Annotated in this window: 106 protein-coding genes, 1 tRNA gene, 1 other RNA gene and 1 pseudogene (2 of these 109 only partly in view); 37 read left to right on the forward strand and 72 right to left on the reverse strand. The window is 64.0% G+C overall.

Annotation, left to right across the window (positions count from 1 at the left end; translation table 11 throughout):
• The 11 genes and pseudogenes from ndk to trmJ all read right to left on the reverse strand — a co-directional run.
• A protein-coding gene (gene ndk, locus LRS11_RS01300) for a nucleoside-diphosphate kinase (RefSeq protein WP_173209171.1) crosses the window boundary here: on the reverse strand, positions 1-73 show its beginning. Its footprint begins 359 nt before the window's first position; only the first 73 of its 432 coding nucleotides appear in the window; the start codon lies at positions 71-73; the stop codon falls past the left edge of the window.
• Between the two features lie 115 nt (positions 74-188).
• Entirely contained in the window at positions 189-389 is a 201-nt protein-coding gene (gene iscX, locus LRS11_RS01305) for a Fe-S cluster assembly protein IscX (RefSeq protein ID WP_260495204.1), read from the reverse strand.
• Positions 390-403: 14 nt separating this feature from the next.
• On the reverse strand, positions 404-745 hold the full coding sequence (gene fdx / locus LRS11_RS01310) for an ISC system 2Fe-2S type ferredoxin (protein WP_260495205.1): 342 nt from the start codon (positions 743-745) through the stop codon (positions 404-406).
• On the reverse strand, positions 745-2,613 hold the full coding sequence (gene hscA, locus LRS11_RS01315) for a Fe-S protein assembly chaperone HscA (RefSeq protein WP_260495206.1): 1,869 nt from the start codon (positions 2,611-2,613) through the stop codon (positions 745-747). The genes fdx and hscA overlap by 1 nt, the downstream gene beginning before the upstream one ends.
• Positions 2,614-2,655: 42 nt before the next feature.
• The gene (gene hscB, locus LRS11_RS01320) at positions 2,656-3,177 is read right to left on the reverse strand and encodes a co-chaperone HscB (RefSeq protein WP_260495207.1); all 522 of its coding nucleotides are present in this window, start codon (positions 3,175-3,177) and stop codon (positions 2,656-2,658) included.
• Positions 3,178-3,184: 7 nt separating this feature from the next.
• Positions 3,185-3,508, reverse strand: a complete 324-nt coding sequence (gene iscA, locus LRS11_RS01325) for an iron-sulfur cluster assembly protein IscA (RefSeq protein WP_173209176.1) — start codon at positions 3,506-3,508, stop codon at positions 3,185-3,187.
• Positions 3,509-3,533: 25 nt separating this feature from the next.
• Positions 3,534-3,920 (reverse strand): Fe-S cluster assembly scaffold IscU, encoded by a 387-nt coding sequence (gene iscU / locus LRS11_RS01330; RefSeq protein WP_069517686.1) that lies wholly within the window; start codon positions 3,918-3,920, stop codon positions 3,534-3,536.
• 49 nt (positions 3,921-3,969) lie between these two features.
• Positions 3,970-5,184 carry an IscS subfamily cysteine desulfurase gene (locus LRS11_RS01335; RefSeq protein WP_260495208.1) on the reverse strand — a complete coding sequence of 405 codons (1,215 nt, stop codon included), beginning with the start codon at positions 5,182-5,184 and terminating at the stop codon, positions 3,970-3,972.
• 32 nt (positions 5,185-5,216) lie between these two features.
• Entirely contained in the window at positions 5,217-5,708 is a 492-nt protein-coding gene (gene iscR, locus LRS11_RS01340) for a Fe-S cluster assembly transcriptional regulator IscR (RefSeq protein ID WP_173209178.1), read from the reverse strand.
• Positions 5,709-5,847: 139 nt separating this feature from the next.
• A pseudogene (cysE, locus tag LRS11_RS01345) lies at positions 5,848-6,631 on the reverse strand (serine O-acetyltransferase).
• Positions 6,624-7,403, reverse strand: coding sequence for a tRNA (cytosine(32)/uridine(32)-2'-O)-methyltransferase TrmJ (gene trmJ / locus LRS11_RS01350; protein WP_260495209.1), 780 nt, complete (start codon positions 7,401-7,403; stop codon positions 6,624-6,626). Before trmJ ends, cysE begins: the two are co-directional and overlap by 8 nt.
• 147 nt (positions 7,404-7,550) lie before the next feature.
• Between trmJ and suhB the strand changes: the two genes are divergently transcribed.
• A complete protein-coding gene (gene suhB / locus LRS11_RS01355; protein ID WP_182831887.1) occupies positions 7,551-8,366 on the forward strand; it encodes an inositol-phosphate phosphatase in 816 nt (271 codons plus the stop codon).
• Between the two features lie 61 nt (positions 8,367-8,427).
• On the opposite strand, the gene LRS11_RS01360 is transcribed toward suhB, so the two are convergent.
• The 6 genes from LRS11_RS01360 to queA all read right to left on the reverse strand — a co-directional run bounded on the left by LRS11_RS01360 (position 8,428) and on the right by queA (position 14,675).
• Positions 8,428-8,976, reverse strand: coding sequence for a glycine zipper 2TM domain-containing protein (locus LRS11_RS01360; RefSeq protein ID WP_260495210.1), 549 nt, complete (start codon positions 8,974-8,976; stop codon positions 8,428-8,430).
• 177 nt (positions 8,977-9,153) lie between these two features.
• Positions 9,154-10,062 (reverse strand): protein translocase subunit SecF, encoded by a 909-nt coding sequence (secF, locus tag LRS11_RS01365; RefSeq protein ID WP_182831889.1) that lies wholly within the window; start codon positions 10,060-10,062, stop codon positions 9,154-9,156.
• A 9-nt stretch (positions 10,063-10,071) separates the two neighbouring features.
• The gene (gene secD / locus LRS11_RS01370; protein WP_260495211.1) at positions 10,072-11,940 is read right to left on the reverse strand and encodes a protein translocase subunit SecD; all 1,869 of its coding nucleotides are present in this window, start codon (positions 11,938-11,940) and stop codon (positions 10,072-10,074) included.
• A 62-nt stretch (positions 11,941-12,002) separates the two neighbouring features.
• Complete coding sequence (gene yajC / locus LRS11_RS01375) at positions 12,003-12,344, reverse strand: preprotein translocase subunit YajC (protein ID WP_260495212.1); 342 nt, start codon at positions 12,342-12,344, stop codon at positions 12,003-12,005.
• A gap of 157 nt (positions 12,345-12,501) precedes the next feature.
• On the reverse strand, positions 12,502-13,620 hold the full coding sequence (tgt, locus tag LRS11_RS01380) for a tRNA guanosine(34) transglycosylase Tgt (protein ID WP_260496988.1): 1,119 nt from the start codon (positions 13,618-13,620) through the stop codon (positions 12,502-12,504).
• A gap of 5 nt (positions 13,621-13,625) precedes the next feature.
• Positions 13,626-14,675, reverse strand: coding sequence for a tRNA preQ1(34) S-adenosylmethionine ribosyltransferase-isomerase QueA (gene queA, locus LRS11_RS01385; protein ID WP_260495213.1), 1,050 nt, complete (start codon positions 14,673-14,675; stop codon positions 13,626-13,628).
• Positions 14,676-14,784: 109 nt separating this feature from the next.
• Here queA and LRS11_RS01390 point away from each other — a divergent pair.
• The 3 genes from LRS11_RS01390 to LRS11_RS01400 all read left to right on the forward strand — a co-directional run bounded on the left by LRS11_RS01390 (position 14,785) and on the right by LRS11_RS01400 (position 15,982).
• Positions 14,785-14,868, forward strand: a tRNA-Leu gene (locus LRS11_RS01390).
• A gap of 290 nt (positions 14,869-15,158) precedes the next feature.
• Positions 15,159-15,371: a cold-shock protein gene (locus LRS11_RS01395; protein WP_160082300.1), complete on the forward strand. Its 213-nt coding sequence runs from the start codon at positions 15,159-15,161 to the stop codon at positions 15,369-15,371.
• 104 nt (positions 15,372-15,475) lie between these two features.
• Positions 15,476-15,982 (forward strand): RDD family protein, encoded by a 507-nt coding sequence (locus LRS11_RS01400; protein WP_260495214.1) that lies wholly within the window; start codon positions 15,476-15,478, stop codon positions 15,980-15,982.
• Positions 15,983-16,048: 66 nt separating this feature from the next.
• Here LRS11_RS01400 and LRS11_RS01405 read toward each other — a convergent pair whose 3' ends face one another.
• Positions 16,049-16,963 carry an E3 ubiquitin ligase family protein gene (locus LRS11_RS01405; RefSeq protein WP_260495215.1) on the reverse strand — a complete coding sequence of 305 codons (915 nt, stop codon included), beginning with the start codon at positions 16,961-16,963 and terminating at the stop codon, positions 16,049-16,051.
• A gap of 2 nt (positions 16,964-16,965) precedes the next feature.
• Positions 16,966-17,538 (reverse strand): LemA family protein, encoded by a 573-nt coding sequence (locus tag LRS11_RS01410; RefSeq protein WP_260495216.1) that lies wholly within the window; start codon positions 17,536-17,538, stop codon positions 16,966-16,968.
• 181 nt (positions 17,539-17,719) lie between these two features.
• Between LRS11_RS01410 and LRS11_RS01415 the strand changes: the two genes are divergently transcribed.
• The 7 genes from LRS11_RS01415 (at position 17,720) to LRS11_RS01445 (ending at position 29,502) form a co-directional block, all read left to right on the forward strand.
• Positions 17,720-19,048 (forward strand): imelysin family protein, encoded by a 1,329-nt coding sequence (locus tag LRS11_RS01415; RefSeq protein WP_260495217.1) that lies wholly within the window; start codon positions 17,720-17,722, stop codon positions 19,046-19,048.
• A gap of 287 nt (positions 19,049-19,335) precedes the next feature.
• On the forward strand, positions 19,336-20,748 hold the full coding sequence (locus tag LRS11_RS01420) for a di-heme oxidoredictase family protein (RefSeq protein WP_260495218.1): 1,413 nt from the start codon (positions 19,336-19,338) through the stop codon (positions 20,746-20,748).
• A gap of 11 nt (positions 20,749-20,759) precedes the next feature.
• Positions 20,760-21,821, forward strand: coding sequence for an imelysin family protein (locus tag LRS11_RS01425; RefSeq protein ID WP_260495219.1), 1,062 nt, complete (start codon positions 20,760-20,762; stop codon positions 21,819-21,821).
• Positions 21,822-21,824: 3 nt separating this feature from the next.
• Complete coding sequence (locus LRS11_RS01430) at positions 21,825-22,919, forward strand: DUF1513 domain-containing protein (RefSeq protein WP_260495220.1); 1,095 nt, start codon at positions 21,825-21,827, stop codon at positions 22,917-22,919.
• 469 nt (positions 22,920-23,388) lie between these two features.
• Complete coding sequence (locus LRS11_RS01435) at positions 23,389-25,014, forward strand: methyl-accepting chemotaxis protein (RefSeq protein ID WP_260495221.1); 1,626 nt, start codon at positions 23,389-23,391, stop codon at positions 25,012-25,014.
• Positions 25,015-25,204: 190 nt separating this feature from the next.
• Positions 25,205-26,341, forward strand: coding sequence for an efflux RND transporter periplasmic adaptor subunit (locus LRS11_RS01440; protein ID WP_260495222.1), 1,137 nt, complete (start codon positions 25,205-25,207; stop codon positions 26,339-26,341).
• A gap of 107 nt (positions 26,342-26,448) precedes the next feature.
• The gene (locus LRS11_RS01445) at positions 26,449-29,502 is read left to right on the forward strand and encodes a multidrug efflux RND transporter permease subunit (RefSeq protein ID WP_260495223.1); all 3,054 of its coding nucleotides are present in this window, start codon (positions 26,449-26,451) and stop codon (positions 29,500-29,502) included.
• 55 nt (positions 29,503-29,557) lie between these two features.
• Here LRS11_RS01445 and LRS11_RS01450 read toward each other — a convergent pair whose 3' ends face one another.
• From LRS11_RS01450 to LRS11_RS01480, 7 genes are all read right to left on the reverse strand, one after another.
• Positions 29,558-29,797 (reverse strand): hypothetical protein, encoded by a 240-nt coding sequence (locus LRS11_RS01450; protein ID WP_260495224.1) that lies wholly within the window; start codon positions 29,795-29,797, stop codon positions 29,558-29,560.
• Between the two features lie 154 nt (positions 29,798-29,951).
• Positions 29,952-31,241: a sensor histidine kinase gene (locus tag LRS11_RS01455; RefSeq protein WP_260495225.1), complete on the reverse strand. Its 1,290-nt coding sequence runs from the start codon at positions 31,239-31,241 to the stop codon at positions 29,952-29,954.
• Positions 31,231-31,914: a response regulator transcription factor gene (locus LRS11_RS01460; protein ID WP_260495226.1), complete on the reverse strand. Its 684-nt coding sequence runs from the start codon at positions 31,912-31,914 to the stop codon at positions 31,231-31,233. Before LRS11_RS01460 ends, LRS11_RS01455 begins: the two co-directional genes overlap by 11 nt.
• A gap of 161 nt (positions 31,915-32,075) precedes the next feature.
• Entirely contained in the window at positions 32,076-33,716 is a 1,641-nt protein-coding gene (gene groL / locus LRS11_RS01465) for a chaperonin GroEL (RefSeq protein ID WP_173209217.1), read from the reverse strand.
• A 46-nt stretch (positions 33,717-33,762) separates the two neighbouring features.
• Entirely contained in the window at positions 33,763-34,056 is a 294-nt protein-coding gene (locus LRS11_RS01470; protein WP_173209219.1) for a co-chaperone GroES, read from the reverse strand.
• Between the two features lie 221 nt (positions 34,057-34,277).
• Positions 34,278-34,727 carry an FxsA family protein gene (locus LRS11_RS01475; RefSeq protein WP_173209221.1) on the reverse strand — a complete coding sequence of 150 codons (450 nt, stop codon included), beginning with the start codon at positions 34,725-34,727 and terminating at the stop codon, positions 34,278-34,280.
• Between the two features lie 63 nt (positions 34,728-34,790).
• Positions 34,791-35,522, reverse strand: a complete 732-nt coding sequence (locus LRS11_RS01480) for a HugZ family protein (RefSeq protein ID WP_260495227.1) — start codon at positions 35,520-35,522, stop codon at positions 34,791-34,793.
• A gap of 108 nt (positions 35,523-35,630) precedes the next feature.
• Here LRS11_RS01480 and LRS11_RS01485 point away from each other — a divergent pair, with 108 nt between their 5' ends.
• On the forward strand, positions 35,631-36,389 hold the full coding sequence (locus LRS11_RS01485; RefSeq protein WP_260495228.1) for an SDR family oxidoreductase: 759 nt from the start codon (positions 35,631-35,633) through the stop codon (positions 36,387-36,389).
• 192 nt (positions 36,390-36,581) lie between these two features.
• On the opposite strand, the gene LRS11_RS01490 is transcribed toward LRS11_RS01485, so the two are convergent.
• Both LRS11_RS01490 and LRS11_RS01495 read right to left on the reverse strand, forming a co-directional pair.
• Complete coding sequence (locus LRS11_RS01490; RefSeq protein WP_260495229.1) at positions 36,582-37,589, reverse strand: DUF481 domain-containing protein; 1,008 nt, start codon at positions 37,587-37,589, stop codon at positions 36,582-36,584.
• 247 nt (positions 37,590-37,836) lie between these two features.
• The gene (locus LRS11_RS01495) at positions 37,837-38,832 is read right to left on the reverse strand and encodes a DUF481 domain-containing protein (RefSeq protein ID WP_260495230.1); all 996 of its coding nucleotides are present in this window, start codon (positions 38,830-38,832) and stop codon (positions 37,837-37,839) included.
• On the opposite strand from LRS11_RS01495, the gene LRS11_RS01500 reads away from it, so the two are divergent.
• Together LRS11_RS01500 and LRS11_RS01505 are read left to right on the forward strand one after the other, a co-directional pair.
• Complete coding sequence (locus tag LRS11_RS01500; RefSeq protein WP_260495231.1) at positions 38,831-39,223, forward strand: MGMT family protein; 393 nt, start codon at positions 38,831-38,833, stop codon at positions 39,221-39,223. The genes LRS11_RS01495 and LRS11_RS01500 overlap by 2 nt on opposite strands.
• A 569-nt stretch (positions 39,224-39,792) precedes the next feature.
• Positions 39,793-41,406 carry an AmpG family muropeptide MFS transporter gene (locus LRS11_RS01505; RefSeq protein ID WP_260495232.1) on the forward strand — a complete coding sequence of 538 codons (1,614 nt, stop codon included), beginning with the start codon at positions 39,793-39,795 and terminating at the stop codon, positions 41,404-41,406.
• A 42-nt stretch (positions 41,407-41,448) separates the two neighbouring features.
• Here LRS11_RS01505 and LRS11_RS01510 read toward each other — a convergent pair whose 3' ends face one another.
• A complete protein-coding gene (locus tag LRS11_RS01510; protein ID WP_173209236.1) occupies positions 41,449-41,928 on the reverse strand; it encodes a YajQ family cyclic di-GMP-binding protein in 480 nt (159 codons plus the stop codon).
• Positions 41,929-42,079: 151 nt separating this feature from the next.
• Between LRS11_RS01510 and LRS11_RS01515 the strand changes: the two genes are divergently transcribed.
• From LRS11_RS01515 to LRS11_RS01530, 4 genes are read left to right on the forward strand one after another with little or no spacing between them, the layout of a single operon-like run.
• On the forward strand, positions 42,080-43,045 hold the full coding sequence (locus LRS11_RS01515) for a response regulator (RefSeq protein ID WP_409519771.1): 966 nt from the start codon (positions 42,080-42,082) through the stop codon (positions 43,043-43,045).
• Between the two features lie 10 nt (positions 43,046-43,055).
• Positions 43,056-43,967: a putative 2-dehydropantoate 2-reductase gene (locus LRS11_RS01520; RefSeq protein WP_260495233.1), complete on the forward strand. Its 912-nt coding sequence runs from the start codon at positions 43,056-43,058 to the stop codon at positions 43,965-43,967.
• A 46-nt stretch (positions 43,968-44,013) separates the two neighbouring features.
• Positions 44,014-46,035 (forward strand): ATP-binding protein, encoded by a 2,022-nt coding sequence (locus LRS11_RS01525; protein WP_260495234.1) that lies wholly within the window; start codon positions 44,014-44,016, stop codon positions 46,033-46,035.
• Positions 46,036-46,037: 2 nt separating this feature from the next.
• Positions 46,038-46,619: a cob(I)yrinic acid a,c-diamide adenosyltransferase gene (locus LRS11_RS01530; RefSeq protein ID WP_260495235.1), complete on the forward strand. Its 582-nt coding sequence runs from the start codon at positions 46,038-46,040 to the stop codon at positions 46,617-46,619.
• A gap of 63 nt (positions 46,620-46,682) precedes the next feature.
• Here the strand turns inward: LRS11_RS01530 and LRS11_RS01535 are convergent, their stop codons facing one another.
• The 4 genes from LRS11_RS01535 to secA form a co-directional block, all read right to left on the reverse strand.
• Entirely contained in the window at positions 46,683-47,627 is a 945-nt protein-coding gene (locus LRS11_RS01535) for a Nudix family hydrolase (RefSeq protein ID WP_260495236.1), read from the reverse strand.
• Complete coding sequence (locus LRS11_RS01540; protein WP_260495237.1) at positions 47,624-48,262, reverse strand: glutathione S-transferase family protein; 639 nt, start codon at positions 48,260-48,262, stop codon at positions 47,624-47,626. Before LRS11_RS01540 ends, LRS11_RS01535 begins: the two co-directional genes overlap by 4 nt.
• 134 nt (positions 48,263-48,396) lie before the next feature.
• A complete protein-coding gene (argJ, locus tag LRS11_RS01545; RefSeq protein ID WP_260495238.1) occupies positions 48,397-49,629 on the reverse strand; it encodes a bifunctional glutamate N-acetyltransferase/amino-acid acetyltransferase ArgJ in 1,233 nt (410 codons plus the stop codon).
• A 121-nt stretch (positions 49,630-49,750) separates the two neighbouring features.
• Positions 49,751-52,489, reverse strand: a complete 2,739-nt coding sequence (gene secA, locus LRS11_RS01550) for a preprotein translocase subunit SecA (RefSeq protein WP_260495239.1) — start codon at positions 52,487-52,489, stop codon at positions 49,751-49,753.
• Between the two features lie 237 nt (positions 52,490-52,726).
• On the opposite strand from secA, the gene LRS11_RS01555 reads away from it, so the two are divergent.
• Positions 52,727-53,182, forward strand: a complete 456-nt coding sequence (locus LRS11_RS01555) for a DUF721 domain-containing protein (RefSeq protein ID WP_260495240.1) — start codon at positions 52,727-52,729, stop codon at positions 53,180-53,182.
• 64 nt (positions 53,183-53,246) lie between these two features.
• On the opposite strand, the gene lpxC is transcribed toward LRS11_RS01555, so the two are convergent.
• The 18 genes from lpxC to rsmI all read right to left on the reverse strand — a co-directional run bounded on the left by lpxC (position 53,247) and on the right by rsmI (position 72,615).
• Complete coding sequence (gene lpxC / locus LRS11_RS01560; RefSeq protein WP_173209256.1) at positions 53,247-54,158, reverse strand: UDP-3-O-acyl-N-acetylglucosamine deacetylase; 912 nt, start codon at positions 54,156-54,158, stop codon at positions 53,247-53,249.
• A 112-nt stretch (positions 54,159-54,270) separates the two neighbouring features.
• On the reverse strand, positions 54,271-55,467 hold the full coding sequence (gene ftsZ / locus LRS11_RS01565) for a cell division protein FtsZ (RefSeq protein ID WP_260495241.1): 1,197 nt from the start codon (positions 55,465-55,467) through the stop codon (positions 54,271-54,273).
• A 56-nt stretch (positions 55,468-55,523) separates the two neighbouring features.
• A complete protein-coding gene (gene ftsA / locus LRS11_RS01570) occupies positions 55,524-56,771 on the reverse strand; it encodes a cell division protein FtsA (protein WP_173209260.1) in 1,248 nt (415 codons plus the stop codon).
• Between the two features lie 20 nt (positions 56,772-56,791).
• The gene (locus LRS11_RS01575) at positions 56,792-57,649 is read right to left on the reverse strand and encodes a cell division protein FtsQ/DivIB (RefSeq protein WP_260495242.1); all 858 of its coding nucleotides are present in this window, start codon (positions 57,647-57,649) and stop codon (positions 56,792-56,794) included.
• 3 nt (positions 57,650-57,652) lie between these two features.
• Complete coding sequence (locus tag LRS11_RS01580) at positions 57,653-58,594, reverse strand: D-alanine--D-alanine ligase (protein WP_260495243.1); 942 nt, start codon at positions 58,592-58,594, stop codon at positions 57,653-57,655.
• The gene (gene murC / locus LRS11_RS01585) at positions 58,591-59,991 is read right to left on the reverse strand and encodes a UDP-N-acetylmuramate--L-alanine ligase (protein WP_260495244.1); all 1,401 of its coding nucleotides are present in this window, start codon (positions 59,989-59,991) and stop codon (positions 58,591-58,593) included. Before murC ends, LRS11_RS01580 begins: the two co-directional genes overlap by 4 nt.
• Positions 59,992-60,025: 34 nt before the next feature.
• On the reverse strand, positions 60,026-61,096 hold the full coding sequence (gene murG / locus LRS11_RS01590) for an undecaprenyldiphospho-muramoylpentapeptide beta-N-acetylglucosaminyltransferase (protein WP_260495245.1): 1,071 nt from the start codon (positions 61,094-61,096) through the stop codon (positions 60,026-60,028).
• Positions 61,086-62,318 (reverse strand): putative lipid II flippase FtsW, encoded by a 1,233-nt coding sequence (ftsW, locus tag LRS11_RS01595; RefSeq protein WP_260495246.1) that lies wholly within the window; start codon positions 62,316-62,318, stop codon positions 61,086-61,088. Before ftsW ends, murG begins: the two co-directional genes overlap by 11 nt.
• Entirely contained in the window at positions 62,315-63,661 is a 1,347-nt protein-coding gene (gene murD, locus LRS11_RS01600; RefSeq protein ID WP_260495247.1) for a UDP-N-acetylmuramoyl-L-alanine--D-glutamate ligase, read from the reverse strand. Before murD ends, ftsW begins: the two co-directional genes overlap by 4 nt.
• A gap of 6 nt (positions 63,662-63,667) precedes the next feature.
• Positions 63,668-64,750, reverse strand: a complete 1,083-nt coding sequence (gene mraY / locus LRS11_RS01605) for a phospho-N-acetylmuramoyl-pentapeptide-transferase (RefSeq protein WP_260495248.1) — start codon at positions 64,748-64,750, stop codon at positions 63,668-63,670.
• A complete protein-coding gene (gene murF / locus LRS11_RS01610; RefSeq protein ID WP_260495249.1) occupies positions 64,751-66,118 on the reverse strand; it encodes a UDP-N-acetylmuramoyl-tripeptide--D-alanyl-D-alanine ligase in 1,368 nt (455 codons plus the stop codon).
• Positions 66,111-67,574: a UDP-N-acetylmuramoyl-L-alanyl-D-glutamate--2,6-diaminopimelate ligase gene (locus tag LRS11_RS01615; RefSeq protein WP_260495250.1), complete on the reverse strand. Its 1,464-nt coding sequence runs from the start codon at positions 67,572-67,574 to the stop codon at positions 66,111-66,113. The genes murF and LRS11_RS01615 overlap by 8 nt, the downstream gene beginning before the upstream one ends.
• Positions 67,574-69,325: a peptidoglycan D,D-transpeptidase FtsI family protein gene (locus LRS11_RS01620; protein ID WP_260495251.1), complete on the reverse strand. Its 1,752-nt coding sequence runs from the start codon at positions 69,323-69,325 to the stop codon at positions 67,574-67,576. Before LRS11_RS01620 ends, LRS11_RS01615 begins: the two co-directional genes overlap by 1 nt.
• Positions 69,322-69,615 carry a cell division protein FtsL gene (gene ftsL, locus LRS11_RS01625; RefSeq protein ID WP_260495252.1) on the reverse strand — a complete coding sequence of 98 codons (294 nt, stop codon included), beginning with the start codon at positions 69,613-69,615 and terminating at the stop codon, positions 69,322-69,324. Before ftsL ends, LRS11_RS01620 begins: the two co-directional genes overlap by 4 nt.
• Complete coding sequence (gene rsmH, locus LRS11_RS01630; RefSeq protein WP_260495253.1) at positions 69,612-70,553, reverse strand: 16S rRNA (cytosine(1402)-N(4))-methyltransferase RsmH; 942 nt, start codon at positions 70,551-70,553, stop codon at positions 69,612-69,614. Before rsmH ends, ftsL begins: the two co-directional genes overlap by 4 nt.
• A 2-nt stretch (positions 70,554-70,555) precedes the next feature.
• A complete protein-coding gene (mraZ, locus tag LRS11_RS01635) occupies positions 70,556-71,011 on the reverse strand; it encodes a division/cell wall cluster transcriptional repressor MraZ (protein WP_182831934.1) in 456 nt (151 codons plus the stop codon).
• Positions 71,012-71,321: 310 nt separating this feature from the next.
• Positions 71,322-71,669: RNase P RNA component class A (gene rnpB, locus LRS11_RS01640), an RNA gene on the reverse strand.
• A 40-nt stretch (positions 71,670-71,709) separates the two neighbouring features.
• On the reverse strand, positions 71,710-72,615 hold the full coding sequence (gene rsmI, locus LRS11_RS01645; RefSeq protein ID WP_409519772.1) for a 16S rRNA (cytidine(1402)-2'-O)-methyltransferase: 906 nt from the start codon (positions 72,613-72,615) through the stop codon (positions 71,710-71,712).
• Positions 72,616-72,705: 90 nt separating this feature from the next.
• Between rsmI and LRS11_RS01650 the strand changes: the two genes are divergently transcribed.
• From LRS11_RS01650 to LRS11_RS01665, 4 genes are all read left to right on the forward strand, one after another.
• Positions 72,706-74,520 (forward strand): penicillin-binding protein activator, encoded by a 1,815-nt coding sequence (locus LRS11_RS01650; protein WP_260495255.1) that lies wholly within the window; start codon positions 72,706-72,708, stop codon positions 74,518-74,520.
• On the forward strand, positions 74,516-74,866 hold the full coding sequence (locus tag LRS11_RS01655) for a YraN family protein (protein WP_260496840.1): 351 nt from the start codon (positions 74,516-74,518) through the stop codon (positions 74,864-74,866). Before LRS11_RS01650 ends, LRS11_RS01655 begins: the two co-directional genes overlap by 5 nt.
• 155 nt (positions 74,867-75,021) lie before the next feature.
• Complete coding sequence (locus tag LRS11_RS01660) at positions 75,022-75,615, forward strand: phosphoheptose isomerase (protein ID WP_160082403.1); 594 nt, start codon at positions 75,022-75,024, stop codon at positions 75,613-75,615.
• Positions 75,612-76,145, forward strand: a complete 534-nt coding sequence (locus LRS11_RS01665; protein WP_260495256.1) for a BON domain-containing protein — start codon at positions 75,612-75,614, stop codon at positions 76,143-76,145. The genes LRS11_RS01660 and LRS11_RS01665 overlap by 4 nt, the downstream gene beginning before the upstream one ends.
• A gap of 74 nt (positions 76,146-76,219) precedes the next feature.
• On the opposite strand, the gene LRS11_RS01670 is transcribed toward LRS11_RS01665, so the two are convergent.
• The 7 genes from LRS11_RS01670 to rplM form a co-directional block, all read right to left on the reverse strand.
• Positions 76,220-76,633: a ClpXP protease specificity-enhancing factor gene (locus LRS11_RS01670; RefSeq protein WP_260495257.1), complete on the reverse strand. Its 414-nt coding sequence runs from the start codon at positions 76,631-76,633 to the stop codon at positions 76,220-76,222.
• A gap of 18 nt (positions 76,634-76,651) precedes the next feature.
• Complete coding sequence (locus LRS11_RS01675) at positions 76,652-77,269, reverse strand: glutathione S-transferase N-terminal domain-containing protein (RefSeq protein ID WP_173209300.1); 618 nt, start codon at positions 77,267-77,269, stop codon at positions 76,652-76,654.
• 90 nt (positions 77,270-77,359) lie between these two features.
• Positions 77,360-78,142 (reverse strand): cytochrome c1, encoded by a 783-nt coding sequence (locus tag LRS11_RS01680; protein ID WP_260495258.1) that lies wholly within the window; start codon positions 78,140-78,142, stop codon positions 77,360-77,362.
• The gene (locus LRS11_RS01685) at positions 78,142-79,353 is read right to left on the reverse strand and encodes a cytochrome b (protein WP_260496841.1); all 1,212 of its coding nucleotides are present in this window, start codon (positions 79,351-79,353) and stop codon (positions 78,142-78,144) included. The genes LRS11_RS01680 and LRS11_RS01685 overlap by 1 nt, the downstream gene beginning before the upstream one ends.
• The gene (gene petA / locus LRS11_RS01690; RefSeq protein ID WP_260495259.1) at positions 79,353-79,946 is read right to left on the reverse strand and encodes a ubiquinol-cytochrome c reductase iron-sulfur subunit; all 594 of its coding nucleotides are present in this window, start codon (positions 79,944-79,946) and stop codon (positions 79,353-79,355) included. Before petA ends, LRS11_RS01685 begins: the two co-directional genes overlap by 1 nt.
• 249 nt (positions 79,947-80,195) lie before the next feature.
• A complete protein-coding gene (gene rpsI, locus LRS11_RS01695; RefSeq protein ID WP_173209306.1) occupies positions 80,196-80,588 on the reverse strand; it encodes a 30S ribosomal protein S9 in 393 nt (130 codons plus the stop codon).
• Positions 80,589-80,602: 14 nt separating this feature from the next.
• Positions 80,603-81,031 carry a 50S ribosomal protein L13 gene (rplM, locus tag LRS11_RS01700; RefSeq protein WP_016490991.1) on the reverse strand — a complete coding sequence of 143 codons (429 nt, stop codon included), beginning with the start codon at positions 81,029-81,031 and terminating at the stop codon, positions 80,603-80,605.
• Between the two features lie 277 nt (positions 81,032-81,308).
• Here rplM and LRS11_RS01705 point away from each other — a divergent pair, with 277 nt between their 5' ends.
• Positions 81,309-82,346, forward strand: coding sequence for an NADP(H)-dependent aldo-keto reductase (locus LRS11_RS01705; protein ID WP_260495260.1), 1,038 nt, complete (start codon positions 81,309-81,311; stop codon positions 82,344-82,346).
• A 104-nt stretch (positions 82,347-82,450) separates the two neighbouring features.
• On the opposite strand, the gene LRS11_RS01710 is transcribed toward LRS11_RS01705, so the two are convergent.
• Positions 82,451-83,587 carry an acyl-CoA dehydrogenase family protein gene (locus tag LRS11_RS01710; protein WP_260495261.1) on the reverse strand — a complete coding sequence of 379 codons (1,137 nt, stop codon included), beginning with the start codon at positions 83,585-83,587 and terminating at the stop codon, positions 82,451-82,453.
• A gap of 234 nt (positions 83,588-83,821) precedes the next feature.
• Here LRS11_RS01710 and LRS11_RS01715 point away from each other — a divergent pair, with 234 nt between their 5' ends.
• Positions 83,822-84,724: a GlxA family transcriptional regulator gene (locus LRS11_RS01715; protein ID WP_260496842.1), complete on the forward strand. Its 903-nt coding sequence runs from the start codon at positions 83,822-83,824 to the stop codon at positions 84,722-84,724.
• 54 nt (positions 84,725-84,778) lie between these two features.
• On the opposite strand, the gene zapE is transcribed toward LRS11_RS01715, so the two are convergent.
• From zapE to LRS11_RS01730, 3 genes are all read right to left on the reverse strand, one after another.
• Positions 84,779-85,873: a cell division protein ZapE gene (zapE, locus tag LRS11_RS01720; protein ID WP_260495262.1), complete on the reverse strand. Its 1,095-nt coding sequence runs from the start codon at positions 85,871-85,873 to the stop codon at positions 84,779-84,781.
• A gap of 86 nt (positions 85,874-85,959) precedes the next feature.
• Positions 85,960-87,339, reverse strand: coding sequence for a tryptophan--tRNA ligase (locus LRS11_RS01725; protein ID WP_260495263.1), 1,380 nt, complete (start codon positions 87,337-87,339; stop codon positions 85,960-85,962).
• 11 nt (positions 87,340-87,350) lie between these two features.
• Positions 87,351-87,977, reverse strand: coding sequence for an alpha/beta hydrolase (locus LRS11_RS01730; protein ID WP_260496843.1), 627 nt, complete (start codon positions 87,975-87,977; stop codon positions 87,351-87,353).
• Between the two features lie 138 nt (positions 87,978-88,115).
• Between LRS11_RS01730 and LRS11_RS01735 the strand changes: the two genes are divergently transcribed.
• Positions 88,116-88,550, forward strand: a complete 435-nt coding sequence (locus LRS11_RS01735; protein ID WP_260495264.1) for a YhcB family protein — start codon at positions 88,116-88,118, stop codon at positions 88,548-88,550.
• Between the two features lie 468 nt (positions 88,551-89,018).
• Here LRS11_RS01735 and cysN read toward each other — a convergent pair whose 3' ends face one another.
• From cysN to LRS11_RS01750, 3 genes are all read right to left on the reverse strand, one after another.
• Complete coding sequence (gene cysN, locus LRS11_RS01740) at positions 89,019-90,917, reverse strand: sulfate adenylyltransferase subunit CysN (RefSeq protein WP_260495265.1); 1,899 nt, start codon at positions 90,915-90,917, stop codon at positions 89,019-89,021.
• A 1-nt stretch (position 90,918) separates the two neighbouring features.
• Entirely contained in the window at positions 90,919-91,836 is a 918-nt protein-coding gene (cysD, locus tag LRS11_RS01745) for a sulfate adenylyltransferase subunit CysD (protein ID WP_260495266.1), read from the reverse strand.
• A 132-nt stretch (positions 91,837-91,968) separates the two neighbouring features.
• Positions 91,969-92,727, reverse strand: coding sequence for a Nif3-like dinuclear metal center hexameric protein (locus tag LRS11_RS01750; protein ID WP_260495267.1), 759 nt, complete (start codon positions 92,725-92,727; stop codon positions 91,969-91,971).
• 112 nt (positions 92,728-92,839) lie between these two features.
• Here LRS11_RS01750 and algW point away from each other — a divergent pair, with 112 nt between their 5' ends.
• Positions 92,840-93,982, forward strand: a complete 1,143-nt coding sequence (gene algW, locus LRS11_RS01755; protein ID WP_260495268.1) for a Do family serine endopeptidase AlgW — start codon at positions 92,840-92,842, stop codon at positions 93,980-93,982.
• Between the two features lie 219 nt (positions 93,983-94,201).
• Here algW and LRS11_RS01760 read toward each other — a convergent pair whose 3' ends face one another.
• From LRS11_RS01760 to LRS11_RS01780, 5 genes are all read right to left on the reverse strand, one after another.
• Positions 94,202-95,086, reverse strand: a complete 885-nt coding sequence (locus tag LRS11_RS01760) for a ChaN family lipoprotein (protein ID WP_260495269.1) — start codon at positions 95,084-95,086, stop codon at positions 94,202-94,204.
• A gap of 84 nt (positions 95,087-95,170) precedes the next feature.
• Positions 95,171-95,938 (reverse strand): heme ABC transporter ATP-binding protein, encoded by a 768-nt coding sequence (locus tag LRS11_RS01765; protein ID WP_260495270.1) that lies wholly within the window; start codon positions 95,936-95,938, stop codon positions 95,171-95,173.
• Positions 95,938-96,921, reverse strand: coding sequence for an iron ABC transporter permease (locus tag LRS11_RS01770; RefSeq protein WP_260496844.1), 984 nt, complete (start codon positions 96,919-96,921; stop codon positions 95,938-95,940). Before LRS11_RS01770 ends, LRS11_RS01765 begins: the two co-directional genes overlap by 1 nt.
• A 50-nt stretch (positions 96,922-96,971) precedes the next feature.
• On the reverse strand, positions 96,972-97,865 hold the full coding sequence (locus LRS11_RS01775; protein ID WP_260495271.1) for a hemin ABC transporter substrate-binding protein: 894 nt from the start codon (positions 97,863-97,865) through the stop codon (positions 96,972-96,974).
• An 11-nt stretch (positions 97,866-97,876) separates the two neighbouring features.
• Positions 97,877-98,950: a hemin-degrading factor gene (locus LRS11_RS01780; protein ID WP_260495272.1), complete on the reverse strand. Its 1,074-nt coding sequence runs from the start codon at positions 98,948-98,950 to the stop codon at positions 97,877-97,879.
• Between the two features lie 224 nt (positions 98,951-99,174).
• On the opposite strand from LRS11_RS01780, the gene LRS11_RS01785 reads away from it, so the two are divergent.
• Complete coding sequence (locus tag LRS11_RS01785) at positions 99,175-101,490, forward strand: TonB-dependent hemoglobin/transferrin/lactoferrin family receptor (protein WP_260495273.1); 2,316 nt, start codon at positions 99,175-99,177, stop codon at positions 101,488-101,490.
• 233 nt (positions 101,491-101,723) lie between these two features.
• The gene (locus LRS11_RS01790; protein WP_260495274.1) at positions 101,724-102,041 is read left to right on the forward strand and encodes a Rieske (2Fe-2S) protein; all 318 of its coding nucleotides are present in this window, start codon (positions 101,724-101,726) and stop codon (positions 102,039-102,041) included.
• A 141-nt stretch (positions 102,042-102,182) separates the two neighbouring features.
• Here LRS11_RS01790 and sfsA read toward each other — a convergent pair whose 3' ends face one another.
• Both sfsA and LRS11_RS01800 read right to left on the reverse strand, forming a co-directional pair.
• Positions 102,183-102,890 (reverse strand): DNA/RNA nuclease SfsA, encoded by a 708-nt coding sequence (gene sfsA, locus LRS11_RS01795; RefSeq protein ID WP_260495275.1) that lies wholly within the window; start codon positions 102,888-102,890, stop codon positions 102,183-102,185.
• Complete coding sequence (locus tag LRS11_RS01800) at positions 102,880-104,061, reverse strand: pyridoxal phosphate-dependent aminotransferase (protein WP_260495276.1); 1,182 nt, start codon at positions 104,059-104,061, stop codon at positions 102,880-102,882. Before LRS11_RS01800 ends, sfsA begins: the two co-directional genes overlap by 11 nt.
• 195 nt (positions 104,062-104,256) lie before the next feature.
• Here LRS11_RS01800 and dksA point away from each other — a divergent pair, with 195 nt between their 5' ends.
• From dksA to panB, 8 genes are all read left to right on the forward strand, one after another.
• Positions 104,257-104,700: an RNA polymerase-binding protein DksA gene (gene dksA, locus LRS11_RS01805; RefSeq protein ID WP_182831956.1), complete on the forward strand. Its 444-nt coding sequence runs from the start codon at positions 104,257-104,259 to the stop codon at positions 104,698-104,700.
• Positions 104,701-104,808: 108 nt separating this feature from the next.
• Entirely contained in the window at positions 104,809-105,696 is an 888-nt protein-coding gene (gene gluQRS, locus LRS11_RS01810; RefSeq protein WP_260495277.1) for a tRNA glutamyl-Q(34) synthetase GluQRS, read from the forward strand.
• Between the two features lie 75 nt (positions 105,697-105,771).
• Complete coding sequence (locus LRS11_RS01815) at positions 105,772-105,948, forward strand: hypothetical protein (protein WP_003095129.1); 177 nt, start codon at positions 105,772-105,774, stop codon at positions 105,946-105,948.
• Between the two features lie 56 nt (positions 105,949-106,004).
• Positions 106,005-108,959 carry a sensor histidine kinase gene (locus LRS11_RS01820; protein ID WP_260495278.1) on the forward strand — a complete coding sequence of 985 codons (2,955 nt, stop codon included), beginning with the start codon at positions 106,005-106,007 and terminating at the stop codon, positions 108,957-108,959.
• 81 nt (positions 108,960-109,040) lie between these two features.
• On the forward strand, positions 109,041-110,459 hold the full coding sequence (locus tag LRS11_RS01825) for a sigma-54-dependent transcriptional regulator (protein WP_260495279.1): 1,419 nt from the start codon (positions 109,041-109,043) through the stop codon (positions 110,457-110,459).
• Positions 110,460-111,181: 722 nt separating this feature from the next.
• Complete coding sequence (locus tag LRS11_RS01830; protein WP_260495280.1) at positions 111,182-112,585, forward strand: polynucleotide adenylyltransferase PcnB; 1,404 nt, start codon at positions 111,182-111,184, stop codon at positions 112,583-112,585.
• A gap of 1 nt (position 112,586) precedes the next feature.
• A complete protein-coding gene (folK, locus tag LRS11_RS01835) occupies positions 112,587-113,087 on the forward strand; it encodes a 2-amino-4-hydroxy-6-hydroxymethyldihydropteridine diphosphokinase (RefSeq protein WP_260495281.1) in 501 nt (166 codons plus the stop codon).
• A 153-nt stretch (positions 113,088-113,240) separates the two neighbouring features.
• On the forward strand, positions 113,241-113,997 hold the 5' portion of the coding sequence (panB, locus tag LRS11_RS01840) for a 3-methyl-2-oxobutanoate hydroxymethyltransferase (protein ID WP_260495282.1). Its footprint extends 44 nt past the window's final position; 757 of the gene's 801 nt are visible here — the first part of the coding sequence; its start codon is at positions 113,241-113,243; the stop codon falls past the right edge of the window.

Here is a 113,997-nt window from a genome sequence, read left to right on the forward strand (position 1 = left end):
TGGTGATCTCGCCTACTACGTTTTTGGCGACGGCATCGGGCTTGATGATAGAGAAAGTGCGTTGAACAGCCATGTGAAACTCCGGAAACAAGGATTAAAGCGAACAAGTAAACCCGCGAATTATACGCGGGTTAGGGAAAAATGCGTAGGCCGGCACCGAGCGGCGCCGCCAGTTACTGGGTTTTCAGTTACTCGGCTTCTTCGATCCAGGCGGCCTGGATCGCTTCCAGCACTTTCTCGCCGCCGCGCTGCGGATCGTCACTGAAGTCCGGCAGGGCCAACACCCAGCTATGCAGATCGACGAAGTTGACATAGCGCGGATCGACATCCGGCTTGCTCTCGGCCAGTTCGATGGCGATATCCAGCACATCAGCCCATTTCAGACTCATGACAGCTCCTTGGATCAGTGCGGCGCTTCAGCGGCGTGGTTGAGCGAGTACTTGGGGATTTCCACAGTCAGGTCTTCAGTGCCGACGATCGCCTGACAGGCCAGGCGCGATTGCGGCTCCAGCCCCCAGGCCCGATCGAGGAAGTCTTCTTCCAGCTCGTCAGCCTCTTCCAGCGAGGCAAAACCCTCGCGGACGATGCAGTGGCAAGTCGTGCAGGCACAGACGCCGCCGCAGGCGCTTTCCATCTCGATATGGTGCGCATGGGCCACTTCGAGAATGGAGGTGCCAGGCTCAGCCTCGACCACCATGCCATCGGGGCAGAACTTCTCGTGGGGCAGAAAAATGACCTGCGGCATCAGTTATCCTCGATTTCATTCAGATTGCGCCCGGCCAGAGCGGCCTTCACCGTCAAGTCCATGCGCCGGGCAGCAAAGGCGTCGGTCACCTGCGACAGACGCTTGGTCTGCTGCTCGATGGCGTAACCGTCGCTACCTGTCATCAATTCGGCCAGTTCCTGCATCTGCATCTCGATGGCCAGACGCTCTTCGGCATCCAGCAAGCGCTCGCCATCAGCCTCCAGGGCGGCCTGCACCGCTTCGATCAGGCGCTGGGCATCGACCTGCTGCTCGCGCAGCACCCGGGCGACTTTGTCATCCCCGGCATTCTGGAAGGACTCCTGCAGCATGCGCGCGATCTCGCCATCGGTCAGGCCATAGGACGGCTTGACCTGGATGCTCGCCTCGACACCAGAACCTAGCTCGCGGGCTGCCACGCTGAGCAGGCCGTCGGCATCGACCTGGAAGGTCACGCGAATCTTTGCCGAGCCGGCCACCAGGGGCGGAATACCACGCAGCTCGAAGCGCGCCAGGGAGCGGCAATCGCTGATCAGCTCGCGCTCACCCTGCAGCACATGGATCATCATGGCCGTCTGGCCATCTTTATAGGTGGTGAAGTCCTGCGCGCGCGCCACCGGAATCGTGGTGTTGCGCGGAATGACCTTCTCCATCAAGCCGCCCATGGTTTCCAGCCCCAGGGACAGCGGAATCACGTCGAGCAGCAACAGCTCTTCGCCGTTGCCACGCTGGTTGCCGGCCAGGGTATCGGCCTGGATCGCGGCACCAATGGCCACCACCTGATCCGGGTCGATATCGGTCAGTGGCTGCCGACCGAACAGCTCGCCGACCGCCGCACGCACGCGCGGCACGCGGGTGGAGCCGCCGACCATGACCACCGCCTCGACTTCCTCGATCTCGATGCCGGCATCGCGCACCGCACGGCGACAGGCCTTGAGGCTGCGCGCCAGCATCGGCTCGATCAGCGCATCGAACTGCGCCCGACTCAGCTCGCCGCGCCAGTCGCCATGCACCAGCTCGACCGCATCGGCAGTGGTCAGCGCTTCCTTGGCCGCACAAGCGGCCTGCAGCAGGCTGCGTTGGGTGCCTGGATCGATATCCATGGACAGCCCAGCCTGCTGCATCATCCAGCCGGCGATGGCATGGTCGAAGTCATCGCCACCCAGGGCGCTGTCGCCACCGGTAGCCATCACCTCGAACACGCCACGACTCAGACGCAGAATGGAAATATCAAAGGTGCCGCCGCCCAGGTCATAGATGGCGACCACGCCCTCGGCCTGCTGGTCGAGACCATAGGCCACCGCCGCCGCGGTCGGCTCGTTGAGCAGGCGCAGCACACTGAGGCCGGCCAGACGCGCAGCATCCTTGGTGGCCTGGCGCTGGGCATCGTCGAAGTAGGCCGGTACGGTGATCACCGCCCCCACCAGTTCGCCACCCAGCGCTTCTTCGGCACGCAGGCGCAGCACCTTGAGAATCTCGGCCGACACCTCGACCGGGCTCTTCGCGCCCTGCACGGTGTCGACGAATGGCATATGCGATTCACCGACGACGAAGCGGTAGGGCAACTGCTCACCCAGTTGCTTGACGTCTTCCAGGCCGCGCCCCATCAGGCGCTTGACCGACAGCACGGTATTCAGCGGATCGAGCGGCGCGGCCAGCTTGGCGGCCTGCCCCACCTCGACGCGATCGGCATGATAGCGCACGGCCGACGGCAGGATGACCCGCCCCTCGGCATCCGCCAGTGGCGCGGACAGGCCGCTGCGCACGGCAGCGACCAGGGAATTGGTGGTGCCCAGATCGATACCCACAGCCAGGCGGCGCTGGTGGGGTTGGGGACTCTGGCCGGGTTCGGCGATCTGCAGTAGGGCCATGATGCTCAGGAAGTCAGGCGCGCAGCCGCAGCTGCACGGCGGTTAATCGTCGAGGCGCTCTTCCAGCTGGCGCACTTCGTGGGACAACTTGTCGAGAAACTGCATGCGTCGCACCAGGCGCTCGGCCTCCTCGCGACGCTGCGCGTCATCCCAGCAAGCAGCAAAATCTGCATCAAGCTCATCCTGAGCCTGTTTCAGGCGGCGCTTGAACGCCGCCACGCCGGCCACATCGGCACTGTCCTGCAGATCTTCCAGCTCTTCGCGTAAACGCATCTGCTGGAGCAGGAACTCGGGGTCCTGCACGGTCACTTCCATCGGCAGCTCGCGCCCGCGCAGAGCCAGCAGATAAAGAGCGCGGCGCGGCGCATTCTTCAGGGTCTGGTAAGCCTCATTGAGGCTGGCCGAATGCTCCAGCGCCAGGCGCTGATCGCGCTCGGGGGCATCGGCAAAGCGATCCGGATGCATGGTCTTGGCCAGCTCGCGATAACGCGCGGAAAGCTGCGCCAGGTCCAGACGGAAGGCGGGCTGCAGATCGAACAGAGCAAAGTGACAGGGTCTACCCACGCTAGCCTCAGACGTTGAAGCTCTCGCCGCAGCCGCATTCGCCGCGCACGTTGGGGTTGTTGAACTTGAAGCCCTCGTTGAGCCCCTCGCGGACGAAGTCCAGCTCGGTGCCATCGATATAGGTCAGGCTCTTCGGATCGATGATCACTTTCACCCCGAAGCTTTCGAACACCTGATCCTCGGCTGCCAGCTCGTCGACGAACTCCAGCACATAGGCCAGGCCCGAGCAGCCCGTAGTGCGCACACCCAGACGAATGCCCGCACCCTTGCCACGCCCCTCCAGGGAGCGCTGCACATGACGTGCGGCGGCTTCGGTCATGCTGATAGCCATAGCAACTCCTTACGCGACAACGAACTCAGACCAGGCCTTTCTTCTGCTTGTAGTCGCGCACGGCTGCCTTGATGGCATCCTCGGCGAGTACCGAACAGTGGATCTTCACCGGCGGCAGCGCCAGCTCTTCGGCCAGCTGGGTGTTCTTGATGGTTTCCGCTTCATCCAGGGTCTTGCCCTTCATCCACTCGGTAGCGAGGGAGCTGGAAGCGATCGCCGAACCGCAGCCGTAGGTCTTGAACTTGGCGTCTTCGATGACGCCCTGCTCGTTGACCTTGATCTGCAGGCGCATGACGTCGCCGCACGCCGGGGCGCCGACCATGCCGGTGCCGACGTTCGGATCCTCGGCATCCATCTTGCCGACGTTGCGGGGGTTCTCGTAATGGTCGATGACCTTTTCACTGTAAGCCATGGTGCAATTCCTCTTTCATCAGGTGCCGCTCTTGGAGGCGACTAAACAATCAATGTGCCTGCCATTCGACCTTGGAGATGTCGACACCTTCTTTGAACATATCCCACAGCGGCGACAGCTCGCGCAGCTTGTTGACGGCATCGCGAATCTTCGACGCGGCGTAATCGACTTCTTCCTCGGTGGTGAAGCGCCCGAAGGTGAAGCGGATCGAACTGTGCGCCAGCTCGTCGTTACGGCCCAGAGCGCGCAGCACGTAGGACGGCTCCAGCGAAGCAGAGGTACAGGCGGAACCGGAGGAAACCGCCAGATCCTTGAGCGCCATGACCAGCGACTCACCTTCGACATAGTTGAAGCTGAGGTTGAGGTTGTGCGCGACGCGCTGGGTCATGCTGCCGTTGATGTACAGCTCCTCCATGCCCTCGACCTGCTTGTAGAAGCGATCACGCAGGGCACGAATACGCTCGTTTTCCTGGGCCATTTCCGCCTTGGCGATACGGAAGGCTTCGCCCATGCCGACGATCTGGTGAGTCGCCAGGGTGCCGGAGCGCATGCCGCGCTCATGACCGCCACCGTGCATCTGCGCCTCCAGACGTACGCGCGGCTTGCGGCGCACGTAGAGCGCGCCGATGCCTTTCGGGCCGTAGGTCTTGTGGGCGGAGAAGGACATCAGGTCGACCTTGAGCTTCTCCAGGTCGATTTCCACCTTGCCGGTGGACTGCGCCGCGTCGACATGGAACAGCACACCGCGGGAGCGGGTCAGTTCACCGATGGCGGCGATGTCGTTGATGGTGCCGATCTCGTTGTTGACGTGCATGATCGAGACCAGAATGGTGTCGTCGCGCAGCGCGGCTTCGACCAGCGCCGGGGTGATCAGACCGTCTTCGCCAGGCTCGAGGTAGGTGACTTCGAAACCTTCACGCTCAAGCTGGCGCGTCGAGTCGAGCACGGCTTTGTGCTCGATCTTCGAGGTGATGATGTGCTTGCCCTTGGTGCTGTAGAAGTGCGCAACACCCTTGATCGCCAGGTTGTTGGACTCGGTGGCACCGGAGGTCCAGACGATCTCGCGCGGATCGGCATTGACCAGCTCGGCCACCTGGCGGCGACCATTCTCGACCGCCTCTTCGGCCTTCCAGCCGAACACATGGGAGCGCGAGGCCGGGTTGCCAAAGTTGCCATCCACCAGCAAGCACTCGCTCATCTTCTGCGCAACGCGCGGATCGACCGGAGTGGTGGCGGAATAATCGAGGTAAATCGGCAATCTCATCAGATTTCTCCTAATACAGGCTGGCGCCCTGCTCAATCAACGGCGGACGCTTCAATCTTATCCAGGCGCGGCGTCCTGCCATTGCAACGGCGCTGATCCTGACGCAGAGCGACTTCCTGCACTTCGCTACGGGTCACCAGGTCAGCCAGGCTGATCCCACTGAGGAATTCGTGAATCTGCTGACTGAGGTCACACCACAGATGGTGGGTCAGACAGGTATCGCCAGAGTGGCAATCACCCTGACCTTGGCAGCGCGTGGCATCGACCGATTCATTGACCGCATCGATCACCTGCGCCACTTGAATGACCCGCATGTCGCGCGACAACTGATAACCGCCACCCGGGCCACGCACGCTGCTGACCAGGTTGCCACGGCGCAGCTTGGCGAACAGTTGCTCGAGATAGGACAGGGAAATACCCTGACGCTCGGAAATATCGGCCAGGGACACCGGCCCATGCTGAGCATGCAGCGCCAGATCGAGCATCGCGGTGACGGCGTAACGGCCTTTGGTGGTCAAGCGCATGGTGTTTACCACGGTTTCGCTGAAGTGCCGCAAGTATCCCCTTTTCCTACTAATTAGGTCAACTATAAGACCTATTAAAATAGTAGGAATTAGGCTTGGCGAGGGGCGCGAATCATAGCAAAAACCTTTACCCCAGGCATCAGGCCGCCGGCTTGTCGCCCTGCTGTTCCTTGCATACGCCCTCGAAGTCCTCATCACGCAGAGCTGGCAGCTCTTTGGCACAGTAATCGCTACCCAGGGCCTTGAGCGCCCCGCACATGCCTTCGAGACGCGAATCGACCGCCTGCAGGTGATCCAGCAGCTGACCAATGGCACGCGCCACCGGATCCGGCATGTCCTGGCTGACACCATAGGCATCGAAGCCGAGCTTCTCGGCCAGGGCCTGGCGCTTGGCCTCCTGCTCGTCATCCGCCTTGGCGATGATCCGCCCGGGAATACCGACGGCCGTGGCACCAGCCGGCACCGCCTTGGTCACCACCGCATTGGAACCGATCTTGGCCCCGGCACCGACGGTGAACGGGCCGAGCACCTTGGCCCCCGCCCCCACCACCACACCATCTTCCAGGGTCGGGTGACGCTTGCCCTTGTTCCAGCTGGTGCCGCCCAGGGTCACGCCCTGATAGAGCGTAACGTCATTGCCGATCTCGGCCGTTTCGCCGATGACGATACCCATGCCGTGGTCGATGAAGAAGCGCCGACCGATCTTCGCCCCCCGGATGAATCTCGATACCGGTCATCCAGCGCCCGAAGTTCGACACCAGCCGCGCCAGCCATTTCCAGCCGGCACCCCACAACGCATGCGCCAGACGATGCAGCCACACCGCATGCAGCCCCGGATAGCAAGTGACCACCTCAAACGCATTGCGCGCCGCCGGGTCGCGATGAAATACGCTCTGGATATCTTCGCGCACACGCTCAAACATCGTCTTTTCTCCGCTTGTGGGGCTCGCCACGCACTGCTTTCTGGGTTTCCGTGAGGATGCCACGGAGAATATTCATTTCCAGCTTGCTGATGCCACTACGCCCATACAGGCGGCGCAGACGCGGCATCAGGTGGCGCGGATTGCTCGGATCGAGGAAGCCGATCTCCACCAGCACGCTCTCCAGGTGGACATAGAACGACTCCAACTCATCGGTAGTGACCGACTGCGTATTGAGCATCGCCGTGGTTTCCAGCTTGCTCATCTTGGTCGGCTGCCCCTGGGCCGCCAACCAGGCCATGCGCACCTCGTAGACCAGCACCTGAACCGCCGTGGCCAGGTTCAGCGAACTGAACTCCGGATCGGACGGAATATGCACATGGAACTGACAGCGCTGCAGCTCTTCATTGGTCAGCCCGGCGTACTCGCGACCGAACACCAGCGCCACCTCGCCACCCTGCTCCGCGTGCTGCAGGCAGGTCGTCGCGCACTCGCGCGGATCGAGCAGCGGCCAGGGAATCCGCCGATCACGGGCACTGGTGCCGAGCACCACACTGCAGCCGACCAGTGCTTCTTCCAGCGTAGCGACCACCTGCACCGCATCGAGGATGTCAGTTGCGCCGGAGGCCCGCGCCACCGCCTCGCTGCTGGGGAACTCCACCGGATCGACCAGCACCAGACGCGACAGGCCCATGTTTTTCATGGCCCGCGCGGCACCACCGATATTGCCGGGATGACTGGTATTGACCAGAACCACACGAATATTCTGCAGCAAGACCAGCTCCAGGCAGGGCACGAAAGGGGCATCGATCTTACAGGACTCAAGCGGACTTACGCCACGCGCGACAAAGGCTAGGCTACATCCAAGCAGCTTTTCTGCTAGTATGGCCGGCTTTCTTTAACGACCCAGGTGAATCTCCCCATGCAGCCCATGCTGAATATCGCGCTGCGCGCAGCCCGCAGCGCCGGTGAACTGATCTTCCGCTCCATCGAGCGCCTGGACGTCATCTCGGTCAGCGAGAAAGATGCCCACGACTACGTGTCCGAAGTCGACCGCGCCGCCGAGCAGACCATTATCCAGGCCCTGCAGAAGGCTTACCCGACGCACGGCTTCATGGGCGAGGAAAGCGGCATCATCCAGGGTACTGGCGACGGCGCCGACTACCAGTGGATCATCGACCCGCTGGATGGCACCACCAACTTCCTGCGCGGCGTGCCGCACTTCGCCGTCAGCATCGCCTGCAAATACCGCGGCCGCCTCGAGCACGCCGTAGTACTCGACCCGGTTCGCCAGGAAGAATTCACCGCCAGCCGCGGTCGTGGCGCCGCCATCAATGGTCGTCGCCTGCGCGTCAGCACCCGCAAGAGTCTGGACGGCGCCCTGCTCGGCACCGGCTTCCCGTTCCGCGACAGCCAACTGGAAAACCTCGACAACTACTTCGGCATGTTCCGCAGCCTGGTTGGCCAGACCGCCGGCATCCGCCGCGCTGGCGCCGCCAGCCTGGATCTGGCCTACGTGGCTGCCGGCCGCTACGACGCCTTCTGGGAGTTCGGCCTGTCCGAATGGGACATGGCTGCAGGCGCCCTGCTGATCCAGGAAGCGGGCGGCCTGGTCAGCGACTTCAGCGGCGGCCACGACTTCCTTGAGAAAGGCCAGATCGTTGCCGGCAACACCAAATGCTTCAAGGCCGTGCTGACCGCCATCCAGCCGCACCTGGCACCCTCGATGAAGCGCTGAAACACGCTATCGAGGTAATAAAAAACCGCCCCGAAGGGCGGTTTTTTTATGCCTTACAGCATTACTGGATCACTTGTGCCGGATCAGCCAGCACCAGCTGCCCCTGCTCATTGAGCGGAATTCGGCTACCCGGATCACGATCCATGCGCACCTGGCCGACCTTGCCATCCAGCTGGTACTTCACGTCATAACCGACCAGCTTCTCACTGGTGTCGGTCACCGTATTGCAGCGAGTTTCAGTGGTGGTGTAGGTGTCACCTTCCTGCATGTTTTCCTGCACCTTGTTGCCGGCATAGCCACCGCCGACAGCACCCGCCACAGTGGCGATCTTCTTGCCACTGCCGCCACCCACCTGGTTACCCAGCAATCCACCTACCACGGCACCGATGGCCGTACCGGCAATCTGATGCTGATCCTTGACCGGCTTCTGCCGGGTCACAGTGACGTCCTTGCACACCTGACGCGGCGTCTTGATGGTTTCATTCACCGGCTGCACGGCCAGCACCTCGGCATATTGAGGGCCGCTGACCAGGCTATAGGTCGCCACGGCACCACCGGCAGTGACACCCACCGCACCCAATACCGCGCCCACGATCATCGACTTGTTCATTTGGCCCTCCCAGGACTCATTCAGCCCGACGCGCTTTGCGTCATTACTCCTAGCCTTGGAGGCAATAACGGCGCCCAAGTTCCACCCCACCACAGGTACAACCAACAACTGCGAGCTTCGTCACACCCCACAAACACCAAGCCCGGCTTGAGCCGGGCTTGGTGGGTACAGACAAACTCAGGGACGCTCGTCCACTTCCTCCGCCTCGACCGGCGGGATCAGATCCTCAGTGGTCAGGTTCAGCCAGATCAGCACCACGTTGGCGATGTAGATCGACGAGTAGGTACCCGCCAACACCCCCACGAACAGAGCGATGGAGAAACCGAACAGGTTGTCTCCACCGAAAACCAGCAGCGCAACGATCGCCAACAAGGTGGAAATCGAGGTCGCCATGGTGCGCAGCAGGGTCTGCGTGGTGGAGATGTTGATGTTGTCGATCAAGCTGGTCTTGCGCAGCACGCGGAAGTTCTCGCGCACCCGGTCGAATACCACGATGGTGTCGTTCAGCGAGTAGCCGATGATCGCCAGCACCGCAGCCAGCACAGTCAGGTCGAAGGTGATCTGGAAGAACGACAGGATACCCAGCGTCACCACCACGTCATGCACCAGCGAGACGATGGCACCCACGGCGAATTTCCACTGAAAACGGAACGCCAGGTACAGCATGATGCCGCCCAGCGCCAGCAGCATGCCCAGGCCACCCTGATCACGCAGTTCCTCGCCCACCTGCGGGCCAACGAACTCGACTTTCTTCACCTGCACCGGATTGCCGGCATCGGCAGCACTCAGCGCTGTCACCACCTTGCTACCCAGCTGCGGGTCATCGCCCTGCATGCGCACCACCACATCGGTAGTGGCACCAAAGCTCTGCACCACGGCATCGGCAAAACCAGCCGCCGCCAACTGCTCGCGCACCTGATTGAGATCGGCCGGTTTCTCATAGCTCAGCTCGATCTGCGCACCACCGGTGAAGTCGAGACCGAAGTTCAGCCCCTTGAAGAACCAGCTACCCAGCGCAATCAAGGTCAGGAGCACGGTGACGGCGAACGCAACATTGCGCACGCCCATGAAATTGATAGTTTTCATCTCTGCCCCTTAGATCCACAGCTTCTTGTAGTCACGACCACCGAAGATCAGGTTAACCATCGCACGAGTCACCATGATCGCGGTGAACATCGAGGTGACGATACCCAGCGACATGGTCACGGCGAAGCCCTTGACCGGCCCAGTACCCATGGCGAAGAGGATGCCACCGACCAGCAAGGTGGTCAGGTTGGAGTCGAGAATCGCCGTATAGGCACGATCGAAGCCCTCATGAATGGCACGCTGCACCGACATGCCATTGGCGATTTCCTCGCGGATACGCGAGAAGATCAGCACGTTGGCATCCACCGCCATACCCATGGTCAGGACGATACCGGCGATACCCGGCAGGGTCAGGGTGGCACTGAGCAGCGACATCAGCGCCAGCAGCAGCACCATGTTGAAACCCAAGGCTACAGTCGCCAGGATGCCGAAGAAGCGGTAGATGGCGAGAATGAACAGGGACACGAAGAGCATGCCCCACAGGGACGCATCGATACCCTTGGCAATGTTGTCGGCACCCAGGCTCGGGCCGATGGTGCGCTCTTCGGCGAAGTACATCGGCGCCGCCAGGCCACCGGCACGCAGCAGCAGGGCCAGCTCCGACGACTCGCCCTGACCATCCAGGCCGGTAATGCGGAACTGGCTACCCAGCGGCGACTGGATGGTCGCCAGACTGATGATCTTGCGCTCTTCCTTGAAGGTCTGGATCGCCTGCTCTTTCTCGACACCGTCAACCATCTGCTTGGCGTAACGAGTCATCGGCTTCTGCTCGATGAAGATCACCGCCATGCTGCGCCCGACATTGTTGCGGGTGGCGCGATTCATCAGCTCGCCACCATGGTTGTCCAGGCGGATATTGACCTGCGGACTGCCATTCTCATCGAAGCTGGCCTGGGCGTCGGTCACCTGGTCGCCGGTGATGATCAGGCCACGCTCCAACGCTACAGCTGGACGACCCTCCTCGCGGAACTCGAAGAATTCACTGGAAGCGCGCGGCGCATCCACCTCGGCCTGCAAGCGGAACTCCAGGTTGGCGGTCTTGCCGAGGATGCGCTTGGCTTCGGCAGTATCCTGCACGCCCGGCAGCTCGACCACGATGCGGTTGGCACCCTGACGCTGCACCAGCGGTTCCGCCACACCGAGCTCATTGACCCGGTTACGTACGGTGGTCAGGTTCTGCTTGATCGAATACTCGCGAATCTCTGCAAGCTTGGCCTGACTCAGCACCAGACTCAGCACCTGCAAGCCATTGCGCTCGCTGGTAACCTGTTCGAAATCGATGAAGTCCTTGCGAATCAGGCCCTGGGCCTTTTCCAGCTGCTCGGCATCAGTGAAGCCAAGCTGGATCGCCCCCTCCTGCTGCGGCAGGCTGCGATAGCGCAGACGCTCCTTGCGCAGCAGGCTCTTCACTTCGCCTTCATATACCTTAAGACGCGCACCAACAGCCTTGTCCATGTCCACTTCCAACAGGAAGTGCACACCGCCGGACAAGTCCAGACCCAGCTTCATCGGGCCGGCACCAATGCTGCGCAGCCACTGCGGCGTAGTCGGCGCCAGGTTCAGCGCTACCACGTACTCATCACCGAGCAGACGATGCACCAGCTCCTTGCCCGGCAGCTGATCAGCCTTGTTGGCCAGACGTACCAGCCCCGCATTACCCTTATCGTTCAGGGTGGCAGCCTTGACCTCGATACCCGCCTCGCTCAGCGCCTTGCTGATGCGATCCAGATCGGCCTGACCGACCTGCAAGGCCGTACTGGCACCACTGACCTGGATAGCCGGATCATCCGGATACAGGTTGGGTGCGGAGTAAATGAAGCCAACCACCAGCACAGCCAGGATCAGCAGGTACTTCCACAAGGGGTATTTATTGAGCATGACGCCGCCCGTTATGACACGGGGCGCATGATGCGCCCCGTCGTTGGTGAAGAATGAATCGTTTAGATAGCTTTCAGAGTGCCTTTCGGCAGGGTCGCCGCAATGGCCTGCTTCTGAAACTTCAGCTCGACATTGTCGGAAACTTCAACCACCACGAAATCATCGGAAACCTTGGTGACCTTGCCAGCCAGACCGCCGGAAGTGACCACTTCGTCGCCCTTCTGCAGGCCGCCGAGCAGGTTCTTGTGCTCCTTGGCGCGCTTGGCCTGAGGGCGCCAGATCATCAGATAGAATATGACCAAAAAGCCAACCAGGAACACCCACTCGAAACCACTACCAGCAGGACCAGCTGCAGCAGCCGGAGCGGCGGTATCGGCAAAAGCGGAGGGAATCAGAAAGCTCATGGATAACTCCTATTACGAGGTCTTTAAACTGTTGTTATTGGCAACTGCTGATGCAGGCCATGAATAGATCAGGGCGACGCGAGCGAACGCACGGGCTAGAAGCTAAATGGGTGCATTTCACCCGATTTCAACACCACCGTGCGCCGGCAAACAGCTTTCAGGGCGCCAGCGGCGGCGTGGGCAGGCCGCGCCGGGCATAGAAGGCATCGACAAAGGCGGCCAATGTACCCTGTTGAATTGCCTCGCGCAAACCAGCCATCAGGCGCTGATAATGCCGCAAGTTGTGGATTGTATTGAGCATACTGCCCAGCATTTCGCCGCACTTGTCCAGGTGATACAGGTAGGCGCGGGAGAAGTTCTGGCAGGTGTAGCAATCGCAGGTCGGGTCGAGTGGCGACTCGTCATGGCGATGCACCGCATTGCGGATCTTCACCACCCCGGTATCGGTAAACAGATGCCCGTTGCGCGCGTTGCGGGTCGGCATCACGCAGTCGAACATGTCCACGCCGCGGCGCACACCCTCGACCAGGTCTTCCGGCTTGCCCACCCCCATCAGGTAACGGGGCTTGTCCGCCGGCAACTGTGGCGGCAGGAAGTCCAGCACGCGGATCATTTCTTCCTTCGGCTCGCCGACCGACAGGCCACCAATGGCCAGGCCGTCGAAATCGATCTCGCAGAGCCCCTCCAGCGAACGCAGGCGCAGCTCTTCGTGCATGCCGCCCTGGACGATGCCGAACAGCGCCGACTGGTTGCCCTCGTGGGCATTCTTCGAGCGCTTGGCCCAACGCAGCGACAGCTCCATGGAGCGCTTGGCCACGTCGAAATCGGCCGGGTAAGGCGTGCACTCGTCGAAGATCATCACGATGTCCGAACCCAGATCACGCTGCACCTGCATCGACTCTTCCGGCCCCATGAACACCTTGCGCCCGTCCACCGGCGAGGCGAAGGTAACGCCCTCCTCCTTGATCTTGCGCATGGCGCCCAGGCTGAACACCTGGAAGCCGCCGGAGTCGGTGAGGATCGGCCCCTGCCACTGCATGAAATTGTGCAGGTCGCCGTGCTGCTTGATCACCTCGGTGCCCGGGCGCAGCCACAGGTGGAAGGTGTTGCCGAGGATGATCTGCGCGCCGATCGCCTCGATATCGCGCGGCAGCATGCCCTTGACCGTGCCGTAGGTACCCACTGGCATGAACGCCGGGGTTTCCACCACTCCACGCGGAAAGGTCAGACGACCACGACGGGCGCGCCCGTCAGTGGCCAGCAGCTCGAAGGACATGTGGCTCATAGGATTTCCTCGGGGCCGCGCGCAGCGGGATTGCGGGTGATGAACATGGCATCGCCGTAACTGAAAAAGCGGTATTGCTGCTCCACGGCCATGGCATAGGCGGCCATGGCCTCGGCATAACCGGCAAAGGCCGACACCAGCATCAGCAGGGTCGACTCGGGTAGATGAAAGTTGGTGACCAGGGCATCGACCACATGGAAGGGCCGGCCCGGGTAGATGAAGATATTGGTGTCGCCACTGAAGGCCTTCAGCTCGCCATCCCACGCCGCCGTTTCCAGCGAGCGCACGCTGGTGGTGCCGACCGCCACCACCCGACCGCCGCGCGCCTTACAGGCGGCAACGGCATCCACCACACCCTGACCGACTTCCAGCCACTCGTGGTGCATGTGGTGATCCTCGATCCGCTCCACCCGTACCGGCTGGAAGGTCCCGGCACCGACATGCAGGGTGACGAACGCGGTCTCCACGCCCTTGGTGCGAATCGCCGCCAGCAGCTCTTCGTCGAAATGCAGACCGGCCGTAGGCGCCGCTACCGCGCCGGCCTTCTGCGCGTACACGGTCTGGTAGCGCTCGCGATCGGCCGCATCGTCGGCACGCTCTATATAAGGCGGCAACGGCATATGCCCGACTCGCTCCAGCAGCGGCAGCACCGGCTCGGCAAAACGCAGCTCGAACAACGCATCGTGGCGCGCGACCATCTCGGCCTCGCCACCACCTTCTATATGGATCAGCGAACCCGGCTTGGGCGACTTGCTCGAACGCACATGGGCCAGTACCCGATAACTGTCCAGCACGCGCTCGACCAGCACTTCCAGCTTGCCGCCAGAAGCCTTCTGGCCGAACAGCCGCGCCGGAATCACCCGAGTGTTGTTGAACACCATCAGGTCACCGGGACGCAGGTACTCGAGCAGGTCGACGAATTGGCGATGGCTCAGTGCACCCGTCTCGCCATCCAGCACCAGCAGACGGCTGGCCCGGCGTTCAGCCAGAGGGTGGGAGGCGATCAGGGTATCGGGAAGATCGAAGTGGAAGTCAGAAACACGCATGGTGAAAGATCGTCTTGCAGGGCCACAAAGCTTACCGGAAACCACCCACACTGGCCACGCAAGCCGATTGACCGACTTCCACGGCCTCCCTATACTGCGCGCCCATCGTGCCCCGGTGGCGGAATGGTAGACGCGGCGGATTCAAAATCCGTTTTCGCAAGAAGTGGGAGTTCGAGTCTCCCCCGGGGCACCAGTCACCCAGTTTCAGCACTCATTCGAGACGCCTGAAACCCTCCTGAAACACCCGCCGCAGAGCCCCGAAAAAGTGCACGAAAGTGACCGTTTCGCAGGGCTTGGCAAACCCAACCGAGTTAGCTAGAGTGTGCCCACTGTGTTTGCATGGGTCGCTATGAATCGTGACCTGGTGCAGTAGATCCTAGATCCGCTAAACCCGCTCGACTTCTCTTACTCTCTGCAACCAGTCCCAGCCCTCTTCGCCAAAGCAAGAGGCTGTCATTAACTCTAGTTTCAAGGAAATAAGACATGTCGAATCGTCAAACCGGCACCGTTAAGTGGTTCAACGACGAGAAGGGCTTTGGCTTCATCACCCCAGAGAGCGGTCCGGATCTGTTCGTACACTTCCGCGCTATCGAAGGTAATGGCTTCAAGAGCCTGAAAGAAGGCCAGAAGGTTACTTTCGAAGCCGTTCAAGGCCAGAAAGGCATGCAGGCTGACAAGGTCCAGGTTCTGGGCTAAGTTTCGCTGCTCCGAAGAGCCCCTGATGGCAACATCAGGGGCTTTTTTGTGCCTGCAATTTGTTGCCCGTACAATCGGCGCAGTCTTTCTCTCCCGAGCCATCCATGCCCAAGCACATGCTGCGCCCCCAAGGCGACTTCCCCGCCGCCAGACTGCCCCGCCGCCTGGCCGCGATGTTCTACGATTTCCTGCTGTCCATCGCGCTGATGATGGTGGTTACGCTGCTCTACCAGCAGGGCCTGCTGCGCCTGATCTATGGCGACGAGCAACTGCTGGCCATGTCGCAGGCCGGCGGCCTGGATCGCGACCCGATGCTCGCAACTGTTGTGCTGTTCAGCCTGTTCGCCTTCTTCGCCAAGTTCTGGACCCACAACGGCCAGACCCTCGGCATGCAGGTGTGGGGCCTGCGCATCCAGAATGCCGATGGCTCGGCGATCACCTTGTGGCAGGCCTTGCTACGCTTCCTGATCGCCATCATCTCCTGGCTGCTCGGGGGCCTGGGCTTCCTGTGGATGCTGTGGGACAAGCAACAGCGCAGCTGGCACGACATCTACTCGGAAAGCCGCGTCATCCAGCTGCCGAAGAACATTCATCAGCAGGGCAAGAACTAGCAGGCCGTTGAGAAGCGCTGGCGAGGCAGTCGAGCCTGTTTGCGCAGGTAGTTCTTCAACGGCCTGCTAGTTCGCCAGCCCCGGCAGCAGCACATTGCTGACCAACCAGGTGGTCGCCAGCGCACCCACCAGGCACAGCACAGCGCCACCGGCCGCCTGCCAATAGAAACCGCGCGCCAACACATCCTCGCCATGACTGGAAAGGATGAAAGGCTGCGACTCGGGCGGGCGACGCAACTGGTTGTAGCTTGGCAAATCACCCTGCTGGAGCTGCCGGCGCTGCGCCTCGACCCGCGCCGACTCGCGCATGCGCGTCCACTCGCCATCATCCAGCCGACCATCGTCGTTGCTGTCGAAGCGTTGCAGCAGACCGGCGAAGTCGCCCTTCCACTCGCGCACCACGGCGCCCTGCGCCAGCGTCAGGTCGAATGCCTGGGCGCCACCGGCAGTACGAAAATCACCGATGGCATACAGCGGCTCGCCGGCATGCAGGCGCTCTTCGGTGTAGCGGTAGTCGCTGCCGCCAGATAGCAACCAGCCGAGCATGCCACTGGAACCCTCCAGCATCCGCGGATGACGCTGACTGCCGCGCCAGACCTGCTTGGTCGCCGGGCGTACCTCGGCCCCCAGCGGGTTGATCAGGCACTCGCCCGTACCGTCGTCGAAGCGCAGCCAGCCTTCACTGCTGCCACTCTCGACCACGCGCCAGGAGCGATTCTTGCCGTTCTGGCTGTACTCCTCGATCTTGAAGCGCCACCACAGGCAAGGCGTGCCGGTCAGCGGGCCGGTGATCTGCACATCCGGCTGATCCTGCAGCACGCCATACAGCTCGACATAACCCTGCGCCGCCGAGCGCACCTTCGAGGTTGGCGTATCCAGCAGGAAGCGCGCTTCAGCCAGACGTTTCAGGCACCACCAGCCACCGCCGGCACAGGCGCCGACGCTGAAGGCCAGGCTGATGACCAGTCCACCGACACCCATGCTCAGTTGAACAGCGACTTGAGGTCGACGTCGGCCTTCTCCGCATCGCTGAACTCCAGCAACTCGGCCGCCTGGAAGGCGAACAGGCGCGCGATGATCACGTCCGGAAACTGCTCGATGCGCACGTTGTTCAGGTTGACCGCCTCGTTGTACAGCTCGCGGCGATCGGCGATGGCGTTCTCCAGGCCGGAGATGCGCTGCTGCAGGTGCTGGAAGCTGTCATTGGCCTTGAGGTCCGGGTAGTTCTCGGCCAGCGCGAACAACTGGCCGAGACCGGCACGCAGGCCGCTTTCCGCCTGCCCGAGGGCGCCGACGTCGTGTTTCTCGCGGGCACTGGCCACGGCATTGCGCGCGGCGATCACCCGCTCCAGAGTGGTGCGCTCGTGCTGCATGTACTGCTTGCAGGTTTCCACCAGCTTGGGCAGCTCGTCGTGGCGCTGCTTGAGCAGTACATCGATGTTCGACCAGGCCTTGCTCACCCCGTGCTTGAGGCGCACCAGGCCGTTATACAGACCAACCGCCCAGGCGGCGGCGAGGAACAGGACAACCAGAACGGCGACTAGGGTCAAACTCATGGCAACACTCCTTGTGGACTGCCGGCATTCTAGCGGCAGCGGCCCGCCTGCACAGTCCCCGGAATGCTGGCCAGTTCGGAATAAATAGTCCTTTACATAAAATGCAAATCTTTCGCATTATTGCGCGGTTTTCTAGTGCAACTGCATTGCACTCCCATCTCCATACGCAAAGGACCCCGCCATGACTCGTATGCCCCTGGCCACCGCCAGCCTGCTGGCCCTCGCCATTGCCCTCGCCGGCTGCGGTGAAGACAAAGCCGCCGCACCGCAAGCCGCTGCCCCAGCAGCCGCCAGCAGTGCTGCCGCGACCCTGAAAGTCGCCGATGCCGACGCCAAGGCCGTAGTCAGCCATTACGCGGATCTGGCCCTGGCCGTGTTCAGCGATGCCGCCAGCACCGGCAAAGCCCTGCAAACCGCCATCGACGCCCTGCTCGCCAACCCGAGCGACGCCACCCTGCAAGCCGCTCGCCAAGCCTGGCTGGCCGCCCGCGCCCCCTACATGCAGACCGAAGTGTTCCGCTTCGGCAACGCCGTGGTCGACGACTGGGAAGGCCAGTTGAACGCCTGGCCGCTGGACGAAGGCCTGATCGACTACGTCGCCAAGGATTACCAGCACGCCCTGGGCAACCCGGGCGCCAGCGCCAACATCATCGCCAACACCACCATCCAGGTTGGCGAAGACAAGGTCGATGCCACCACCATCACCCCCGAACTGCTGGCCAGCCTGAACGAGCTGGGCGGTTCCGAGGCCAACGTCGCCACCGGTTACCACGCCATCGAGTTCCTCCTCTGGGGCCAGGACCTGAATGGCAGCAACCCGGGTGCCGGCGCCCGTCCAGCCAGCGACTTCATCGTCGGCGCCGGCGCTACCGGCGAGCACAACGAGCGTCGCCGCGCCTACCTGAAAGCCGCTACCGACCTGCTGGTCAGCGACCTCGACGCGATGGTCGTGCAGTGGCAAGCCGGCAACGCCGACAACTACCGCGCCAAGCTGGAAGCCGAATCGGCCGAGAATGGCCTGCGCAAGATGCTGTTCGGCATGGGCAGCCTGTCCCTCGGCGAACTGGCCGGCGAGCGCATGAAAGTCGCCCTGGAAGCCAACTCCACCGAAGACGAGCACGACTGCTTCAGCGACAACACCCACAACTCGCATTTCTACAACGGTAAAGGCATCCGCAACGTTTACCTGGGCGAGTACAAGAAAGTCGACGGCACCACCCTGAGCGGTCCGAGCCTGTCGTCCCTGGTGGCCAAGCTCGACGCCGCCGCCGACAGCACCCTCAAAGCCGACCTGGCAGCCAGCGAAGCCAAGCTGCAGGCCCTGGTCGACAGCGCCGAGAAGAGCAACGTGCACTTCGACCAGCTGATCGCCGCCGACAACACTGCCGGCCAGCAGATCGTCCGCGACGCCATTGCCGCCCTGGTCAAGCAGACCGGCGCCATCGAGCAGGCTGCCGGCAAGCTGGGCATCAGCGACCTGAACCCGGACACCGCCGACCACCAGTTCTGATATCCGCAGCACTGGCAACCGATGCGCCCACAAGGCGCATCGGTTTTTTTATGTCCGCCATCCCTGGCGGCCACCCTTCGGGCCGTCGCTACGCGACGTTAAAAATTGCTCCCGGCAATTTTTCTATGCCTGCCAGCCCAGAATCTGTTCCCGAAAACGCTTAATGCCGACCTGCACACCAGCCCCTGCGGCAGCACGCCTCAGTTCGCGAACGCAAATCCCTCTTATTTGAATTCCATTAGCCTGCTAAGATTGTCCGCCAGATTTTCTGCTCAGGTTCGTGCTCGATGCCTTTCCAGCTCCGCCTCTGTGTCCTGGCGCTGACGCTCAGTCTGGCCGCCTGTGAACAGCCGCTGCCGCCGGTCGAACCCGGCGAGGCGCTATCTGCGGGCAGCGCCACGGTGCGCCAGGCCGACCAGAATGCCTTCTCCCTGCCCTCCGCCAACCTCGCTCCGTCGCGGCGCCTGGACTTCAGCGTGGGCAACAGTTTCTTCCGCAATCCCTGGGTCAGTGCCCCGGCAACCACCACCGCGCGTGACGGCCTGGGCCCGCTGTTCAACACCAACGCCTGCCAGAACTGCCATATCAAGGACGGTCGCGGCCACCCACCGGCGCCGGACGCCAGCACGGCGACCTCCATGCTGGTGCGTCTGTCGATTCCCAGTGATGGCTCGCCTGCCCATACCGAGTTGCTGTTACACCAGGGCGTGGTCCCTGAACCGGTCTATGGCGGCCAGCTGCAGGACATGAGCAACCCCGGCCATGCGCCGGAAGCCAAGGTGCGGGTGAGCTACAGCAGCGTGCCGGTACGCTTTGCCGACGGCACTCAGGTCGAGTTGCGCCAACCCAAGCTGGAGATCAGCCGCCTGGCCTATGGCGAGCTGCACCCACAGACCCAGCTCTCCGCCCGCATCGCCCCGCCGATGATCGGCCTCGGCCTGCTCGAAGCCATCCCAGAGGCCGCCATCCTGGCCAATGCCGACCCCGATGACCGCAACGGCGACGGCATCCGCGGCGTAGCCAACCAGGTCTGGGACCGCGCCCAGCAGCGCACGGTGCTCGGGCGCTTCGGCTGGAAGGCCGGACAGCCCAGTCTCAACCAGCAGAATGCCGACGCCTTCGCCAACGACATGGGCCTGACCAGCGCGGCGAACCGCCAGGACAACTGCAGCAGCGCACAGACCGACTGCCGCACTGCGGTGAATGGCGACGAGCTGGAGGTCAGCGACACCATCATGGCCAGCGTGCTGTTCTACACCCGCAACCTGGCAGTGCCGGCACGCCGTGCCGTGGACGATCTGCAGGTGCGCCGTGGCAAGCAGCTGTTCAGCCAGGCCGGCTGCGCGCAGTGCCACACGCCGAGCTTCACCACCGCAGCCGATGCCGCCGAACCGGAGCTGGCCAACCAGCTGATCCGCCCTTACAGCGACCTGCTGCTGCACGATATGGGCGAAGGGCTGGCTGACGGCCGCGACGAGTTCCAGGCCAATGGTCGCCAGTGGCGCACCGCGCCGCTGTGGGGCATCGGCCTGACCCAGGCAGTCAACGGCCACACCCAGCTCCTCCACGACGGTCGTGCCCGCAACCTGCTGGAGGCCATCCTCTGGCATGGCGGCGAAGCGCAACAAGCCAAAGACCAGATTCTCGAATTCGATGCCGACCAGCGCCAGGCGCTGCTGGCATTCCTCAACTCGCTCTAAAGGAGACCGGCATGATCCGCACCCCTCTGGCTCTCGCCCTGCTTGGCTTTGCCCTCGCCGCCTGCAGCCCGCAAGACCCGCAGCAGGCAACCAGCAGCGCCCTGGGCGAGGGCGTGTTGCTGCCGGCCTACAGCAGCTGGCACCAGGCCAACCAGCAACTGGCCAGCAGCGCCCAGGCACTCTGTAACGGCAGCCAGGACCTGACCAGCGCGCGCCAGACCCTGCTCACCAGTATCGGCAGCTGGGCGACCCTGCAACCGCTGCTGGTGGGCCCGCTGGCCGAAGGCAATCGTGCCTGGCAGGTACAGTTCTGGCCGGATAAAAAGAACCTGGTGCAGCGCCAGGTCGAGACCCTGCTGAAGAACAAGCCGCAACTGATTCAGGCCGATCTGGACAAGGCCAGCGTGGTGGTTCAGGGCCTCACCGCTTATGAATACGTGCTGTTCGATGCCGCCATCGACCTCGGTCAAGCCGCCCAGAAAAGCCGCTACTGCCCCCTGCTGATCGCCATCGGCGAGCACCAGAGCAAGCTCAGCGGCGAGGTCCTCGCCCAGTGGCAGGCGAAAGACGGCATGGCTGCGCAGCTCAAGCACTTCCCCAATAGCCGCTACGCCGATGCTCCGGAAGCGGTAGGCGAACTGCTGCGCGCCCAGGTCAGTGCCCTCGATGGCCTGAAGAAGAAGCTCGGCGCCGCCCTCGGCCGGCAGAATAAGGGCCAGCCGCAGCCCTACCAGGCCGAGTTCTGGCGCAGCAATGCCAGCCTCGTCAGCCTCGCCGCCAGCCTGGCCAGCGCCGAGCGCATCTGGCTCGGCAGCAACAACGACGGCATCAAGGCCCTGCTCGGCAGCGACCAGGCCGAGCTGAGCCAGCGCCTGGATGCCCAGTACAGCGCCACTCGCCAGCAACTGGCAGCGATCCAGCGACCGCTCAGCGAACTGCTCGGCGAGGAAGCTGGCCGTCAGCAACTCAACGCCTTCTACGACAGCCTCGACCAACTGCACCGTCTGCAGGAAAGTGAGCTGGCCAAGACGCTCGGCATCCAGCTGGGCTTCAATGCCCACGACGGGGACTGACGCATGCAGCGCAGAGCCTTTCTCGGCCTTGCGGGCGCCGCCCTCGCGGCCAGCGCTTTGGGCGGCTGGCAGCTGGTCAGCCATGGCCAACAACCCCTGCTGCTGTCGGCCCGTGACGACAGCAACGGCCGGCACTATGCCGTCGGCTACCGCCTGGATGGCAGCAAAGCCTTCGCCACGCCGGTCAAAGAACGCTGCCACGATGTGGTGCCGCACCCGAGCCTACCGCTGGCGGTGTTTGTCGGCCGCCGGCCGAGCCGCGAGAGCTACCTGATCGACACCCGCGACGGCCGCCTGCTGCAGACCCTGAGCGCCGCGGACGACCGCCACTTCTACGGCCACGGCCTGTTCCACCAGGCGGGCGAGCTGTTCTACAGCACTGAGAACGACACCTCGCAGCCAGGCCGTGGCGTGCTCGGTGTCTATCGCCTGCAGGGCAACCAGCTGCAGCGCATCGGCGAGCACGCCACCCACGGCATCGGCCCGCACCAGCTGCTCTGGCTGCCCGGCGGCGAAAACCTGGTGGTGGCCAACGGCGGCATCCGTACCGAGGCCGACAGCCGGGTGATGATGAACCTGCAAGCCATGGAACCCAGCCTGGTGCTGATGCAGCGCGACGGCACGCTGCTGAGCAAGGAGCAGCTGCCGCAGCAGATGAACAGCGTGCGTCACCTGGCCGTGGCCAGCGACGGCACCATCGTCTCCGGCCAGCAGTACGAAGGCGACCCACTGGACGCCGTGCCGCTGCTGGCGATCAAGCGCCCTGGGCAACCCTTCCAGCCCTTCCCCCTGGGCGAAGCGCAGCGCGCGGCGATGCACCAGTACACCGCCAGCCTGGCCATCCACAACGACTTGCGCCTGCTGGCCCTGACCGCACCGCGCGGCAACCGCTTCTTTATCTGGAACCTGGACAGCAGCGAGCTGCTGCTCGACGCGCCCGTGGCGGATTGCGCGGGCGTCGGCGCGGTGAGCGAAGGCTTCGTCGTCACCTCCGGCCAAGGCCGCTGTCGCCTGTACGACTGCCGCGGCGCACAGATCACCGCGCAGCCGCTGCAGCTGCCAGCCGGGCTATGGGACAACCACCTGCGTCTGGCCTAAGAACCCGTTCAATGTCTGCTGCGCGTCGGCCATGCTGCGTTGCAACGCAGTAACAGCCGCGGGCTGGTCAATCGGGCTCGGAAAGCGGCTTGCCGCTAACGCGCTTTAGCGCGACCCGAAGGGCGAGTGAAACGAGTCATGCTCATTTACAGCTCGTAAACTGCGCTTCTTCGCCCGATTTATGCGCTGGCGCTTACCCTTCGGACCAGCCTGCGGCTGTTACTCCCGTTGGTCGTTGCGCCTTGCCTGGCTCTAGCTCGCGAGACTTTGAACAGGCTCTAATAAATCTCGGGTAATGGCTTAAGGCCGTCTTCTTTCTGCCGACCTATACTGAAACGGACAATGCCTCCAGGCCGCCCCTTGGCCCGGCCGCATGTAACCGAAACATCATGTTCCGGGGATAGGGATATCCGCAGATCCGACGCCCATCTGGGTGTCGGGGGTAGCAAACCCCGAAGAGGCGTCCCCCATGTTCCTGCAAAAATCCCTGCGCGCGCAGATCCTCGCTCTGCTCGGCGGCAGCCTGGTGCTGATCCTGGTCACCGCCCTGGCCTGTTTCAGCTTCCTCTCCAGTGGCATGCAGGCTTATCGCGGCCTGCTCGACGGCCCGCTGGAAGCCACCCGCCTGATCGACGCGGCCAACGTCGAGTTCAAGATCCAGGTTCAGGAATGGAAGAACGTCCTACTGCGCGGCCAGGACAGCGAGAACCTCAACAAATACTGGGGCCAGTTCGAGTCCCAGGAGCGCAAGGTGCAGGACACCCTCGGCCAACTGGTGCAGATCGCCAGCGCCGACCCGGCGCTGAAAACCCAGGTCGAGCGCCTGCGTAGCGAGCACCAGACCCTCGGCGCCAACTACCGCAAGGGCCGCGACGCCTTCGTTGCCGCCAGTGGCGATGCCAAGGCCGGCGATGCCGCGGTCAAGGGCATCGACCGCGCCGCCAGCGAACAGATGAGCACCCTGGTCACCCAGCTGCGCGAACAGAGCCTGGAGCAGGCCAAGCAGATCAACGCTAGCGCCGACCGCACCATTCTCGTCGGCACCGTGCTACTGCTGGCGGCCAGCATAGTCATCGCCCTGTTCAGCCTGTGGCTGGTCAACCGCAACCTGATCATCCCGATCCGCCACCTGATCAGCCATGTCGATGAGCTCAGCCACGGTCACTTCGGCCAGCATGTGGCAACCACGCGTGCCGATGAACTGGGCATGCTGGCCGTCGCCTCCAATACCCTGCGCGACTTCCTCGCCAGCACCACCCAGAGCCTGAAGCAGAGCAGCAACAACCTGGACAATGCCAGCGGCGAACTGAACAACATCGCCTCGCGCATGACCCAGGGCATCAACGACCAGTTCGAGCGCACTGACCAGGTCGCCACGGCCATGCACGAGATGTCTGCCACGGCCCAGGAAGTGGCCCGGCATGCCGCCGAAGCCGCGCATGCCGCCGATGACGCCGACGACTCGGCGCGCCAGGGCGGCAAGGTGATGACCTCGACCATCCAGACCATCACCAGCATGCGCAGCGAAATCGCCAACACCGCCGAAGTGATCCGCCGCCTGGAAGCCGACAGCGGGCGCATCGGCAAGGTGCTGGAAGTGATCCGCGGCATCGCCGAACAGACCAACCTGCTGGCCCTCAACGCCGCCATCGAAGCCGCCCGCGCCGGCGAACAGGGCCGCGGCTTCGCCGTGGTCGCCGACGAGGTACGCACCCTGGCCCAGCGCACTGCCGAGTCCACTGCCGAGATCAACCAGATCATCGACACAGTGCAGACCGGTGCGATCAATGCCGTGCGCGCCATCGAGAGCGGGCAGAACCGCAGCGAGGAAGGCGTGACTCAGGTCACCGAGGCCGGCGCGATGCTGCAGCGCATCACCGGCGCGGTAGAGGCCATCCGTGACATGAACCGGCAGATCGCCACTGCCGCCGAGGAGCAGACCTCGGTGGCCGAGGACATCTCGCGCAACCTCACCGAGATCACCTCCATCGCCAGTTCCAACCAGGAAAACGTCGAGCGCACCCAGGCCGCCAGCCAGAACCTGCAGAACCTGTCGGGCGAGCTGGGCGAAGTGACCCGCCGCCTCGGCGCCTGAAGCGGCATCACGGCACAGGGAGGTGCCGGCAAAATGCCAGTGCGGGGCAATAACCGCGACACGCTGTTGCAACAATCTTTGCTGGCAACTTCTTGCAAATGGGCGTCTTTTGACTTGATGGTCAAGTCGGACTAAGGTGCCCGCTTCGCCTATTCCCAGGCCCCTTTTTGCCCCGCCAAGGAACCGGAATATGTTGCTCCGCCGCATGTTTGTCATGCTGGGCGCTGTCATCCTCGTGGTGCTCGCCCTCGCCGCCTATAAAGGCTATTCGATCTACCAGCAGGTGCAGATGTTCTCCGCGCCGCAGCCGGCCATCAGCGTGTCCGCTGCTGCCGCTACAGAACAACCCTGGCAGAGCCGTCTGCCGGCCATCGGCACGCTCAAGGCGTTCCAGGGCGTCGACCTGACCGCCGAAGTCCAGGGCACCGTGCAACAGGTGCTGTTCCAGTCCGGTGAAAAAGTCAGCCTCGGCCAGCCCTTGCTGCAACTGGACAGCCAGGTGGAGCAGGCGATCCTCGCCACCGCCCTGGCCGTGCGCAACCTGGCCCAGGTGGAATACCAGCGCGGCAAGAACCTGGCGGTCAAACAGGCCATCTCCAAGAGCGAATTCGACCGTCTGAATGCCGAACTGCTCAAGGCCGAGGCCAGCGTCACCCAGCTGCAGGCCAGCCTGGACAAGAAGCGCATCCTCGCGCCCTTCGCCGGCACCATCGGCATCCGCCAGGTCGACACCGGTGACTACCTGAGCCCCGGCAATACCGTGGCCACCCTGCAGGACCTGTCCAAACTGTATGTCGACTTCTTTCTGCCGGAACAGACCGTGCCGCTGCTCGCCATCGGCCAGCGCGTACGCCTGAACGTCGCCGCCTATCCGGGCGAGGTGTTCGAGGGCGAAATCGCTGCGATCAACCCCAAGGTCGAGGAAACCACGCGCAACCTGCAGGTGCGCGCCATGCTGCCGAACCCCGAGAGCAAGCTGCTGCCGGGCATGTTCGCCAACCTGGACGTCCTTCTGCCCGGTGAGAAGCCGGTAATCGTGGTGCCGGAAACCGCCATCACCTACACCCTGTACGGCAACTCGGTGTACGTCATCGGCGAGAAGAAGGACGACCAGGGCGCCGTCGTAAAAGACGACAAGGGCCAGGCCCAGCTGCAGGTCGAGCGCCGCTTCGTCGAGACCGGCGAGCGCCGCGATGGCCAGGTGCTGGTGCTCAAGGGCCTCAAGGCCGGCGAGCAGGTGGTCACCGCCGGCCAGCTCAAACTGGATAACGGCGCCCACGTAACCATAGTCGCGGACCAGGCGCTGCAACCGGAAGCGAACCACTAATTCGGCGCTGAGCACTTTTTGTAGGAGCCAGCTTGCTGGCGATCCCCTCCTGGGACTGATCGCCAGCAAGCTGGCTCCTACAGGTAACAACCGCCAAGGACATCGTTATGGCTTTTACAGATCCCTTTATCCGTCGTCCGGTACTGGCCACCGTGGTCAGCCTGCTGATCATCCTGCTGGGCTTCCAGGCCTTCAGCAAACTGGTGATCCGTCAGTACCCGCAGATGGAAAACGCCCTGATCACGGTGGCCACCGCCTACCCCGGAGCGAATGCCGAGACCATCCAGGGCTATATCACCCAGCCGCTGCAGCAGAGCCTGGCCAGCGCCGAAGGCATCGACTACATGACCTCGTCGAGCCAGCAGAACCTCTCGGTGATTTCCATCTACGCGCGCATCGGCGCCGACAGCGACCGCCTGTTCACCGAGCTGCTGGCCAAGGCCGGTGAGGTGAAGAACCAGCTGCCGCAAGATGCCGAAGACCCGGTGCTGTCCAAGGAAGCGGCCGACTCGACTGCGCTGATGTACGTCAGCTTCTACAGCGAGCAACTGTCCAACCCGCAGATCACCGACTACCTGTCCCGGGTGATCCAGCCCAAGCTGGCGACCCTGCCGGGCATGGCCGAAGCGGAAATCCTCGGCAACCAGGTATTCGCCATGCGCCTGTGGCTGGACCCGGTGAAGATGGCCGCTTACGGCGTTACCGCCGGCGAGTTCAGCGAGGCCGTGCGCCAGTACAACTTCCTCGCCGCCGCCGGCGAAGTGAAGGGCCAGTACGTGGTCACCAGCATCAATGCCAGCACCGACCTGAAAACCCCGGAAGCCTTCGGCGCCATCCCGCTGAAGACCGTCGGCGACACCCGCGTGCTGGTGCGTGACGTGGCCCGGGTGGAAATGGGCGCGGCCAACTACGACTCGATCAGCTCGTTCGACGGCACGCCCTCGGTGTACATCGCCATCAAGGGCACGCCCAGCGCCAACCCGCTGGACGTGATCAAGCACGTGCGCGCCCTCCTCCCGGAGCTGGAAGCGCAGCTGCCGCCGAACCTGAAAGTCTCCATCGCCTACGACGCCACCCGCTTCATCCAGGCGTCCATCGACGAGGTGGTGATAACCCTGATCGAGGCGGTGCTGATCGTCATCGTCGTGGTGTTCCTGTTCCTCGGTGCGTTCCGCTCGGTGCTGATCCCGGTGATCACCATTCCGCTGTCGATGATCGGCGTGCTGTTCTTCATGCAGCTGATGGGCTACTCGATCAACCTGCTGACCCTGCTGGCCATGGTCCTGGCCATCGGCCTGGTGGTGGACGATGCCATCGTCGTGGTGGAAAACATCCACCGGCATATCGAGGAAGGTAAAACGCCCTTCGATGCAGCCATCGAAGGGGCGCGCGAGATTGCCGTGCCGGTGGTCTCGATGACCATCACCCTGGCCGCGGTGTATGCGCCGATCGGTTTCCTCGAAGGCCTTACCGGCGCGCTGTTCAAGGAGTTCGCCCTGACCCTGGCCGGCGCGGTGATCATCTCCGGCATCGTCGCCCTGACCCTGTCGCCGATGATGTGCGCCAAGCTGCTGCGTCACGAAGAGAACCCTTCGGGCCTGGCGCACAAGCTCGACCAGATCTTCGACAAGCTCAAGCGTCGCTATCAGAACGCCCTGCACGGCACCCTCAACACCCGCCCGGTGGTCGTGGTGTTCGCCCTGATCGTCATGGGCCTGATCCCGGTGCTGCTCAAGTTCAGCCACAGCGAGCTGGCGCCGGAAGAGGACCAGGGCATCGTGTTCCTCTTCGCCAACGCGCCGCAGCCGACCAACCTGAACTACCTGAACGCCTACACCGACGAGTTCGTGGAGATCTTCAAGAGCTTCCCCGAGTACTACTCGTCGTTCCAGATCAACGGCTTCGATGGCGTGCAGGCCGGTATCGGCGGCTTTCTGCTGACGCCCTGGGACGAGCGCGAACGCACGCAGATGGAGCTGCTGCCGGAAGTCCAGGCCAGGCTCAATGCCATCCCCGGCCTGCAGATCTTCGGCTTCAACCTGCCGTCGCTACCGGGCACCGGCCAGGGCCTGCCATTCCAGTTCGTGATCAACACGCCGAACGACTACGAGTCGCTGTTGCAGGTGGCCGACCGGGTCAAGGCACGAGCCATGGAGTCGGGCAAGTTCGCCTTCCTCAACGTCGACCTGGCCTTCGACAAGCCGGAAGTGGTGGTCGATATCGACCGCGAGAAGGCCGCGCAGATGGGCGTATCCATGCAGGACCTGGGGCTGACCCTGGCCACCCTGCTCGGCGAAGGCGAGATCAACCGCTTCACCATCGACGGTCGCAGCTACAAGGTGATCGCCCAGGTCGAGCGTGCCTACCGTGACAATCCGGGCTGGCTGAGCAGCTATTACGTGAAGAGCGAGAGCGGGCAGATGGTGCCACTGGGTACGCTGATCAAGGTCAGCGACCGCGCGCGGCCGACCAAGCTCAAGCAGTTCCAGCAGCTCAACTCGGCGATCATCGAGGGCGTGCCGATCGTCAGCACCGGTGAAGCGGTCGACACCATCGCCCAGATCGCCCGCGAGGAAGCGCCGCGCGGCTACGCCTTCGACTACGCCGGCGCCTCGCGCCAGTACGTGCAGGAAGGCAGCGCGCTGTTCGTCACCTTCGCCCTGGCCCTGGCGATCATCTTCCTGGTGCTGGCCGCGCAGTTCGAGAGCTTCCGCGACCCGCTGGTGATCCTGGTGACCGTACCGCTGTCGATCTGCGGCGCCCTGCTGCCGATCTTCCTCGGCTTCTCCAGCATGAACATCTACACCCAGGTGGGCCTGGTGACGCTGATCGGCCTGATCAGCAAGCACGGCATCCTGATCGTCGAGTTCGCCAACCAGCTGCGCCGCGACAAGGGCCTGGGCGTGCGTGAAGCGATCGAGGAAGCCGCCTCGATCCGCCTGCGCCCGGTGCTGATGACCACCGCGGCGATGGTCTTCGGCATGGTGCCGCTGATCCTCGCCACCGGCGCCGGGGCGGCCAGCCGCTTCGACATCGGCCTGGTGATCGCCACCGGCATGTCGATCGGCACCCTGTTCACCCTGTTCGTCCTGCCCTGCGTCTACACCCTGCTGACCAAGCCGGACGCCAGGCCGGCCGCAGCAACAGCGCCGTCACACTGAGTGGCACGCCCAAGAAAAAGCCCCGCATTGCGGGGCTTTTTCATTCGGCGGCAGCTCAGTTGCTGGCGTTCATGTTCTGCGACAGGCCGAACATCACCAGCAGCAGGTCGCTGTCGGGCCGGACCTGCGGCGTCAGTGGCTTGCTGCGGGCAACCGCTGGCTGCGGGCAAAAATTCAGTGAACTGTTCTGGGCATCCAGCACCACGGGTTCGGGCTCCTGCCACGCGGCGGCGGCCAAGGCGGTTACGCCGAGGGCACCAACGAGGAAAAGACCTCGAGCAATTTCTAATTTCATCGCTGTAACCCCTTGAAAGTGCTGCCTAACACTTAATGGAAACCTTAGAGCATCAAACCGTTTCCGTGGTCTTAGCAGACGAGCGGTCAGCCCGCTACCGGCATGATCCTGAACAAGCTAGACGCACAGTAAGCGGCCAACTGTGAAAAAAACGTCAGTGCAGACGGCTACTGTCGGCGCTCAACGAGACCTCGAAGCGGCAACCCTGCGGCTCCACGCTGCTCAGACCGACACTCCAACCCTGGCTTTCGCAGATCCGCTGGACCAGCGACAGGCCGAGACCAAGCCCCTCACCACGCGCCTGACCACCGCGCACGAACGGCTGGAACATCGCCTCGCGCTCGCTTTCCGGAATGCCCACGCCGCTGTCGACGACGACAAAGCCCTGCTCCCCCAGCTGCAGTTCGATAGTCCCTCGCTCGGTGTAATGCAGCGCATTGCGCAACAGATTGCCCATGACCGAACGCAGCAAGGGCGCGTTGTAATGCAGCAGGGCGCCGCTGCCGCGCTGGTAATGAAAAGTCAGGCCCTTGGCCTCGATCGCCGGGCGCCATTGCTCCACCAGGCCATCGGCCACCTCGGTCAGGCTGGCCAGGGGCGTCATACCGGGTTCATCGCTGCGCGAGCGCGCCAGCAGCAGAAAGGTCTGCACTAGGTCACGCATTTCCTCGCTGGCGCGGGCGATCCGCTGCACCTGGCCCCGAGCGCGCGAATCCAGGGAAGGGCTTTCCAGCAGCAGCTCGCAGGAGCTGGCCAGCACCATCAGCGGGGTGCGCAGCTCATGGCTGACGTCACTGGTGAACAGCCGCTCACGGGTCAGCGCACGGCGCAGCAGGCCCAGGGTGGTATCGAAGGAGGCCGCCAGCTGACCGACCTCATCGCTGGCATAGTCCGGCGCCAGCGACGGCGCGCGGTCGAGCAGCTGGTCCGGGTGGCGCACCTGGGTCGACAGGCGCACCACCGGCTCAATCACCTTGCGCGCCAGCAGCCAGCCGAGCAGCCCGGACAGCGCCAGGCTGATCAGGAAACCGCCGAATACCACGGCAAACAGCAGCTGCTCGCGGTCCTCGAAGCCGCTCTGATCCTGCAGCAACACATAGCGGCGACCATCCACAAGCTGCACGAAGCCATGGTAGGAACGCTCCTCGCGGTACACCTCATGAAAGCCCGGCGCCAGGCCCTGCAGCTCCTCCGGCAGGGCAAAGTCGCCGTGCCCGTCACTGAAGTAGAACAGCTGGCCGGGCTCGGGGTGATGGCGCCAGTCGTCAATGCTCTCCATCTTCAGGAAACGCTCGAGGTCGCCACCCAACTCGCTAGAGATCAGCCGCTCCTCGACCTGGTGCACGGTCTCGACGATGCCGATGGCAAAGGTGCCCCCCACCAGCAAAGTCATCAGCATGAAGGCGATGACGATGCGCCGTGACAGGCTGTGCTTAAACTCCATCGAGCAGCTCCGCCAGGCGATAGCCGACCCCATGCACGGTGTGCAGCAGCGCCTGGTCGAACGGTTTGTCGATAATCTGGCGCAACTGGTGTACATGGCTGCGCAAGCTGTCGCTGTCCGGACAATCGTCGCCCCATAGCGCTTCTTCCAGCACCTCGCGGCGCACCACATGCGGGCTCTTCTGCATCAGCAGGGCGAGCAGCTTGAGGCCCACCGGGTTGAGCTTGAGCGGACGGCCGCTGCGACTGACTTCCAGGGTATCGAGGTCATAGTTCAGCGCGCCGACCTGCAGGCTGCGCTTGCCGCCACCCAGGCTGCGGCGCAGCACGGCCTCGATGCGCGCGGCCAGCTCGGAGAGGGCAAAGGGCTTGACCAGGTAATCGTCGGCGCCGGCCTTGAAGCCCTTGAGCCGATCATCCAGCTGGTCGCGGGCGGTCAGCATGATCACCGGGGTATCGCGCCGCGCCTCCTCGCGCAGGCGCTGGCACAGGGTGTAGCCGTCGATGCCGGGGAGCATGATGTCCAGCACGATCAGGTCGTAATGTTCGCTGGCGGCCAGGTGCAGGCCGGACAGGCCGTCCTGGGCACAGTCCACCGTGTAACCCTTGATCCCCAGGTAGTCGGCCATGTTGGCCAGAATGTCGCGGTTGTCCTCGACCAGGAGGATGCGCATATCGAATTCCCTCACCGGCGCGATGGCGCCGCAGTGGCGCAAAGATACCGCGAACACCCGGCCCTCACCGTGGCTTTGACGGTTTTTTCACGACGCCTTATCACGCCCATAAAAAAGCCCCGCACTAGGCGGGGCTCTTTGTGTAGCGAGGGCCGGTCGGCTTACATCATGCCGCCCATGCCACCCATGCCACCCATGTCCGGCATGGCCGGAGCAGCCTTGTCGTCGACGATGTCGGCGATCATGGCTTCGGTGGTGATCATCAGGCTGCCGATGGAAGCAGCGGCCTGCAGGGCGGAACGGGTGACTTTGGCCGGATCGAGAATACCCATCTCGATCATGTCGCCGTAGGTGTCGGACGCGGCGTTGAAGCCGTAGTTACCCGAACCTTGCTTGACCTTGTCGACCACTACGCTCGGCTCGCCGCCGGCGTTGGCCACGATCTGACGCAGCGGCGCTTCAACAGCGCGACGCAGCAGGGCGATACCGACGTTCTGGTCGTCGTTGTCGCCTTTCAGCTCGTCGATGGCCTGCAGGGCGCGCACCAGGGCAACACCACCGCCAGGTACCACGCCTTCTTCGACGGCTGCGCGGGTGGCGTGCAGGGCGTCTTCAACGCGGGCTTTCTTCTCTTTCATTTCCACTTCGGTGCCGGCACCGACCTTGATCACGGCAACACCGCCAGCCAGCTTGGCCAGACGCTCTTGCAGCTTCTCTTTGTCGTAGTCGGAGGTGGTGTCTTCGACCTGCTTGCGGATCTGCGCAACGCGGGCTTCGATGTCCACCTGCTGACCAGCACCGTCGATGATGGTGGTGTTTTCCTTGCTCAGTTGAACGCGCTTGGCGTTACCCAGGTGCTCCAGGGTGGCGCTTTCCAGGCTCAGGCCGACTTCTTCGGAAATCACGGTACCGCCGGTGAGGATGGCGATGTCCTGCAGCATGGCCTTGCGACGGTCGCCGAAGCCCGGCGCCTTGACGGCTGCGACTTTGACGATGCCACGCATGTTGTTGACCACCAGAGTCGCCAGGGCTTCGCCTTCGACGTCTTCGGCCACGATCAGCAGCGGACGGCCGGACTTGGCCACGGCTTCGAGCACCGGCAGCAGTTCGCGGATGTTGGAGATCTTCTTGTCGACCAGCAGGATCAGCGGGCCGTCGAGCTCGGCGATCATGGTGTCCGGCTTGTTGATGAAGTACGGCGACAGGTAGCCACGGTCGAACTGCATGCCTTCGACGACCGACAGTTCGTTTTCCAGGCCCGAGCCTTCTTCAACGGTGATCACGCCTTCCTTGCCGACTTTTTCCATGGCTTCGGCAATGATGTCGCCGATGGAGTTATCGGAGTTGGCGGAGATGGTGCCGACCTGGGCAATCGCCTTGGTGTCGGTGCACGGCTTGGACAGCTTCTTCAGTTCGGCGACGATGGCGATGGTGGCCTTGTCGATGCCGCGCTTGAGGTCCATCGGGTTCATGCCGGCAGCGACGGCTTTCAGGCCTTCGTTGACGATGGCCTGAGCCAGTACGGTGGCGGTGGTGGTGCCGTCACCGGCAGCGTCGTTGGCCTTGGACGCAACGTCCTTGACCAGCTGGGCGCCCATGTTCTCGAAGCGGTCTTTCAGCTCGATTTCTTTGGCAACGGACACGCCGTCCTTGGTGATCAGCGGCGCGCCGTAGCTGCGCTCGAGTACCACGTTACGGCCTTTCGGGCCGAGGGTCGCTTTTACCGCGTCGGCCAGGACGTTAACGCCGACCAGCATTTTCTTGCGAGCGGAATCGCCGAATTTGACTTCTTTAGCAGCCATGGTGGTAGTTCCTTAAATTCTTGAGTTGTACGGGGATTCGCGGGAATCAGGCTTCGAGGACGGCGAGGATTTCGTTCTCGCTCATCACCAGCAGGTCTTCGCCGTCGACTTTGACGGTGTTGCTGCCGGAGTAAGGGCCGAATACCACTTTGTCACCGACTTTGACGGCCAGGGCACGCACTTCACCGTTGTCCAGGGCTTTGCCGGTACCGACGGCGACGATCACGCCCTGGTTCGGCTTTTCAGCAGCGGAGCCCGGCAGCACGATGCCACCCGCGGTTTTCGATTCTTCTTCGCTGCGGCGGATAACGACGCGGTCATGCAGAGGACGAAGCTTCATGGGTCGATCTCTCCCGATAAGTTGTTGTAAGCAGGCCGGTGACTGCACCGGCGGGTTAGCAAAGTCCGGCGGAGCCGGGCGCGGCACGCCTGGGCGGGCCACGGAAGTCTGTTCTGCCGAAACCGGCAGACACCTTGCGGTGCTAGCTAGATAGGGGCGATCAAGAGCATTTCAAGGGCTGGGCTGTGATTTTTTTGCACAGCCCGGCCGCGCAGCACTGCTCAGTCGCGGCGCTGGTACTCGCCTTCGATGACGTTGGGGCGGGTTTGCCCGGAGCGGGCGGCCAGATCGTCGGCGAAGGCACGCTGACGCAGGGCCTGCTCGGCAGCACGGCGGCGCAGGTTGCCGATCAGCAGGTTACGAGTGAAGGGAATCAGGCAGAGCAGGCCGAACACGTCGCTGATGAAGCCCGGCAGCAGCAACAGGCCACCGCCGACGGCGATCAGCAGGCCGGCGAACATTTCCTCCTCCGGCATTTCGCCACGCGCCAGCTTCTCGCGGGCACGCCAGGCGGTAGCCAGGCCGGCCACACGCAGCAGCACGCTGCCGAGGATGGCCGTACCGATCACCAGCAGCAGGGTCGGAATGACGCCAATGGCACTACCAACCTGGATAAGTACAGCCAGCTCGATCAGCGGGAACAGCAGAAACAGAAAGAGAAAAACGCGCATCAGGGGTTCCTTGACGGAAGAACGGCTTCCGATACCGATGAAGTATGGGGTGTGGCGCTTAATTCAAGCTGACACCTGCTCGGTGGTCGGCCAGACCTCGGCCCGGGCCAGCTGTACCAAGGCCTGGCGCACGGCACCGGGACTGTTACAGGATGTTGGAAAGGCCAGCCAGTACAGGCTCTTGCCGATGCGCAGGTGGAAGCCTTCGCTGTCGATGCCGACCAGTTGCGCCGGCTCACGGGCGGGCAATCCAGCCAGTTCGACATAATGGGCGATGGCCGCCACGTGGTCGGCATTCATGTGTTCGAGCATGCCCAACTCCACTTCGCCGGCGAAGGGATTGGCCAGGTTGACCTGCTCCAGCCAGTGAATCGCGCCGAAACCGCCGATATAGCGCCAGCGCACCGGTTGCAGGCACCAAAAATCGAAGTCATGGACCTGATGGTAATCGCGCGACTCGGGGAAATAGCGGTAGTAACGCGCAGCAGCGGCCTCGATCTGCGCCGGCTCTGCGAGCTTTTCAGCTTCGGCCAGCAGGGTCAGGCGGCCGACCGCCTGCACATCCTCGGCACCACGCTCACCGACCAGCAGCGAACATTTGCCGTCCTGCTGCAGGTTATAGGTGTGCTGGGCGATGCGGCTGATCAGGAGCAGCGGGCAACCCTGCGCGTCCAGGCAGTAGGGCACCACTGATCCGAAAGGGAAACCCGGCATGGCCTTGGAGTGGGTGGAGAGCACGCCGCGGTATTCCTTGAGGAGCAATTCTCGGGCATGCTTACCGGCTGTCACGCTCAATTTATGACTCCTCGCTTAGAATCCGTCGAAAACAAAACGGACAGGCACCCGGCAGAACTCTTTGCAGCGCCAGCGAGGCCACCTGTAGACCTTAAGAGGGGTAGTGTTATGGAACTCAAAGACAAAGTCATCATCATCACTGGCGGCTGCCAGGGCCTGGGTCGCGCCATGGGCGAATACCTGGCCGCCAAGGGCGCCAAGCTGGCCCTGGTCGACCTCAACCAGGAAAAGCTCGACGAAGCCGTGGCTGCCTGCAAGGCCGCCGGTGGTGACGCCCGCGCCTATATCTGCAACGTGGCCAACGAAGAGCAGGTCACCCACACCGTGGCGCAGATCGCCGACGACTTCGGTGCGATCAACGGCCTGGTCAACAACGCCGGCATCCTGCGCGACGGCCTGACCATCAAGGTCAAGGACGGCGAGCTGAGCAAGATGAGCCTGGCCCAGTGGCAGTCGGTGATCGACGTCAACCTGACCGGCGTGTTCCTCTGCACCCGCGAAGTGGCGGCGAAGATGATCGAGCTGAAGAACCAGGGCGCGATCATCAACATCTCTTCCATCTCCCGTGCCGGTAACGTTGGCCAGGCCAACTACTCCGCAGCCAAGGCCGGCGTCGCCGCCGACACCGTGGTCTGGGCCAAGGAACTGGCGCGCTACGGCATCCGTGTCGCTGGCGTCGCTCCGGGCTTCATCGAAACCGAGATGACCGGCAGCATGAAGCCGGAAGCCCTGGAGAAGATGACCTCCGGCATTCCGCTCAAGCGCATGGGCAAGCCGACCGAGATCGCTCACTCGGTGGCCTATATCCTGGAAAACGACTATTACACCGGTCGGATCCTGGAACTGGACGGCGGCCTACGCCTCTGATCTGTTTCGACTTGCTGCGCGTCGGCCAGCCGTCGTTGGAAGCACTCGCGGGCTTGCTCATTTACAGCGCGTAAACTCCGCGCCCGCGAGCGCTTCCGCCTAGGCTGGCTCTAGCTCGCAGAGTCGAGACTGAGTATCGTAGAGAACACAAAAAAGCCCCGCTTCGACGGGGCTTTTTTGTGGGGGAAGGAATTACCAGCCGACGCCCAGACCGAGCATGTAGCGGCGCTCGTCGGTATCGCCATTCTCGCTGACAACCTTGTCCCACTCGGCCTTGAGGCTCAGCGCCGCCCAGCTGTTGAGCTTGTAGCGCACGCCGGCCTCGGTATCGATGATGTAGTCGATCTCGTCGATGAAGGGCGCGCCCAGCTCGCCCTGGCTGTACAACTCGATGTTGTTGCCGATCAACTTGCGCTTGTAGTCCCACTCCATGGCTGCCGAGTTGAAGTGCTCGCTCTCGCCATTGGCAAACACGAAGTCGTTGCGGTTGAGCAGACCGGCCATGGAGAAGGCGCCGAGGGCATCGTCCCAGAACTGGTAGCCAGGACCAGTACCGACGGTACGCTGAATCTGCAGATCATCCATACGGTCGTGGGTGTACTTGAGCTGGCCCTGCCAGTAGAACTGCTTGGTGAGGAAGCGATCGAGGTCGTAGTCGAGTTCGATTCGGTCGGTCTTCTTCTCGTCGTCCTTGATCTCATGATCGTATTCGGCACCGAAACTGTGGCGCCAGGCGCCGTGGCGGGCCTGGGTGGCGAGGTCGATGTCGTAGTCCTTCACATCATTTTCCGCGCTCTTGTAGTCGGCGGAAAAATCCACACGCCCGGTCCAGAGCAAGTCCTGCACCAGCGGCTTGGGCGGCAGGATCTGGGCAATCGAGGCCAGCGCCACCACTTTTGGCGCCTCTCCATTGACCAGTTCGACCTGGCCCTCACCTGCCGGTTTCAGCGACTTGGCCCGCTCGCCGGTGAAGTCATCCTGTTTGACCAGCAGCTCGCGTTCGCTTTCCAGGGTGGCGACCTTGAGCAGATCAAGGGTGATCGAGCCGGCATAGTCGGTTTTCAGCAGCAGCTTGCCGCCATCGACCAGTTCGATAGTGCCGGTGAGCTTGTCACCGTTCTTCAGCCACACGGTATCGGCAATCAACGGAGTGGAGATGGCGGCCAGCGCCAGGCACAGCAGGGAACGGGAAACAGTCATTGGCGGGCAATCGGCTCAGTTGGGCAAAAAGGCCGGCATTATCCGCACGCCAGCCGGCAGAGCAAGCACTGACCGACGATTGCTCCGTGAGTTCCAGAAAGCGCGTAGAACCTGTTTAGGATCTTTTGAGCTAGAGCCAGGCAAGGCGAAGTTGGGCGAGGACGCGGAGTTTACGGAGTGTAAATGAGCAGGCCGAGCCCAATTTCAACGCAGCATGGCCGACGATCAAGAGTTCCAAAACTGGTTCTTACCAGCCAACCCCTAGCCCAATCAAATAACGCTGCTCCGAATAGGTGTTGCCCAGCCCCCGCAACTGGTCCAACTCATAAAGCAGCGACAGCCGGGCCCAGTCATTCAGGCGATAGCGCAGGCCGGCCTCGCTGTCGAACACATAGTCGATCTCGTCGATCTGCGGCACCTGCAGTTCGGCCGTGCTGTAAAACTCCAGCCGCGTCCCCCACAGCTGGCGTTTGTAGTCCCACTCCAGCGACCAGGTATCGAACGCCAACTCACCGAGTGGCGAGTCCAGGCGAACGCGATTGACCTGGCCGACCAGGTCGAAACGCCCCAGCTCGTCATCCCAGAAACGATAGCCGGGGCCAGTGCCGAAAATACGCTGGCGGTTGATGTCCTCGAACTGATCCTCATCCTGCTCATAGCCGGTACGCCAGAACCAATGATCGGTGAGGAAACGGTCGAGGTCGTATTCCAGCTCCCAGTTGTCTTCTTTCTCCTCGTCGTTCTTGGTCTCGTGCTCCAGCTGGCCATTCAGCACATGACGCCAGCGACCGTGCTCGACCCGCGTATTGGCCTTGACCTTGAACTCGTCGGTGCTGTCCTCATTGCGCTCCAGATCCAGCTTGGCATCGAGGTTGCCTTCCCACAGGCGATCCTTGAGCAATGGTCGCGGCGGCACCAGGCGGCTGATGCTGGACAGCGGCACCGTCTCGTTGCGGCTGCCGACCACGGTCACCAGGCCCGGCCCAGCCGCCTGCAAACCTTCACTGCTTTCGCTGTCGAGCCCGACCCGGCGCAACATCAGGGGTTTGTCCGAGCGCAGGGTGTCGATATCCTTCCAGTCGATCAGCACGCGCCCGGCATACTTGGTTTTCAGGGCCAGCTTGCCGCCGTCGAGCAGGAGGATCTCGCCGCTCAGGCGGTCACCATTATTCAGCCAGACGGTGTCCGCCCATGCCGGCCAGGCGAGCCAGAGAACAGTCGAAAGCAGGAAGCGCAGCAGCATGAGCAAGACACCGGTAACCGAACGGGGAATCGTCGCAGAGCATGCCCCCGCCCTCGACCCGACGGCAAGCGCCGAGGGCCGGCGAGCCGCGCTCTATCTGCTGTTGTCACAGATTCCGGCGGGCAAGGTCACCAGCTACGGCGAGCTGGCGGCCCTGGCCGGACTCGGCCGTGCCGCGCGCTGGGTGGGCCGCACGCTCAGCCAGCTGCCACCCGATACGCGCCTGCCCTGGCACCGCGTGCTCGGTGCCGGCGGGCGCCTGAGCCTGCCGGCCGGCAGCCCGAGTGGTGACGAGCAGCGCGCGCGGCTGCGCGAAGAAGGCCTGACCATCCGCAACAACCGCGTCGATATGCGCCGCCACGGCTGGCGCCCAATGGAGCTCAGCGGCTAGGGTCTGTTGCCGTTTCGCCGCGACCGCGACGGAGCCTGTTTTTGCGCGGGGCTAGGCGCGAGACGCGAGGTTTGGTCGTCCAAATGAGCTGTCGAGTAACGACGTCCCGCGCAAAAACAGGCCCGTCCCTTCGGGTTGCGCGGAAAATCTCGCCATGCGTCGTTGCGGGACTTGGCAAGGGATCACCATTACCTGCGTCCCACGCCTAGGGTCTGTTCCCGTTTCGTTCACGGCCGCGACGGAGCCTGCTTTTGCGCGGGGCTAGGCGCGAGACGCGAAGTTTGGTCGTCCAAATGAGCTGTCGAGTAACGACGTCCCGCGCAAAAACGGGCCCGTCCCTGCGGGTTGCGCGCACAATCGCGCCATGCGTCGTTGCGGGACTTGCCAAGGGAATGACCATTGCCTGCGTCCCACGCCTAGCCTGGCGCGATTTTGCGCAGCAACGCGGTTCGCGAACGAAACGGGAACAGACCCTAGGGGCGAGATTTTTCGCTGCAACGCGGCTTGCGCCGAAACGGCAACAGACCCTAGAGTGCGCCCTTTGTTTCGCTTACCCCCAGACCTTGCCCATGCCCCGTAAATCCTGGCGCGCCGCCCTCGCCACCTATGCCCATCCGGCCTCGCTGGCCCTGCTGTTGCTGGGCTTTGCCGCCGGTTTGCCGTACATGCTGGTGTTTTCCACCCTGTCGGTGTGGCTGCGTGAGGCCGGCGTCGCCCACCAGACCATCGGCTACGCCAGCCTGATCGGCCTGGCCTACGCCTTCAAATGGGTCTGGGCACCGATGCTCGACCAGTGGCGCCTGCCGCTGCTGGGCAAGCTGGGCCGCCGCCGCTCCTGGCTGGTGCTGTCGCAGGTGCTGGTGGCAGTAGGGTTGATCGGCATGGCGCTGTGCGACCCACAGCAGCATCTGTCCTGGCTGATTGGCGTGGCCGTGGTAGTGGCCTTCGCCTCGGCCACCCAGGACATTGCGGTGGATGCCTACCGCCTGGAAATCGTCGACGACAACCGCCAGGCCGCTCTGGCCGCCAGCTACATGGCCGGCTACCGGGTCGCCGCGCTGCTCGCCACCGCCGGCGCGCTGTATTTCGCCGGCTGGTTCGGCGCGGTGGATGGCAACTATCAGCATGGAGCCTGGGCCAGCACCTACCTGCTGTTCGCCATGCTCATGCTGCCGGGGCTGTTCACCACGCTGTGGATGCGCGAGCCACCGGTACCGCTGAAGACGCAGATTTCCGCCGCGCGCTACGGCCTCTACCACCAGTTGGCCTCGGTGCTGGTGCTGATCCTGCTGCTGATCTCGGTGCCAGCGATGTTCACCCAGCTGTTCAAGAGCGACATCCTGCTGGCCCTGCAAGGCGCCATCGGCCCACTGGAACTGCTGCGCGAGGATCGCGCCTTCCTGCGCTTCCTGCTCTACACCATCCTCACCAGCCTGTGCCTGTCGGCCATGGGCCGGCGCAGCCTGGCGCCGGTGCTGACGCCAATCAACGACTTCATCCTGCGCTACCGCTGGCAGGCCCTGTTGCTGCTGGGCCTGATCGCCACCTATCGCATGTCCGATACGGTGATGGGGGTGATGGCCAACGTCTTCTACATCGACATGGGCTTTGCCAAGAGCCAGATCGCCAGCGTCAGCAAGCTGTTCGGCCTGTTCATGACCCTGTTCGGCGCGGCGATGGGCGGCCTGCTGATCGTGCGCTTCGGCATCCTGCCGATCCTGCTGATCGGTGGTGCTGCTTCGGCCGGCACCAACCTGCTGTTCGCCCTGCTCGCCGGCCTGGGGGTGATCAGCGACAGCAGCTTCGCCGGGCAGAACGTCCTCGACCTGTTGCAGGCGCTGAACCCGCACATGCTGATGTTGGTGGTGACCATCACCCTCGATAACTTCAGCTCCGGGCTGGCCACGGCGGCTTTTGTCGCTTACCTGTCGAGCCTGACCAACCTGAAGTTCTCTGCCACCCAGTACGCCCTGCTCAGCTCTATCATGCTGCTGCTACCGCGCCTGGTCGGCGGCTCGTCCGGCCTGATGGTGGAGAAGCTCGGCTATGCCCAGTTCTTCCTCGTCACGGCCCTGCTTGGCATTCCAACGCTGCTGCTGATTCTCGTGCAGTGGGGCCGCGAGCGCGGCCAGCCTGAAGGTAACGGCGAAACGCCGCTGCCGAGCAGTGCCGAGCAACCATGAAAAAGGCCGGCGATTGCCGGCCTTTTTCATGCTCACGCGCGCTCAATCGCGGAAGTTGTTGTACTGCAGCGGCATGCCGAATTCCTTGGCACGCAGGACAGCAATGGCTTCCTGCAGGTCATCGCGCTTCTTGCCGGTGATGCGTACCTGCTCGCCCTGGATGGCGGCCTGCACCTTGAGCTTGGCATCTTTGACATGGGCGACGATCTTCTTCGCCAGCTCCTTGTCGATGCCTTCGCGGAAGGTCACTTCCTGCTTGATCACCTTGCCGGAGGCGAAGGGATCCTTGAGCTCCATGCACTGGCTGTCGATCTTGCGCTTGACCAGATTAAGCCGCAGGATCTCCAGCATCTGCTCCAGCATGAAATCGGCTTCGGCGGTCAAGGTAACGGTCTTGTCCTTGCTCTCGAAGCTGCATTTGCCGCGCAGGTCGAAGCGCCGCTCCAGTTCCTTCACCGCGTTGTCCACGGCGTTGGTCAGTTCGTGTTTATCCAGTTCGGACACCACGTCGAACGAAGGCATGAAATTCCTCCAGATAGACGGCGCGATCAGTATCACGGACAGAGCGCGCCTGGCTTGACGATAAAATTTGCGCGCTCATTATACCCACACCAGCATGCGCCGCTCGGCCAAGTACCGAAAGCGCCCCAGTTTCCTGCCAGCGAGCCCATAAATGCCCAACCCCCATCTCAGCATTCTGGTGGTGGACGACGCCAAGTTCTCCAGCGCCATGATCGGTCGCGCCCTCAGCCAGGCCGGTTACCAGGATGTGCGCTTTGCCACCAGTGCCGCCGAAGCCCTGCAGCTGCTCGAGCAGCGCCCGGCCAGCGTGCTGTTGGCCGACTGGCTGATGCCGGAGATGGACGGCCTTGAGCTGACCGGCCGGGTGCGCCAGCTGGATGAGACCGCCGACCACTACACCTACGTCATCCTGCTCACCGGCAAGGAAGGCGATAACGTGCTGGTGGAAGCCTTCGACCGTGGCGTCGACGATTTCGTCAGCAAAGCGACGATGAACGAACAACTGGTGCCGCGCGTCTACGCCGCCGACCGCCTGTGCAACACCCTGCACCGTCTGCTCAACGAAAACCGCATGCTCACCCTGAACATCGCCAGCCTCGAGCAGCGCAACCTGGTCGACCCGCTGACCGGCCTGGGCAACCCGCGCTATATGCAGCAGCGCCTGCAGGAGAGCCTGCGTCAGGTGGAATCGCGCGGCGGTGCCGTGTGCTACCTGCTGATCGGCCTGCAGGAGGCCGGTAGCCTGCGCCTGCAGTATGGCAACGGCTTCTATAACGAACTGCTGCATGGCGTGGCCCGTCGCCTGCAGCAGCTGGTCCGCCCGCTGGATGTGCTGGCGCGGATCGACGACAACCACTTCGCCCTGATCACCCTGATCGACGACCTGCAGGAATGCTCGCCGAGCAGCTTCAAGCGCCTGCACGAAGGCCTCAACCTCAAGGCGTTCAAGACCAGCGAGGGCTTCATCAGCCTCAAGGCCGGCATCGCCCTGGTCGGCCTGGATGCCAAGTCGCTGCCGATCGAGGCGCAGACCCTGGTCGAGCATGCCAACCGGTTGCTGCCCAGTTCCTACTCCAGCGGTCGGGTCAGCGCCCTGCGCCTGCCGCTACCGCAGTGATCGGCGTGCCATGACCTGGCACGTACTCGGTGCCGGCAGTCTGGGCAGCCTGTGGGCCGCGCGCCTGGCGCGGGCCGGCCTGCCGGTGCGCCTGATCTTGCGCGATCCAGCACGCCTGGCGGCCTACCGCGCCGCCGGCGGGCTGCGCCTGAGCGAAGCTGGGCATACGCACCTCTACCCCATCCCTGCGGAAACCGCCGACAGCCCGCCCCCGGTGCAGCGTCTGCTGCTGGCCTGCAAGGCCTACGATGCCGAGGAAGCGGCCGCCAGTCTGGCCCCACGCCTGAGTGCCGATGCCGAAATCATCCTGCTGCAGAACGGCCTGGGCAGCCAGGACGCCGTCGCCACGCGCCTGCCACGGGCCCGCTGCATCCTCGCCAGCAGTACCGAAGGGGCTTTTCGGGACGCTGACTTCAGCGTGGTGTTCGCCGGCCAGGGGCATACCTGGCTCGGCATCCAAGGACAAGACCAAGCACCGGCCTGGCTCAACGAACTGCAGCAAGCCGGCATCGCGCACACCTGGAGCGCCGAGATCCTCGGCAAGCTGTGGCGCAAGCTGGCGCTGAACTGCGCGATCAACCCGCTGACGGTGCTGCATGACTGCCGCAATGGCGGTCTTGCGGACTATCCGGGGGAAGTCGCCAACCTCTGCGCCGAGCTGGGCATGCTGCTCCAGCAGTGCCAGCAGGCCAGCGCCGCAGAGGGCCTGCACGAAGAGGTGCAGCGGGTGATCGCCGCCACGGCGACCAACTATTCCTCCATGCATCAGGACGTGGCCCAGGGCCGGCGCACGGAAATCGCCTACCTGCTCGGCTATGCCTGCCACGCGGCCGCCCAACGCCAGCTGGCCGTACCCCTGTTGCAGGCCCTGCACCAGCGACTGAGCGCACATCTGGCCGCACGCGGATTGCCCACCACCTGAGCCCGCGCTACCCTGCCCTCTACTTTTCCTGCGGAAACCAGCGCCCTTGACCCGTCTGCGCCAGCGCCTCGACAACCTGCCGGTCGGCCGCAAAGTGCTCGCTGCGCTGCTGGTGCTGCTGGCCACCGTGCTGCTGGTGGCCAACCTGGCCTTCATCAGCGCCGCCTACTGGATTTCCCAGGAAAGCGTGGCGCCCGAGGCCCTGCACACCCTCGGCCGCCTGATCGCCAGCCCGGAAGTCAGCCAGAAGGCCCTGGCCTCACCGACTGCAGCCCAGGCCCTGCTGCAGAACCTCGACAGCTACAGCCCGCTGCGCGCCGCCGCCCTGTATGACCACAGAGGCATGCGCATCGCTCAGGTGCAGCTGGGCGATGCCCTGCAACTCCCCGTGCATAGCGAACTGCTGGAAAGCTGGCGCCAGGGCGAGTTCCGCGCCACCCAGGTAGTCAAGCTGCCACAACCGGGCAAACAGCCCGGCTACCTGTTGCTGGTCGCCTCCAGCGAGCTGCCTGGAGTGTTCTACACCGGCACCCTGACCGCCAGCGGCGTGATCCTGGCCTTCAGCATCCTGCTCTGGACCCTGATCGCCCGGCAGATCCGGCGCCTGATCACCCGGCCGATCCGTCATCTGGAAGAACTCACCCGCCAGGTCACCCGCGAGGAGAACTATGCCCTGCGCGTAGCCCGTGGCAACCAGGACGAGATCGGCAGCCTGGCCGATGCCTTCAACACCATGCTAAGCCGCATGGAAGCCCGCGAACAGCAGCTCAAGCGCGCCCGCGATGACGCCCAGGATGCCTTCGACCAGGCCCAGACCCTGGCCGAGGAAACCCGTCACTCCAACCGCAAGCTGGAGCTGGAAGTGCAGGTGCGCGGCAAGATCGAGAAGAAGCTCACCGGCTTCCAGAAGTACCTCAACAGCATCATCGACTCCATGCCCTCGGCGCTGATCGCCCTCGACGAGCAGCTCTACGTCACCCAGTGGAACCAGGAGGCCAGCGCGCTTTCCGGCACCCGCCTGGACGAAGCGCTGAACCAGCCGGTGTTTCTCGCCTTCCCCTCGCTGAAACCCTTTCTGCCGCAGCTCAAGCGTACCGCCGAGCAGCACAAGGTGGAGAAGGTCGAGCGGGTGACCTGGAACAAGGGCGAAGAGCCCCACCACTATGCCCTGACCTTTTACCCGCTGATGGGCGGCAGCGGCCGTGGCGTGGTGATCCGCATCGACGACATCACCCAGCGCCTGTCCCTGGAAGACATGATGGTGCAGTCGGAGAAGATGCTTTCGGTCGGCGGCCTGGCGGCCGGCATGGCCCATGAAATCAACAACCCGCTCGGCGCCATCCTGCACAACGTGCAGAACATCCGCCGCCGGCTTTCCCCGGAGCTGGCGAAGAACCAGGAGCAGGCAGTGGAGGTCGGCATCGCCCTCGACGATGTCACCGCCTACCTGGAAGCCCGCGAGATCCCCCAGTTGCTCGACGGCATCCAGCAGGCCGGCTCACGGGCGGCGAAGATCGTCAGCCACATGCTCAGCTTCAGCCGGCGCAGCAACCGGCAGATGGCGCCCTGCCTGCTGCCGGCGCTGGTCGACCAGGCCCTGGAAATCGCCGGCAACGACTTCGACCTGGCCGACAGCTTCGACTTCAAAACCCTGCTTATCCAGCGCGAATTCGACGAGAACCTGGGGCCGGTGCCGGCCACCGCCAACGAGCTGGAACAGGTCCTGCTCAACCTGCTGAAGAACGCCGCCCAGGCCATTCACCAGCGCGACGATGAGGACGAGCCGGGGCGCATCACCCTGCGCACCCGACTCAATCCGCCGTGGGCGGAAATCCAGGTGGAAGACAACGGCATCGGCATGCCCGAGCATGTGCGCAAGCGCATCTTCGAACCCTTCTTCACCACCAAGGAAGTCGGCCAGGGCACCGGCCTGGGCCTGTCCGTGTCCTATTTCATCATCACCAACAACCACAAGGGGCAGATGGAAGTGCACTCCACACCGGGCCAGGGCACCTGCTTCACCCTGCGCCTGCCCCTGACTCCCAGCAGCGAAAGCACGAGCATCTGACCATGGGTTATCGACTGAGCAAGATCTACACGAAGACCGGCGACAAGGGCGAAACCGGCCTGGCCGACGGCCGCCGTGTAGGCAAGGACCACCCGCGCGTGGAGGCCATGGGCGAGCTGGACCTGCTCAACAGCCACCTCGGCCTGCTGCTGGCCGAACTGGCCGAGCATCAAACCACATGGCCGGGGCTGAGCAAGATCATCGACGTCCTGGCGCCCTGCCAGCACCGCCTGTTCGACCTCGGTGGCGAGCTGGCGATGCCGGCCTACCAGGCCCTTGATGAGGCGGAAGTGCAGCGCCTAGAAGCGGCCATCGACCGCTGGAACGAGGAAGTCGGGGCCCTGGAAAACTTCATCCTCCCCGGCGGTTCACGGCTGATCGCCCAGGCTCATGTCTGCCGCAGCCTAGCGCGCAACGCCGAACGCCGCTGCCAGCACCTGAACGCGGTGGAGCCACTGCGTGAAGTCGGCATGGCCTACGTCAATCGCCTGTCCGACCTGCTGTTCGTCGCCGCCCGCCTGATCGCCCGCCGCCAGCAGATCGATGAAGTGCTGTGGCAGGCGGCGGCCAAGCCCGAGGCCTGATCTGCGGCGCCCCACGCGGGCTTGCGGGTGCGCATGTGCATCCTACGGGTCGAGCCGTTCTGCTTAGGCCTGCGGCCAGAATGCGCGGATGCCGGCCACACCCTGGGCGCCGGCCTGCCAGGCTTGCGGCAGGTCGCCTGAGCCAACCCCGCCGAGCAGGTAGGCGGGCTTGTTGAAGCCCCTGAGCAGCTCGCTGACCACCTCCCAGCCCAACGGCTGGGCCCCGGGGTGGCTCTGGGTCGCCTGCACCGGCGACAAAGTGATGAAGTCCACGCCCATGCGCGTCGCCAGGGCCAGCTCCTCGGCACCATGGCAGGACGCCGCCAGCCAGCGCTGGCCGGGAAATGGGCGACCCTGGTCGGCGTACTTGCGCAACTGCTCGGCAGTCAGGTGCCAGCCGGCGGCGGGAAAGTCGCCCAGCCACTCCAGCGGGCCCTTGAGCATCAGCTGCGCCTTGCCGGCACAGAGGCCCTGGATATCCACCGCCAGGTCACGGTACTGAGCATCGAACATGGCCGGCGCACGCAGCTGGATCAGGCGGATACCGGCGGCCAGCGCCGCACGCACGCCGCGCAATAGCTCGCCGGGCTGCAGATTCTCAGGGGTGATCAGATAACGATCCGGCAGGCGCGCGGCCGCGACAATCGGCTGATTGGCCGCCGGAAACTCGTAGTCGAGCAGTTCGCGGGCGCTGGCCCAGGCCAGTGGTTGACCTTCGGCGCCGTGGGGCTCGCCCGTGAACGCAGCGACTTCCCAGACATCCAGCAGCACCTGCTTGTCCGGGTAATCGTGCTGCACCTGGATCAGCGGGCGAGCAGCCTCGACCCGGATGCCCAGCTCCTCCTGCAGCTCGCGGGACAGCGCGGCCTCGACCGCCTCGCCCTCCTCCACCTTGCCACCGGGAAACTCCCACAGGCCACCCTGGTGCTGGTCCGCCGCACGCTTGGCGATCAGCACCCGGCCGTCGGCGCCGCGAATGACCGCAGCCGCCACGTGCACACGTTTCATGCATTGTTCTCCGTTTCCTGCAGGCCGGCGCGGTACCAGCGCTGGAAGGCCGGCCATTGATAGATGGTATTCACATAGGCCTCGGCCTCGGTCGGCAGTGCCACCTGATAGCTGCGCAGACGCGCCGCCACCGGAGCGAAGAAGGCATCGGCGATGCTGGCGTGGCCGAACAGGTACGGACCATCCTGACCGAAGCGCTGGCGGCATTCCTGCCACAGGGCACAGACCCGCGCGATGTCGGCTGCCGCCTCGGCCGGTAGCTCGGCCAACGGCTGGTTGCGCCGCAGGTTCATCGGCAGGTGGCTGCGCAACGCTACGAAGCCGCTGTGCATCTCCGCGCAGACCGAGCGGGCGAAGGCCCTGGCGGCCGAGCCACGCGGCCACAGGTGGGCCTCCGGAAAACGTTCGGCGAGGTATTCGGCGATGGCCAGGGAATCCCAGATCACCCCGTCTTCGCACTTGAGCACCGGCACCTTGCCTGTCGGCGAATGCTGCAGCAGCTGCCGGCGGCTATCGGCGCCGTAGAGCTGGACCAGCTGTTCGTCGTAGTCGACACCCGCCAGTTCAAGCGCCAGCCAGGCACGCAACGACCAGGACGAGAAGTTCTTGTTGCCGATTACCAGGGTCAGGGACATGGTTATCTCCAGGCGTAGGGATGATCCAGATGCAGTCACTCGACCTTAAAAGCGGCCCCCGCAGATAGCAAATTCCCGATATTCATGGGGCCATGAATACCGGGAATCCGGGTGCAGCCATCAGTCCATCGCGATCAGGAGCGGTATTCCGCGTTGATCCTCACGTACTCATGGGACAGGTCGGTGGTCCAGATGGTTTCGCTGCAGGTGCCGCGGCCCAGCTCGATGCGGATGGTGATTTCCGCACGGGCCATTACCGCCGCACCCTGCTCCTCGGTGTAAGTCGCCGCGCGACCACCCTGACTGGCGATACACACTTCGCCCTGCAGCGGGTCACCGAGGAACACGTCGATCTTGCTCACGTCCAGCTGTGGCACGCCGGCATAGCCAACGGCGGCGAGGATACGCCCCCAGTTCGGGTCGGAGGCGAACAGTGCGGTCTTGATCAGCGGCGAGTGGGCCACAGCATAGGCCACATCCAGGCACTCCTGATGCGTACCGCCGCCGTTGACCTGCACGGTGACGAACTTGGTCGCGCCTTCGCCGTCACGCACGATGGCCTGGGCCACTTCCATGAATACCTCGAACACTGCCTGCTTGAGCTTGGCGAACAGCTCACCGCTGGAAGCGTTGATTTCCGGCAAGGCGGCCTGGCCGGTCGCAATCAGCAGGCAGCAGTCGTTGGTCGAGGTATCGCCGTCGATGGTGATGCGGTTGAACGACTTGTTCGCCGCATCGGCCACCAACGATTGCAGGACGTCACGGGCCACCTTGGCGTCGGTGGCGATGTAACCGAGCATGGTCGCCATGTTCGGCCGGATCATCCCGGCGCCCTTGCTGATGCCGGTCACGGTGACAGTCACACCCTCATGCTGGAACTGGCGGCTGGCGCCCTTGGGCAGGGTGTCGGTGGTCATGATGCCGGTGGCGGCTTCGGCCCAGTGGTTCTCGTCGAGATCATCGAGGGCGGCCTGCAGCGCGCTTTCGATCTTCTCCACCGGCAGCGGCTCGCCGATCACGCCGGTGGAGAACGGCAGGACGGCCTCTTGCGCGACGCCAGTCAGCGCCGCCAGGGCGGCACAGGTACGCCGGGCATTGGCCAGGCCATCCGCACCGGTGCCGGCGTTGGCGTTGCCGGTGTTGGTCAGCAGGTAACGCACATTGCCCTGCAGGCGCTCACGGGTAACGATCACCGGCGCGGCGCAGAAGGCGTTGGTGGTAGTCACCCCGGCTACCCGCGAGCCTTCGGCGCAGCGCATCACCACCACATCCTTGCGCCCCGGGCGCTTGATGCCGGCAGAGGCGATGCCGAGTTCGAAACCGGGAACCGGGTGCAGGACAGGCAGGGGACCAAGACCAACGGCCATGTGGGGCGCTCCTTCGTAGACAATCTGGGCAAACACCGGGCGATGCCCGGCAGGCAGTGACAAAACGCCGCGAGCGGCAGAGCCGGTCGCGGCGTTGTTTATATAGCAGGGTTCCGGCAGATCAGCTGATCTGGCCGTGGCAATGTTTGTACTTTTTCCCGGAACCGCACGGGCAAGGCTCGTTGCGCCCGGTTTTCGCTTCGACCCGTACCGGCGCAGCCGCTACCGCCACGTCGCCTTCCGCTTCGCCGCCTTCGTCCACCAGCGGCATGGCCGAGGCGTCGGCATGCTGGAACTGCATGCGCTGGGCCATGGCTTCGGCCTCGCGACGCAGACGCGCCTCTTCCTCGATCGGGTCTTCGCGACGGATCTGTACATGCGACAGCACGCGGATGGTGTCGCGGCGGATCGAGTCGAGCAGCTCCTGGAACAGGGTGAAGGACTCGCGCTTGTATTCCTGCTTGGGGTTCTTCTGCGCATAGCCGCGCAGGTGGATGCCGTGGCGCAGGTGATCCATGGTCGCCAGGTGGTCTTTCCACAGGTCGTCGAGCACACGCAGCAGCATCTGCTTCTCGAAAGTGCGCAGGGCCTCGGCGCCAGCCAGGGTCTCCTTCTCGTTGTAGGCGGCCAGCACCTCTTCGAGGATGCGCGCACGCAGCGGCTCTTCGTAGAGCTGGGCGTCGTCGTCGAGCCACTGCTGGATCGGCAGCTTGAGGCCGAAATTGCTGTACAGCGACTGCTCCAGACCGAAAATGTCCCACTGCTCCGGCAGCGACTGCGGCGCAATATGCTCGCTGATCGTGTTGGTCAGCACTTCCTCGCGGAACTCGGCGATGGTTGCACCAATGTCGTCGGCAGCCAGCAGGCTGTTACGCATGTGGTAGATCACCTTGCGCTGCTCGTTGGCCACGTCATCGTATTCGAGCAGCTGTTTACGCATGTCGAAGTTGCGCCCTTCGACCTTGCGCTGCGCCTTCTCGATGGCGTTGGTGACCATGCTGTGCTCGATGGCTTCGCCGGACTGCATGCCCAGGGCCTTCATGAAGTTCTTCACGCGGTCGGAGGCGAAGATGCGCATCAGGCTGTCTTCCAGCGACAGGTAGAAGCGGCTGGAGCCCGGGTCACCCTGGCGACCGGCACGGCCACGCAGCTGGTTGTCGATACGCCGCGACTCGTGACGCTCGGAAGCGATCACGCACAGGCCACCGGCCTCGATCACCTGCTGGTGACGTTTCTGCCAGTCGGCCTTGATCTGCGCGATCTGCTCGGCAGTAGCGTTTTCCAGGTTGGCGACTTCCACTTCCCAGTTGCCCCCGAGGAGGATGTCGGTACCACGACCGGCCATGTTGGTGGCGATGGTCACAGCGCCTGGGCGACCGGCCTGGGCGATGATCTCGGCTTCCTTCTCGTGGTACTTGGCGTTGAGCACCTTGTGCTCCATGCCAGCCTTGTTGAGCAGGCTCGACAGGTATTCGGAGGTTTCGATCGAGGCGGTACCGACCAGGATCGGTCGACCCTGGGCCTGGATTTCCTTGATGTCGGTAATAATCGCCGCGTACTTCTCTTCCTGGGTCAGGTAGACCAGGTCGTTGTAGTCCTTGCGCGCCAACGGCTTGTTGGTCGGGATCACGATCACATCGAGGCCGTAGATCTGGCGGAATTCGAAGGCCTCGGTGTCGGCGGTACCGGTCATGCCGGCCAGCTTGTTGTACAGGCGGAAGTAGTTCTGGAAGGTGGTCGAGGCCAGGGTCTGGCTCTCGGCCTGGATATTCAGGCCTTCCTTGGCTTCGATGGCCTGGTGCAGACCTTCGGACAGGCGACGACCGGGCATGGTACGGCCGGTGTGCTCGTCGATCAGCAGCACCTGGCCGTCTTGCACGATGTACTCGACGTTGCGGTGGAACAGCTTGTGCGCACGCAGGCCGGCATACACATGGGTCAGCAGACCGAGGTTGTGCGCCGAGTACAGGCTCTCGCCCTCGGCCAGCAGGCCGGCGGCGGTGAGCAGTTCTTCGATGAACTGGTGACCGGCCTCGTTGAGTTCGACCTGACGGCTCTTCTCGTCGATCTTGTAGTGGCCTTCCTGGGTGACCACGCCTTCCTCTTCCTCGATGTGCTGAGTGAGGCGCGGGATCAGCTTATTGACCTCGATGTACAGCTTGGAGCTGTCCTCGGCCTGGCCGGAGATGATCAGCGGGGTGCGCGCTTCGTCGATGAGGATCGAGTCCACTTCGTCGATCACGGCGAAATTCAGCTCACGCTGGAACTTCTCCTCCAGGGCGAAGGCCATGTTGTCGCGCAGGTAGTCGAAACCGAATTCGTTGTTGGTGCCGTAGGTGATGTCGGCCGCATAGGCGGCGCGCTTCTCTTCCGGCGGCATGAACGGGGTGACGATGCCGACAGTCAGGCCGAGGAATTCGTACAGCGGACGCATCCAGTTGGCGTCGCGACGGGCCAGGTAGTCGTTGACCGTGATCACGTGCACGCCTTTGCCTTCCAGGGCATTGAGGTACACCGCCAGGGTGCCGACCAGGGTCTTGCCCTCACCGGTGCGCATCTCGGCGATCTTACCTTCGTGCAAGGTCATGCCGCCGATAAGCTGGACGTCGAAGTGACGCATGCCCATCACGCGCTTGCCGGCCTCGCGGGCCACGGCAAAGGCTTCGGGAAGAACCTGGTCGAGAGTTTCGCCCTTGGCCAGGCGCGCCTTGAACTCCTCGGTCTTGGCCTTCAACTGCTCGTCGGAGAGCGCAAGCATCTGCTCTTCGAGGGCATTGATTGCCGTCACCGCCTTGAGCATGCGTTTGACTTCACGCTCGTTCTTGCTTCCAAAGAGTTTCTTCAACAGCGGCGCAAACATATCGGCAGATTCTTCCACTAATAGGGATGAAGGATGGCGCAGAACACCAGCCCTGCAGCCGGCTCGGCTGCGTGCGAAAGGGGGCATTCTACCCGGAAACGTCGGCGAGGAAAGTGCAGCGTGCCCACAGGCACAGCACCGATGCAACCGCGAATCCCTGCTATATGGGGACGCACGGCGGCCACTGCAACCCCTGGTTTGCTAACATGGCGCAATGACTCGACCGATGCGCCTTTCATGACCTTCCGCCCCTTGCCGGCCAAGGCGTCTGCCGCGCTGCTGCATGCCAGCAGACCGCTGCAGACACTGTTCGACCAGGCCCAGCGGATTGCCCGCCTGCAGGCGCTGGTCGACGTGCAACTGGAAGAAGCTGCCCGCGAACACTGCCGAGTCGCCAGCTGGCGTGACGGCTGCCTGCTGCTACTGACCAGCAACGGTCACTGGGCCACCCGCCTGCACTACCAACAGCGCCGCCTGCAACGCCAGCTACAGGTGCTGCCGGAGTTCGCCGGGCTGTTGAAGATCCAGATCAAGGTGCGCCCACCCACGGGCCAGGTCGACTATGTCGGGCGCAAGGTCGAGCTTTCCAGCGCCGCCGCCGATAGCCTCACCAGCGCCGCCGAAGGCATCAGCGACCCCAAGCTGCGCGCCGCCCTCGAACGCCTGGCCAACCACGCCAAGCCCCGGGAATAAACGGCAGAAAAAAACAGGCCACCCGAGGGTGGCCTGAATACAACAGAAGGGAGGGTGTTGCTGCTTAACCGGCCGCAACCGGACGCATGTAGGAGATCGGCGCGGTGCTGGCGTCGTCGAAGACCACGACTTCCCAGGCATCCTTCTGCTCGATCAGGGTGCGCAACAGCTGGTTGTTCAGCGCGTGACCCGACTTGAAGCCACGGAATTCGCCGATCAGGCTGTTGCCCAGCAGGTAGAGGTCGCCGATGGCGTCGAGGATCTTGTGCTTGACAAATTCGTCCTCGTAACGGAGGCCGTCTTCGTTGAGCACGCGGAACTCGTCGACCACGATAGCGTTGTCCACGCTGCCGCCGAGTGCCAGGTTCTGCGAACGCAGGAACTCGATATCACGCATGAAACCGAAGGTGCGTGCGCGGCTGACTTCCTTGACGAAGGAAGTGCTGGAGAAATCGACGCTGGCGGTCTGGGTGCGACCACGGAACACCGGGTGATCGAAGTCGATCTCGAAGCTCACCTTGAAACCGTCGAAGGGCAGGAAGGTGGCGCGCTTGTCGCCCTCTTCGACTGTCACTTCGCGCAGTACGCGGATGAACTTCTTCGGTGCGTCCTGTTCTTCCAGGCCAGCCGATTGAATCAGGAATACGAAAGGACCAGCGCTGCCATCCATGATCGGCACTTCAGATGCCGAGAGCTCGACGTAGGCGTTATCGATGCCCAGGCCAGCCATGGCCGAAAGCAGGTGCTCCACGGTATCCACCTTGACGTCACCATTGACCAGAGTGGTCGACATGGTGGTCTCACCGACATTTTCCGCGCGGGCGGGGATGTCCACGACGGGGTCGAGGTCGGTGCGACGGAACACGATACCGCTATCCACCGGAGCCGGCTTGAGGGTCAGGTAAACCTTCTCCCCCGAATGCAGGCCAACGCCGGTGGCACGGATGATGTTCTTCAGGGTGCGTTGTTTGATCATGGCTTTGGCTACTTGTGCGCGAGTTGCGAACTGTTTTCAACAATGGCCGGCGATGATAGCAGAACCGGCCTTCGCTGAACACTAATCACCATCATACTCCCGATAGACTTCATCAATCAGCTTGACGCCGCAGGAAAGCCGGAATGTCCAAATAGTCCAGATCGTCCTGGCTATTCAGCTTGGCCGCAGCGGCAGCGCCGGCGTGGCTTTGACGCTGAACGGTGGGGCGCTCGTAGTCCTTGTAGTTGACGGTTTGCGACTCGGCAGCACGTGGCGCAGCACTGCTCACAGCAGCCGCAGAGCTGGAAACGGCAGCGATAGTGTTGTCGACCACCTTGACCGGCTTCTCAATCCGCGCACCCAGACCGGTAGCGACCACGGTGACATGCAGCTCGTCGCGCATATCCGGATCGATGACCGCGCCCACCTTGACGGTGGCGTGCTCGGAGGCGAAAGCCTCGATGATCTCGCCGACTGCAGCGTACTCGCCGAGGGACAGATCCAGACCAGCGGTGATGTTGACCAGAATGCCACGCGCGCCCTGCAGGTTGACGTCTTCCAGCAGCGGGTTGCGAATGGCCGCTTCGGTGGCTTCGCGAGCACGGTTCGGACCGCTGGCGCAGCCGGTACCCATCATCGCCATGCCCATTTCACCCATCACGGTTTTCACGTCGGCGAAGTCGACGTTCATCAGGCCCGGACGCTGCATGATGTCGGAGATGCCGCGCACGGCACCGGCCAGCACGTCGTCAGCCTTGGCGAAGGCGGACAGCAGGCTGGCGTCCTTGCCGAGGATGGTCAGCAGCTTTTCGTTGGGGATGGTGATCAGCGAATCAACCACATCGGCCAGGGCACGGATACCCTCGTCGGCGACCTGCATGCGCTTGCGCCCTTCGAACGGGAACGGACGCGTAACCACGGCAACGGTGAGGATGCCCATCTCTTTCGCCACTTCGGCAATTACCGGGGCCGCACCGGTACCGGTACCGCCACCCATGCCGGTGGTGATGAAGACCATGTCGGCGCCACGCAGCACTTCGGCGATGCGCTCACGATCTTCCAGAGCGGCCTGACGACCGATTTCCGGATTGGTGCCGGCACCCAGACCCTTGGTCACACCTGTGCCGAGCTGCAGCACGCTGCGTGCACCGACATTCTTCAGAGCCTGGGCATCGGTGTTGGCGCAGATGAACTCGACGCCTTCGATGTTGTTTTTGACCATGTGATTGACGGCATTGCCACCGCCGCCACCCACGCCGATCACTTTGATAACTGCGCTTTGCGGAACGTTATCTACGAGTTCGAACATTTCCCCTCTCCTTATTTTCTAGTTGTATCGCCTACAGCTAACCGCGGGTGTTGCTTTCAAAAATTGCCCTGGACCCAGCGTTTCAGCCGTTCCAGTACAGGTGCTTTGGGTTCATCGCTAAACAGGTTGCTGCCAGACATGGAGATGCCATCGGCCTGCTTCTGCAAGCCGTACATGAGCAGGCCCACGCCTGTCGAATAGATAGGATTACGCACGACGTCGGCCAGTCCCTTGACGCTGTGTGGTACGCCCAGACGCACCGGCATGTGAAAGATCTCTTCGGCCAGTTCGACGGCACCTTCCATCTTGGCGGTGCCCCCGGTGAGGACGATCCCGGCCGGGATCATGTCCTCGTAGCCACTGCGCCGCAGCTCGGCCTGAATCAGGGTGAAGAGCTCGTCGTAACGGGGCTCGACAACCTCGGCCAGAGCCTGGCGGGACAGTTCCCGCGGCGGCCGGTCGCCCACACTGGGAACCTTGATGGTTTCCCCGGCGCCGGCCAGTTTGGCTAGGGCGCAAGCATAACGAATCTTGATCTCCTCGGCATACTGGGTCGGGGTGCGTAATGCCATGGCGATATCATTGGTAACCTGGTCGCCAGCGATCGGAATCACCGCAGTGTGACGTATCGCACCTTCTGTGAAGATGGCGATGTCGGTGGTACCGCCACCGATGTCGACCAGGCACACGCCCAGCTCCTTCTCGTCGTCGGTCAGCACCGCGTAGGCGGAGGCCAGTTGTTCGAGAATGATGTCGTCGACTTCCAGGCCGCAGCGACGCACGCACTTCTCGACGTTCTGCGCCGCGTTCACCGCGCAGGTCACCACATGCACCTTGGCTTCCAGGCGCACGCCGGACATGCCCAGCGGCTCGCGCACGCCTTCCTGGTTATCGATCACGTAATCCTGCGGCAAGGTGTGCAACACCCGCTGATCCGCCGGAATGGCCACGGCCTGGGCGGCATCCAGCACGCGTTCGAGGTCGGCCGGGCTGACTTCACGATCACGGATGGCAACGATGCCGTGGCTGTTGAGACTGCGGATATGGTTGCCGGCCACGCCGACAAAAGCCGAGTGGATACGGCAGCCGGCCATCAGCTGGGCTTCTTCGACGGCGCGCTGGATCGACTGCACGGTGGACTCGATATTCACCACCACACCCTTCTTCAGGCCGCGCGACGGATGCGTGCCGATACCGACGATTTCCAGTTGGCCGTCCGCGTTCACCTCGCCCACCAGCGCCACCACCTTGGAGGTGCCGATATCGAGGCCGACGATCATCTTGCCGCTCTGCACACTTGCCATGGTTCTACGTTCTCCTCAATTCACTGCACGGCGGCGGGTTCAGCCGCCGTTGGCGCCACCGGCGTACGCCAGGCCACGGCGAGGCCGTTGGCGTAACGCAGGTCGATGCGCGCGATATTCGCGATCTGCTCTTTCAGCACCTTGTCGTAGATGGCGCTGAAACGACGCATTTTTTCCACCAGATGATCCCGCCCGAGGAGGATGTCCACGCCCTGACCGGTGCTGATGAACCAGCTGCCGTGCTCGCGCAACTCCAGGGCCGCAATGGAAAAGCCCAGCGGGCGCAGCATCTGGCTGAGTACCTGGTACTGCTGCATCACCTGCTGCTGGGCGCGTTGCGGCCCGGACAGCAGCGGCAGGTTTTCGTAGTGGGTCAGCTCGCGCGGGGCGAAGGCCTGGCCCTGGTTGTTGAGCAGCGCCTCATTGCCCCAGCGGGCCACCGGCAGCTGCTCTTCCAGGCGAATCGATACCTGGTCCGGCCACACCCGACGCACTTCGGCGCGGGCGATCCACGGCATACGCTCCAGCTCGGCGCGCATGCCGGTCATATCGACGGTGAAGAAGCTGCTGGCAATGAACGGCGCGATACGCTCCTGCACGGCCTGCTGGCTGATGTAGCTCAGCTCGCCCTGCACGCTGACCCGCGCGATCGGCCGATCGGCGTAAGGGATCAGGCGCTGGGCCAGCTCATAGGTCGCGCAACCCAAGCCGACCAGTAACAGCGGCCACAGCAGACGTTTCAGACCGCTGAAGTCCGGCTTCGGCAGACGCGCCGCCAACGGTTCCTTGGCCACCATCCGGCTCGCCCCGCGCGCAGCGATAGGCTGACGCCGGGTGGCGCCTCCTATGGGCTGCGGGTGACGGAGAGTGGCGCCCATGAATTAACCCCTGGCCTCGACGCTGTCGGCGAGAATCGCCAGCACCAGCTGTTGGAAATCCAGACCGGCAGCACGGGCCGCCATCGGCACCAGGCTGTGGTCGGTCATGCCCGGTACGGTGTTGACTTCCAGCAGCCAGAACTTGCCGGCGGCATCCTGCATCACGTCGGCACGCGCCCAGCCCTGAGTGCCAACGGCCTCGCAGGCACGCGCGGTGAGGTCCTTCAGTTCCGCCTCTTTCTCGGCCGAAAGGCCACAGGGAATACGGTACTGGGTGTCATTGGCCAGGTACTTGGCGTCGTAGTCGTAGAAAGTGTGCGGGGTGCCCAGGCCGATCGGCGGCAGCACCTGGCCGCGCAGCATGGCGATGGTGAATTCCGGCCCGGCGATCCACTGTTCGACCAGCACTTGCGAGTCGTACTGGCTGGCGTCCTTCCAGGCAGCGATCAGCGCCTCGACATCGGCGACCTTGGCCATGCCGATGCTCGAACCTTCGTGGGCCGGCTTGACGATCAGCGGGAAGCCCAGCTCGGCAGCGGCCATGCGGCAATCGGCTTCCGAGGCCAGCACTGCGTGGTTCGGCGTCGGCAGACCGAGGCTCAGCCACACGCGCTTGGTGCGCAGCTTGTCCATGGCCAGGGCGGAAGCGAGGATGCCGCTACCGGTGTAAGGAATGCCAGCGCACTCCAGCAGGCCCTGCATGGCACCGTCTTCGCCGCCACGGCCGTGCAGCACGATAAAGGCGCGGTCGATCTTCTCGCCGGTCAGGCGCTGCAGCAGGTCATCGCCGACATCGATACCGAAGGCATCCACGCCCGCCGCCTGCAGAGCCTGCAGCACGGCAGCGCCGGATTTCAGCGAGACCTCACGCTCGGCGCTCTTGCCGCCGAACAGCACAGCGACGCGACCGAAGGCCTGGGGATCGAGGGTGGATTGCAGACTCATTTCGACTCACCTTGAAACAGGGCATGCTTGATCAGTTGCGGGGCTACCCCGCCGATGTCGCCGGCGCCCTGGCAGAGCAGGATGTCGCCGGCGCGCAGCAGCGGCTTGAGCAGCGGCGCCAGGTCGGTGCCGCGCTCGACATAGATAGGGTCCAGCTGGCCACGCTGACGGATGCTGTGGCACAGGTGACGGCTGTCGGCGCCAGGGATCGGTGCTTCGCCGGCCGGATAGACCTCGAGCAGCAGCAGGACCTTGGCGTCGCCGAGGACCTGCACGAAGTCGTCATACAGGTCGCGGGTGCGGCTGTAGCGGTGCGGCTGGTAGACCATCACCAGGCGGCGCTCCGGCCAGCCGCCACGCACGGCCTTGATCACCGCGGCGACTTCGCGCGGGTGGTGGCCGTAGTCGTCGACCAGCATCACGCTGCCGCCGTCCACCGGCAGATCGCCGTAGACCTGGAAGCGTCGACCGACACCCTGGAAACCGGACAGACCGGCGACGATGGCGGCATCGTCGATGCCTTCGTCGATGGCAATGGCGATGGTCGCCAGGGAGTTCAAAACGTTGTGGTTGCCCGGCATGTTGACCGACACATCCAGCGGCTCGCGATCACGGCGCAGCACGGTGAAGTGGGTCTGCATGCCCTCTTGGCGCACATTGATCGCGCGCACATCGGCGTCGTCGGCGAAGCCGTAGGTCACGGTCGGACGGGCCACCTGCGGCAGCAGCTCGCGCACCACCGGATCGTCCACGCAGAGCACGGCCAGGCCGTAGAACGGCAGGTTGTGCAGGAACTCGATGAAGGTCTTCTTCAGGACATTGAAGTCGCCGCCGTAGGTGCTCATGTGGTCGGCGTCGATATTGGTGACCACCGAAACCATCGGCTGCAGGTGCAGGAAGCTGGCGTCGCTCTCGTCGGCCTCGGCGATCAGGTAGCGGCTGCTACCGAGCTGGGCATTGGTGCCGGCGGCGTTCAGGCGGCCACCGATGACGAAGGTCGGGTCCAGGCCGCCGGCGGCGAAGACCGAAGCCAACAGGCTGGTGGTGGTGGTCTTGCCATGGGTACCGGCGACGGCGATGCCGTGGCGGTAGCGCATCAGTTCGGCGAGCATCTCGGCGCGCGGCACCACCGGAATGCGGCGTTCCAGGGCGGTGGCGACTTCCGGGTTGCTGGTGTTGACCGCGCTGGACACCACCAGCACGTCGGCCTGCTCGGCATTCTCCGCGCGGTGGCCGATGAAGATGATGGCGCCGAAGCTTTCCAGGCGCTCGGTCACGGCCGAGGCCTTGAGGTCGGAGCCGGAGACTTCGTAACCGAGGTTGAGCAGCACTTCGGCGATGCCGCACATGCCGGCGCCGCCGATGCCGACGAAGTGAATGCGGCGGATGCGGCGCATGCGGCGGATTTCTGAACGTGCAGCGGCAGGGGATTTAGCCACGGGCCACCTCCAGGCAGGTTTCCACCACCGTGCGGGTGGCATCCGGTTTGGCCAGGCGACGCGCAGTGCGGCCCATGTCCAGAAGTTTTTCAGGGTGCATCAGAACCTCGGTCAGCTGCGCGGCAAGCGTGTCCGCGTCAGTCGCATGTTGCGGGAGAAGGAAGGCCGCGCCCTCCTTCGCCAGGTATTCGGCATTGCGGGTCTGGTGGTCGTCGATCGCGTGCGGCAGCGGCACCAGGAACGACGGCAGGCCAGCGGCTGCCAGTTCGCTGATGGTCAGCGCGCCGGCGCGGCACACCACCAGGTCGGCCCAGGCGTAGGCATGGGCCATATCCTTGATGAAGGGCGCGACCTCGGCTTCGACCGCAACCTGGCGATAACGCTCCGCGGTAATCTCGGCATGTTGCTTGCCCGCCTGGTGGAACAGTTGCGGGCGCAGTTCGGCCGGCACCTTGGCCAGTGCCGCCGGCAGCAGCTTGTTCAGCGGCTCGGCGCCCAGGCTGCCGCCCAGCACCAGCAGGCGCGGCTTGCGCTTGCTCAGCGAGTCACGCGGGGTTTCCAGGAACAGCTCCTCGCGCACCGGGTTGCCGGTGGTGCGGCGCTTGGCACTGTTGCCGAAGGTATTCGGGAAGCCTTCGCAGACGCGGCTGGCGAACGGCACCAGGCTGCGGTTGGCGGTGCCGGCCACGGCGTTCTGCTCCTGGATGATCAGCGGCGCACCGCTCATCCGCGCCGCCAGCCCGCCCGGACCGGTGACATAACCGCCCATGCCCAGCACGCACACCGGCTGCAGCTCGCGCATGATCCGCCGCGCCTGCCACAGGGCACGCAGCAGCTGGAACGGCGCCTTGAGCAGGGCCAGCTTGCTCTTGCCACGCAGACCGCTGACATCGATCAGGTGCAGCGGCAGACCCGCCGCCGGTACCAGCTCGTTCTCGATACCGCGCGGGGTGCCCAGCCAGTGCACGCTGTAGCCGCGCGCCTGGAACTCGCGGGCGCAGGCCAGCGCCGGGAACACGTGGCCGCCGGTACCGCCGGCCATGATCAGCACATTAGCGCCCATGACGGACCTCCCCGGCGCTCTGGCCGTCGAAGAAGTCGGACTCGCTGAACTCGAACTCCTCGCTGCCCAGCGAGGTACGCCGCTCCCACTCGATACGCAGGAGCAGCGCCAGGCTGACGCAGCAGATGGTCAGCGAACTGCCACCGTAGCTGAGGAACGGCAGGGTCAGGCCCTTGGTCGGCAGCAGGCCGACATTCACGCCAATATTGATCAGGATCTGGCCGATCCACAGGAAGGCCAGGCCGTAGGCCACATAAGCCGAGAAGAACTGCTTGGCCTTCTCCGCCCACAGGCCGATGTACAGCGCACGCACGCTGACGAAAACGAACAGCGCCAGGGTGAGCAGTGCACCGATCATGCCCAGCTCTTCGGCGAGCACGGCGAAGACGAAGTCGGTATGCGCTTCCGGCAGGTAGAACTGCTTCTGGATGCTGTTGCCCAGGCCGACCCCGAACCATTCGCCACGGCCGAAGGCGATCAACGCCTGGCTCAGCTGGTAGCCAGCGCCGTACTGGTCGGCCCAGGGGTCGACGAAGTTGGTCAGGCGCGCCAGGCGGTAGCTCTGGCTGGTCATCACCAGCGCCCCCAGCGCCAGCACCGCACCGGCCAGGGGAATGAAGCGCAGCAGGTTGATGCCACCGAGGAACAGCATGGCGATGGCGGCACCGACCAGCACCACCGTGGCGCCGAAATCCGGCTCGGCCAGCAGCAAGGCGGCCATCGGGCCCAGCACCAGCATCGGTTTGAGGAAGCCGCTGAGCTTCTCGCGCACCTCTTCCTGGCGACGCACCAGGTAGGCGGCAATGAACATCACGGTGAACAGCTTGGCATGTTCCGAGGGCTGCAGGTTGAACAGGCCGAGACTGAACCAACGCTTGGCGCCGTTGATCTCGCGACCGACGCCCGGCAGCAGCACCAGCACCAACAGGACGAAGGCGATCAGCAGCAGCGCGCCGCTGAAACGCTGCCACAGCGCCATGGGCACCAGCAGCGTGATAAACGCCGCGATCAGACCGATCAGCAGGTAAATCAGGTGGCGCACCATGTGGTACAGCGGATTGCCGGACAGCGCCGCGGCCACTTCCGAGGAGGCCGAGGTAATCATCACCAGCCCCAGGCCGAGCAGCCCCAGGCAGCCGGCCAGCAGCGGGAAATCCAGGTCGAGACCGCGACGGGTATTCAGCGGCGACGGAGCGCCGAGCAGGCGCGCGAGAAGGCTCATTGCAGGGCCTCCGCGGCTTGGGCGAACAGGCGCCCGCGTTCTTCGAAGTTCTTGAACATGTCCAGGCTGGCGCAGGCCGGCGACAGCAGCACGGCATCGCCGGTTTCGGCCAGCTCGGCGCAGCGCTGCACGGCTTCGTCGAGGGTGCTGACCCGCACCAGCGGCGCAGCATCGCCTAGGGCGGCGGCCAGCCGCTCGGCATCACGCCCGAGCAGCACCACGGCGCGGCAGAACTTGGCCACCGGCGCCTTCAAGGCAGAGAAGTCGGCGCCCTTGCCATCGCCACCGGCGATCAGCACCAGCTTGCCGGCGATATCGGCACCCAGGCCTTCGATGGCGGCCAGGGCGGCGCCGACGTTGGTGGCCTTGGAGTCGTCGTAGTAGCTCACCCCGCGCAGTTCGCGCACCCATTGGCAGCGATGGGCCAGGCCGGCGAAGGTCTGCAGGGTCGCCAGCATCGGCGCCATCGGCAGGCCGGCGGCATGGCCCAGGGCCAGGGCCGCGAGGGCGTTGGACTGGTTGTGCGCGCCACGGATCTTCAGTGCGGAAGTCGGCAGCAGGGCCTCGAACTGGAAGGCCAGATGCTTCTCGCCGCCCTCTTCGATCAGGCCGAAACGTTTGAAGTCCGGCTTGCCCAGGCCGAATTCCCAGCAGGGCACCTGGTCGGCGATCAGCGGCCGCGACAGGGCGTCGTCACGGTTCACCACCACCTGACGCGCGCCACGGAAGATGCGGTGCTTGGCCAGATGGTACTGCGGCATGCCGGCATAGCGATCCATGTGGTCTTCGCTGATGTTCAGGCAGGTGGCCACTTCGGCATTCAGCTGGTCGGTGGTTTCCAGCTGGAAGCTGGACAGCTCCAGCACATACAGCTCGACGTCGTCACTCAGCAGGTCCAGCGCCGGGGTGCCGAGGTTGCCGCCGACGGCAACCTGCTTGCCGGCGGCCGCGGCCATCTCGCCGACCAGAGTGGTCACGGTGCTTTTGGCGTTGGAGCCGGTGATGGCGATGATCGGCGCCTTGGCATGGCGGGCGAACAATTCGATGTCGCCGGACAGCTTGACCCCGCGCGCGGCCGCAGCCTGCAGCGCTGGGGTGGCGATGGCCAGGCCCGGGCTGACGTACAGTTCCGAGGCGCGGCAGAGGAAGTCCACGTCCAGCTCGCCGCAGCGCACTTCCACCTGTGGGTAGTCACGCTGCAGGGTCGCCAGCTCCGGCGGGTTCGCGCGCGTATCGGCCACGGCGAAGCGCACGCCCTGCTGCGCGAGGAAGCGCACCAGGGACATGCCGCTCTTGCCGAGGCCGACAACGATGCGGAACTGGTCGGAAGCGATCAGCGACACTCTCTATTACCTCAGTTTCAGGGTGGCAAGGCCGATCAGCACGAGGATCACCGTGATGATCCAGAAGCGCACGATCACCCGGGGCTCGGGCCAGCCTTTCAATTCAAAGTGGTGGTGGATCGGCGCCATGCGGAACACGCGCTTGCCGGTCAGCTTGAAGCTGGCGACCTGGATGATCACCGACAGGGTTTCCATGACGAACACGCCACCCATGATGAACAGCACGATTTCCTGACGGACGATCACGGCGATGGTGCCCAGTGCGGCGCCGAGAGCCAGCGCGCCGACGTCACCCATGAACACCTGCGCCGGGTAGGTGTTGAACCAGAGGAAGCCGAGGCCGGCACCGACCAGCGCGGCGCAGAACACGATCAGCTCGCCGGCACCCGGCACATAAGGAATCAGCAGGTAATCGGAGAAATTCACGTTGCCCGACAGGTAGCAGAAAATCCCCAGCGCGCCGCCAACCATCACGGTCGGCAGGATGGCCAGGCCGTCGAGGCCGTCAGTCAGGTTGACCGCATTGCTGGTACCGACGATGACGAAGTAGGTCAGCAGCACGAAGCCCACGCCCAGGGGAATAGCGACGTCCTTGAGCACCGGCACGATCAGGGTGGTTTCCACCGGGCTCTGCGCGGTCATATACAGGAAGATCGCCGCGCCCAGGCCGAACACCGATTGCCAGAAATACTTCCAGCGGCTCGGCAGGCCACGAGAGTTCTTTTCGATCACCTTGCGGTAGTCGTCGACCCAGCCGATGGCACCGAACAGCAGGGTCACGGCCAGCACCGTCCACACGTAGCGGTTGGAGAGGTCGGCCCAGAGCAGGGTGCTGACGGCGATGGCGGTGAGGATCAGCGCGCCGCCCATGGTCGGCGTGCCTTTCTTCGACAGGTGCGATTGCGGGCCGTCGTTGCGCACCGACTGGCCGATCTGACGGATCTGCAGGGTGCGGATCATCCATGGGCCGAGCCACAGCGACAGGGCCAGGGCGGTCAACACCCCGAGAATCCCGCGCAGGGTCAGGTACTGGAACACACCGAAACCGGTGTAGAACTGTTGCAGGTACTCCGCCAGCAGCAGCAGCATTTAGTGAGCCTCCCCCGATACGCAGAGTGCCGCGACGACTTTATCCATCGCCGCGCTGCGCGAACCTTTAATTAGAATGGTGGTGTCGCCCGATTCGCGGCGAAGTGCCGCGATCAAGCTGGCTTGATCGGCGAAGTGCTGTCCTTGCGTACCGAATGCCTTGACGGCATGGGCCATCAGCGGGCCCACGGCATACAGCGCGCTGACCTTGCCGGCGGCATAAGCGCCGACATCGCGATGGCCTTGCTCGGCCCACTCGCCCAACTCGCCCATATCCCCAAGCACCAGAACGGTGCGACCGGAGAAGGCGGCGAGTATATCAACGGCGGCGCACATCGAAATCGGGTTGGCGTTGTAGGTGTCGTCGATCACTCGCGCACCGTTCGTCGCCAGCTGAGCAACGGCGCGGCCTTTGACCGGCTGCAGGCTTTCCAGCCCGGCCTGGATCCCGACCAGCGGCACCCCCAGGGCATGCGCGGCGGCAGCGGCGGCCAGGGCATTGGCCACGTTGTGCGGGCCCAGCAGGTTGAGCTGGATGCGCGCGCTACCGGCCGGGCTGCGCAGGGTGAAAGCCATGCAGCCGCGGGCATCGCGGGCCAGCTCGGCGGCATGGAAGTCGGCACGGCTGTCGTGCAGGGCGAAACTCAGCACTGCACGGCCTCCGGCGCGGGCCTGCCAGATGGCGAAGGCCTTGTCGTCACGGTTGAGCACGGCGATGCCATCGGCGGCCAGGCCTTCGAGAATCTCGCCCTTGGCTTCGATGATCTTGTCCGGACCACCGAACTCGCCGACGTGGGCGTTACCGGCATTGGTGATGATGGCCACGTGCGGGCGGGTCAGGCTGACGGTGTAGGCGATCTCGCCGACATGGTTGGCGCCCAGCTCGATCACCGCGCCGACATGCTCCGGGGCCAGCTCCAGCAGGGTCAGCGGCGCACCGAGGTCGTTGTTCAGGTTGCCGCGGGTGGCCAGCACCGAGCCTTGCAGGCCGGCGCGCAGGATGCTGGCGAGCATTTCCTTGACCGTGGTCTTGCCACTGGAACCGGTGACAGCGGCCAGCGGCTGGGAGAAGGCGTTGCGATTCAGCGCACCGAGGCGACCCAGGCCGACGCGGCTGTCACTGACGATCAACTGCGGCAGGTCACTGCCCGCCACTTCGCGCTCGACCAGCGCCGCCACGGCGCCTTTGCCAGCCACCTCGGCCAGGTAATCGTGGCCATCGAAGTTCGGTCCCGTCAGGGCGACAAACAGCTGGCCGGCTTCGATCTTGCGGCTGTCGGTAGAGACCGCGGAAAACGCCACATCGGCACCCAGCAGACGCGCATGCAGGGCGGGCGCTACTTCACTGAGCAGCAACGGCTTAAGCATGGGCAACCTCCCAGGCCTGCAGGGCCTTGGTGGTCTCGATCAGGTCGGAGAACGGCTGACGCACGCCGTGGATCTCCTGGTAATCCTCATGGCCCTTGCCGGCCAGCACCACAACGTCACCGGTCTTGGCGGCGGCGATCAGCTGGGCAATCGCCTGGCCACGGCCGTGAATGAATTCAACCTGCTCGGGCTTGGCGAAACCGGCACGGATATCGGCGACGATCTGCGCCGGGTCTTCCGTGCGCGGATTGTCATCGGTAACCAGTACGGCATCAGCCAGACGCTCGGCTACCTGGGCCATCAGCGGGCGCTTGCCGCTGTCGCGATCACCGCCGCAGCCGAACAGGCACAGCAGACGACCGGTGACATGCGGACGCAGGGCTTCCAGGACCTTTTCCAGGGCATCCGGAGTGTGCGCGTAATCCACCACCACCAGCGGCAGCTGGCCACCACCGAAACGCTGCATGCGCCCGACCGGGCCTTGCAGCTGCGGCAGCAGGGCGAGAATTTCATCCAGCGGGTAGTTCAGGCCGAGCAACGCACCGACCACCGCCAGCAGGTTGCTCAGGTTGAAGCGCCCGAGCAGCGGGCTGCGCAGGTTGCCCTCGCCTTGCGGGGTGACCAGGCGCGCGCGCACGCCGTGGTCATCGAAACTGGCTTCGCGGCAATAGATGTAGGCGTCGCGGTTATCCAGGCTGTAGCTGATCAGCCGCGACTCGTGGGACGCGCGGGCCAGCTGGCGACCGAAGGCGTCGTCCAGGTTGATCACCCGGCAACGCAGATCCGGCCAGGCGAACAGTTTGGCCTTGGCCGCGCCGTAGGCTTCCATCGAGCCGTGATAGTCGAGGTGATCACGCGACAGGTTGGTGAACACCGCCACGTCGAAGTCCAGCGCTGCCACGCGGCCTTGTTCCAGGCCGTGGGAGGAAACCTCCATGGCCATGGCGCGGGCACCGGCCTGTTTGAGGTCGGCGAGGATGGCCTGCACCGCCACCGGATCCGGTGTGGTGTGGCGGCCACTTTCCAGGGACTCGTAGAAACCGGTGCCCAGGGTGCCGACGATGCCGCACGGCTCGCCGAGCTGGTCCAGCGCCTGGGCCAGCAACTGGCTGACGCTGGTCTTGCCGTTGGTGCCGGTAACGCCGACCAGGCGCAGGGCACGGCTCGGTTCGCCGTAGAAGCGCCCGGCGATGGCCGACAGCTGGCCGACCAGGCCCTTGATCGGCAGCAGCTCGGCGCTGTGCGCGGTCATTTTCGGTGCGCCTTCGGCCTCGTAGGCCACGGCAGCGGCGCCACGGGCCACGGCGTCGGCGATATGCAGGCGACCATCCTGAGCAGTACCGGGCACGGCGAGGAACAGGTCGCCCGGACGCACCTTGCGGCTGTCCAGGGTCAGTTCGCGAATCAGCGTGGCCGACTGGGCCTGGGGCAACAGTTGATTGAGTGGCATGGGCATCAGATGCGCCCTCCATTGCTGCTGCCAGCATCGGCGGTTTGTGGCGCGACGGGAGTTGGCGCGACCGGCGGTGGCAGGTTGTCCGGGGTAATGTTCATCAGGCGCAGGGAGCCGGCCATGACCCGGCTGAATACCGGCGCGGAGACCAGGCCACCGAAGTAGCCTGCCTTGCTCGGCTCGTCGATCACCACGACCATGGCGATGCGCGGGTTGCTGCTCGGCGCGAAGCCGGCAAACATCGAACGGTAGGCATTCGCCGTGTAGCCCTTGGTGCCGACACTGGCCTTGCGCGCGGTGCCGCTCTTGCCGGACACGTGATAACCGGGCACCTGGGCACGGAACACCCCGCGTGGCGCTTCGATCACTTGCTGCAGCATGCCTTGCATGGTTTTCGCCACGTCCGCCGACATCACCTGCACGCCATCGGGAATGCGGTCGGCGCGGGTCATGGTCAGCGGCACGCTGACCCCGTTGTTGGCCAGCACGGCATAGGCATGCACCAGTTGCACCGCGGTCACCGACAGGCCGTAGCCATAGGACAGCGTGGCGGTTTCCGCCTTCGGCCACTTGCGGTGGTTGGGCAGCTCGCCGACGCGTTCGCCGGGGAAGCCCAGGCCAGTGTCCTGGCCGAGGCCGAGCTGCTGCATCATGGTGTAGATCGACTCGCCGCCGATATCGAAGGCGATCTTGCTCATGCCGACGTTGCTGGAATTGATCAGGATGCCGGTCAGGTCGAGCTCGCGGCCCTGGGTCTTGGACACGTCCTTGATGGTGTAGCGACCGATCTGCAGGGAACCGGGCCAGACTTCGACGATGTTTTCCGGCTTCCAGCGCCCACTCTGCAGGGCGGCGCTCATCGACAGCGGCTTGACCGTGGAGCCCGGCTCGAACACGTCGATCATGGCGCGATTGCGCATGGCCGCCGGATCCAGGCTGCGGCGGTTGTTCGGGTTGTAGGTCGGCTGGTTGGCCATGGCCAGCACTTCGCCGGTCTTCACATCGATGATCACCAGGCTGCCGGCCTTGGCACCGTTCTCCACCAGCGCATTGCGCAGCTCGCGGTGGGCCAGGTACTGCAGGCGCAGGTCGATGGACAGCGCCAGGGCCTTGCCGGCCTTGGCGTTCTGGGTGACCTGGACATCCTTGATCAGGCGACCGCGGCGATCCTTGAGCACCTGGCGCTTGCCCGGCACACCGGCCAGCCACTCGTCGAAGGCCAGCTCCATGCCCTCGCGTCCACGGTCATCGACGTCGGTGAAGCCGATCACGTGCGCGGTCACTTCGCCGGCCGGGTAGAAGCGGCGGAACTCTTCCAGGCCGTACACGCCCGGCACCTTGAGATCGAGAATGGCCTGGCCCTGCTCCGGGGTCAGGCCGCGCACCAGGTACATGAACTCGCGCGAGCTGGCCTGCTGCAGTCGCTGGGCGAAGGCATTCGGCTCCTGGCCCAGGGCGGCGGCCAGATCGGCCCAACGCGCGGGTGCCTTGGCCAGCTCCTTGCCGTTGGCCCACAGGGTGGTGACCGGGGTGCTGACCGCCAGCGGTTCGCCGTTGCGATCGGTAACCAGACCGCGATGGGCCGGAATCGGGATGTGGCGCACGCTGCGCGCGTCGCCATGGGCCTGGAGGAAATCGTGGTCGATCACATGCAGGTCGATGATGCGCCAGGCGATGGCACCCACCATCAGTGCCAGCAGTGCCAACACCAGGCGGAAGCGCCAAGGATAGAGTGCGCCTTCGAGGCCGATCATGGCGCCACCATCTGTACTTCGGCGGCCTGCGGGATGCGCATGTGCAACTGCTCGCTGGCCAGCGTCTCGATACGGTTGTGCGCGGTCCAGGTGCTCTGCTCGAGAATCAACCGACCCCACTCGGCCTGCGCCTTGTCGCGCACGCTGAGTTCGGCGTACAGGGCGTTGAGCAACTGGCGGTTCCAGTGCGCGCTGTAGGACACGGCGATCGCCGACAGCAGCACGCCGATAAACAGCATCAGCAGCAACAGGCTGCCTGGCGGCATGGGCTTGGCGAACAGGCGGTTCATCGCAGCTTCTCCGCCACACGCATGACCGCACTGCGCGAGCGCGGGTTGGCCTTGAGCTCGGCCTCGGAGGCGAACTGCGGCTTGCCGAGCAGCTTGAGGCGCGGTTCGAAAGCCTTGGGGATGATCGGCAGGTCGCGCGGCAGGGTGTCCGCCTCGCCCTTGGCGTGACGACGCATGAACTGTTTGACGATGCGGTCTTCCAGCGAGTGGAAGCTGATCACCACCAGGCGCCCACCCACGGCCAGGCTTTCCAGCGCAGCATCGAGGCCCTGCTCGAGATCGCCCAGCTCGTTGTTGATATAGATGCGCAGGCCCTGGAAGGCCCGGGTCGCAGGGTTCTTGCCCTTCTCCCAGGCCGGATTGGCCTCGGTGAGCACGGCAGCCAGATCGGCAGTACGCTCGAACGGCTTGAGTGCACGGCGCTCGACCACGGCACGGGCCATGCGCTTGGCGAAACGCTCTTCGCCATATTCCTTGAAGACCCGGGCGATTTCCTCGGCGCTGGCGCTGGCGATGAACTCAGCGGCGCTGACGCCGGCATCCGGGTTCATGCGCATGTCCAGCGGGCCGTCATTGAGGAAACTGAAGCCGCGCTCGGCATCATCCAGCTGCGGCGAGGACACGCCGAGGTCAAGCAGGATGCCGGCCACCTTGCCTTCCAGGCCACGCACCGCGACCTCAGCGCCCAGCTCGGCAAAGCTGCGCTGCACAACGACGAAGCGGCCGTCTTCGGCCGCCAGTGCATTTCCCGTGGCAATCGCCAGTGGGTCCTTGTCGAAACCCAGCAGGCGACCGTCTGGCCCGAGCCTTTCAAGGATCAGCCGACTGTGCCCTCCTCTGCCGAAGGTGCCATCCAGGTAGCAGCCATCCGCACGCACGGCGAGGCCGTCGACGGCTTCGTCGAGCAGCACGGTGATATGGCGGAAGCTATTGGTCATGGTCACAGGATCAGATCACGCAGGTCGTCCGGCAGAGCACCGGGTTGTTTGATGGCAGCCAGGTCGGCATCGGCAAGTGCGTTCCAGGCGTCCTCGTTCCACAGTTGAAACTTGTTCAGCACACCCACCAGCATCGCGTGCTTGTCCAGCCCGGCGTGGGCGCGCAGACGCGGCGGCACGAGGAAACGGCCGCTGCCGTCCAGCTCGACATCCACGGCGTTGCCGATCAGCAGGCGTTGCAGGCGACGGGTTTCTTCACGCAGGGAGGGCAATTCACGGAGTTTGGCTTCGATCAGCTCCCACTCGGGCAGCGGATACACACACAGGCAGGGGTCGACGGCATCAATAGTGACGATGAGCTGGCCAGCACAACGCGAAACGAGCTCGTCACGATACCGGCTCGGCATCGCGAGTCGCCCTTTGGCGTCGAGACTGATGGCGTTAGCTCCGCGAAACAAGGCTGCGCTTCCCCACTGTAATTAGCTTTCCATGCCCATATGACCCACTTCGTGCCACTTTGTGCCACTTCGGCACACTATAGGAATGCAGCGCCCCCAGCGTCAAGGCGCAGAAACTAGGAAAAATCCTTATGGGACGGAGATTTAGCGAACTTTGCGGGGAGTTTTGCGGGGTAAAACGAGGGCTTTTTGCAGACGAATATCAGCCGGTTCATGAGGCTGAACTTCAAACTTAAAGTAACTTCTTAAGAGTAAGATTTTTTCGGTATTACAAAGGCGGGATATTGAGGTGAAGCAGGAGGGGAAAAAGGAGGAGAGTCGATCTGTAAGCCGGGTTCTGTCGAGGACAGTCATTCCTCTACGACGTACATCACTGCACGCCTTTAGCAACCTACCCGGTTCCAGCGCGGGCCACGCCAATGGAACCCTATTTGGTCTTGCTCCGAGTGGGGTTTACCTAGCCACGGACTGTTGCCAGCCGTGCGGTGCGCTCTTACCGCACCTTTTCACCCTTACCGGCGCTTGCGCGCTTAGGCGGTTATTTTCTGTGGCACTTTCCGTAGGCTCACGCCTCCCAGGCATTACCTGGCACTCCGCCCTATGGAGCCCGGACTTTCCTCCCCCTTCTTGCGAAGGCAGCGACTGTCCGATCGACTCTCCAGCGCCAAGGGTAACCAGCCAGCACTCATAGAACAAGCTCAGGCGTCCTTTTGCCGCTCAAGGGCAACCTGATACAGCAGGTTCTTGCGCACCCCGGTGATCTCCGCCGCCAGCGCTGCCGCGCGCTTGAGCGGCATCTCGCCGAGCAGCAGATCGAGCACCCGCAGCGCTTCACCACTGATCGCTTCGTCGCCTTCAGGCGCCTGCCAACCCGCCACCAGCACCACGCACTCGCCGCGCTGCTGATTGCTGTCGGCCGCCACCCAGTCGTGCAACTCGCCCAGCGGCAAGCCCTTGAGAGTCTCGAAGGTCTTGGTCAGCTCACGTCCCAGCACGGCCGACCGATCGGCGCCGAACACCTCGCGCATGTCAGCCAGGCATTCAAGAATGCGATGGGGCGCCTCATAGAAGATCAGCGTGCGCGAATCCTCAGCCACCTGCTGCAGGCGCGCCTGGCGCCCGACGGTCTTGGCCGGCAGAAAGCCCTCGAAACTGAAGCGATCAGACGGCAGGCCGGCAGCCGACAACGCCGCGATCAGCGCGCAGGCACCCGGCACCGGCACCACCCGCACCCCCGCCGCGCGCGCCTGGCGCACCAGGTGAAAGCCCGGATCGGAGATCAGCGGCGTACCCGCATCGGAAATCAGCGCGACATCCTCACCGGCCAGCAAGCGCATCAGGAAGCGCCCACCCTCGTCACGCTCGTTGTGTTCATGGCAGGCCGCCAACGGAGTGGCGATGCCGAAATGCTGCAGCAAGCGAATGGAGTGGCGCGTGTCCTCGGCCGCAATCAGCGCCACCTCGCGCAGGATGCGCAAGGCACGGGCACTGATGTCATCCAGATTGCCGATCGGGGTGGCAACCACGTAAAGCGTGCCGGTGGCGGTTACAGATGCAGCGGAAACGCTCACGGGCGACCCTCGATGACAGCGGAAAGCGCGCATTGTAGCCCGTTTCGCCGCTTCGACATCGCACCGGCTGCGGGCCTTGGGTACAATCGCGCACTCATTTGATCAAGTACCAGGAACGTTTCGATGATCGCTCGCCTGCGCCCGCTTTCCGCCCTCTGCCTCGCCGGCCTGCTGGCCGCCTGTGCCAGCACGCCGTCGTCCAACCTGGGCGAGCTGCCACGCACCCCGCAAGCCAGCATCGAGCAAATGTTGCAGCAAGCCGGCGCTACCAGCACCCCGGAAGAAGGTGCCCTGCTGCGCCTGTCCGCCGCCGACCTGGCCTATCAGCAGAAAGATCTGGGCCGCGCCACGCGCATCCTCGACGAGATCGCCCTGGACAGCCTGAAGCCGGCCCAACAGATCTTCGCCAGCACCCTCGCCGCCGAACTGGCGATGACCCGTAACAAGCCGAAAAGCGCACTCAAGGCGCTCGCCCACCCGAGTATGGAGCGCCTCGGCGAACTGCCGGTCGAGCAGCAGGTACGCACTCAACTGGTCCGTGCCAGCGCCCTGCAGGCCGATGGCCAGACCCTCGCCGCCGCCCGCGAGCGCGTGTTCATCGCCCCGCTGCTCAACGGTGCGAGCGCCAGCGCCAACCATGAAGCGATCTGGAACCTGGTCGCCAGCCTGCCGCAGAGCCAACTGCAATCTTCCGGCGATAGCGACCTGGATGGCTGGCTGAGCCTGGCCCTGGCCACCAAGAGCGCCGGCACCCCGGATCAACAATTGGCGGCCATCGACGCCTGGCGCCAGCAGCACCCGCAGCACCCCGCCGCGCAACAACTGCCCCAGGGCCTGGACAAGCTGAAAAGCCTGGCCGGCCAGCCACTGCAGAAAGTGGCCCTACTGCTGCCCCAGGAAGGACAGCTGGCTGCGGTCGCCCGCGCCCTGCGTGACGGCTTCATGGCCGCCCACTACCAAGCCCAGCAGGCCGGACAGAACCCACCCGAAGTCATGCTCTATGACAGCTCGCGACTGGCCTCGCTGGATGACTTCTACCGCCAGGCCCAGGCCGACGGCGCACAACTGGTGATCGGCCCACTGGAGAAACCACTGGTCAAGCAACTCAGCGAGCGCCCACAGCTGCCCATCACCACCCTGGCCCTGAACTACAGCGATGCCGGCGGCGAAGCACCGGCGCAACTGTTCCAGTTCGGCCTGGCCGCCGAAGACGAAGCCCGCGAAGTGGCCCGCCGCGCCTGGGCAGACGGCATGCGCCGCGCCGTGGCCCTGGTGCCCAGTGGCGAATGGGGCAACCGCGTGCTCAGCGCCTTCCAGCAGAGCTGGCAAGCCGCCGGCGGCACCCTGATCGCCGCCGAACACGTCGACCAGCCGGTGGAGCTGGCCCAACAGATCGCCGACCTGTTCCAGCTGCGTGAAAGCGAAGCCCGCGCCAAGCGCCTGCAGAACACCCTGGGCGGCGCTGTCGCCGCCGTACCGGCGCGCCGCCAGGACGTCGACTTCATCTTCCTTGCCGCCACCCCGCAGCAGGCCCAGCAAATCAAGCCGACCCTGGCCTTCCAGTACGCCGGCGATGTACCGGTGTACGCCACCTCGCATCTCTACACCGGCGGCAGCAACCCGGCCCAGTACCAGGATCTGGAGGGCATCCGCTTCTGCGAAACGCCCTGGCTGCTGGATGCCAATGACCCGCTGCGTCAGCAGGTCGATGGTCAATGGCCGCAGGCTGCCGGCAGCCTTGGCCGCCTGTATGCAATGGGCGTCGACGCCTACCGCCTGGCGCCGCGCCTGAGCCAGCTGCAGGCCATGCCTGACAGCCAGGTCGAAGGCCTGTCCGGCAACCTCAGCCTGAGCACCGCCCAGCGCATCGAACGTCAGCTGCCCTGGGCCGAGTTCCGCAACGGCCAGGTCCAGCGCCTGCCGGACAGCAGCAATTAAGCCTACAGGTGAAACCGGGCGCGCCGCCGAAGTCCAGGCGCGCGAGCACCTGCAGCAACAGGGTCTGCGCCTGCTGACGCAGAACTGGCTGTGTCGCGGCGGCGAGCTCGATCTGGTCATGCTCGACGGCGATACAGTAGTATTCGTCGAAGTACGCTACCGCCGGCATGTGGCGTGGGGCGGCGCCCTGGAGAGCATCGACGGACGCAAGCAGCAACGCCTGATCCTCGCTGCGCAGCAGTTCCTGCAAAAGGAAAGCCGCTGGGCCAAGCACCCTTGCCGCTTCGACGTGGTAGCCCTGAGCCCCACCCAACTGGACTGGCTGAAGAACGCTTTTGAAACGTGAATAAGCCCGATCAACTCTTTCTAGTCGACCCGCACATGGCAAGTCAGGTAAAAAGCCGGACATCAGGCCAGATGCGAGTCATTATAATTCGCCCGACTCGTGGCACTCCCTCACCGTAGAGGCTGAATCAGCCCGCACACTGAAGGTCTTATCCGATGGACATGCAATCCCGAATTCGTCAGATGTTCCAGGCCAGCATCGATACCAAGCAGCAGGCCATGGAAGTGCTGGTGCCGTTCATCGAACACGGCAGCCAGGTGATGGTCAACGCACTGCTCAACGAGGGCAAGATCCTCAGCTGTGGCAACGGCGGCTCCGCGGGCGACGCCCAGCACTTCTCCTCCGAGCTGCTCAACCGCTTCGAGCGCGAGCGCCCGAGCCTGCCAGCCATCGCCCTGACCACCGACAGCTCGACGATCACCTCGATTGCCAACGACTACAGCTACAACGAAGTCTTCTCCAAGCAGATCCGCGCCCTCGGCCAGCCGGGCGACGTGCTGCTGGCGATTTCCACCAGCGGCAACTCGGCCAACGTGATTCAGGCCATCCAGGCCGCACATGATCGCGAAATGGTGGTCGTAGCCCTGACCGGTCGCGACGGCGGCGGCATGGCCTCGCTGCTGCTGCCGGAAGACGTGGAGATTCGCGTGCCCTCCAAGGTCACTGCACGCATTCAGGAAGTGCACCTGCTGGCCATCCACTGCCTGTGCGACCTGATCGACCGCCAACTGTTCGGGAGTGAAGAATGACCCGCAATCCGCTGATCCTTGCCACCCTCGCCCTCAGCCTGCTGCTGGGCGCCTGCAGCAACCGCAGCATCGGCAACAAGATCGACGACCAGTTCCTCGGCCCGGATGTCAGCGCTGCCGTATCGCGCGCCCATCCGAATCTGAGCAGCCCGACCTCGCATGTCGTGGTGACCAGCTACAACGGCGTGATCCTGCTGGCCGGGCAGACCCCAAGCACAGAGCTCAAGGACAAGGCCGCCCAGGCTGCACGCAGTATCCAGGGCGTGACCAAGGTGCATAACGAGCTGCAGATCCTCAAGCCGACCTCGGCCCTGGTGCGCAGCAACGACGCATTGATGACCTCGAAGATCAAGACCCTGATGCTGGCCGAAAGCACAGTGCCCAGCACCAAGGTCAAGGTGATCACCGAAAACGGTATCGTCTACCTGATGGGCCTGGTAACCCGCGCCGAAGGCGCCAGCGCCACCAACGTAGTGGCCGGGGTAGCCGGGGTGCAGAAAGTCATCAAACTGTTCCAGTACACCAACTGACGGCGTCAGCCGCAGATACAAAAAGGGCGCCAATGGCGCCCTTTTTGTTGCTACTCACAACAGTTGGTAACAGGTTACTTGACCACTTTCAGACTGGGCCGACCACTCGGGCGCGGCGGCTCATCGCCCGACGGACCATCGTCATCCGGCCCCTCTTCGCCCTCATCTTCATCGACTGGCGGCTCGAGCTCGAAGACCATGCCCTGACCATTCTCCCGCGCGTAGATGGCCAGCATGGCACCCGCCGGAACGAACAGCGAATGCGCCACGCCACCGAAACGCCCTTCGAAGCTGATGGCCTCGTTGTCCATGTGCAGGTTGCGCACGGCGCTGGGTGATACGTTGAGGACGATCTGCCCGTCACTGGCAAAGCCAGGCGGCACCCGCACCCCGGGAAACTCGGCATTCACCAGCAGGTGCGGCGTGCAGTCGTTGTCGACGATCCACTCATAGAGGGCTCGCACCAGGTAGGGACGACTGGAATTCATCACTGACGACCTCCTGAATTAGCGCATATCGCGCTCGGCGCCGGACAAGCTGGCCTTGAAGCCTTCACGGGCGAACTGACGCTCCATGTAGTCCAGCAGCGGCTTGGCCGGCTTCGGCAGCTCGATACCCAGCAGCGGCAAGCGCCACAGAATGGGCAGCAAACAGCAATCTACCAGACTCAGTTCTTCACTCAGAAAAAACGGCTTGTCGGCAAACAGCGGAGAAACCCCGGTCAGGCTCTCACGCAATTCCTTGCGCGCCTGCACCCGAGCCGGCTCCTTGCTGCGCGAGTCGAGGATCAGGTCGACCAGCTTGCACCAGTCGCGTTGAATGCGATGGATCAGCAGGCGGCTGTTGGCCCGCGCCACCGGATAGACCGGCAACAGGGGCGGGTGCGGGTAACGCTCATCCAGATATTCCATAACCACGGTCGACTCGTACAACGCCAGGTCGCGATCAACCAGGGTCGGTACGCTGCCGTAGGGATTGACCTCGGCCAGATTCGGCGGGCAACGGCCAGGCGCAACATCGATGATCTCGGCACTCACGCCCTTCTCGGCCAGCACCAGGCGCACGCGATGGGAGTAGTGATCGGTGGGGTCGGAATAGCAGGCCAACTTATTCGGTGCGGCCATGATGCCCCTCCTTAAAAAACCAGATTGCAGAAACAGAAAAACGCACGCGCCCATTATGGGCGCGTGCGTCTACAGCGGTAACGCGAGGGATCAGTGCACGTCCTTCCAGTATTCGCGCTTGAGCAGATAGGCAAACACGAAGAAGAAGGCCAGATACAACAGCACGTAGGTACCAATACGCTGGCTTTCGAGCTTGATCGGGTTGGCCGAGTAAGCCAGGAAAGTCACCAGGTTATGGATCTTCTCGTCGAACTCGGCTTCGCTCAGCTTGCCGGACTTCGGCACGATGGTCAGCTGGTCACAGGCTTCATGGGTGATCGGTGCACCGGTCAGCGGGTCGTACTGCTTCTTGCCATCCTCGACCACCTGAACCTGCTTGCAACCGACGACCTGGCGGCCTTGCAGGCCGACCAGCACGTTGGGCATGCCGACGTTCGGGAAGACCTTGTTGTTCACCCCATAAGGGCGAGTCGGGTCTTCGTAGAAGGTGCGCAGATAGGTATACAGCCAGTCTGTACCACGCACACGAGCCACCAGCGTCAGGTCAGGCGGTGCAGCACCGAACCAGGTCTTGGCATCACTCGGCTGCATGCCGATCTTCATGTGGTCGCCGATCTTGGCACCGGTGAAGACCAGGTTTTCCATCATCAGCTCGTGCGGGATGCCGAGGTCATCGGCAACGCGCTCGTAACGCTGGAACTTGGCACTGTGGCAACCCATGCAGTAGTTGGCGAAGGTACGCGCGCCATCCTGCAGGGCAGCCTTGTCGGCCAGATCGATATCGATGTGATCGTTCGGGTATTCAAGGCCGCCACTCGCAAATGCGAAGACCGGCAGTGCAGCAAAAATCAGTGCGGCAATTTGCTTTTTCATCAGCCAGTCACCCTTTCCGGAACCGGTTTAGTCTTCTCCATCCGGGTGTAGAACGGCATCAGGATGAAGTAGGCGAAATACAGAGCGGTACAGATCTGCGACAGCAGGGTACGGCCCGGAGTCGGGGCCAGCACGCCGAGCACGCCGAGAATCACGAAGGACACACAGAACACCAGCAGCCAGACCTTGCTCAGCCAGCCCTTGTAGCGCATCGACTTGACCGGGCTACGGTCCAGCCACGGCAGGACGAACAGCACGGCAATGGCGGCGCCCATGGCGATAACGCCGAGCAGCTTGTCCGGAACGGCACGCAGGATCGCGTAGTAAGGCGTGAAGTACCAGACCGGAGCAATGTGCGCCGGGGTCTTGAACGGGTTGGCCTGTTCGAAGTTCGGCTTCTCGAGGAAGTAACCACCCATCTCCGGGAAGAAGAACACGATGGCGCAGAAGACGAAGAGGAACACCACCACACCGACGATGTCTTTCACGGTGTAGTAAGGGTGGAAGGCGATGCCGTCGAGCGGAATGCCGTTCTCATCCTTCTTCTTCTTGATGTCGACGCCGTCCGGGTTGTTCGAGCCGACTTCGTGCAGCGCCAGGATATGCAGCACCACCAGACCGAGCAGGACGATCGGCAGCGCGATCACATGCAAGGCGAAGAAGCGGTTCAGGGTGATACCGGAAATCAGGTAGTCACCACGGATCCACTGGGTCAGGTCATCGCCGATTACCGGGATCGCACCGAACAGCGAGATGATCACCTGGGCGCCCCAGTAGGACATCTGGCCCCACGGCAGCAGATAGCCCATGAAGGCTTCTGCCATCAGGCACAGGTAGATCAGCATGCCGAAGATCCACACCAGCTCACGCGGCTTCTGGTAGGAGCCGTAGAGCAGACCGCGGAACATGTGCAGATAGACCACCAGGAAGAACGCCGAAGCGCCGGTGGAGTGCAGGTAGCGGATGATCCAGCCAAACTCCACATCACGCATGATGTATTCGACGGAGGCAAAAGCTTCCTCGGCCGACGGGGTAAAGCTCATGGTCAGCCAGATACCGGTAACGATCTGGTTGACCAGCACCAGCAGTGCCAGGGAGCCGAAGAAGTAGAAGAAGTTGAAGTTCTTCGGGGCGTAGTACTTGGACAGATGGTCTTCCCACATCTTGGTCGCGGGGAAGCGCGCATCGACCCATTCCATGAACTTGTTCATCATACCTTCTCCTGGTCCACGCCGACGACGATGACATCATCCGACTCGTACGAGTACGGCGGCACCGGCAGGTTCAAGGGCGCAGGCTGAGCCTTGTAGACACGGCCTGCGAGGTCGTAACGGGAGCCGTGGCAGGGGCAGAAGTAACCGCCCACCCACTCGGCGCCCAGATCGGCAGGCGCCACTTCCGGACGGAAGGATGGCGAGCAGCCCAGGTGGGTGCACAGACCGACCAGCACCAGCAGTTCGGGCTTGATCGAACGGGTTTTCTTGTCGACATAGGTCGGCTGCACCGAGGCAGCAGATTCCGGGTCGGCAACAACGCCCTCGAGCTTGGCCAGGTTACCGAGAATTTCCTCGGTACGGCGCACGATGAACACCGGCTGGCCACGCCATTCAGCAATCATCTGCTGACCAGCCTCGACCTTGGCGATATTCACTTTCACCGGTGCACCAGCGGCCTTGGCCTTGGCACTGGGGAACCATGACCCCACGAACGGAGTCGCAGCACCCACCGCTCCGGCAGCGCCCACCACAGAGGTGGCCGCTACCAGGAAGCGACGCCGGCCTGCATTCACGCCGTCATTGCTCATTCAGTCGTCTCCCATCAGCTTTGTGGCCTGTGGTCAGGCCTCTACTAGGTAAATATCTAGCCGCACAAAATTTGCCGAATGGTAAAGAAAAGCCCCTTTTCTGACAAGGTAATTACTGGATACAAATCGCTCCGAGGCCTTGTCCGACGCGGCATTCACCAATGCGGCACGTTGTCGCAGGGTAAACAGACGCCCATAAAAAACGCCCAGCTCCGTAAGGAAACTGGGCGCTTTTGAACGTAGCAGCGATTAACGCTTGGAGTACTGCGGACGCTTACGCGCTTTACGCAGACCCACTTTCTTACGCTCAACTTCACGCGCATCGCGGGTAACGAAGCCGGCCTTGCGCAGGGCAGGACGCAGAGTTTCGTCATAATCCATCAGGGCACGGGTGATGCCGTGACGGATTGCACCAGCTTGACCGCTGACACCACCACCGAGAACGGTGACGTAGATGTCGAACTTCTCGGTGGTCTCGGTCAGCTCCAGCGGCTGACGCACGACCATGCGAGCGGTTTCGCGACCGAAGAAGTTATCCAGGGTGCGGTTGTTGATGGAGATCTTGCCAGTACCCGCACGCAGGAAGACGCGTGCAGTTGCAGTCTTGCGACGGCCAGTGCCGTAATTTTGAGTCGCCGACATAATGAACTATTCCGTTAAATCTTCAGTTCTTGGGGCTGCTGAGCGGTATGCGGGTGAACAGCACCCTTATACACCTTCAGCTTGCGGTACATGTCGCGACCCAGCGGGTTTTTCGGCAGCATGCCCTTGACCGCGGTCTCGATCACGCGCTCGGGGGCCTTGGCAATCAGCTTCTCGAAGTTGATTTCCTTGATGCCACCCGGGAAACCGGAGTGCGAGTAGTACATTTTGTCGGTGGTCTTGGCACCGGTCACACGCACCTGCTCGGCATTGATCACGACGATGTAGTCGCCGGTATCAACGTGCGGGGTGTATTCCGGTTTGTGCTTGCCACGCAGACGGCTTGCAATTTCAGTAGCCAGACGACCCAGGGTCTGACCAGCAGCGTCGACGACATACCAGTCGCGCTTAACAGTTTCCGGTTTTGCAGTAAAAGTCTTCATTCGCTATAGCCTCAGGGGCCGCCCTGAAAATAAGACGGCGGATCTTACTGAATAGTGCTTGCTTTGACAAGTCAAAGACGGCCGGAAAACAGACGCTATCGGGGGCTCGGGTCAGCGCGTCCGCTACGGCGGGGGTTTCGGCGGGCTAGGCATCCCCACCTTCTTTCTCAAACAGGCTAGGCATCCCCGCTGAGAAAGCCGCGGAATTATGCCGATTACTGCAAAAATAGCAACCTGCTTTATGCTCAGTGCTTTCGCCACAGCCAAGGAGCAGCGCATGGAATATCGTCAACTGGGCCGCAGTGATCTCAAGGTCAGCGCACTGTGCCTGGGCAGCATGACCTGGGGCGAGCAGAACAACGAGGCCGACGCCTTCGCCCAGATCGATCGCGCCAGCGCCGCCGGCATCAACTTCATCGACACAGCCGAGATGTACCCGGTACCGCCGCGCGGCGAGACCTACGGCGCCACCGAACGGATCATCGGCAACTACTTCAAGGCGCGCGGCAATCGCGGCGACTGGATCATCGCCAGCAAGATCGCCGGCCCCGGCAATGGCATCGACTACATTCGCGACGGCCAGCTCAAGCACAACCGCGCCCACCTGGTCGCCGCCCTCGACGCCAGCCTGCAGCGCCTGCAAACCGACTGGATCGACCTGTACCAGCTGCACTGGCCAGAGCGCAGCACCAACTACTTCGGCCAGCTCGGCTACCGCCACCAGGAGCAGGACTTCACCCCGCTACAGGAAACCCTGGAAGTGCTTGGTGAACAGGTGAGGGCCGGCAAGATTCGTCATATCGGCCTGTCCAACGAAACCCCCTGGGGCATCATGCAGTACCTGCAACTGGCCGACCGCCTCGGCCTGCCGCGCATGGTCTCGGTACAGAACCCCTACAACCTGCTCAACCGCAGCTTCGAAGTGGGCATGGCGGAAGTCGCGATACGCGAGCAGTGCGGCCTGCTGACCTATTCGCCACTGGCGTTCGGCATGCTCTCCGGCAAATACGACAATGGCGCGCGCCCCATCAACGGCCGCATCACCCTGTTAAGCCGCTTCACACGCTACACCAATCCGCAAGCCCAGGCCGCCTGCGCCCGCTACGTGCACCTGGCGCGCAAGCACGCACTCAATCCGGCGCAGATGGCCCTGGCCTTCGTCACCGCACAGCCTTTTGTCACCAGCAACATCATCGGCGCCACCAGCCTGGAGCAACTGGAGTGCAACCTGCGCAGCGTCGATCTGAAGCTGAGCCCGGAGGTAGTGGCAGGGATTGAGGCGATCCAGCGCGAGCAGCCCAATCCGGCGCCCTGAGACAACCGACAGCGAATCGCGCCGGGGCCACCCCTGCGCGACCAGCGACACGCGAAAATGAAAAAGCCCGGCACTCCGCCGGGCTTTTTCATCTCAGCTGCACCTTACAGGGCGCGACTGATGATTTCCTTCATGATCTCGTTGGTGCCGGCGTAGATGCGCTGTACCCGCGAGTCGGCCCAGGCGCGGGCGATCGGGTACTCCAGCATGTAGCCGTAGCCACCGTGCAACTGCACGCACTCGTCGATCACCTTGCACTGCAGATCGGTGCTCCAGTACTTGAGCATCGCCGCAGTCGGTACATCCAGCTTGCCCTGCAGGTGCAGCTCTAGGCAGCGATCGACGAACACCCGACCGATCTGGATCTCGGTGGCCATCTCGGCCAGCTTGAAGCGGGTGTTCTGGAAGTCCGCCACCGGGCGGCCGAACGCCTTGCGCTCGCGGGTGTAGTCCTTGGTCCACTCGAGCGCCGCCTCGGCGGAGGAAATGGCCAACAGGCCCACGGTCAGGCGCTCCTGCGGCAGCTCCTGCATCAGGTAGACGAAGCCCATGCCCTCCTTGCCCAGCAGGTTTTCCTTGGGTACGCGCACGTCCTGGAAGAACAGCTCGGAGGTGTCCTGGGCCTTCATGCCGACCTTCTCCAGGCGCTTGCCCTTGGCAAAGCCCGGGGTGCTGGCCTCGACCAGGAACAGGCTGATGCCCTTGGCCCCAGCCTTGGCGTCGGTCTTGGCAACCACGATCACCAGATCGGCGAGGAAGCCGTTGGTGATGAAGGTCTTCGAGCCGTTGATCACGTACTCGTCGCCATCCAGCACGGCGGTGGTCTTCACTCCCTGCAGGTCGGAGCCAGTGCCCGGCTCGGTCATGGCGATGGCGGTGACCAGCTCACCACTAACCAGCTTCGGCAGGTACTTGTGTTTCTGCTCCTCGGAGCCGTAATGCAGGATGTACGGCGCAACGATGTCCGAGTGCAGGGAGAAGCCGACGCCGGACAGCCCCAGGCGCGACTGCTCCTCGATCACCACGGCGCTGTAGAGGAAGTCGGCACTCATGCCGCCGTATTCCTCCGGGATGTGCGAGCAGAGCATGCCGGCTTCACCGGCCTTGTTCCACAGGGCACGGTCGATATGGCCGTCCTTCTCCCACTGGGCGTGAAACGGCACCGCCTCCTGCTCGAAGAATTTGCGCACGGACTCGCGAAACTGCTCGTGCTCGTGACTGAACAGGGTTCTTGGAATCATTGTTGTACCTGCATCTGAGTGGTCATTGAGTGAGCAACACTCTAGGCCAGGCCCGAAGGAGTAGACACTGGACACATGCGACAAAAAATAAGACGATCCAGCCACTGAATGACCGTTTCACCACCAATAAGAATAATTGCCATGCCTGCGACAACCGCCCTGACCCGCATCTGCATCCTCGCCACCGAAGGTGTGTTCGCCGCCACGCTGATGCAGGCGCGCGACTTCTTCCACATGGCCGGCCTGCGCTACAGCAAGCAGCAAGGCCTGGACCAGGCCACCAACTTCCAGATCCGCGTGGTCAGCCCGGACGGCCAGGACGTGACCAGCTTCAGCCAGGCCAATATCCAGGTGGATGGCGTTCTCGAAGCGGCCGACGTGATCATCCTGCCAGCCTTCTGGGGCGACTTCGACGAGCTGCGCCAGCGTTCCCCACAGATCATCCCCTGGTTGCGCGACCAGCATGCCGCGGGCGCCGCCCTGTGCGGCGAAGCCACCGGGGTGTTCTGGATGGCCGAGGCCGGGCTGCTCGACGGCAAGGAAGCGACCACCTACTGGCGCTTCTTCCGCGAGTTCGCCGAGCGCTTCCCCAAGGTCCTGCTGAACCAGGAAAAGCACCTGTCGGATGCCGACAACCTGTATTGCGCCGGCGGCGTCACCTCGGCCTGCGACATGTACATCTACCTGATCGAACGCTACTGCGGTGCCTCCATCGCCCAGGGCGTGGCCCGCGACATCCTCTACGAGACCCAGCGCAGCTACAGCCCCGGACGCATCGGCTTCGGCGGGCAGAAGCTGCACCAGGACGTGGCCATCCTGCAGGTGCAGCAGTGGCTGGAAGAACATTTCGCCGAGAAATTCCGCATCGAGGACGTGGCCCGCGAGCACGGCATGAGCATCCGCAACTTCATGCGCCGCTTCCAGGCCGCCACCGGCGACAAGCCCCTGCACTACCTGCAGCGCCTGCGCATCGAGACGGCCAAGAGCCTGCTCAGCTCCACGCGCAAGAGCATCAAGACCATCAGCTACGAAGTCGGCTACGACGACGCCAGCTTCTTCGCCCGCCTGTTCCGCCAGCACGCCGAGCTGTCACCCAACCAGTATCGCCGGCAGTTCCTGCACAAAGACGGCGCCTGAAACGCAAAAGGGGTTGCCAACTGGCAACCCCTTCTTCACATCAGCACAGAGCGATTATGGCTTGTGCGCCCGCGACAGGAACTCGTGGGACTGCATCTCCAGCAGGCGGCTCAGGGTGCGCTGGAACTCGAAGTTCAGGCGCCCACCGCTGTACAGGTCCTTCAGCTCCACTTCGGCGGAGATGATCAGCTTGACGTTGCGGTCGTAGAACTCGTCCACCAGGTTGATGAAGCGCCGCGCCATGTCGTCCTTGGCCACGCTCATCTGCTCGACATTGGCCAGGATCACCGCGTGGTAGATCTTGCCCAGTTCGATGTAGTCGTTCTGGCTGCGCGGGCCGTCGCACAGCTCGCGGAACTCGAACCAGGCTACGTCGTCGCCTTCCTTGCGCGCCATGATCGCGCGGTTCTCGATTATCAGCGCCTTGTTCTCTTCCACCACGCAGTGCTCGGGCAGCAGGCTGCGGAAGCTCTTGTCCAGGCTGACCTCGGCCTCGGCATCCAACGGCCAGTGGAACAGCTCGGCCTGCTCCAGCGCACGCAGGCGGTAATCCACGCCACTGTCGACGTTGACCACGTCGGTGTACTGCTTGACCAGGGCGATTGCCGGGAGGAAGCGCGCGCGCTGCAGGCCGTCCTTGTACAGGCCGTCCGGGACGATGTTGGAAGTCGCCACCAGGGTCACGCCGTTCTTGAACAGCTCGTCCAGCAGGGTGGCGAGGATCATCGCGTCGGTAATGTCGGAGACGAAGAATTCGTCGAAGCAGATCACCCGCGCCTCGTCGGCGAAACGCTTGCCGATGATGGTCAGCGGGTTCTTCTCGCCCTTGAGGGTCTTCATTTCCTCGTGCACCCGCTTCATGAAGCGGTGGAAGTGCGTGCGCATCTTCTGCGGGAACGGCAGCGCCTCGAAGAAGGTGTCGACCAGGTAGGTCTTGCCGCGGCCGACCCCACCCCAGAAGTACAGGCCCTTGACCGGCTCCTGACGCTTCTTGGCGAACAGGCCGCCGAACAGGCCCGGTTTGTTCTTGGAGTCGGCTACCAGATCGTCGTACAGGCGCTGCAGATGACGCACGGCAGTTTCCTGGGCGGCGTCGTGGAAGAAGTCCGGCCGTTGCAGGTCGGCCTGGTAGCGCGCAAGAGGAGTCATGATGGGAAATTCGGTAACAAAAACGGGGCGGTCACTTTAGCGACGCACCCCGTGCTTGGCAATCGGCCAGTAGTCCGGCCCGGCGTTTATTCCTGCGGCGCCAGCGCCTCACGCAGGCGAGCAATGCCAGCCTCGCGTGCGCCGGCATTGGCGAAGGCCGGGCTTTCGCCGATCAATTCGCCATCCAGCCACAGTGCGAAGGCTTCGCCGTGCTCGCGCACATCCAGCGCCTCGCCAGACTGCAGGCGCTTGCTGGCCTGCCCCGCCGCCTTGCCATCGGCAAAGGACTTGGACAGCAACAGCTGCTCGCCAGCGGCATCCAGCAGGCGGAAACGGAAGCTGCCGTCTTCATCGCGGAAACTGACGAAGCGTGCGCCTTTCGTGGCTTTCTTCTGACTACCGCTAGAACTGCCACTCAATGATGGGAGCTTCCCATCAACGTAAGCATGTTTAGCCTTAAACGAACGCAGGCCTACCGCCTCGCGCAGTTCACCGAGGAACGGGGTGGCAGTCTTGCGCGCCTTGGCCGCACCGGCGAGGAGGATGTCCTCCAGATCGGCCGGGCGTTCGATCAGTGCGTGATAACGCTCGCGTGCCTCGCCCAGCTCGTTGTCGAGCAGCTGGAACAGGCGCTGCTTGGCCTCGCCCCAGGCCAGACCGGCGAGCAGCTCGGCGCGGAACTCGGCCTGCTGGGCCGGCGTGGCGAAGGCCTGGAACAGGGTGAACAGGTGCGAGTTGTCCGGGTCCTTGGCTTCGCCCGGCAGTTTGGAGTCGGTGACGATGCGGGCGATGGCGTCCTTGAGCTGTTTGGCGCTGCCGAACAGCGGGATGGTGTTGTCGTAGCTCTTGCTCATCTTGCGCCCGTCGAGGCCGGGCAGGGTTGCCACTTCCTCTTCGATCACCGCTTCCGGCAGGGTGAACAGTTCCTTGCCGTTGCCGAACAGGTGGTTGAAGCGCTGGCCGATGTCGCGGGCCATCTCCACGTGCTGGATCTGGTCGCGACCGACCGGCACCTTGTGCGCGTTGAACATCAGGATGTCCGCCGCCATCAGCACCGGGTAGCTGAACAGACCCATGGTGATGCCGGCATCCGGGTCTTCGCCCTGCTCGACGTTCTTGTCCACCGAGGCCTTGTAGGCGTGGGCGCGGTTGAGCAGGCCCTTGCCGGCAACGCAGGTGAGCAGCCAGCACAGCTCGGGAATCTCGGGGATATCGGACTGGCGGTAGAAGGTCGCCTTGTTCACGTCCAGGCCGCAAGCCAGCCAGGTAGCAGCGATCTCCAGGCGCGAACGCTGGATGCGCGCCGGCTCGTCGCACTTGATCAGCGCGTGGTAGTCGGCGAGAAAGTAGAACGAGTCCGCATCGGCGGCGCGACTGGCGACGATGGCCGGACGGATGGCCCCCGCGTAGTTGCCCAGGTGCGGGGTACCGGTGGTGGTGATGCCAGTCAGGATTCGGGTGGTCATGTCGGTTTCGCTTATTGAATACGAGGCTGAATCAGATCTTTCAGCTCGGGCAACTTGCCGTGAAAAAAGTGGCCGCATTCTGCCACTTTCAGCAGCTCGTGGGCACGTGGCAGGGCCTGGGACCAGGCGTACACCAGCTCGGGATCGATCACTTCATCCTGCTCGGGCTGGATCACCACCAGCTCGCCGCCGTCCGGCAGACGCTCCGGCGCCTGCAGGCGCTGCACCGCTGGGGCGACCATGAACAGTCGCTCGACGGCAATGCCCTGCTGTTCCAGGCGCCCGGCGGTCGCCGCGGCGACGAAGCCGCCGAAAGAGAAGCCACAGAGGATCAGCGGCAACTGCGGCTGCTGCGCGCGCAGCCAGTGCGCAACGGCCTCGGCATCGTCCACTTCGCCGCTGCCCATGTCATGACTGCCGGCGCTGGCGCCGACGCCACGGTAGTTGAAACGCAGGGTGCTGTAGCCCATGTCGCGCACCGCGCGTTGCAGGGTAGAGACCACCTTGTTGAGCATGGTGCCGCCCTGCACCGGGTTGGGGTGGCAGATCAGCGCAACGCCTTTGGCGTCCGGCACTTCAAGGTAGAGGGCTTCCAGCGGGCCGCAGGGGCCGTCGAGGGAGAGAGGGGTTTCGCGGATCAACTGCGGGAACTCCGTGACCCCGGATCGGGTCGACACGTCTTGGTTAGGCACAACGCACAACACGGCTCGCAAGCGGTATACAGCGCGGTTTGGAGCCGCTACCGTAAAGCAAAGCCGTATAGAGAGGAAGGACTCGTGGAACAGACGATCACGCCCTGGTTGCTCCCCGCCATCGCCCTGCTGGCAGGCATCGCCATTGGCTTTCTGGTGGCGCGCCTGCTGCCCAACGCCGCGCCCAATCGCACCCAGCGCCAGCTGGATGACATGCAGCAGCGCTTCGACTCCTACCAGAGCGAAGTGGTGACCCACTTCAACACCACCGCCAGCCTGGTGAAGAAACTCACCCAGAGCTACCAGGAAGTGCAGGAACACTTGTCCGAAGGCGCCAACCGCCTGGCCCTTGACGAGCTGACCCGCCAGCGCCTGCTCGCCGCCCTGCAAACCGACGAAGGCAGCGAGAAACGCGAGCGCCTGACCCCGCCAAAGAACAACGAAATGCCCAAGGACTACGCGCCGAAAGCGCCGGATGCGCCGGGCACGCTGGACGAAACCTTCGGCCTCAAGCGTTGATCTGCGCTTAACCGCCGAGAAAAAGCCCCGCCCAGTGCGGGGTTTTTTATAGGCTATGTACCGGTTACGCGTTGCTACGCAGCGCTCTGGTTTAGGTCAAACGCTCGCGGTGGCTGCTCTGGCTGTTCGTGGGAGCGAATTCATTCGCGATCAGGGCCCGCGCGCCGAGCAGCCTGGCTATCGCGGATAAACCCGCTCCCACTAAAGCTAAATCGTCCGTATCACACGGATCTAGTACATAGCCTTTTACAGCTAAAGCCCTGCGAGATCGCTCTTGTAGGAGCCAGCTTGCTGGTGATTGATCGACGTGCAGCGCTGATTGCCAGCAAGGACTAGGCGTCCCCCTGGCTCCTACAGAGCACGCATCGGGCGACAGACACCGAATGCGGTCGCCCCACGCCAAGCCCGGGCTGAGTGAGCGCGCACAAAAAAGCCCCGCACCTGGCGGGGCTTTTTGATTACAGAAGCTTAGATCGCGCCGCGGCTACGCAGCAGATCGAGCACCTGCTTGACGCCCTCTTCCACCGACAGGCTCTGGGTGTCGATCACCAGATCGGCATTCAGCGGGATGTCGTACGGGAAGGACTCGCCCGGGATGTTGTCGCCAGCGGCGGCATACAGGCCCTGCGGGTCACGCTCGCGGCACACGGCCGGCGAAGCCTGGACGTAGACAGTGAGCAGGCGCTCGTTGCCGATCAGCGCCTTGGCCTGTTCGCGGCCTTCGGCATCCGGGGCGACGAACGCGGCCAGGGTCAGCAGGCCGGCTTCGTTGAACTGACGCGCCACGTGGGCGGCGCGACGCCAGTTCTCGGTACGCCCGGCACGGTCCTGCGGCAGGCCCTTGTTCAGGTCGTGACGCAGGTTCTGGCCATCCAGCACATACACGGCACGCCCCATGTCGAACAGCTTGCGCTCCACGGCGTAGGCCAGGGTGCTCTTGCCGGCGCCGGACAGGCCGCTGAACAGCACGGTGGCCGGCTGCTGGCCGAAGCGGGTAGCACGCTCTTCGGTGGATACGTGGGCCAGTTCACCGTGATGACTGCTGCCACCCGCGCCGACGGCATCGGCGATGATCATGCCGGCACCGACGGTGCCGTTGGTCAGGCGGTCGATGACGATGAAGGCGCCAGTGGTGCGGTTGTGTGCGTAGCCGTCGAGGGCGATCGGGGCGTCGAGGGCGACCTTGACCTTGCCAATCTCGTTGAGCTGCAAGCTGCTCGCCGCGCCCTCTTCCAGGGTATTCACATCGACGCGGTGGGCGATGCTGGCAATCGAGCCCGGCACGTAGCTGGTGGCGCGCTTGATGTCGTATTTCTTGCCCGGCAGCATCGGTTCTTCGGCCATCCACACCAGCATGGCGTCGAAACTGTCGACCACCTGCGGGCGGTTGTCGGCATGCACCAGCATGTCGCCACGGGAGACGTCGATCTCGTCTTCCAGGGTCAGGGTGATCGCCTGGCCCGGACCGGCCTGCTCCAGCTCACCTTCGAAGGTGACGATGGATTTGATCTTGCTGCCCTTGCCCGACGGCAGGGCGATGACTTCATCGCCCTTGCGCACGATGCCGCTGGCCAGGGTGCCGGCGAAACCGCGGAAGTTCAGGTTGGGACGGTTGACGTACTGCACCGGGAAACGCAGGTCGTCGAAGTTGCGATCACCCGCCACTTCCACGGTCTCGAGAATTTCCATCAGCGACTGGCCGGTGTACCAGGGCGACTGCTCGCTCTTGTTCACCACGTTGTCGCCTTTCAGCGCCGACATCGGCACGAAGTGCATCGAACTTGGCTTGAAGGCAATGCCTTCGACAAACGTCAGGTAATCGCTCTTGATCTGCTCGAACACGCCCTGATCGAAGCCCTTGAGGTCCATCTTGTTGACGGCGATGACGATGTGCTTGATGCCCAGCAGCGACGCAATAAAGCTGTGGCGCTTGGTCTGGGTCTGCACGCCGTAACGGGCGTCGATCAGGATGATCGCCAGGTCGCAGTTGGACGCGCCGGTGGCCATGTTGCGCGTGTACTGCTCATGGCCGGGGGTGTCGGCAATGATGAACTTGCGTTTGGTGGTGCTGAAATAGCGGTACGCCACATCGATGGTGATGCCTTGCTCGCGCTCGGCCTGCAGACCGTCGACCAGCAGCGCCAGGTCGATATCTTCACCGGTGGTGCCGACTTTCTTGGAATCCTTGGTGATGGCGTCCAGATGGTCTTCATAGATCATCTTGGAGTCATGCAGCAGGCGGCCGATCAGGGTGCTCTTGCCGTCGTCGACGTTGCCGCACGTCAGGAAGCGCAGCAGCTCTTTACGCTCGTGCTGGGCCAGGTAGGCGAGGATGTCCTCGCTGATCAGTTCGGATTGGTGCGACATATTAAAAGTACCCCTGACGTTTCTTCTCTTCCATCGAGCCGGAAGAGTCATGGTCGATGACTCGGCCTTGGCGCTCAGAGGTTTTGGCCAGCAACATTTCCTGAATGATTTCCGGCAGGGTGCTGGCGGTGGATTCCACGGCGCCAGTCAGCGGGTAGCAACCCAGGGTACGGAAGCGCACCATCTTTTTATGGATGCTGGCTTTCTGCTCAGGGGTGAGGTGTTCGAGGATGCGCTCGTCGTCGATCATGATCAGCGCGCCGTTCATCTCGATCACTTCGCGCTCTTCGGCGAAGTACAGCGGCACAATCGGGATGCTTTCCAGATAGATGTACTGCCAGATATCCAGCTCGGTCCAGTTGGACAGCGGGAATACGCGGATCGACTCGCCTTTCTTGACGTTGCCGTTGTACACGTTCCACAGCTCGGGACGCTGGTTCTTCGGGTCCCAGCGGTGCTTGCTGTCGCGGAAGGAATACACGCGCTCCTTGGCGCGCGACTTCTCTTCGTCGCGGCGCGCGCCACCGAAGGCGGCATCGAAACCGTACTGGTCCAGCGCCTGCTTGAGACCCTCGGTTTTCATCACGTCAGTGTGCTTGGCACTGCCGTAGGTGAAGGGGTTCATGTCCTGAGCCACACCATCGGGATTGGTGTGGGTGATCAAGTCCAGGCCGTACTCTTTGACCATCTTCTCGCGGAAGCTGTACATCTCCTGGAATTTCCAGCGTGTATCGACGTGCATAACCGGGAACGGCAGCTTGCCGGGGAAAAAGGCCTTGCGTGCCAGGTGCAGCATCACGGCAGAGTCTTTGCCGATGGAATACAGCATCACCGGGTTGTCGAATTCGGCGGCCACTTCACGAATGATGTGGATACTTTCCGCCTCGAGCTGTTTCAGGTGCGTCAGTTTATCGAGCATGGCTTATCACAGATCTGGGAATGAACGGCCGGCGGGCCGTGGACGAGCGCGCACTCTAGCACAGCGCCCTCTTCTATTCAGGCAGCCTCTTAGATCGAAAAGATCTAGTTTTATGCCCGAAGAATCAGCGGTTTATATGGGGTTCGGGCAGTCGATAAACAGGTGTTCGATGGCGAAGCGCCGCGCCAGGTAATCACCCAGGGCCTGCACACCATAACGCTCGGTGGCATGGTGGCCGGCGGCGATAAAGCCGATGCCATTCTCGCGGGCGCTGTGGAAGGTCTGCTCCGAGGCCTCGCCGGTCAGGTACAGATCGACCCCGGCGGCGATGGCATTGTCGATGTAGCCCTGGCCACCACCGGTGCACCAGCCGATCTTGCGCACCATGCCCTCGCCTTCCACCAGCAGCGGCTCGCGACCGAGCACTTCCTGCACCCGGCGGGCAAAATCGCGGGCGCTCATCGGTTCGGCCAGCGAGCCGAGCAGGCCTACCACCTTCGGGTTGTTCGGGTCGAGCGGCCCCTCCACGGTGATGTCGAGCTGCCGCGCCAGTTGCACGTTGTTACCGACTTCCGCGTGCAGATCCAGCGGCAGGTGGTAGGCCAGCAGACTGATGTCGTTGCTCAGCAGGGTCTGCAGGCGGCGGCGCTTGATGCCGGTGATGCAGGAATCCTCGCCTTTCCAGAAATAGCCGTGGTGCACCAGCACCACATCGGCCTCGGCCTCCACCGCGGCATCCAGCAGCGCCTGGCTGGCGGTGACACCGCTGACGATACGCCGCACCTGCGGCCGGCCCTCGACCTGCAGGCCGTTGGGGCAGTAATCGCTGATTCGTGCGGCATTCAGGAAGCGGTCGGCTTCCTCGACCAGGGTGCGCAGCGCGATAGCCATACTGATTCCTCACAAGCTGTTGCGGACACTGCCTTCTGCGGCGGTGCCCCTCTATAATGCCGCCACCTTAAGGGCCACTCTTTGCCCTCGCAACCCTCAGGATTTTCCCTCAATGCTCAAGGCCCTGCGTTTCTATGGCTGGCCCCTGCTGGTCGGCCTGCTGCTGGCGCTGCTGATCATCCAGCGTTACCCGCAATGGGTCGGCCTGCCCAGCCAGGACGTCAACCTGCGCCAGGCGCCGCGCTATGGTATCGCCCAGGAAGGTCCGGTGTCCTACGCCGAGGCAGTGGGCCTGGCCGCCCCGGCAGTGGCCAACCTGTACACCACCAAGGTGGTGAGCAAAGCCAGCCACCCACTGCTCGACGACCCGACCTTCCGCCGCTTCTTCGGCGACAACCTGCCCAAGCAGCGGCGCATGGAGTCGAGCCTGGGCTCGGCGGTGATCATGAGTCCGGAAGGCTATCTGCTGACCAACAACCATGTGGTGGCCGGCGCCGACCAGATAGTGGTGGCGCTCAAGGACGGCCGCGAGACCCTGGCCCGGGTGATCGGCAGCGACCCGGAGACCGACCTGGCGGTGCTCAAGATCGACCTCAAGGACCTGCCAAGCATGACCCTCGGCCGCTCCGACCAGATCAACATCGGCGACGTCACCCTGGCCATCGGCAACCCCTTCGGCGTTGGCCAGACCGTGACCATGGGCATCATCAGCGCCACCGGGCGCAACCAGCTGGGCCTTAATACCTACGAGGACTTCATCCAGACCGACGCGGCGATCAACCCCGGCAACTCTGGCGGCGCGCTGGTCGATGCGCACGGCAACCTGATCGGCATCAACACCGCGATCTTCTCCAAGTCCGGCGGTTCCCAGGGCATTGGCTTTGCCATTCCGGTGAAGCTGGCCACCGAAGTGATGAAGGCGATCATCGAGCACGGCCAGGTGATCCGTGGCTGGCTGGGCATCGAGGTGCAGCCGCTGACCCCGGAGCTGGCGGAGTCCTTCGGCCTCGGCAGTCACTCGGGCATCCTGGTCGCCGGTATCTACCGCGACGGCCCGGCGCAGAAGGCTGGCCTGCAGCCAGGCGACCTGATCCTGACCATCGACGGCGAAGCGGCCATCGACGGGCGCCGCTCGATGAACCAGGTGGCGCGGGCCAAGCCCGGCGGACAGGTCGCCATCGAGGTGCTGCGCGGCGGTGAGACCCTGGAGCTGACCGCCGAAATCGGCGTGCGGCCACCGCAAAGCAACGAATAAAGAAAAGGCTGTGTAGCCGTTACGTGTTGCTTGTATGCGGAAGGCACGCGCGGCACCTCTGGCTGTCCGTGGGAGCGAATTCATTCGCGATCAGGGCCAACGCTGAGCCGTCTGTTTATCGCGGATAAATCCGCTCCCACAAAAGCTCAATGACGGGTGCAGCACGCAACGAGCACATAGCCATACTTTGGGCCATTCGCCGCGCACGAGCCGGCGCGCTTAACGGCGTAACTTGGCGCAGTGATCCTGGGCCGGCATGGCGGCGGTGTACCAGACATAGTCGGCGCTGTCCGCCGCCACCGTCTTGCCAACTTCGGCCAGCACCAGCACCGTATTACCCTGCCCGGCCGCCAGATCGCTCAGGTGCAGCGGCACGCCCAGGTCCTTGCGCACATGGAAGGCTCCAGCCAGCAGCACGGCCGGCTGCGGCGCGGCCAGCAGACGCTCGGCCATGCGCCGGTCGCGCTGCTGCTGCACGGCGAGCATGGCCGGCAGCTGGCTTTCCGGGAGCAGGCCGCAATGCGACTCGCGGATATCGGCGAACAGCGCATCCTGCACCGCCGGCGTGGTGGCCGCGCCGCTCGGCAGTGGCGGGCGCTGCTGGTAGATGGCCATGATCTCGCTGCGTTCGAGGTTGGCCGACAGCAACGGATAAGGCTGGCGCAGCGCTTCACTGACCAGCGCGCCATACAGCGACCAGTCCCAGCCCGGCTGCCAGGCCAGTGCGCCGATCAGGTCGCGCGGCGCGTTACCCACGCGGCTCTGCGCCTGCACTTGCGCCACCCGCGCCTGCTGGCTGGGCGTGAGCATTTCCAACAGCAGGCTGCCTTGCGCGCGACGCGCGGCCAACTCGCGCAGCAACCAGAGCTGCAGGGCGTGATGGTCCGGGTTGTCGTGCTGCTCACCGATCAGCAGGCGTGGCGCCTTGGCCAGGCGCTCGACCAGCTGTTGCGGCGTCAGTCGCTCGCCACTGGCCAGCTCGATAATCTGGCCCAGCTGGGGATGGTCGTGCCCCTCGGGGGCAATCGGCGCAGGTGGCGGCAGCCCGCCACTGGACTGGCAGGCCGCCAGCAGGGCTATACAGCAGAGCAACAGAATACGCATGCAAGTTTCCTTAGCGATCAAGCGGCGGTAGCCCGGATGCAATCCGGGGGCCGTTCCCGGATTGCATCCGGGCTACATAAACAGTCAGCGCGCCACGATCAGCGGATGGCCGCGCTCGGGGTGACACTGGATCAGCACCTGCAGACCGAACACTGCCTCTAGGGCGACAGCGTTCAACACCTCATCCGGTGTGCCCAGCACATGCGGGCGCCCGCCTTGCAGCAGGAGCAGCCGGTCGCAGTAGCGCGCCGCCAGGTTGAGGTCATGCAGGATCACCATCACCGCCGCGCCACGCCCGGCAAAGTCGCGCACCGCCTGCAGGGTGGTGTGCTGGTGCAGCGGATCGAGCATCGAAGTCGGCTCGTCGAGCAGCAGGGTCTGCCCCGCCGCGCCCGGCCACAACTGCGCCAGCACCCGCGCCAGGTGTACGCGCTGGCGCTCACCGCCGGACAACGCCAGGTAGCTGCGCCCCGCCAGGTGCGCGGCATCCGCCGCCTGCAGCGCGGCCGCGACGATTTCGGCATCGCGCACACGACCACTGGCGTGGGGCAGACGGCCCATGGCGACCACCTGCTCCACCGCGAAGGCGAAGTTCAGCGTCGAGCTTTGCGGCAGCACTGCCAACCGCTGCGCCCGTGCCTGCCCGGACCAGTCCGCCAGGCGCCGGCCATCCAGGCTGACCTCGCCGCGGGCCGCCGCCAGCTCACCACACAGGGCGCCGAGCAGCGTGCTCTTGCCGGCGCCGTTGGGGCCGAGCACGCCAAGCACTTCGCCGGGGCGCAGCTGCAGGTCGATATCCGCCAGCACCGTGCAAGGGCCGCGCTGGACCGCCAGATTGTTGGCCTGCAGCATCAGGTGCGCCCCCGTACCAGTAGATAGAGAAAGAACGGCGCGCCGAGCAGCGCGGTGACGATGCCAATCGGCAACTCCGCCGGCGCCAGCAGCAGGCGTGCGACCAGATCGGCCAGCAACAGCAGGCTGGCGCCGGCCAGCAGCGAAGCCGGCAGCAGCACGCGGTGATCGGGGCCGACCAGCAGGCGCATCAAATGCGGCACCACCAGGCCGATGAAGCCGATCAGACCGGCCGCGGCCACGGCGGCACCGACGCCCAGCGCCGTACACAGCACCAGCTCCAGCTTGATCCGCTCGACATCGAAACCCAGGTGGCGCGCCTCCGATTCGCCAAGCAACAGCGCATTCAGCGCCGCCGCCCGGCGCGGCAGCCACAGGGCCACACCGACCGTCACCAACAGCAGCGGCCACAGTCGCGAATAGCTGGCGCCGTTGAGGCTGCCGAGGTTCCAGAAGGTCAGGCTGCGCAGGGTGGCGTCATCGGCCAGGTAGGTGAACAGCCCCACCCCGGCGCCGGCCATGGCAGTCATCGCCACCCCGGCCAGAAGCATGGTGGCGACATGGGTCTGTCCATCGCGGCGGCCGAAACGGTAGACCACCGCAGTCACCGCCAGCCCGCCGCCAAAGGCGCAGACCGACAACAGGTACGGGGCGAAGGCCGGCGGCAGGCCGCCCATGTAGCTGCCACCGACAATTGCGATGGCCGCCCCCAGCGCCGCGCCGCCCGACACCCCGACCAGGCCGGGATCGGCCAGCGGGTTGCGAAACAGGCCCTGCATGGCCACCCCGGACAGCGCCAGCACGGCGCCCACGGCCAGGCCGAGCAGGCTACGCGGCAGGCGGATCTGCCCGAGGATCAGCTCGGCCTGCTGCAAGCCCTCGCCCTCCAGCGGCACGCCGAGCAGGCGCAGGGCCGCGTACAGGGTATCGGCCAGCGGCAGGCTGACCGGGCCCAGCGCCAGGGACAGCCACAACGCCAACAACAGCAACAGGCCCAGGCCGATCAGCAATGGGCGAGGTCGAACAATGGCGGTCATGGGCGGTTTTCGGCAGTCAGAGGGTGCGCGGAAGGATAAAAGGCTGCCGCCAGTACCGCCAGCGCATCCGGCACACGCGGACCCAGGCCACCGACCAGCAGGGTCGGGTCGAGATCGAGCAGGCGCCCTTCACGGCCGGCCTGGGTCTGCGCCAGGGCCGGGTTCTGTTCGAGCAGGGCGGCGCGCGCAGCGTCCCCGGCGAGGCCGCGGTCGGCGAAGATCACCACCTGCGGGTCCAGCGCCAGCAACGCTTCGCTGGAGATCGGCTTGTAGCCCTGATGCTCGCTGAGGTTGTGCCCGCCAGCCTGGGTAATCAACCAGGCGGCCAGAGTGTCCTTGCCGGCCATCAGGGTGTTACTGCCGACATGGCCGAGCAGCATCAGCACACGCGGCGCCTGCTGCTGGCGCTGTGCCTGATTGACCCAGGCGGCCTGGCGCTGCAGGCGCTTGCGGTAGGCATCCATGCTGGCCCGGGCCTGCTGCGGCGTACCGAGCAACTGCCCGAGGCGCTGCAGGTTGTGCTCCAGAGTGTTCAGGCTGGCCTGCGCCGAGAGCAGCTCGACCTGCACGCCCGCCGCCTTGAGTTGCTCCAGCACCGGCGGCGGGCCCATTTCCTCGCTGCCGAGCAGCAGGTCCGGACGCAGGGCCAGCACGCCTTCGGCAGCCAGCTGGCGCTGGTAACCCACGCCCGGCAACTGGCGCAGGGACTGCGGGTACTGGCTGGTGCTGTCGACCCCGACCAGCTTGCCCTCACCGCCTAGGGCCACCACCCACTCACTGAGCGAGCCACCGGCACTGACCCAGCGTTGCGGCAAGGCTTCGCCGGCAACTAGTGCCGAGCTAAACAGCAGACCGGCACAGGCGCCGGCCATCAATTTGCCCAGATCCATTGGTCTTCCCCTTAGTCGCCTAGGGCCGCGGCGCTTTCCGCCAGGGCACGCCAATCGGCACGTTCAGCGATGCCCGGCTTGCGCGCACCGAACAGCTGCAGCACCAGCTCACCGTCGGCAGCGAAGGCTTCCCAGCTGGTGATCACACCGTCGCTACTCGGCTTGCGCACGCGCCACAGTTCGACCACGCCGGTGGTTTTCAGGTGCAGGTTGAACTCCGGATCGAGCACGTTGAACCAGCTGTCCATCCAGCGCAGGTTGTTCACCGGCCCGGAGTGGATCTGGATGCAGTGCGGGTTGCCGACGAACACCATGATCGGCACCTCGCCACTGGCGGCGCCCTCCATCAGTTTCGGCAGCTCGGCGCAGCCCAGCGGCTCGGCCCATTCGCGACCGGCCAGGCGCAGGGCCTGGGTGCGGGTCAGCGCATGGCGCTTGAGCATGGCGAAGAAGTGGTGGGTGTCCTGCAGCGCAGCCCAGTCGGTGCGCAGGGCGGATACATCCACCTCGGCATCGGCGCGCGGCGCCGGGCGTTCGGCCAGCGGTTGCAGATCCAGTTCGGCGCTCTGCTGCTCGGCGCGGAAACGCTCGACCAGCGGCGCCCAGGCACTCAGCTCGCTACTTTCGGTGAGGAACACCTTGTGCACGGCCAGGCCCTGGTGGTCGAACACCTGGATGCTGCGCTGGGTGCCACGCGCGGTGTCTTCGGCGACGGCGAACACGCTGGCCCAGCCGCCGAGGAACAGGCGCAGGTCGATATCAGCCGATACCACCAGCCCCATCTGCCCGTTCGCCAGCACCGACACATCGCGGTAATGGCCTTTGCGTTCATGCACGCAATGCTCGTTGCGGGTCAGCGCCATGATGTAGCCCAGTTCGCCGAGGGCCGGCAGCAGCGCAGCCCAGTCCGGACGCAGGCGCACGGCATCGATGCCCAGGCGGCTGGCGGTCAGCTCGCCTTCGCTGACGCCCAGCTTGGCGGCCGCATCGCGGGCACGCAGACCGGCTTGCTCGGCGCGCAGGCGCTGCCAGGCCTGGTACAGGGAGGCCGGCGAAGTGTGGGTCGTGGGATTGGCAATGCTCATGGCGAGTCCTTCTCGGTCTGGAGTCTGTTCACGGCGGGGCAGCACACCCCCTCCCGACCGCAAGGGTCGGGCAAGGGGATCCCCGCCAGGTCGGCGCAGACTACACCAACAAGAATTAAACTCCAATGTTATTGATAACTGTTTGCATTCAATAATGAATTTCCATTACCTTGCAGCCCGCCAAATCACCTGGCCATCAAGAGCCAATCAGCGGGAGTAATCGCATGTCCACCCCACCCTTCGCCCTGCGCCCATGGATGGCGCTGCTGTTGCTAAGCCCGGCCCTGGCGCTGGCACAGACCACCGGCAAGCAGGACAGCAGCACCGAACTCGCAGCCACCCAGGTCACCGGCCAGGCCGTGCAGGACAGTCTGCCGACCACCAGCACCAGCGCCGAAACCCTCGAAGAGCGGCAGATCCGCAGCTTCGATGACCTCGGTCGGCGCGCCGAGCCCGGGGTGAACTACAGCCGCACCACGGAAAGCATCAACATCCGCGGCCTCGATCGTGACCGCGTACTGACCACCCTCGACGGCATCCGCGTACCGTGGCTGACCGATGGTGCACGCAGCCAGGGCCCGACCGGCGGCGCCCAGGGCGGCCTCGACTCGATCGACTTCAATGGCCTGTCCGCAGTGGATATCGTGCGTGGCGCCAACTCCAGCCAGGCCGGCTCCGGCGCCCTCGGTGGCGCGGTGCAGTTGTTCACCCTCAATCCGGAAGATCTGCTGCGCGGCGGCAAGAACTTCGGCAGCCTGATCAAGAGTGACTACGACAGCGTCGATGACAGCTGGGGCCTGAATGCCGCCGTCGCCGGCCGTGTGCAGGACACCGCCTGGCTGCTGCAGGCCGGCCAGCGCCAGGGCCATGAACTGGAAAGCAGCGGCGACGACAACCTCTACGGCACCGCGCGCACCGCCGCCAACCCGGCCGACAGCGAGCAGCAGAGCCTGCTGATCAAGCTGCAGCAGCGCTTCGACGGTGGCCACAAGCTCGGTTTCACCGGCGAGATTTTCCAGCGCGAGAACGACATCGACAGCCGCACCAACCAAGGCAGCACCTACCTGGAGGGTGAAAACAGCACAGTCGAGCACAACAAGCGCCAGCGCCTGTCCGCCGACTACGAGTACCTGGCCGAAGACAGCAACGGCCTGATCGACAGCGCCCATGCCATCGCCTACTGGCAGAAACTGCGCCGCCATGACGACCAGACCGGTATCCGCAGCGTCAGCGACTCGCGCGCCGGGATCCCTGATTCGGTGTTCCAGATGTTCGGCCTGCCGGGCAACCCGTACAAATACCCGAGCGGCGCCTTCGGTCGTGACAACCAGATCGAGAAGGAGCTGTACGGGGTATCCGGCGAAATCGGCAAGACCCTCGAAATCGCCGGCCTGGCGAACAAGCTGACCCTCGGTGGCGAGCTGTACCAGATCAACACCGAGCAGGTCTCCGAGGGCTACGACAACTGCCCCGGCTTCACCATCGATCCGAGCAGCCCGATGTACATGGGCCCGACCGCCTGCGACTTTCTGCACACCAACCAGGCCGACATGCCCAAGGCCGAGGGCAGCCAGTGGGCCCTGTATGTCAGCGATGAAATCAGCCTGGCCGATGGCCGCGTCAAGGTCACTCCGGGCCTGCGCTACGACGCCTATCAGCAGGACCCGCAGGCGACCCGCGACTTCAGCAACAACATCAACCCGGCGAACAGCGGCACCCTGGAGACCAGCAAGGACCACAAGCTCTCCGCCAGCCTGCTGAGCACCTGGCAGGCAGCTGATGAAGTGCTGCTGTACGCCCAGTGGGCGCAGGGCTTCAAGGCCCCCGACGCGACCCAGCTGTACATGAACTACGGCGCCGAAGGCAGCTACCTGCGCGTCGGCAACGCCGACCTCAAGCCCGAAGAAAGCAACGGCTACGAGATCGGTGCGCAACTGGGCAACGACAAGCTGGGCGGCTCGCTGAGCCTGTTCGACAACCACTACAAGAACTTCATCGATGACGACGTCACCCTGGATGCCGCGACCATCGCCGGCCTTGGCCTGGATCCGGCCAACTACCCCTACGGCGTGACCCGCACCGAAAACCGCGCCAAGGTGCAGATCTACGGCGCCGAAGCCACCGCCCACTGGGAGTTCGTGCCGCACTGGAAAGTCTGGGGCTCGCTGGCCTGGGCCAACGGCGAAGACCGTGAAAGCAACCAGCGCCTCAGCTCGGTGGCACCGCTCACCAGCCTGCTCGGCCTGAGCTACGAACAGGAACGCTACGGCGCCGACCTGATGCTGCGCGCGGCAGCCGCACGCAACCAGGTCGAGAACGACGGCGACTTCAAGGCGCCCGGCTATGGCGTGGTCGACCTGACCGGCTACTGGCAGCCTGCCGAACTGGATGGTGTGAAGTTCCAGGCCGGCCTGTTCAACCTGCTCGACAAGCAGTACTGGAACGCGCTGAACGTACCGACCGGCACCCTGACCCAGCCGGACGACTACTACAGCGAAGCCGGCCGCAGCTTCCGCGTCTCGGCGTCCTGGCAGTACTGAGAGCACTTTCTCCCCTCTCCCACTTGTGGGAGAGGGGCTGGGGGAGAGGGTATTGGCCGGCACGCCCTCTCCCTAACCCTCGGCTCGGGCCTCCTGCTTCGCTTTACCTCCTTCATCCATGCAGTCGTCTCCCGTAGAGGGGACTAAAAGCCCATCTGTTCGCGCAAGGACGCGCGCCCTACCCCATCGCCACGCCCATGCGGGATAATCCCCGCCTTGGCGTGGAGATCACCATGAAACTTCTATGCGCCCCGCATGAGCTGGCCGAAGGCCAGAGCCGGGGCTTTTCGATTGATGGACTGGCATTGCTGGCGGTACGCCGCGACGGCCATGTCTACGTCTATCACAACCGCTGCCCGCACCGCGGCCTGAGTCTGGAGTGGCGCGCCGATGATTTTCTCGACGCCAGCGGCAGCCTGCTCCAGTGCGCCCACCACGGCGCGCTGTTCCTTATAGAAAGTGGCGAATGCCTGACCGGGCCTTGTGCCGGCCAGGCGTTGCAGGCGGTGGAATGTCGCGAGGATAGCGACGGCATCTGGATCAGCCTGTAGGAGCGAGATCTGCTGGCGAACGATCTGCGCTGACCGGCTTCGCGAGCAGAGCTCGCTCCTACAATTCAACGTCGCAACGCCCGACAGTGACGTAGCCCGGATGCAATCCGGGAACATCTCCAGCCCCGGATTACATCCGGGCTACAACAGCACCTCCAGGCGTCGCACCAGGCGCATGCCCTGCGGCGTGATCTCAGCGCCATAGGCCAGCACCTCGACACCCGCCACTTTGGCTTCGCGCAGGCCCGCCGCATAGGCCGGGTCGATCTCCTCCGCCGCGCGCACCGCCTCGATCCCCGTCAGGTTCACGCAATACAGCTGCACCGCCCGCACGCCCTGGCGCGCCAGGCTCGCCAGCTCGCGCAGGTGCTTGGCGCCGCGCTCGGTACGGGCATCGGGAAAGGCCGCCACGGTCGTATCGGGGAAGCCCAGGGTCACACTCTTCACCTCGACCCAGGCCGGGCCATCGGGGTAATCCAGGCGGAAGTCCGCCCGACTGTTCTCCTCGCCGAAGCGCACCTCGCGCTTGAGCCCGGTAAAACCGGCCAATTCGCTGATCACCCCGGCACGCAGGGCTTCCTCGACCAGGCCGTTGGCCCGCGCGGTATTGATGCAGGCCAGCCGGCCCTGCGGGGTCTCGCCCAGTTCCCAGGTGCCCGGCAGCTTGCGTTTGGGGTCGCTGGAGCGGCTGAACCAGACCCGGCAGCCCTCGCTCATGCAGTTGAGCATGGAGCCGGTATTGGGACAGTGGATGGTCAGCTGCTCGCCGCTGGCGCTCTCGATGTCGGCGAGGAAGCGCTTGTAGCGGCGCAGCAGGCGGCCCTCTTCCAGCGGCGGATCAAACTGCATCGGGGCGCCAGGTCTTCAGGCCGCGGGCGATCCGCTCGACCGCCTGTTGCAGGCGCTCGATGGTCTGCGTGTAGGCGAAGCGCACATGGTGCCCGGCCTGGTAGCGGCCGAAGTCCAGGCCTGGGGTAAAGGCCACGTGCTCGGTTTCGATGAAGTGCTGGCAGAAGGCGTAGGCATCGCCACCGAAGGCGGAGATATCGGCATACAGGTAGAAGGCCCCTTCCGGTTCCACGGCAATCTTGAAGCCCAGCCCGCGCAGGGCCGGCAGCAGGTAGTCGCGGCGGCGCTGAAACTCGTGGCGGCGCTCCTCGAAGATCGCCAGGGTGGCCGGCTCGAAGCAGGCCAGCGCAGCATGCTGGGCCATCGAGGGCGCGCTGATATAGAGGTTTTGCGCCAGCTTCTCCAGCTCCGGCACGGCATTGGCCGGCGCCACCAGCCAGCCCAGGCGCCAGCCGGTCATGCCGTAATACTTGGAGAAGCTGTTGAGGACGAAGGCCTCGTCGTCCACTGCCAGCACGCTGCTCGCGTCGCAGCCGTAGGTCAGGCCGTGGTAGATCTCGTCCACCACCAGATGGCCGCCACGTTCTTTCAGCGCGGTCGACAACGCAGCCAGCTCATCCCTGTGCAACAGGGTGCCGGTGGGGTTGGCTGGCGAGGCGACCAGGGCGCCGACGCTGTCCTGATCCCAATGCCGCTCGACCAGCTGCGGGGTCAGTTGGTAGCGACTGTCCGGGCCGACCGGCACCAGCTGCGCGGCGCCTTCGACCAGGCGCAGGAAGTGGCGGTTGCACGGGTAGCCGGGGTCGGCCAGCAGCCAGTGCTTGCCCGGATCGACCAACAGGCTCGCGGCCAGCAGCAGGGCGCCGGAACCACCGGGGGTGATCAGGATGCGCTCGGGGTCGACACTCAGGCCATAGCGGCTGGCATAAAAGCCGGCGATCGCCTCGCGCAACTGCGGAATACCCCGCGCCGCCGTGTAGCGGGTATGCCCGTTGGCCAGCGCAGCCTGGCCGGCGGCAACGATGGGCGCGGCGGTGGTGAAGTCCGGCTCGCCGATCTCCAGATGGATCACGTCATGACCGGCCGCCTGCAACTGGTTGGCGCGGGCCAGCAGGGCCATGACGTGGAACGGTTCGATGGCGCGACTGCGCGCACTGAAGGGCTGGGCCATTGGCCTTCCTTTAATTGAACAAAGGGGGGATTCTAACTAACTGCCCGACCAGGCTGTAGCAACATGGACAACCGGGAGTAGCATCGCCCGAATTGATCTGGTAAGTTCGCCCGCTTGCAGCCGCAGGCCCGGCCCTGCCGGTAAAGGAACAGATCCTGCGCTAAGTGGATCAGAGAGAGTGAGAGGCGGCCATCCATGCCCACCAAAGCAAAACCAAGCAGTAGCCAGCTGGCCCGCGGTTTCGAGCCCTATAAAGAGAAAAAGGGCGAGGAATACATGAGCGACCCGATGCGCGCTCACTTCACCGGCATCCTCAACAAGTGGAAGCTGGAGCTGATGCAGGAAGTGGATCGCACCGTGCACCACATGCAGGACGAAGCTGCCAACTTCCCGGACCCGGCCGACCGTGCCAGCCAGGAAGAAGAGTTCAGCCTGGAACTGCGCGCCCGTGACCGCGAGCGCAAGCTGATCAAGAAGATCGACGAAACCCTGCAGCTGATCGAAGACAACGATTACGGCTGGTGTGATTCCTGCGGCGTCGAGATCGGCATCCGCCGCCTCGAAGCCCGTCCGACCGCGACCCTGTGCATCGACTGCAAGACGCTGGCGGAAATCAAGGAAAAACAGATCGGTTCCTGATCCCGCACGGGGCGCGCAAGCGCCCCGTTTCGTTTCTGCCTGCCGATAGTTCCTGCCTGCCGATAACTGCACTGGCCTCTGCCGCCTGCTGCAGATAGCCTGTTCGCCATGACTTCTCCCGCCTACATCGGGCGCTTCGCCCCCACCCCCAGTGGCTACCTGCATTTCGGTTCACTGGTCGCCGCCCTCGCCTCCTACCTCGATGCCCGCAGCGTCGGCGGCCAGTGGCTGCTGCGCATGGAAGACCTCGACCCACCGCGCGAAGAACCTGGTGCCCAGGACGCCATCCTGCGCACCCTGGAAACCTACGGTTTCGAATGGGATGGCCCGCTGGTGCGCCAGAGCGAGCGCCATGGCGAATACGCCGCCCTGATCGAACGCCTGTTCAGCCAGGGCCTGGCCTACGCCTGCACCTGCTCGCGCAAGCAGCTGGAAGCCTACGGCGGCATCTATCCCGGCCTGTGCCGTAATGCCGGGCACGCCATCGAGGATGCGGCGATCCGCCTGCGCGTGCCCGAGCTGCAATACCACTTCTGCGACCGCGTGCAAGGCGAGTTCCGCCAGCACCTGGGCCGCGAGGTCGGTGACTTCGTCATCCGTCGCCGCGACGGCCTGTACGCCTATCAACTGGCCGTGGTGCTGGACGACGCCTGGCAAGGCATCACCGATATCGTGCGCGGCGCCGACCTGCTCGACTCCACGCCGCGCCAACTGTATCTGCAGGAGCTGCTCGGCCTGCGCCAGCCGCGCTACCTGCACGTGCCGCTGATCATCCAGCCGGATGGCCACAAGCTGGGCAAGAGCTACCGCTCGCCGCCACTGCCCGCCGACCAGGCCCCTGCCCTGCTGCTGCGCGCCCTGCGTACCCTCGGCCAGCAACCGCCAGGCGAGCTGGCCGGCGCCAGCGCCCGCGAACTGCTGGCCTGGGGCAGCGCCAACTGGGACGCCGCGCGCATCCCGCGCAGCCCGACCCTGGCCGAAGCCCAACTACGCTGAAGCAACACAGGCGCAGTGCTGCCGCCTGTCGGCCTAATCCGTTACCATCGCTGCACTTTCGCCACGAGAATCGGCATGTATATCTACCGACTGGTCCTGCTCCTGGTAGTGGGGATCTACCTGTTCTCCCCGGCCATCATGGACTGGTGGATCGACCCCAATGGCGCCTGGTATCGCCCCTACCTGCTGTGGCTGATCCTCATAGTCGTGACCTTTATCCTGCAGAGCCAGCGTGATGCCGATGAACTCTGATCCGCACCGGCAAAAAACCGTGACCTCTCCTTATCTTTATTCGCCGAGCCGACCCGATGCTGACGAGCTTTGACCTGAGTCAGCTGATCCTGATCAGCGCCACCTACCTGCTGCTGCTGTTCGGCGTGGCCTGGATCAGCGAGAAAGGCCTGATCCCACGCTGGATCATCCGCCACCCGCTGACCTACACCCTGTCGCTGGGCGTGTATGCCAGCGCCTGGGCCTTCTACGGCACGGTCGGCCTGGCCTACCAGTACGGTTTCGGCTTCCTCGCCAGCTACCTGGGCATCACCGGCGCCTTCCTGCTCGCCCCGGTACTGCTCTACCCGATCCTGCGCATCACCCGCACCTATCAGCTGTCGTCGCTGGCCGACCTGTTCGCCTTCCGTTTCCGCAGCAGCTGGGCCGGCGCGCTGACCACCCTGTTCATGCTGATCGGCGTGCTGCCGCTGCTGGCACTGCAAATCCAGGCGGTGGCCGACTCGATCGGCATCCTCACCCGCGAACCGCTGCAGAACCGCTTCGCCCTGGGCTTCTGCGCGCTGATCACGCTGTTCACCATCCTCTTCGGCGCCCGCCATATCGCCACCCGCGAGAAGCACGAGGGCCTGGTGTTCGCCATCGCCTTCGAGTCGGTGGTCAAGCTGCTGGCCCTCGGCGGCATCGGCCTGTACGCGCTATACGGGGTGTTTGGCGGCCCCGGCGAGCTGGAGCTGTGGCTGCTGCAGAACCAGGCCTCGCTCACCGCCCTGCACACCCCGCTGCAGGAAGGCCCCTGGCGCACCCTGCTGCTGGTGTTCTTCGCCTCGGCCATCGTCATGCCGCACATGTACCACATGACCTTCACCGAGAACCTCAACCCGCGCGCCATCGTCAGCGCCAGCTGGGGCCTGCCGCTGTTCCTGCTGCTGATGAGCCTGTCGGTGCCGCTGATTCTCTGGGCCGGGCTCAAGCTGGGCGCCACCACCAACCCGGAATACTTCACCCTCGGCCTGGGCATCGCGGTGAACAGCCCGACCCTGGCGCTGGTCGCCTATATCGGCGGGCTGTCGGCTTCCAGCGGGCTGATCATCGTCACCACCCTGGCGCTGTCCGGCATGGCTCTCAACCACCTAGTGCTGCCGCTGTACCAGCCGCCGGCCGAGGGCAACATCTACCGCTGGCTGAAGTGGACGCGCCGTGCCCTGATCATCGCCATCATCATGGCCGCCTACGGTTTCTACCTGCTGCTCGGCGCCGAGCAGGACCTGGCCAACCTGGGTATCGTCGCCTTCGTCGCCACCCTGCAGTTCCTCCCAGGCGCGCTGTCGGTGCTGTACTGGCCGACCGCCAACCGCCGCGGCTTCATCGCCGGCCTGCTGACCGGCGCGCTGGTCTGGGCGGTGAGCATGCTGCTGCCGCTGGTCAGCAACCTGCAGGGCATGCAGCTGCCGCTGTTCAACGTCATCTACACCCTCGATGACACCAGCTGGCACCTGGCGGCGATCGGCTCGCTGGCGGCCAACGTGCTGGTGTTCACCCTGATCTCGCTGTTCACCGAGGCCAGCCCCGAGGAAAAGAGCGCCGCCGAGGCCTGCACCGTCGACAACGTACGGCGTCCGCAACGGCGCGAGCTGCTGGCCACCTCGCCACAGGACTTCGCCGCCCAGCTGGCCAAGCCCCTCGGCGCGAAGACCGCGCAGAAGGAAGTCGAACAGGCCCTGCGCGACTTGCACCTGCCGTTCGACGAGCGTCGCCCCTACGCCCTGCGTCGCCTGCGCGACCGCATCGAGGCCAACCTCTCCGGCCTGATGGGCCCCAGCGTGGCCCAGGACATAGTCGAGACCTTCCTGCCGTACAAGAGCGGCAGCGAAGGCTATGTCAGCGAAGACATCCACTTTATCGAGAGCCGCCTGGAGGATTACCAGTCGCGCCTCACCGGCCTGGCTGCCGAGCTGGACGCCCTGCGCCGCTTCCACCGGCAGACCCTGCAGGAACTGCCGATGGGCGTCTGCTCGCTGGCCAAGGACCAGGAAATCCTCATGTGGAACCGTGCCCTCGAGGACCTCACGGCGATCCCGGCCCTGCGCGTGGTCGGCTCGCGCCTCGACGCCCTCGACGAACCCTGGCAAAGCCTGCTGAGCAGCTTTATCCAGCAGGACGACGAACACCTGCATAAACAGCAACTGACCCTGGACGGCGAAGAGCGCTGGATCAACCTGCACAAGGCGGCCATCGACGAGCCGCTGGCACCGGGCAACAGCGGCCTGGTGCTGCTGATCGAGGACGTCACCGAGACCCGCGTACTGGAAGACCAGCTGGTGCACTCCGAGCGCCTGGCCAGCATTGGCCGCCTGGCCGCCGGGGTGGCCCACGAGATCGGCAACCCGGTCACCGGCATCGCCTGCCTGGCGCAGAACCTGCGCGAGGAGCGCGAGGACGACGAGGAGGTCGCCGAGCTCAGCTCGCAGATCATCGACCAGACCAAGCGCATCTCGCGCATCGTCCAGTCGCTGATGAACTTCGCCCATGCCGGCGCCCAGCAACGCGCCGAGTACCCGGTCAGCCTGGCGGCCGTGGCGCAGGATGCGATCAGCCTGCTGTCGCTCAACCGCAATGCCACCGAGGTGCAGTTCTTCAACCTCTGCGATCCCGATCACCTGGCCAAGGGCGACCCGCAACGCCTGGCGCAGGTGCTGATCAACCTGCTGTCCAATGCCCGCGATGCCTCACCGACCGGCGGCGTCATCCGCGTTAGTAGCGAGACCAGCGAGCAGAGCGTGCAGCTGATCGTCGAGGACGAGGGCAGCGGCATTCCCAGGGCGATCATGGATCGCCTGTTCGAGCCGTTCTTCACCACCAAAGATCCGGGCAAGGGCACCGGGCTGGGTCTTGCACTGGTCTATTCCATCGTGGAAGAGCATTATGGGCAGATCACCATCGACAGCCCGGCCAACCCCGAACGCCAACTCGGAACCCGTTTCCGCGTGACGCTGCCGCGCTATATCGAAGCGACGTCCGTAGCGACCTAAGCAGTGAACTATGAGCCTGTTCAAGGCAGCGCGAATCCGCAGCAAACCTTGAACAGATTCGAGACCGTCGAGAGAGAATCAATGCCGCATATCCTCATCGTCGAAGACGAAACCATCATCCGCTCGGCGCTGCGCCGCCTGCTGGAGCGCAACCAGTATCAGGTCAGCGAAGCCGGATCGGTGCAGGAGGCCCAGGAGCGCTACAGCATCCCCGGCTTCGACCTGATCGTCAGCGACCTGCGCCTGCCCGGCGCACCCGGCACCGAGCTGATCAAGCTGGCCGAAGGCACCCCGGTGCTGATCATGACCAGCTACGCCAGCCTGCGCTCGGCGGTGGACTCGATGAAGATGGGCGCGGTCGACTACATCGCCAAGCCCTTCGACCACGACGAAATGCTCCAGGCCGTGGCGCGCATCCTGCGCGACCACCAGGAGGCGCGCAGCAAGCCAGCGGAAAGCCCGAGCAAGAATGCCGGCAAGCCGGCCGCCAGCGCGGATGGCGATATCGGCATCATCGGCTCCTGCGCAGTCATGCAGGATCTCTACGGCAAGATCCGCAAGGTCGCGCCAACCGACTCCAACGTACTGATCCAGGGTGAGTCCGGCACCGGCAAGGAGCTGGTCGCGCGCGCCCTGCACAACCTGTCACGCCGCGCCAAGGCGCCGCTGATTTCGGTCAACTGCGCGGCGATTCCGGAAACCCTGATCGAGTCGGAACTGTTCGGCCACGAGAAAGGCGCCTTCACTGGCGCCAGCGCCGGGCGTGCCGGCCTGGTCGAAGCGGCTGACGGCGGCACCCTGTTCCTCGACGAGATCGGCGAGCTGCCGCTGGAGGCCCAGGCCCGCCTGCTGCGGGTGCTGCAGGAAGGCGAGATCCGCCGGGTCGGCTCGGTACAGTCGCAGAAGGTCGACGTGCGCCTGATCGCCGCCACCCACCGCGACCTGAAGACCCTGGCCAAGATCGGCCAGTTCCGCGAAGACCTGTATTACCGCCTGCACGTGATCGCCCTCAAGCTGCCGCCACTGCGCGAGCGCGGTGCCGACGTCAACGAGATCGCCAAGGCCTTCCTGCTGCGCCAGTGCACCCGCATGGGCCGCGAAGACCTGCGCTTTGCCGCCGACGCCGAACAGGCGATCCGCCACTACTCCTGGCCGGGCAACGTGCGTGAACTGGAAAACGCCATCGAGCGAGCGGTGATCCTCTGCGAGAGCGCGGAGATTTCTGCCGAACTGCTGGGCATCGACATCGAGTTGAGCGACCTGGAAGACGGTTACTTCGACGAGCAAGGCAGCAGCGGCTCCACCAGCAGCAACAACCACGAGCCGACCGAAGACCTGTCCCTGGAGGACTACTTCCAGCACTTCGTCCTTGAGCACCAGGACCACATGACCGAGACCGAACTGGCGCGCAAGCTCGGCATCAGCCGCAAGTGCCTGTGGGAACGCCGTCAGCGCCTGGGCATCCCGCGGCGCAAATCGGGGGCCGCCACCGGCTCCTGAAGCGTTACCTGCGGCGACCGGCTACAGGGATAAAGGTTCCACCGGTTGTTACCCCTTCAAACATCGCGTAACAAAAGCCGGGTTCATCGGTAACGAGAACCCGGCTTTTTTTGTGCGAGAAGCCAACCATGAAGTCAGTAAAGCATTGATAAATAAGGATTTGCAAAAACTGGCACGGGTTCTGCTTTATCTCTGGCACAACAACAATAACAAATCAGAAACACCACAATAAAAATAAGACAGAACGACTCCAGCACAACAAAAACAACAAGGCGGAGGCGCAGCTAACTGATCATTTTGGAGAGGATTTGCCCTTGGGGTTCGCCCCACAGCCAGACTGAGAACAATAAAACTGCCTTGAGGCAGCACCTGAACTGGTTGGGTCAAGGATTGATCAAGGCAAAATCAGCATCCAAAGTAATCCGTTTGCTCCTGGTACCCGAATTGGGCTACCAAAAACGGGCCAACCAACAAAAACAACAGGCCCGCAATAATAACAAAAACAAAGCACGCACCTACTTGGGGGGGAGCCTAGGCTCCCCCAGTAGCTTCTACATCCCCAGCCTGCCATTTAATTCACCATCCCCCTCCCCAGTGCTAGAATCCGCGCCAGCCGTGCGTTCTAATGCATTTTTCAGCCCGTCGTGTTACGTCTCATATTTTCATCCAGACGCTTTACGACGCCCTGAAACGACCGTTTTCTTCATTACACAGTGCTCCCCATGCTGAAAAAGCTGTTCAAGTCCTTCCGCTCGCCCCTCAAGCGCAAAGCCCATCCACGCAGCACCCCCGAGGTTCTGAGCAGCCGCCAGCACGCCCTGCAGCGGGCGAAGTTCAGCCGCAATGCGGTGAACGTGGTGGAGCGTCTGCAGCATGCCGGCTACCAGGCCTACCTGGTCGGTGGCTGCGTGCGCGACTTGCTGCTCGGCCTGCAACCCAAGGACTTCGACGTCGCCACCAGCGCCACGCCGGAACAGGTTCGCGCCGAGTTCCGCAACGCCCGGGTGATCGGCCGCCGCTTCAAGCTGGCGCACGTGCACTTCGGCCGCGAGATCATCGAAGTCGCCACCTTCCGCGCCAACCACCCTGTGGGTGATGACGAGGAAGACAGCCACCTGTCCTCGCGCAACGAGAGCGGACGTATCCTGCGTGACAACGTCTATGGCAGCCTGGAGGACGACGCCCAGCGCCGCGACTTCACCATCAATGCGCTGTATTTCGACGTCAGCGGCGAGCGCATCCTCGACTACGCCCATGGCGTGCACGACATCCGCAATCGCCTGATCCGCCTGATCGGCGATCCCGAGCAGCGCTACCTGGAAGATCCGGTGCGCATGCTGCGCGCCGTGCGTTTCGCCGCCAAACTCGACTTCGATATCGAGAAGCACAGCGCCGCGCCGATCCGCCAGCTGGCCTCGAAGCTGCGCGACATCCCCTCGGCGCGCCTGTTCGACGAAGTGCTCAAGCTGTTCCTCGCCGGTTACGCCGAACACACCTTCGACCTGCTGGTCGAGTACGACCTGTTCGCCCCGCTGTTCCCCGCCAGCGCTGCCGCGCTCAAGCGCGACCCGGACTACACCGGCACGCTGATCCGCCAGGCCCTGGCCAATACCGACGATCGCATCGCCCAGGGCAAGCCAGTCACTCCGGCCTTCCTGTTTGCCGCCCTGCTCTGGCCGGCCCTGCCGGCGCGCGTGCTGCAACTGCAGGAGCGCGGCATGCCGCCGATTCCGGCGATGCAGGAAGCAGCGCACGACCTGATCGCCGAGCAGTGCCAGCGCATCGCCATTCCCAAGCGCTTCACCCTGCCGATCCGCGAGATCTGGGACATGCAGGAGCGCCTGCCACGGCGCAGCGGCAAGCGTGCCGACCTGCTGCTGGAGAACCCGCGCTTCCGCGCCGGCTACGACTTCCTGCTGCTGCGCGAAGATGCCGGTGAAGAAACCGACGGCCTGGGCGACTGGTGGACCGACTACCAGGATGCTACCGACAGCGAACGCCGCAGCATGATCCGCGACCTCAGCAATCGCCAGGAAGAAGCCGGTGAAGGCCCGGCCAAAAAGCGCCGCCGTGGCGGGCGCAACAAGCGCCGCGGCCCGCGTACCGACGCGCCTGCCGGCGAATAAGGTGGAACGCGTCTACCTCGGGCTCGGCAGTAACCTGGCCGAGCCCCTGCAGCAACTGCGCGCCGCCCTGACGGCCATCGCCCGCCTGCCGGGCAGCCAGTTGGCGGCAGTCTCCTCCTTCTATGCCAGCGACCCATTGGGCCCGCCCGACCAGCCACGCTACGTGAACGCGGTGGCCGCACTGGATACCAGCCTCGCGCCGCTGGAACTGCTCGACGCCCTGCAAGCCATCGAACTGCAGCAGGGCCGCGTGCGCAAGGATGAACGCTGGGGGCCACGCACTCTTGACCTCGACATCCTGCTGTTCGGCCAACGCCGCCTCGCCGAAGAACGCCTGACCGTGCCGCATTACCACATGCATGCGCGAGCCTTTGTGCTCTATCCGCTGGCGGAAATCGCCGCCGACCTGCAGTTGCCCGATGGCCGCCATCTGCGCGACTTACTGGCGGCCTGCCCCTACACGGGCCTGGAGCGGCTAGCCGCGCCACAGGTAACGCCGTAACACGGCGGTAACACCCACGATTGACTTCACGCACCCCCATCGGGACTATAGGCGTCCCGTTGCCCTGAGGCGGTGCAGAACCGCTGCTTATCAGGCCGTGAACCCGCGCCACAAGCGCCCCGTTTCACCCGGCCTGCTGATGAGGAATCGTTGATGCCTGATACAACCGTAAGCACCCTGCTGGGCCTCAAGCAGAAAGGCGAGAAGATCGCCATGCTGACCGCCTACGATGCCACCTTCGCCCAGGCAGCCTGCCAGGCCGGCGTGGACGTGCTGCTGGTCGGCGACTCCCTCGGCATGGTCCTGCAGGGCCATGACAGCACCCTGCCAGTCAGTGTCACCGACATGGCCTATCACACCGCCGCGGTCAAACGCGGCAACCAGGGTGCACTGATCCTCAGCGATCTGCCGTTCATGGCCTATGCCACCCTGGAACAGACCTTCGCCAGCTGCGCCGCGCTGATGCAGGCCGGTGCGCATATGGTCAAGCTGGAAGGCGCGGCCTGGCTGGCCGAGCCGATCCGCCAGCTGGCCGAACGCGGTGTGCCGGTGTGCGCCCACCTGGGCCTCACCCCGCAGGCAGTCAACGTGTTCGGTGGTTACAAGGTGCAGGGCCGCGGTGACGCCGCCGCGCGCCAGCTGCGTGCCGATGCCATGGCTCTGGAGCAAGCCGGCGCCGCCATGGTCCTGCTCGAATGCGTGCCCAGCGAGCTGGCTGCCGAGATCAGTCAGGCACTGAAGATTCCGGTGATCGGTATCGGCGCAGGCGCGGCTACCGACGGCCAGGTCCTGGTGCTGCACGACATGCTCGGCCTGTCCCTGACCGGTCGCGCGCCGAAGTTCGTGAAGAACTTCATGCAAGGCCAGCCGAACATCCCGGCCGCCCTGGCTGCCTACGTCAAGGCGGTGA

The organism is Pseudomonas sp. J452, assembly GCF_024666525.1.
Taxonomy (GTDB): domain Bacteria; phylum Pseudomonadota; class Gammaproteobacteria; order Pseudomonadales; family Pseudomonadaceae; genus Aquipseudomonas.

Coding starts and splice junctions, on each gene's coding strand:
- iscX (WP_260495204.1), bottom strand. CDS start 389: ATGAGTCTGAAATGGGCTGATGTGCTGGATATCGCCATCGAACTGGCC.
- fdx (WP_260495205.1), bottom strand. CDS start 745: ATGCCGCAGGTCATTTTTCTGCCCCACGAGAAGTTCTGCCCCGATGGC.
- hscA (WP_260495206.1), bottom strand. CDS start 2,613: ATGGCCCTACTGCAGATCGCCGAACCCGGCCAGAGTCCCCAACCCCAC.
- iscA (WP_173209176.1), bottom strand. CDS start 3,508: ATGGCTATCAGCATGACCGAAGCCGCCGCACGTCATGTGCAGCGCTCC.
- iscU (WP_069517686.1), bottom strand. CDS start 3,920: ATGGCTTACAGTGAAAAGGTCATCGACCATTACGAGAACCCCCGCAAC.
- LRS11_RS01335 (WP_260495208.1), bottom strand. CDS start 5,184: ATGAGATTGCCGATTTACCTCGATTATTCCGCCACCACTCCGGTCGAT.
- iscR (WP_173209178.1), bottom strand. CDS start 5,708: ATGCGCTTGACCACCAAAGGCCGTTACGCCGTCACCGCGATGCTCGAT.
- suhB (WP_182831887.1), top strand. CDS start 7,551: ATGCAGCCCATGCTGAATATCGCGCTGCGCGCAGCCCGCAGCGCCGGT.
- LRS11_RS01360 (WP_260495210.1), bottom strand. CDS start 8,976: ATGAACAAGTCGATGATCGTGGGCGCGGTATTGGGTGCGGTGGGTGTC.
- secF (WP_182831889.1), bottom strand. CDS start 10,062: ATGAAAACTATCAATTTCATGGGCGTGCGCAATGTTGCGTTCGCCGTC.
- secD (WP_260495211.1), bottom strand. CDS start 11,940: ATGCTCAATAAATACCCCTTGTGGAAGTACCTGCTGATCCTGGCTGTG.
- yajC (WP_260495212.1), bottom strand. CDS start 12,344: ATGAGCTTTCTGATTCCCTCCGCTTTTGCCGATACCGCCGCTCCGGCT.
- tgt (WP_260496988.1), bottom strand. CDS start 13,620: ATGTCCTTCGAGCTGCTGGCCACTGACGGGCGCGCCCGTCGTGGTCGT.
- queA (WP_260495213.1), bottom strand. CDS start 14,675: ATGCGTGTTTCTGACTTCCACTTCGATCTTCCCGATACCCTGATCGCC.
- LRS11_RS01395 (WP_160082300.1), top strand. CDS start 15,159: ATGTCGAATCGTCAAACCGGCACCGTTAAGTGGTTCAACGACGAGAAG.
- LRS11_RS01400 (WP_260495214.1), top strand. CDS start 15,476: ATGCCCAAGCACATGCTGCGCCCCCAAGGCGACTTCCCCGCCGCCAGA.
- LRS11_RS01405 (WP_260495215.1), bottom strand. CDS start 16,963: ATGGGTGTCGGTGGACTGGTCATCAGCCTGGCCTTCAGCGTCGGCGCC.
- LRS11_RS01410 (WP_260495216.1), bottom strand. CDS start 17,538: ATGAGTTTGACCCTAGTCGCCGTTCTGGTTGTCCTGTTCCTCGCCGCC.
- LRS11_RS01415 (WP_260495217.1), top strand. CDS start 17,720: ATGACTCGTATGCCCCTGGCCACCGCCAGCCTGCTGGCCCTCGCCATT.
- LRS11_RS01420 (WP_260495218.1), top strand. CDS start 19,336: ATGCCTTTCCAGCTCCGCCTCTGTGTCCTGGCGCTGACGCTCAGTCTG.
- LRS11_RS01425 (WP_260495219.1), top strand. CDS start 20,760: ATGATCCGCACCCCTCTGGCTCTCGCCCTGCTTGGCTTTGCCCTCGCC.
- LRS11_RS01430 (WP_260495220.1), top strand. CDS start 21,825: ATGCAGCGCAGAGCCTTTCTCGGCCTTGCGGGCGCCGCCCTCGCGGCC.
- LRS11_RS01435 (WP_260495221.1), top strand. CDS start 23,389: ATGTTCCTGCAAAAATCCCTGCGCGCGCAGATCCTCGCTCTGCTCGGC.
- LRS11_RS01440 (WP_260495222.1), top strand. CDS start 25,205: ATGTTGCTCCGCCGCATGTTTGTCATGCTGGGCGCTGTCATCCTCGTG.
- LRS11_RS01445 (WP_260495223.1), top strand. CDS start 26,449: ATGGCTTTTACAGATCCCTTTATCCGTCGTCCGGTACTGGCCACCGTG.
- LRS11_RS01450 (WP_260495224.1), bottom strand. CDS start 29,797: ATGAAATTAGAAATTGCTCGAGGTCTTTTCCTCGTTGGTGCCCTCGGC.
- LRS11_RS01455 (WP_260495225.1), bottom strand. CDS start 31,241: ATGGAGTTTAAGCACAGCCTGTCACGGCGCATCGTCATCGCCTTCATG.
- LRS11_RS01460 (WP_260495226.1), bottom strand. CDS start 31,914: ATGCGCATCCTCCTGGTCGAGGACAACCGCGACATTCTGGCCAACATG.
- groL (WP_173209217.1), bottom strand. CDS start 33,716: ATGGCTGCTAAAGAAGTCAAATTCGGCGATTCCGCTCGCAAGAAAATG.
- LRS11_RS01470 (WP_173209219.1), bottom strand. CDS start 34,056: ATGAAGCTTCGTCCTCTGCATGACCGCGTCGTTATCCGCCGCAGCGAA.
- LRS11_RS01475 (WP_173209221.1), bottom strand. CDS start 34,727: ATGCGCGTTTTTCTCTTTCTGTTTCTGCTGTTCCCGCTGATCGAGCTG.
- LRS11_RS01485 (WP_260495228.1), top strand. CDS start 35,631: ATGGAACTCAAAGACAAAGTCATCATCATCACTGGCGGCTGCCAGGGC.
- LRS11_RS01490 (WP_260495229.1), bottom strand. CDS start 37,589: ATGACTGTTTCCCGTTCCCTGCTGTGCCTGGCGCTGGCCGCCATCTCC.
- LRS11_RS01500 (WP_260495231.1), top strand. CDS start 38,831: ATGAGCAAGACACCGGTAACCGAACGGGGAATCGTCGCAGAGCATGCC.
- LRS11_RS01495 (WP_260495230.1), bottom strand. CDS start 38,832: ATGCTGCTGCGCTTCCTGCTTTCGACTGTTCTCTGGCTCGCCTGGCCG.
- LRS11_RS01505 (WP_260495232.1), top strand. CDS start 39,793: ATGCCCCGTAAATCCTGGCGCGCCGCCCTCGCCACCTATGCCCATCCG.
- LRS11_RS01510 (WP_173209236.1), bottom strand. CDS start 41,928: ATGCCTTCGTTCGACGTGGTGTCCGAACTGGATAAACACGAACTGACC.
- LRS11_RS01515 (WP_409519771.1), top strand. CDS start 42,080: ATGCCCAACCCCCATCTCAGCATTCTGGTGGTGGACGACGCCAAGTTC.
- LRS11_RS01520 (WP_260495233.1), top strand. CDS start 43,056: ATGACCTGGCACGTACTCGGTGCCGGCAGTCTGGGCAGCCTGTGGGCC.
- LRS11_RS01530 (WP_260495235.1), top strand. CDS start 46,038: ATGGGTTATCGACTGAGCAAGATCTACACGAAGACCGGCGACAAGGGC.
- LRS11_RS01535 (WP_260495236.1), bottom strand. CDS start 47,627: ATGAAACGTGTGCACGTGGCGGCTGCGGTCATTCGCGGCGCCGACGGC.
- LRS11_RS01540 (WP_260495237.1), bottom strand. CDS start 48,262: ATGTCCCTGACCCTGGTAATCGGCAACAAGAACTTCTCGTCCTGGTCG.
- argJ (WP_260495238.1), bottom strand. CDS start 49,629: ATGGCCGTTGGTCTTGGTCCCCTGCCTGTCCTGCACCCGGTTCCCGGT.
- secA (WP_260495239.1), bottom strand. CDS start 52,489: ATGTTTGCGCCGCTGTTGAAGAAACTCTTTGGAAGCAAGAACGAGCGT.
- LRS11_RS01555 (WP_260495240.1), top strand. CDS start 52,727: ATGACCTTCCGCCCCTTGCCGGCCAAGGCGTCTGCCGCGCTGCTGCAT.
- lpxC (WP_173209256.1), bottom strand. CDS start 54,158: ATGATCAAACAACGCACCCTGAAGAACATCATCCGTGCCACCGGCGTT.
- ftsZ (WP_260495241.1), bottom strand. CDS start 55,467: ATGTTCGAACTCGTAGATAACGTTCCGCAAAGCGCAGTTATCAAAGTG.
- ftsA (WP_173209260.1), bottom strand. CDS start 56,771: ATGGCAAGTGTGCAGAGCGGCAAGATGATCGTCGGCCTCGATATCGGC.
- LRS11_RS01575 (WP_260495242.1), bottom strand. CDS start 57,649: ATGGGCGCCACTCTCCGTCACCCGCAGCCCATAGGAGGCGCCACCCGG.
- LRS11_RS01580 (WP_260495243.1), bottom strand. CDS start 58,594: ATGAGTCTGCAATCCACCCTCGATCCCCAGGCCTTCGGTCGCGTCGCT.
- murC (WP_260495244.1), bottom strand. CDS start 59,991: ATGCGCCGCATCCGCCGCATTCACTTCGTCGGCATCGGCGGCGCCGGC.
- murG (WP_260495245.1), bottom strand. CDS start 61,096: ATGGGCGCTAATGTGCTGATCATGGCCGGCGGTACCGGCGGCCACGTG.
- ftsW (WP_260495246.1), bottom strand. CDS start 62,318: ATGAGCCTTCTCGCGCGCCTGCTCGGCGCTCCGTCGCCGCTGAATACC.
- mraY (WP_260495248.1), bottom strand. CDS start 64,750: ATGCTGCTGCTGCTGGCGGAGTACCTGCAACAGTTCTACACCGGTTTC.
- murF (WP_260495249.1), bottom strand. CDS start 66,118: ATGCTTAAGCCGTTGCTGCTCAGTGAAGTAGCGCCCGCCCTGCATGCG.
- LRS11_RS01615 (WP_260495250.1), bottom strand. CDS start 67,574: ATGCCCATGCCACTCAATCAACTGTTGCCCCAGGCCCAGTCGGCCACG.
- LRS11_RS01620 (WP_260495251.1), bottom strand. CDS start 69,325: ATGATCGGCCTCGAAGGCGCACTCTATCCTTGGCGCTTCCGCCTGGTG.
- ftsL (WP_260495252.1), bottom strand. CDS start 69,615: ATGAACCGCCTGTTCGCCAAGCCCATGCCGCCAGGCAGCCTGTTGCTG.
- rsmH (WP_260495253.1), bottom strand. CDS start 70,553: ATGACCAATAGCTTCCGCCATATCACCGTGCTGCTCGACGAAGCCGTC.
- rsmI (WP_409519772.1), bottom strand. CDS start 72,615: ATGCGCGCTTTCCGCTGTCATCGAGGGTCGCCCGTGAGCGTTTCCGCT.
- LRS11_RS01650 (WP_260495255.1), top strand. CDS start 72,706: ATGATCGCTCGCCTGCGCCCGCTTTCCGCCCTCTGCCTCGCCGGCCTG.
- LRS11_RS01660 (WP_160082403.1), top strand. CDS start 75,022: ATGGACATGCAATCCCGAATTCGTCAGATGTTCCAGGCCAGCATCGAT.
- LRS11_RS01665 (WP_260495256.1), top strand. CDS start 75,612: ATGACCCGCAATCCGCTGATCCTTGCCACCCTCGCCCTCAGCCTGCTG.
- LRS11_RS01670 (WP_260495257.1), bottom strand. CDS start 76,633: ATGAATTCCAGTCGTCCCTACCTGGTGCGAGCCCTCTATGAGTGGATC.
- LRS11_RS01675 (WP_173209300.1), bottom strand. CDS start 77,269: ATGGCCGCACCGAATAAGTTGGCCTGCTATTCCGACCCCACCGATCAC.
- LRS11_RS01680 (WP_260495258.1), bottom strand. CDS start 78,142: ATGAAAAAGCAAATTGCCGCACTGATTTTTGCTGCACTGCCGGTCTTC.
- LRS11_RS01685 (WP_260496841.1), bottom strand. CDS start 79,353: ATGAACAAGTTCATGGAATGGGTCGATGCGCGCTTCCCCGCGACCAAG.
- petA (WP_260495259.1), bottom strand. CDS start 79,946: ATGAGCAATGACGGCGTGAATGCAGGCCGGCGTCGCTTCCTGGTAGCG.
- rpsI (WP_173209306.1), bottom strand. CDS start 80,588: ATGTCGGCGACTCAAAATTACGGCACTGGCCGTCGCAAGACTGCAACT.
- rplM (WP_016490991.1), bottom strand. CDS start 81,031: ATGAAGACTTTTACTGCAAAACCGGAAACTGTTAAGCGCGACTGGTAT.
- LRS11_RS01705 (WP_260495260.1), top strand. CDS start 81,309: ATGGAATATCGTCAACTGGGCCGCAGTGATCTCAAGGTCAGCGCACTG.
- LRS11_RS01710 (WP_260495261.1), bottom strand. CDS start 83,587: ATGATTCCAAGAACCCTGTTCAGTCACGAGCACGAGCAGTTTCGCGAG.
- LRS11_RS01715 (WP_260496842.1), top strand. CDS start 83,822: ATGGCCGGCCTGCGCTACAGCAAGCAGCAAGGCCTGGACCAGGCCACC.
- zapE (WP_260495262.1), bottom strand. CDS start 85,873: ATGACTCCTCTTGCGCGCTACCAGGCCGACCTGCAACGGCCGGACTTC.
- LRS11_RS01725 (WP_260495263.1), bottom strand. CDS start 87,339: ATGACCACCCGAATCCTGACTGGCATCACCACCACCGGTACCCCGCAC.
- cysN (WP_260495265.1), bottom strand. CDS start 90,917: ATGTCGCACCAATCCGAACTGATCAGCGAGGACATCCTCGCCTACCTG.
- cysD (WP_260495266.1), bottom strand. CDS start 91,836: ATGCTCGATAAACTGACGCACCTGAAACAGCTCGAGGCGGAAAGTATC.
- LRS11_RS01750 (WP_260495267.1), bottom strand. CDS start 92,727: ATGGCTATCGCGCTGCGCACCCTGGTCGAGGAAGCCGACCGCTTCCTG.
- algW (WP_260495268.1), top strand. CDS start 92,840: ATGCTCAAGGCCCTGCGTTTCTATGGCTGGCCCCTGCTGGTCGGCCTG.
- LRS11_RS01760 (WP_260495269.1), bottom strand. CDS start 95,086: ATGCGTATTCTGTTGCTCTGCTGTATAGCCCTGCTGGCGGCCTGCCAG.
- LRS11_RS01765 (WP_260495270.1), bottom strand. CDS start 95,938: ATGCTGCAGGCCAACAATCTGGCGGTCCAGCGCGGCCCTTGCACGGTG.
- LRS11_RS01775 (WP_260495271.1), bottom strand. CDS start 97,865: ATGGATCTGGGCAAATTGATGGCCGGCGCCTGTGCCGGTCTGCTGTTT.
- LRS11_RS01780 (WP_260495272.1), bottom strand. CDS start 98,950: ATGAGCATTGCCAATCCCACGACCCACACTTCGCCGGCCTCCCTGTAC.
- LRS11_RS01785 (WP_260495273.1), top strand. CDS start 99,175: ATGTCCACCCCACCCTTCGCCCTGCGCCCATGGATGGCGCTGCTGTTG.
- LRS11_RS01790 (WP_260495274.1), top strand. CDS start 101,724: ATGAAACTTCTATGCGCCCCGCATGAGCTGGCCGAAGGCCAGAGCCGG.
- sfsA (WP_260495275.1), bottom strand. CDS start 102,890: ATGCAGTTTGATCCGCCGCTGGAAGAGGGCCGCCTGCTGCGCCGCTAC.
- LRS11_RS01800 (WP_260495276.1), bottom strand. CDS start 104,061: ATGGCCCAGCCCTTCAGTGCGCGCAGTCGCGCCATCGAACCGTTCCAC.
- dksA (WP_182831956.1), top strand. CDS start 104,257: ATGCCCACCAAAGCAAAACCAAGCAGTAGCCAGCTGGCCCGCGGTTTC.
- gluQRS (WP_260495277.1), top strand. CDS start 104,809: ATGACTTCTCCCGCCTACATCGGGCGCTTCGCCCCCACCCCCAGTGGC.
- LRS11_RS01815 (WP_003095129.1), top strand. CDS start 105,772: ATGTATATCTACCGACTGGTCCTGCTCCTGGTAGTGGGGATCTACCTG.
- LRS11_RS01820 (WP_260495278.1), top strand. CDS start 106,005: ATGCTGACGAGCTTTGACCTGAGTCAGCTGATCCTGATCAGCGCCACC.
- LRS11_RS01825 (WP_260495279.1), top strand. CDS start 109,041: ATGCCGCATATCCTCATCGTCGAAGACGAAACCATCATCCGCTCGGCG.
- LRS11_RS01830 (WP_260495280.1), top strand. CDS start 111,182: ATGCTGAAAAAGCTGTTCAAGTCCTTCCGCTCGCCCCTCAAGCGCAAA.